The sequence below is a fragment of the Streptomyces sp. NPDC048142 genome (assembly GCF_043202835.1).
GTDB lineage: Bacteria > Actinomycetota > Actinomycetes > Streptomycetales > Streptomycetaceae > Streptomyces.
In genome coordinates this window covers 112,080-211,792 of sequence record NZ_JBIDBC010000012.1, presented here as the reverse complement: position 1 = coordinate 211,792, position 99,713 = coordinate 112,080, and the positions used below count along the sequence as shown (strand labels likewise).

At 71.5% G+C, this 99,713-nt stretch carries 84 protein-coding genes, 5 pseudogenes and 1 CRISPR repeat array (1 of these 90 only partly in view); of the genes and pseudogenes, 41 read left to right on the top strand and 48 right to left on the bottom strand.

The window, feature by feature from the left end; all coding sequences use genetic code 11:
* Window positions 1–431 precede the first annotated feature (431 nt).
* A complete protein-coding gene (locus ACGF2Y_RS18245; protein WP_392948192.1) occupies window positions 432–1,472 on the top strand; it encodes a sodium:calcium antiporter in 1,041 nt (346 codons plus the stop codon).
* A gap of 146 nt (window positions 1,473–1,618) precedes the next feature.
* Here ACGF2Y_RS18245 and ACGF2Y_RS18240 read toward each other — a convergent pair whose 3' ends face one another.
* On the bottom strand, window positions 1,619–6,808 hold the full coding sequence (locus tag ACGF2Y_RS18240; protein WP_392948190.1) for a hypothetical protein: 5,190 nt from the start codon (window positions 6,806–6,808) through the stop codon (window positions 1,619–1,621).
* 169 nt (window positions 6,809–6,977) lie between these two features.
* Between ACGF2Y_RS18240 and ACGF2Y_RS18235 the strand changes: the two genes are divergently transcribed.
* Complete coding sequence (locus ACGF2Y_RS18235) at window positions 6,978–7,388, top strand: DUF4440 domain-containing protein (protein ID WP_392948188.1); 411 nt, start codon at window positions 6,978–6,980, stop codon at window positions 7,386–7,388.
* Window positions 7,389–7,415: 27 nt separating this feature from the next.
* Here the strand turns inward: ACGF2Y_RS18235 and ACGF2Y_RS18230 are convergent, their stop codons facing one another.
* From ACGF2Y_RS18230 to ACGF2Y_RS18195, 8 genes are all read right to left on the bottom strand, one after another.
* Complete coding sequence (locus ACGF2Y_RS18230) at window positions 7,416–8,021, bottom strand: TetR/AcrR family transcriptional regulator (RefSeq protein WP_392948185.1); 606 nt, start codon at window positions 8,019–8,021, stop codon at window positions 7,416–7,418.
* The gene (locus tag ACGF2Y_RS18225) at window positions 8,009–8,743 is read right to left on the bottom strand and encodes an enoyl-CoA hydratase family protein (RefSeq protein ID WP_392948183.1); all 735 of its coding nucleotides are present in this window, start codon (window positions 8,741–8,743) and stop codon (window positions 8,009–8,011) included. Before ACGF2Y_RS18225 ends, ACGF2Y_RS18230 begins: the two co-directional genes overlap by 13 nt.
* An 89-nt stretch (window positions 8,744–8,832) precedes the next feature.
* Window positions 8,833–10,410 carry a 4-coumarate--CoA ligase family protein gene (locus ACGF2Y_RS18220; RefSeq protein WP_392948180.1) on the bottom strand — a complete coding sequence of 526 codons (1,578 nt, stop codon included), beginning with the start codon at window positions 10,408–10,410 and terminating at the stop codon, window positions 8,833–8,835.
* A 197-nt stretch (window positions 10,411–10,607) separates the two neighbouring features.
* Window positions 10,608–11,786, bottom strand: coding sequence for an acyl-CoA dehydrogenase family protein (locus tag ACGF2Y_RS18215; protein ID WP_392948178.1), 1,179 nt, complete (start codon window positions 11,784–11,786; stop codon window positions 10,608–10,610).
* Window positions 11,783–13,801 (bottom strand): biotin carboxylase N-terminal domain-containing protein, encoded by a 2,019-nt coding sequence (locus ACGF2Y_RS18210; RefSeq protein ID WP_392948176.1) that lies wholly within the window; start codon window positions 13,799–13,801, stop codon window positions 11,783–11,785. The genes ACGF2Y_RS18215 and ACGF2Y_RS18210 overlap by 4 nt, the downstream gene beginning before the upstream one ends.
* A 7-nt stretch (window positions 13,802–13,808) precedes the next feature.
* A complete protein-coding gene (locus tag ACGF2Y_RS18205) occupies window positions 13,809–15,407 on the bottom strand; it encodes an acyl-CoA carboxylase subunit beta (RefSeq protein WP_392948173.1) in 1,599 nt (532 codons plus the stop codon).
* Window positions 15,404–17,143, bottom strand: a complete 1,740-nt coding sequence (locus ACGF2Y_RS18200) for an acyclic terpene utilization AtuA family protein (RefSeq protein ID WP_392948171.1) — start codon at window positions 17,141–17,143, stop codon at window positions 15,404–15,406. The genes ACGF2Y_RS18205 and ACGF2Y_RS18200 overlap by 4 nt, the downstream gene beginning before the upstream one ends.
* Window positions 17,140–17,946 (bottom strand): TIGR03084 family metal-binding protein, encoded by an 807-nt coding sequence (locus tag ACGF2Y_RS18195; protein WP_392948168.1) that lies wholly within the window; start codon window positions 17,944–17,946, stop codon window positions 17,140–17,142. The genes ACGF2Y_RS18200 and ACGF2Y_RS18195 overlap by 4 nt, the downstream gene beginning before the upstream one ends.
* A gap of 285 nt (window positions 17,947–18,231) precedes the next feature.
* Between ACGF2Y_RS18195 and ACGF2Y_RS18190 the strand changes: the two genes are divergently transcribed.
* Complete coding sequence (locus ACGF2Y_RS18190) at window positions 18,232–19,608, top strand: vanadium-dependent haloperoxidase (protein WP_392948165.1); 1,377 nt, start codon at window positions 18,232–18,234, stop codon at window positions 19,606–19,608.
* Window positions 19,609–19,684: 76 nt separating this feature from the next.
* Here ACGF2Y_RS18190 and ACGF2Y_RS18185 read toward each other — a convergent pair whose 3' ends face one another.
* Window positions 19,685–20,125: a peptidoglycan-binding protein gene (locus ACGF2Y_RS18185; RefSeq protein ID WP_392948162.1), complete on the bottom strand. Its 441-nt coding sequence runs from the start codon at window positions 20,123–20,125 to the stop codon at window positions 19,685–19,687.
* A 173-nt stretch (window positions 20,126–20,298) separates the two neighbouring features.
* Window positions 20,299–21,297: a DMT family transporter gene (locus ACGF2Y_RS18180; RefSeq protein WP_392948159.1), complete on the bottom strand. Its 999-nt coding sequence runs from the start codon at window positions 21,295–21,297 to the stop codon at window positions 20,299–20,301.
* 225 nt (window positions 21,298–21,522) lie between these two features.
* Between ACGF2Y_RS18180 and ACGF2Y_RS18175 the strand changes: the two genes are divergently transcribed.
* Window positions 21,523–22,407 carry a LysR family transcriptional regulator gene (locus tag ACGF2Y_RS18175; RefSeq protein ID WP_392948157.1) on the top strand — a complete coding sequence of 295 codons (885 nt, stop codon included), beginning with the start codon at window positions 21,523–21,525 and terminating at the stop codon, window positions 22,405–22,407.
* A 456-nt stretch (window positions 22,408–22,863) separates the two neighbouring features.
* Here the strand turns inward: ACGF2Y_RS18175 and ACGF2Y_RS18170 are convergent, their stop codons facing one another.
* Window positions 22,864–25,707: an FAD-binding and (Fe-S)-binding domain-containing protein gene (locus tag ACGF2Y_RS18170; protein ID WP_392948155.1), complete on the bottom strand. Its 2,844-nt coding sequence runs from the start codon at window positions 25,705–25,707 to the stop codon at window positions 22,864–22,866.
* Between the two features lie 243 nt (window positions 25,708–25,950).
* Here ACGF2Y_RS18170 and ACGF2Y_RS18165 point away from each other — a divergent pair, with 243 nt between their 5' ends.
* From ACGF2Y_RS18165 to ACGF2Y_RS18130, 8 genes and pseudogenes are all read left to right on the top strand, one after another.
* Entirely contained in the window at window positions 25,951–27,633 is a 1,683-nt protein-coding gene (locus ACGF2Y_RS18165; RefSeq protein WP_392948152.1) for a sensor histidine kinase, read from the top strand.
* Window positions 27,630–28,049 carry a roadblock/LC7 domain-containing protein gene (locus tag ACGF2Y_RS18160; protein ID WP_006126641.1) on the top strand — a complete coding sequence of 140 codons (420 nt, stop codon included), beginning with the start codon at window positions 27,630–27,632 and terminating at the stop codon, window positions 28,047–28,049. The genes ACGF2Y_RS18165 and ACGF2Y_RS18160 overlap by 4 nt, the downstream gene beginning before the upstream one ends.
* Window positions 28,046–28,417, top strand: coding sequence for a DUF742 domain-containing protein (locus tag ACGF2Y_RS18155; protein WP_352243892.1), 372 nt, complete (start codon window positions 28,046–28,048; stop codon window positions 28,415–28,417). Before ACGF2Y_RS18160 ends, ACGF2Y_RS18155 begins: the two co-directional genes overlap by 4 nt.
* Window positions 28,398–29,042, top strand: coding sequence for an ATP/GTP-binding protein (locus tag ACGF2Y_RS18150; protein WP_392948149.1), 645 nt, complete (start codon window positions 28,398–28,400; stop codon window positions 29,040–29,042). The genes ACGF2Y_RS18155 and ACGF2Y_RS18150 overlap by 20 nt, the downstream gene beginning before the upstream one ends.
* Complete coding sequence (locus ACGF2Y_RS18145) at window positions 29,039–30,301, top strand: cytochrome P450 (protein ID WP_392948146.1); 1,263 nt, start codon at window positions 29,039–29,041, stop codon at window positions 30,299–30,301. The genes ACGF2Y_RS18150 and ACGF2Y_RS18145 overlap by 4 nt, the downstream gene beginning before the upstream one ends.
* Complete coding sequence (locus ACGF2Y_RS18140) at window positions 30,298–31,527, top strand: cytochrome P450 (protein WP_392948144.1); 1,230 nt, start codon at window positions 30,298–30,300, stop codon at window positions 31,525–31,527. The genes ACGF2Y_RS18145 and ACGF2Y_RS18140 overlap by 4 nt, the downstream gene beginning before the upstream one ends.
* A 189-nt stretch (window positions 31,528–31,716) precedes the next feature.
* Window positions 31,717–32,835 (top strand): phosphoserine transaminase, encoded by a 1,119-nt coding sequence (gene serC / locus ACGF2Y_RS18135; RefSeq protein WP_392948141.1) that lies wholly within the window; start codon window positions 31,717–31,719, stop codon window positions 32,833–32,835.
* Window positions 32,836–32,926: 91 nt separating this feature from the next.
* Window positions 32,927–33,539 (top strand): annotated as a pseudogene (locus tag ACGF2Y_RS18130) (Uma2 family endonuclease).
* Window positions 33,540–33,548: 9 nt separating this feature from the next.
* Here ACGF2Y_RS18130 and ACGF2Y_RS18125 read toward each other — a convergent pair.
* From ACGF2Y_RS18125 to ACGF2Y_RS18115, 3 genes are all read right to left on the bottom strand, one after another.
* Complete coding sequence (locus ACGF2Y_RS18125; RefSeq protein WP_392948138.1) at window positions 33,549–33,962, bottom strand: DUF4259 domain-containing protein; 414 nt, start codon at window positions 33,960–33,962, stop codon at window positions 33,549–33,551.
* Between the two features lie 28 nt (window positions 33,963–33,990).
* Window positions 33,991–34,704 carry a class I SAM-dependent methyltransferase gene (locus ACGF2Y_RS18120; RefSeq protein ID WP_392948135.1) on the bottom strand — a complete coding sequence of 238 codons (714 nt, stop codon included), beginning with the start codon at window positions 34,702–34,704 and terminating at the stop codon, window positions 33,991–33,993.
* Window positions 34,705–34,839: 135 nt separating this feature from the next.
* Window positions 34,840–35,228: a CRISPR direct-repeat array (repeat unit 22 nt; unit sequence CCCCCGCGTGCGCGGGGACCAC).
* Window positions 35,229–35,526: 298 nt separating this feature from the next.
* Entirely contained in the window at window positions 35,527–36,645 is a 1,119-nt protein-coding gene (locus tag ACGF2Y_RS18115) for a MarR family transcriptional regulator (protein WP_392948133.1), read from the bottom strand.
* A 446-nt stretch (window positions 36,646–37,091) separates the two neighbouring features.
* Here ACGF2Y_RS18115 and ACGF2Y_RS18110 point away from each other — a divergent pair.
* Window positions 37,092–37,172: pseudogene (locus tag ACGF2Y_RS18110) on the top strand (haloacid dehalogenase); the annotation flags it as partial.
* Window positions 37,173–37,344: 172 nt separating this feature from the next.
* On the opposite strand, the gene ACGF2Y_RS18105 reads toward ACGF2Y_RS18110, so the two are convergent.
* The 6 genes from ACGF2Y_RS18105 to ACGF2Y_RS18080 all read right to left on the bottom strand — a co-directional run bounded on the left by ACGF2Y_RS18105 (window position 37,345) and on the right by ACGF2Y_RS18080 (window position 42,939).
* A complete protein-coding gene (locus ACGF2Y_RS18105) occupies window positions 37,345–38,517 on the bottom strand; it encodes a serine hydrolase domain-containing protein (protein ID WP_392948130.1) in 1,173 nt (390 codons plus the stop codon).
* A gap of 53 nt (window positions 38,518–38,570) precedes the next feature.
* Window positions 38,571–39,140 (bottom strand): 2OG-Fe(II) oxygenase, encoded by a 570-nt coding sequence (locus ACGF2Y_RS18100; RefSeq protein WP_392948127.1) that lies wholly within the window; start codon window positions 39,138–39,140, stop codon window positions 38,571–38,573.
* On the bottom strand, window positions 39,137–40,516 hold the full coding sequence (cysS, locus tag ACGF2Y_RS18095; protein ID WP_392948125.1) for a cysteine--tRNA ligase: 1,380 nt from the start codon (window positions 40,514–40,516) through the stop codon (window positions 39,137–39,139). The genes ACGF2Y_RS18100 and cysS overlap by 4 nt, the downstream gene beginning before the upstream one ends.
* Window positions 40,517–40,567: 51 nt before the next feature.
* Window positions 40,568–41,497, bottom strand: coding sequence for a hypothetical protein (locus ACGF2Y_RS18090; RefSeq protein WP_392948123.1), 930 nt, complete (start codon window positions 41,495–41,497; stop codon window positions 40,568–40,570).
* A gap of 13 nt (window positions 41,498–41,510) precedes the next feature.
* Window positions 41,511–42,632 (bottom strand): sugar-transfer associated ATP-grasp domain-containing protein, encoded by a 1,122-nt coding sequence (locus ACGF2Y_RS18085; protein ID WP_392948120.1) that lies wholly within the window; start codon window positions 42,630–42,632, stop codon window positions 41,511–41,513.
* Between the two features lie 103 nt (window positions 42,633–42,735).
* Complete coding sequence (locus ACGF2Y_RS18080; RefSeq protein WP_392948118.1) at window positions 42,736–42,939, bottom strand: hypothetical protein; 204 nt, start codon at window positions 42,937–42,939, stop codon at window positions 42,736–42,738.
* 416 nt (window positions 42,940–43,355) lie between these two features.
* On the opposite strand from ACGF2Y_RS18080, the gene ACGF2Y_RS18075 reads away from it, so the two are divergent.
* A complete protein-coding gene (locus ACGF2Y_RS18075; protein WP_392948115.1) occupies window positions 43,356–44,696 on the top strand; it encodes a transcriptional regulator in 1,341 nt (446 codons plus the stop codon).
* Window positions 44,697–44,862: 166 nt separating this feature from the next.
* Here the strand turns inward: ACGF2Y_RS18075 and ACGF2Y_RS18070 are convergent, their stop codons facing one another.
* The 3 genes from ACGF2Y_RS18070 to ACGF2Y_RS18060 form a co-directional block, all read right to left on the bottom strand.
* Entirely contained in the window at window positions 44,863–45,396 is a 534-nt protein-coding gene (locus ACGF2Y_RS18070; RefSeq protein ID WP_392948112.1) for a GNAT family N-acetyltransferase, read from the bottom strand.
* A gap of 75 nt (window positions 45,397–45,471) precedes the next feature.
* A complete protein-coding gene (locus tag ACGF2Y_RS18065) occupies window positions 45,472–46,311 on the bottom strand; it encodes an ABC transporter permease (RefSeq protein ID WP_392948110.1) in 840 nt (279 codons plus the stop codon).
* Window positions 46,308–47,351, bottom strand: a complete 1,044-nt coding sequence (locus ACGF2Y_RS18060; protein WP_392948107.1) for an ATP-binding cassette domain-containing protein — start codon at window positions 47,349–47,351, stop codon at window positions 46,308–46,310. The genes ACGF2Y_RS18065 and ACGF2Y_RS18060 overlap by 4 nt, the downstream gene beginning before the upstream one ends.
* A gap of 127 nt (window positions 47,352–47,478) precedes the next feature.
* Between ACGF2Y_RS18060 and ACGF2Y_RS18055 the strand changes: the two genes are divergently transcribed.
* Both ACGF2Y_RS18055 and ACGF2Y_RS18050 read left to right on the top strand, forming a co-directional pair.
* Window positions 47,479–48,303: a TetR/AcrR family transcriptional regulator gene (locus ACGF2Y_RS18055; RefSeq protein WP_392948105.1), complete on the top strand. Its 825-nt coding sequence runs from the start codon at window positions 47,479–47,481 to the stop codon at window positions 48,301–48,303.
* Window positions 48,304–48,472: 169 nt separating this feature from the next.
* Entirely contained in the window at window positions 48,473–48,874 is a 402-nt protein-coding gene (locus tag ACGF2Y_RS18050; RefSeq protein ID WP_392948102.1) for a PPOX class F420-dependent oxidoreductase, read from the top strand.
* 28 nt (window positions 48,875–48,902) lie between these two features.
* On the opposite strand, the gene ACGF2Y_RS18045 is transcribed toward ACGF2Y_RS18050, so the two are convergent.
* Window positions 48,903–49,955: a WD40 repeat domain-containing protein gene (locus tag ACGF2Y_RS18045; RefSeq protein WP_392948099.1), complete on the bottom strand. Its 1,053-nt coding sequence runs from the start codon at window positions 49,953–49,955 to the stop codon at window positions 48,903–48,905.
* Here ACGF2Y_RS18045 and ACGF2Y_RS18040 point away from each other — a divergent pair.
* The gene (locus ACGF2Y_RS18040; protein ID WP_392948097.1) at window positions 49,954–50,751 is read left to right on the top strand and encodes a GDSL-type esterase/lipase family protein; all 798 of its coding nucleotides are present in this window, start codon (window positions 49,954–49,956) and stop codon (window positions 50,749–50,751) included. The two genes, ACGF2Y_RS18045 and ACGF2Y_RS18040, sit on opposite strands and share 2 nt — an antisense overlap.
* A gap of 36 nt (window positions 50,752–50,787) precedes the next feature.
* On the opposite strand, the gene ACGF2Y_RS18035 is transcribed toward ACGF2Y_RS18040, so the two are convergent.
* Window positions 50,788–51,429 (bottom strand): TetR/AcrR family transcriptional regulator, encoded by a 642-nt coding sequence (locus tag ACGF2Y_RS18035; RefSeq protein ID WP_392948094.1) that lies wholly within the window; start codon window positions 51,427–51,429, stop codon window positions 50,788–50,790.
* A 357-nt stretch (window positions 51,430–51,786) separates the two neighbouring features.
* On the opposite strand from ACGF2Y_RS18035, the gene ACGF2Y_RS18030 reads away from it, so the two are divergent.
* Window positions 51,787–52,785, top strand: coding sequence for a hypothetical protein (locus ACGF2Y_RS18030; protein ID WP_392948093.1), 999 nt, complete (start codon window positions 51,787–51,789; stop codon window positions 52,783–52,785).
* Window positions 52,782–53,747, top strand: coding sequence for a hypothetical protein (locus ACGF2Y_RS18025; protein WP_392948090.1), 966 nt, complete (start codon window positions 52,782–52,784; stop codon window positions 53,745–53,747). The genes ACGF2Y_RS18030 and ACGF2Y_RS18025 overlap by 4 nt, the downstream gene beginning before the upstream one ends.
* 286 nt (window positions 53,748–54,033) lie before the next feature.
* Here the strand turns inward: ACGF2Y_RS18025 and ACGF2Y_RS18020 are convergent, their stop codons facing one another.
* From ACGF2Y_RS18020 to ACGF2Y_RS18000, 5 genes are all read right to left on the bottom strand, one after another.
* Window positions 54,034–54,684, bottom strand: a complete 651-nt coding sequence (locus ACGF2Y_RS18020) for a hypothetical protein (RefSeq protein WP_392948087.1) — start codon at window positions 54,682–54,684, stop codon at window positions 54,034–54,036.
* Window positions 54,685–54,810: 126 nt separating this feature from the next.
* Window positions 54,811–57,012, bottom strand: coding sequence for a glycoside hydrolase domain-containing protein (locus ACGF2Y_RS18015; RefSeq protein ID WP_392948084.1), 2,202 nt, complete (start codon window positions 57,010–57,012; stop codon window positions 54,811–54,813).
* A gap of 625 nt (window positions 57,013–57,637) precedes the next feature.
* Complete coding sequence (locus ACGF2Y_RS18010) at window positions 57,638–58,135, bottom strand: hypothetical protein (protein WP_392948081.1); 498 nt, start codon at window positions 58,133–58,135, stop codon at window positions 57,638–57,640.
* Window positions 58,132–59,715, bottom strand: coding sequence for an ATP-binding protein (locus ACGF2Y_RS18005; RefSeq protein WP_392948079.1), 1,584 nt, complete (start codon window positions 59,713–59,715; stop codon window positions 58,132–58,134). The genes ACGF2Y_RS18010 and ACGF2Y_RS18005 overlap by 4 nt, the downstream gene beginning before the upstream one ends.
* Before the next feature lie 74 nt (window positions 59,716–59,789).
* Window positions 59,790–60,473 carry a winged helix-turn-helix domain-containing protein gene (locus ACGF2Y_RS18000; protein ID WP_392948077.1) on the bottom strand — a complete coding sequence of 228 codons (684 nt, stop codon included), beginning with the start codon at window positions 60,471–60,473 and terminating at the stop codon, window positions 59,790–59,792.
* Window positions 60,474–60,478: 5 nt separating this feature from the next.
* On the opposite strand from ACGF2Y_RS18000, the pseudogene ACGF2Y_RS17995 reads away from it, so the two are divergent.
* Together ACGF2Y_RS17995 and ACGF2Y_RS17990 are read left to right on the top strand one after the other, a co-directional pair.
* Window positions 60,479–61,036 (top strand): annotated as a pseudogene (locus ACGF2Y_RS17995) (ABC transporter ATP-binding protein); the annotation flags it as partial.
* A pseudogene (locus tag ACGF2Y_RS17990) lies at window positions 61,033–62,227 on the top strand (ABC transporter permease). The pseudogenes ACGF2Y_RS17995 and ACGF2Y_RS17990, both read left to right, overlap by 4 nt.
* A gap of 21 nt (window positions 62,228–62,248) precedes the next feature.
* On the opposite strand, the gene ACGF2Y_RS17985 reads toward ACGF2Y_RS17990, so the two are convergent.
* Window positions 62,249–63,187, bottom strand: coding sequence for a CPBP family intramembrane glutamic endopeptidase (locus tag ACGF2Y_RS17985; protein ID WP_392948075.1), 939 nt, complete (start codon window positions 63,185–63,187; stop codon window positions 62,249–62,251).
* A gap of 34 nt (window positions 63,188–63,221) precedes the next feature.
* On the opposite strand from ACGF2Y_RS17985, the gene ACGF2Y_RS17980 reads away from it, so the two are divergent.
* Entirely contained in the window at window positions 63,222–63,386 is a 165-nt protein-coding gene (locus ACGF2Y_RS17980; RefSeq protein ID WP_392948073.1) for a hypothetical protein, read from the top strand.
* 235 nt (window positions 63,387–63,621) lie between these two features.
* The gene (locus tag ACGF2Y_RS17975; protein WP_392948070.1) at window positions 63,622–64,407 is read left to right on the top strand and encodes an SAM-dependent methyltransferase; all 786 of its coding nucleotides are present in this window, start codon (window positions 63,622–63,624) and stop codon (window positions 64,405–64,407) included.
* Here ACGF2Y_RS17975 and ACGF2Y_RS17970 read toward each other — a convergent pair.
* Window positions 64,380–65,546, bottom strand: coding sequence for a hypothetical protein (locus ACGF2Y_RS17970; protein ID WP_392948068.1), 1,167 nt, complete (start codon window positions 65,544–65,546; stop codon window positions 64,380–64,382). The genes ACGF2Y_RS17975 and ACGF2Y_RS17970 overlap by 28 nt on opposite strands.
* Window positions 65,547–65,743: 197 nt before the next feature.
* On the opposite strand from ACGF2Y_RS17970, the gene ACGF2Y_RS17965 reads away from it, so the two are divergent.
* The 5 genes from ACGF2Y_RS17965 (at window position 65,744) to ACGF2Y_RS17945 (ending at window position 68,631) form a co-directional block, all read left to right on the top strand.
* A complete protein-coding gene (locus ACGF2Y_RS17965) occupies window positions 65,744–66,022 on the top strand; it encodes a type II toxin-antitoxin system Phd/YefM family antitoxin (protein ID WP_392948065.1) in 279 nt (92 codons plus the stop codon).
* Between the two features lie 3 nt (window positions 66,023–66,025).
* On the top strand, window positions 66,026–66,304 hold the full coding sequence (locus ACGF2Y_RS17960; RefSeq protein WP_392948062.1) for a type II toxin-antitoxin system RelE/ParE family toxin: 279 nt from the start codon (window positions 66,026–66,028) through the stop codon (window positions 66,302–66,304).
* Window positions 66,305–66,343: 39 nt separating this feature from the next.
* Window positions 66,344–66,862 (top strand): GNAT family N-acetyltransferase, encoded by a 519-nt coding sequence (locus tag ACGF2Y_RS17955; RefSeq protein WP_392948059.1) that lies wholly within the window; start codon window positions 66,344–66,346, stop codon window positions 66,860–66,862.
* Window positions 66,863–67,034: 172 nt separating this feature from the next.
* A complete protein-coding gene (locus tag ACGF2Y_RS17950) occupies window positions 67,035–67,637 on the top strand; it encodes a hypothetical protein (RefSeq protein WP_392948056.1) in 603 nt (200 codons plus the stop codon).
* A gap of 67 nt (window positions 67,638–67,704) precedes the next feature.
* Window positions 67,705–68,631, top strand: coding sequence for a hypothetical protein (locus ACGF2Y_RS17945; protein WP_392948053.1), 927 nt, complete (start codon window positions 67,705–67,707; stop codon window positions 68,629–68,631).
* Window positions 68,632–68,699: 68 nt separating this feature from the next.
* Here ACGF2Y_RS17945 and ACGF2Y_RS17940 read toward each other — a convergent pair whose 3' ends face one another.
* A complete protein-coding gene (locus tag ACGF2Y_RS17940; protein WP_392948051.1) occupies window positions 68,700–69,125 on the bottom strand; it encodes a hypothetical protein in 426 nt (141 codons plus the stop codon).
* A gap of 81 nt (window positions 69,126–69,206) precedes the next feature.
* Here ACGF2Y_RS17940 and ACGF2Y_RS17935 point away from each other — a divergent pair, with 81 nt between their 5' ends.
* Together ACGF2Y_RS17935 and ACGF2Y_RS17930 are read left to right on the top strand one after the other, a co-directional pair.
* Window positions 69,207–70,016 carry a helix-turn-helix domain-containing protein gene (locus ACGF2Y_RS17935; RefSeq protein ID WP_392948049.1) on the top strand — a complete coding sequence of 270 codons (810 nt, stop codon included), beginning with the start codon at window positions 69,207–69,209 and terminating at the stop codon, window positions 70,014–70,016.
* Window positions 70,013–70,252: a DUF397 domain-containing protein gene (locus ACGF2Y_RS17930; RefSeq protein ID WP_392948046.1), complete on the top strand. Its 240-nt coding sequence runs from the start codon at window positions 70,013–70,015 to the stop codon at window positions 70,250–70,252. Before ACGF2Y_RS17935 ends, ACGF2Y_RS17930 begins: the two co-directional genes overlap by 4 nt.
* 30 nt (window positions 70,253–70,282) lie before the next feature.
* Here the strand turns inward: ACGF2Y_RS17930 and ACGF2Y_RS17925 are convergent, their stop codons facing one another.
* Complete coding sequence (locus tag ACGF2Y_RS17925; protein ID WP_392948044.1) at window positions 70,283–71,386, bottom strand: sensor histidine kinase; 1,104 nt, start codon at window positions 71,384–71,386, stop codon at window positions 70,283–70,285.
* 189 nt (window positions 71,387–71,575) lie between these two features.
* On the opposite strand from ACGF2Y_RS17925, the gene ACGF2Y_RS17920 reads away from it, so the two are divergent.
* The 3 genes from ACGF2Y_RS17920 (at window position 71,576) to ACGF2Y_RS17910 (ending at window position 73,428) form a co-directional block, all read left to right on the top strand.
* Window positions 71,576–72,250, top strand: a complete 675-nt coding sequence (locus ACGF2Y_RS17920; RefSeq protein ID WP_392948041.1) for a hypothetical protein — start codon at window positions 71,576–71,578, stop codon at window positions 72,248–72,250.
* Window positions 72,243–72,815: a hypothetical protein gene (locus ACGF2Y_RS17915; protein WP_392948039.1), complete on the top strand. Its 573-nt coding sequence runs from the start codon at window positions 72,243–72,245 to the stop codon at window positions 72,813–72,815. Before ACGF2Y_RS17920 ends, ACGF2Y_RS17915 begins: the two co-directional genes overlap by 8 nt.
* A gap of 196 nt (window positions 72,816–73,011) precedes the next feature.
* Window positions 73,012–73,428, top strand: a complete 417-nt coding sequence (locus ACGF2Y_RS17910; protein WP_392948036.1) for a DUF6336 family protein — start codon at window positions 73,012–73,014, stop codon at window positions 73,426–73,428.
* A 255-nt stretch (window positions 73,429–73,683) separates the two neighbouring features.
* On the opposite strand, the gene ACGF2Y_RS17905 is transcribed toward ACGF2Y_RS17910, so the two are convergent.
* From ACGF2Y_RS17905 to ACGF2Y_RS17895, 3 genes are read right to left on the bottom strand one after another with little or no spacing between them, the layout of a single operon-like run.
* Complete coding sequence (locus ACGF2Y_RS17905) at window positions 73,684–74,274, bottom strand: hypothetical protein (RefSeq protein WP_392948033.1); 591 nt, start codon at window positions 74,272–74,274, stop codon at window positions 73,684–73,686.
* Complete coding sequence (locus tag ACGF2Y_RS17900; protein ID WP_392948031.1) at window positions 74,271–76,091, bottom strand: alpha/beta hydrolase; 1,821 nt, start codon at window positions 76,089–76,091, stop codon at window positions 74,271–74,273. Before ACGF2Y_RS17900 ends, ACGF2Y_RS17905 begins: the two co-directional genes overlap by 4 nt.
* Complete coding sequence (locus ACGF2Y_RS17895) at window positions 76,088–76,519, bottom strand: hypothetical protein (protein ID WP_392948028.1); 432 nt, start codon at window positions 76,517–76,519, stop codon at window positions 76,088–76,090. Before ACGF2Y_RS17895 ends, ACGF2Y_RS17900 begins: the two co-directional genes overlap by 4 nt.
* 144 nt (window positions 76,520–76,663) lie before the next feature.
* Here ACGF2Y_RS17895 and ACGF2Y_RS17890 point away from each other — a divergent pair, with 144 nt between their 5' ends.
* Window positions 76,664–76,849, top strand: coding sequence for a DUF6336 family protein (locus ACGF2Y_RS17890; RefSeq protein ID WP_392948026.1), 186 nt, complete (start codon window positions 76,664–76,666; stop codon window positions 76,847–76,849).
* A 209-nt stretch (window positions 76,850–77,058) separates the two neighbouring features.
* On the opposite strand, the gene ACGF2Y_RS17885 is transcribed toward ACGF2Y_RS17890, so the two are convergent.
* Both ACGF2Y_RS17885 and ACGF2Y_RS17880 read right to left on the bottom strand, forming a co-directional pair.
* The gene (locus ACGF2Y_RS17885; protein WP_392948024.1) at window positions 77,059–78,567 is read right to left on the bottom strand and encodes an FG-GAP-like repeat-containing protein; all 1,509 of its coding nucleotides are present in this window, start codon (window positions 78,565–78,567) and stop codon (window positions 77,059–77,061) included.
* Window positions 78,568–79,031: 464 nt separating this feature from the next.
* Complete coding sequence (locus ACGF2Y_RS17880) at window positions 79,032–79,430, bottom strand: hypothetical protein (RefSeq protein ID WP_392948023.1); 399 nt, start codon at window positions 79,428–79,430, stop codon at window positions 79,032–79,034.
* Between the two features lie 285 nt (window positions 79,431–79,715).
* On the opposite strand from ACGF2Y_RS17880, the gene ACGF2Y_RS17875 reads away from it, so the two are divergent.
* The 3 genes from ACGF2Y_RS17875 to ACGF2Y_RS17865 all read left to right on the top strand — a co-directional run bounded on the left by ACGF2Y_RS17875 (window position 79,716) and on the right by ACGF2Y_RS17865 (window position 83,023).
* Window positions 79,716–80,585 (top strand): helix-turn-helix domain-containing protein, encoded by an 870-nt coding sequence (locus ACGF2Y_RS17875; protein ID WP_392948020.1) that lies wholly within the window; start codon window positions 79,716–79,718, stop codon window positions 80,583–80,585.
* Window positions 80,560–81,366: an SAM-dependent methyltransferase gene (locus ACGF2Y_RS17870; RefSeq protein WP_392948017.1), complete on the top strand. Its 807-nt coding sequence runs from the start codon at window positions 80,560–80,562 to the stop codon at window positions 81,364–81,366. Before ACGF2Y_RS17875 ends, ACGF2Y_RS17870 begins: the two co-directional genes overlap by 26 nt.
* Window positions 81,367–81,463: 97 nt before the next feature.
* Window positions 81,464–83,023 (top strand): helix-turn-helix domain-containing protein, encoded by a 1,560-nt coding sequence (locus ACGF2Y_RS17865; protein WP_392948014.1) that lies wholly within the window; start codon window positions 81,464–81,466, stop codon window positions 83,021–83,023.
* A 111-nt stretch (window positions 83,024–83,134) separates the two neighbouring features.
* Here the strand turns inward: ACGF2Y_RS17865 and ACGF2Y_RS17860 are convergent, their stop codons facing one another.
* The 3 genes from ACGF2Y_RS17860 to ACGF2Y_RS17850 all read right to left on the bottom strand — a co-directional run bounded on the left by ACGF2Y_RS17860 (window position 83,135) and on the right by ACGF2Y_RS17850 (window position 85,282).
* Window positions 83,135–83,464 (bottom strand): nuclear transport factor 2 family protein, encoded by a 330-nt coding sequence (locus tag ACGF2Y_RS17860; RefSeq protein WP_392948012.1) that lies wholly within the window; start codon window positions 83,462–83,464, stop codon window positions 83,135–83,137.
* Window positions 83,465–83,568: 104 nt separating this feature from the next.
* A complete protein-coding gene (locus tag ACGF2Y_RS17855) occupies window positions 83,569–84,483 on the bottom strand; it encodes a LysR substrate-binding domain-containing protein (protein WP_392948010.1) in 915 nt (304 codons plus the stop codon).
* 37 nt (window positions 84,484–84,520) lie between these two features.
* Window positions 84,521–85,282 (bottom strand): SDR family oxidoreductase, encoded by a 762-nt coding sequence (locus ACGF2Y_RS17850; RefSeq protein WP_392948007.1) that lies wholly within the window; start codon window positions 85,280–85,282, stop codon window positions 84,521–84,523.
* Window positions 85,283–85,497: 215 nt separating this feature from the next.
* On the opposite strand from ACGF2Y_RS17850, the gene ACGF2Y_RS17845 reads away from it, so the two are divergent.
* The gene (locus ACGF2Y_RS17845; RefSeq protein ID WP_392948004.1) at window positions 85,498–86,358 is read left to right on the top strand and encodes an SDR family oxidoreductase; all 861 of its coding nucleotides are present in this window, start codon (window positions 85,498–85,500) and stop codon (window positions 86,356–86,358) included.
* Window positions 86,359–86,495: 137 nt separating this feature from the next.
* Window positions 86,496–88,601 carry a serine/threonine-protein kinase gene (locus ACGF2Y_RS17840; protein WP_392948001.1) on the top strand — a complete coding sequence of 702 codons (2,106 nt, stop codon included), beginning with the start codon at window positions 86,496–86,498 and terminating at the stop codon, window positions 88,599–88,601.
* Window positions 88,602–88,878: 277 nt separating this feature from the next.
* Here ACGF2Y_RS17840 and ACGF2Y_RS17835 read toward each other — a convergent pair whose 3' ends face one another.
* A complete protein-coding gene (locus tag ACGF2Y_RS17835; protein WP_392947999.1) occupies window positions 88,879–89,391 on the bottom strand; it encodes a cupin domain-containing protein in 513 nt (170 codons plus the stop codon).
* 49 nt (window positions 89,392–89,440) lie between these two features.
* Window positions 89,441–89,587, bottom strand: a pseudogene (locus ACGF2Y_RS17830) (VOC family protein); the annotation flags it as partial.
* A 94-nt stretch (window positions 89,588–89,681) separates the two neighbouring features.
* Between ACGF2Y_RS17830 and pip the strand changes: the two are divergent.
* The gene (pip, locus tag ACGF2Y_RS17825) at window positions 89,682–90,722 is read left to right on the top strand and encodes a prolyl aminopeptidase (protein ID WP_392947996.1); all 1,041 of its coding nucleotides are present in this window, start codon (window positions 89,682–89,684) and stop codon (window positions 90,720–90,722) included.
* On the opposite strand, the gene ACGF2Y_RS17820 is transcribed toward pip, so the two are convergent.
* From ACGF2Y_RS17820 to ACGF2Y_RS17810, 3 genes are all read right to left on the bottom strand, one after another.
* Window positions 90,683–91,225 carry a hypothetical protein gene (locus tag ACGF2Y_RS17820; protein WP_392947993.1) on the bottom strand — a complete coding sequence of 181 codons (543 nt, stop codon included), beginning with the start codon at window positions 91,223–91,225 and terminating at the stop codon, window positions 90,683–90,685. The genes pip and ACGF2Y_RS17820 overlap by 40 nt on opposite strands.
* A 238-nt stretch (window positions 91,226–91,463) precedes the next feature.
* On the bottom strand, window positions 91,464–92,036 hold the full coding sequence (locus tag ACGF2Y_RS17815; protein WP_392947991.1) for a hypothetical protein: 573 nt from the start codon (window positions 92,034–92,036) through the stop codon (window positions 91,464–91,466).
* 69 nt (window positions 92,037–92,105) lie between these two features.
* On the bottom strand, window positions 92,106–98,456 hold the full coding sequence (locus ACGF2Y_RS17810) for an RHS repeat-associated core domain-containing protein (protein WP_392947989.1): 6,351 nt from the start codon (window positions 98,454–98,456) through the stop codon (window positions 92,106–92,108).
* Between the two features lie 700 nt (window positions 98,457–99,156).
* On the opposite strand from ACGF2Y_RS17810, the gene ACGF2Y_RS17805 reads away from it, so the two are divergent.
* Window positions 99,157–99,713: the 5' portion of a VCBS repeat-containing protein gene (locus ACGF2Y_RS17805; RefSeq protein WP_392947987.1), read on the top strand. 2,107 nt of this gene lie beyond the right edge of the window; only the first 557 of its 2,664 coding nucleotides appear in the window; it begins with the start codon at window positions 99,157–99,159; its stop codon lies off the right edge, out of view.

Genomic DNA, 99,713 nt, shown 5'->3' with positions numbered 1-99,713 from the left:
AGCAGCCTCGGCTACCGCAGTCCCGCCGAGTACGAGACCGCGCTCGCGGCCTGACCACCACACCAATGGTGTCCGTCAAAGCGGAGCAAGCTCAGTACATGGCTACAGGCCCTCCCCCGTGAAAGCAGGCACATCATATGGGTGCCCGTCGGAGGATCCCGAGGCGGTATCGATGGCCCTACTGAACGTAGACGCCTCTGCCAGCCCTGCCGCACCGACCACCATGGGTGTGTTCGCACGCAGGTTGAGTCCACCGGTCCGTGCGGAGTCGCGCGGAGCCGCGAGCGGGCCAAGCGGCCGGCCACAGGAGCGGGCCCATCAGGCTCGCCGACGCGCGATACGTCGGTATGCGTCATGCGGAGCGGATGATTCGTGGTAGCAGAGAGCCGACTCGACTACTCTCCGATGTCCCGCACCGACGAAAGGCGTCCATGCTCACATCGCTGACCGACGTGTGGCCGCTGAGCTGGAGCATCGGGATCTTCCTCCTGGCCACGGCCGTCACCGTCGTGTGCAGTATCCGGCTCGCAGGGTTGGGCGATACCCTCGCCGACCGCACCGGTTGGGGAGAAGCTCTGTTCGGCGCGGTGCTGTTCGGCCTCGTGACGTCTCTCTCGGGCATCGTGATGACCGCGGTCAGCGCCGCCGCCGATCAGCCCGAACTCGCGTACAGCAACGCTGTCGGCGGTATCGCCGCGCAAACCCTCGCGCTCGTCGTCGCCGACGCCTTCTTGCGGAGAGTCAACCTCGAACACGCTGCCGCATCACTGCCCAACATGATGTTCGGCTGCCTGCTGATCGGTCTGCTGGGCATCGCTCTGATGGCCGCGTTCAGCCCATCGGTCACCGTTCTGGGCCTGCATCCGGCGTCCGTGGTGATGGTGGCCTTCTACGTCGGCGGTCTCCAGCTCATCCGCTCGTACGGCGAACCCATGTGGCGCGCGGTGCCCACCAGGGAAACCGTTGCGGATGTCGCGAGCGAAGACACCGAGGGGTTCGCCGGTCACAAGACGTCACGGCTGTGGATCGAGTTCGTGGCCGTGGCGAGCCTCGTCATGTGCGGGGGCTGGGCGGTGGCCCGCGCGGCGGAGGGCATCGTGGAGCACACCGGTCTGGGCGCCGGTCTCGTCGGGGCTGTGTTCATGGGCCTGGTCAACGCCCTCCCGGAAACGGTCACGTCCATCGCGGCCGTCCGGCGCGGCGCCGTCACGCTGGCCATCGCCGCCGTCGTCGGCGGGAACTGCCTGGACGCGCTCAACCTCGTCGTCGGCGACATCGCCTACCGCGGCGGGTCCCTGTTCCACGCCGCGAACCCGGACGAGCTCTTCCTCACGAGCGGCGCGCTGGTCATGACGGCGGTTCTGCTCGGCGGCCTCCTCGTCCGCCAGAAGCGCGGCTGGCTGAAGATCGGCTTCGACGGGATCCTGCTCGTCATCATCTACGCGAGCACCGTCGCCGTGCTCGCCCTCTGAAGCCGACGCGTTCGAGACCGGCGGGGGCCGGGAGCCGTCCCCCTGCTCGCCCGCGCGGTCACTCGGATCGCACCCCCGGACCACGTCGACGACAGCAACGCCTCCCAGGGGCCCACCACTCCCTGGACCCGAACGCTCCTTGAGGCTCAGGGCCCCGTCAGCGGTGGTGCGGCCGGGGCGCGCAGGCCCAGCTGGTCGCGCAGGTCGATGACGTCCTCGGGGTGGGCGGCCAGCAGGCGTCGCGCCACCGGCAGCGGCATACGGACGACCACCGGGCGGGGCAGCGTCAGTTCGCGCTCCGCCACCTCCGTACGGGAGGTGCGCACCCGGTCGGTCACCCGCGCCACCACCTTGACGTCCAGGGTGAACTGCACCAGCACCGAGGAGAACTTCGGCTTGTGCAGCGGCATCGAGCCCGCGCCGTGCGCCGCTGCGCCGCTCGCCGAGCCCGCGCCGCCCGTGTTGCCCATCAGCTGGTTGAGCCGGAACTCGTCGGCGTTCAGGACGCCCGCTCCCAGCAGGCCGCGTGCCCCTCTGCCCTGCTCGGCCGAGCTCTGGCCGTCGCTCTGGGTGGGGCGTGGCGCCCCGAGGTGGCTCTGGGCGACCGTCTCGAACGTCATCTTGTCCCCGACGCCCAGCACCCTCCCCGCCCGCAGCCGCGCATGCACCGAGGCCTGGAGGTCCTGGCCCGTCGCCCCGCTCGCGTGCACCGGCGGCAGCTCGGCCCCGGCGCTGGTGAGCAGCGGCAGGGCCGCGATCAGCCACTCGGTGGAGACCGCCTCCCCGAGTGTGTACGCGGCGGCCTGTCCCTTCTTCCGGAACCGGTCGCCGCCGCCCGCCGCCCGCACTGCCGTGTGCACCAACTCCCTTACGCGTGGCGCTCCCTGGAAGCCGTTCACCTGGGCCTCCATCGGCAGCGGCACCCCTTCGGCCCGCCAGCCGCCCAGCCCGGCCCGGTCGCCGGGCGGTCTGTCCGGCCCACTGCGGGCGGGGGCGCGGAGCGGGGCGCTCACCCGGCGCAGCGCCGTGAGGTCGCTCTCCAGGATGCGGTGGACCAGCGACGTGCGGCCCGTGGCGGCGAAGGCCAGCCGGCGGTCTCCCCGGTGGAGTTCGAGGGTGGCGATCACCGGCACCCGCATCTTCGCCGCCCTGGCCGTCTTCGCCTCCGCGACCGTCTTCATCCCCAGCTGGCCCCGTGCTGCTTCGCCCCTGCGGCGTCCGGAGCCGGAGGAGACGCCGAGCCCGCCCGCCCCGCCGGCGCTCCTGACCGGGCCCGCCCCGCCGTCAGGTTTGCCGGAGCCCGCGAGCACGCCCTCCACGCCGGTGGTCGCCCCCTCGTCGTGGGAGGTGGACTGCTGGGCGACCGCCGAGGTGATGTACTCCATGTCCCGGCCGTCGTCCGCCTCCCCCTCCTTGGCCGCCTTGCCGACGCGGTCGACCTTGAAGACCGCCCAGTACGGCGTCCTGCGGCCGTCCAGGAGTTCCACCGTGACCCCGCCGTCCATCGCGCTCCCCAGCAGTCCGGTGGAGCCGTCCCGGTCCAGGACCCGCAGGAGGCGCTGCACGTTGTCGTTGCGGTCGCTCAGCTGTTGGCGCGGAAGCAGTTCGTCGGCCACGTCCTGCTGCCCGGTGCGCGCGAGGGTGACGCGCAGCCGCTCCAGCAGGGGCACGAAGTCCGGCAGGTCCTCGATCATGCCGAATCCGAGCGGCAGATCGCGGGCGAGAGTCGGTCGCGGACGGGACGGGACGCCGGACGTCCCTGCCGTCGCGGTCCCTGCGGTCCCCGCGGCCCCCACAGCCCCCGCGGTCATGGCCGCTGACGTCGATGCCGTCGCTGACGCTGATGTCGATGCCGTCGCCGGCATCGATGCCGTCGCTGACGTCGACGGTTCCGCCTCCAGCTTCAGCGCCTTCCGCGCCGACTCCGGCAGCTCCACCCCCGCCGCCCGCAGCTGCTCCGCCGTCAGCCACACCGCCGCCGCGCCGGGCAGGGTCCGCGCCGCGTTCTCCACGTACGGGCCGCCGCCCGTGACCTTGACCTCCGCCACCATCGTGACCAGCAGATCGCACCGGACGAGGTACAGCGGGGCCTTCTTCGGCGTGTGGGCGTTGCGCTCCACGGTCCCCGACACGGTGGCGGCCTCGCTGTCGCCCGTGCTCGTCGTCCTGAACCCCGACAGCCCCTCCCCGGCCCGCCACTCCGCGCCGTTCTGCACGCCGGTCACCCCGGCCTGCACCGTGCTCGCCGTGCCGCTGCCCTGCTGGCCGCCCGCCTGGTGGCCGCCCAGCACAAACGTCTCGGTGCCGGGGCCGGCCGCCTCGTGCACCAGCTGCGGGGCCGCCAGCGTCAGCCGGGTGCCCACCGCGCCGTTCAGCGCGGCCAGCCGGCGCGGATAGCGCAGGTTCTTCACCACCCAGCCGGAGGACGCGGCCTGCCGAAGCGCGGCCGAGATCGCCCGAGGGCTGAAGCGCTCCTCGACCGCCAGCCGGGGCGCGAGACCCTCTGTGGCCAGCGCCGGATCCTGACGGCCCGCCTCACCACGGGCGGCGGCCCCGGACAGCAGCGCGAGGGCGAGGTCGCGTACCGGCCGGCCGTCGCCGACGGTCTCCACCAGCTGCCAGTCCCGTACGAGCTGCCCGGCGGCCGGGGCGGGGGCGAGCGCGGCCAGGTCGCCGATGCCCGCCGCCGCCACGGGCCGCTCCGGGCCGGGGGCCTGACCGGCGCCCGCGTCCAGCCGCGCCTTCTCCTCCACGCCCACGGTGAACTCGGACGGGGTCAGCAGACGTACGTCCTGCTCCTCCAGGTGCAGCCCGGACAGCAGCCTGGCCTCCGGCGCGTCCCGGCCGGGGCCGCCCGGGGTCACGGCACGAGCCAGTTTGCGCTGCCGCGAGGTCATGGTGACGTCCACGTTCAGGCGCAGCGCCGCCCCGAACGCGCTCGCCTTCTCGGATCCGTTGGTGAGGACGTCGGTACGGGTGGTGGGGCCGCCCTGGTTGCGGCGGGCGCCGGAGCTGTTCCGCTCGTAGCGGGCCGAGCCGGTGAGGACGCCCGGTACCAGCCGGGCCTGGGCCAGCACCATGCCTCCGATGGAGCGCGAACTGCTGCGCCCGCTCTGCGCGTTGGCGGCGACACCCGAGTGGGCCCGGACCAGCCAGTCGTCGATGTCGCCGAGGTGGCTCGCCTCGCCCAGCTCGCCGTGGACCCGCAGCTGTACGTCGTGGGAGTGCATCGTGGTCTTGCGGCGCAGCCGTACCCGGATGCCGGTGGAGAGCAACTGGTCTTTGTTCACCCGCAGGTTGGCCTCGGACAGGGCGGCCATCAGCTCGCGGTGGTTGGTGCGCTGCGCCTCGTCCTCCTCCCGGCTGATGCCCGCCCGGGGCGCGGTGGCGCCGAAGGCGGGCAGATATCCGGTCAGCCGGGGGTCGGTGGCGGACATCTCCCGTACGGCCTTCAGCAGGGGTGCGGTGTCGAGCCGGCCGAGTGTGACGCTCGACCCCATCGCGCCGAACGGCAGATGGCGTGCGTCCGCCGTACCCGCATCCCTGTCCGTGTCCGTGTCGGCGTCCGTGGCCGGTCCTGGACCGGCCCGCCTCGGCTCCGGCCTCTTGACGAACTCCCCTGCCGTGACCCCCGGCGGCAGTGGCAGCCCCAGCTCCTGGGCCTCGTCCGCCCGCAGCCCGACCCACACCCGCATCGCGTGGGTGGCGACCCGGGTCTCCGGGCGCAGCACCATCCCCGCCGACCGGGGGCCGGTGCCCTCCACGGTGAGCTGGACGGTCCCGAGGTACAGCACCTTCTCGCCGCGCACCTCCGCGCCCTGCCGGCTGGAGACGGTCTGCTCGTTCACGCTGAACCGGGCCTTGCGGGCGGCGGCGACCGGCATCGCGGTGGCCCGCACCACGGCCGCGCCGCTCGCGGCCCCGACGCCGATCGCCGGGCCGATCCCGCCGGCGACGGCGCGCCCCTTGCCCGCCGTCTCGGTCGTGGTGTGCTGGGCCTGCTGGTGGGTACGGAGCTGGGTCCTGCCGGTGGCCCAGGCGGGGGACAGGCCGGTGACGACGGCGCGCATACGGTAACTGCCCGCGCTGCTGCCGTCCTTGGAGTGCAGGTCGTCCCCGGTGACGCCGCTGCCCAGCAGCCGGGGCAGGTCCTCCAGCACGGTCGGGGTGGCGGTCGCCTCGTACAGCCGGGAGCGGCCGGGAGCGCCCGGCGCGGTCAGCGAGGGGTGCAGGACGGAGGCGACCGCGTCGAACAGCCCGCCGCCGCCCTGGTGCGGCCCAGCCGTGTCGGAGACGCCGACCGGGGCCAGCGAGTCGGCCAGCGCGACCCGCCGCGCGAGGTCGTCGCCCACCGGCTGGGGCGGGGCCGGCGCCCCGGTGCCGGCCGGGATCAGGTGCTCGGTGGGCACCCGCTGGGTGAGGCCTCCCGAGCCCCGGTAGACCTGCGCGTCGCCGCCCGCCCGGGGCCGGACCCGTACGACGTACACCACGCGGCGCGGCACTTCCACCGAGCCCTTGTCGCTGCGCAGCACGCGGGGTTCGGCCACGCCGCGCTGGGAGCGGGAGTCCCGCGAGGACTGCCAGGGCTGGACGTTCCCCGTCGCCGCGCCGCCCAGCCACAGCCCCGGCGCCACCGGGGCGAGCCCGAACGCCGTAGCGCCCACGCCCGTGCTCGTGGAGTTGCCGGCCGTTCTGCTCGCGGTGGCCCCGCTGTTGTGCTGGACGTCGACCTTGGTCTCCTTGCCCTCGGCGTCGTCCACCGCGGCGAGCGGCGCGCCACCCGGGTCCGGTGCGGCCGTCGGGAGGTCGGCGGCCGGGTGGAACGTGGGCGGCCGGTCGTCGGGGGCGGGTGCGATGCCGACCGTGACGTCGAAGCCGTCACCGTCCCCCGCGCCCTCCACCGCGAACGCGCGGCCCCCGCCGAAGAACGACTCGGGCCGCCCGGCCAGTTCGGCGGCGATGCCGGCCACCGTTCCTTCGCCGTGGCCCACGACGGCCGCGACCGCGTTGCTCACGAACTCCTGCCCGGTCAGCCCGTACGCCGTGGACAGTCCGCCCGTCTCCAGGGCCATCAGGTACGGCGGCAGCACGAGCCCCTGCTCGGCTCGCTCGTCGATGGCCGGGGGCGGGGCGACGGGCCGCTTCCCGCGTCGCAGCGCCCGTGTGGTGGCCTCGTTGCCCATCATCCGCTGCATGGCCGGCAGACCGGGCGGACCGCCGCCGACGACCCCGGGACCGGCCGGAAGCTGCGCGCGGCTCACCTGCCCGGCGTCACCGGACCCGCGCCGCACGCTCGCGCTCGCGCCGTCGTTGCCTGACCACTGCTGCCTCCGCACCGCCTCAACGTAGCCAGCGGTCCGGCGGCCCACGGCCGATCGGGCGGCCGGGCGGACGTTCGCCGCCGAATCCTCATTCCCGCGCCAACTCCCGTACACCGGAAGGTCCGCGCGGGCTCCGCCCGGAACGCCCACCAGCTGTCCCTGCCCGTTGAGCCAGAATGACCACATGGGCGGACAGACAACGGACCTGAGCGCGGACATGAGCGCGGACACGGACGTGAGCGCGGCGATCGCCGGTGAACTGCAGCTGATGGACCCCACCGTGCGCGGGTCACGGTCGCTGGCCGGGCGACTGCTCGACCCCGAGTTCGTCGAGGTCGGGGCTTCGGGGCGGCGCTGGACGTACGAGGAGATGCTCGCCGCCCTCCCCGGCCTGGACGGCGGGAAGGCGGACGGTCCGCGCTACGAGCCGGCCGGCCTGACCGGGGTCGTCCTGGCCCCCGGGCTCGTGCACCTGACGTACGAGACCGTCATCGGCGGCAACCGGGCCCGCCGCAGCTCCCTGTGGCGCAGGCAGCCCGACGGGACGGCATGGCGGATGTACTACCACCAGGCGACGCCCGTCCCGGCGGGGTGAGAGGGAGCCCCGGCGCAGCCGCAGCAGTCACCCCAGCCCCTCCTCCACCAGCGCCGCCCACTGCGCCACCACCCGCGCCCGCCGGGCGGTGTCGTCGGTGAGGAGGTTGGCCAGGCCCAGGCCGCGGGCCATGTCCAGCAGGCCCTGGACCGTTTCGCGGGCCCCGGGGCGGGACTCGTCCACGCCCAGGAGTCCGACGGCGATCCGGTGGGTCTCCCGGCCCACCCGCGCCTCCAGTTCCGTGACGCGCGGGCGGAGCTGGGCCTCGTTGGAGGCGGCGACCCAGAGCTGGAGCGCGGCCCGGAACAGGGGGCCGGTGTAGAGGTCGACCAGGGCCGCGACCACCTCGGCGCGGCCCTGGACGGGGAGCGTGCGCAGGGCGGCGGAGCGTTCCTCGGCGACGTACTCCACCGCGCCCGTGAACAGGTCCTCCCGGGTCGGGAAGTGGTGCTGGGCCGCGCCGCGCGAGACGCCGGCGCGCTCGGCGACGACGGAGACGGTGGAGCCCGCCCAGCCGTGTTCGGCCAGGCAGGCCACGGCCGCCTCCAGGAGCCGCTGCCGGGTCGCCCGGCTGCGGTCCTGCTTGGGCGCGTGCACAGCCCTGGTGGGGGAAGAGGAGGTCACCGCACCCATGCCGGGTCCCGTCGTTCGAGGAAGGCCGTCATCCCCTCCCTCGCCTCGTCGGAGGCGAACAACGCGGCGGAGCGGGCGATGAGGTCTTCGGCGTACTGGTCGAAGCTCCTCAGCACCGTAGCCGTGACCAGCTCCTTCGACGCGGCCAGCCCCTGCGGCGAGGCCCGGCGCAGGCCGTCCAGGACCGGGGCCAGCGCCTGGTCCACGTCGTCGGCGGCCACCGTCACCAGCGAGATCCTGGCCGCCTCCGCCGCGTCGAACCGCTCACCGGTGAGGTAGTAGCGGTTCGCCGCCGTCCGGTCCACGCGCGGCAGCAGGGTGAGGGAGATGACCGCCGGGGCCAGGCCCAGGCGGGACTCCGTCAGGGCGAAGGACGACGCCGCGCCCGCCACCGCGATGTCGCACGCCGCCAGCAGGCCCAGGCCGCCCGCCCGGACGTGCCCGTCGACCCGGGCCACCACCGGCTTCGGCAGCGCCACGATCTCCCGCATCAGGCCCACGAACGCCTCCGGGTCGGGCGGCGCCTTCAGGTCCGCCCCCGCGCAGAACGCCGGCCCCGTGTGGGCCAGCACCACCGCCCGTACGGTGTCGTCCGCCGCGCACCCCGCCAGCGCCTCCCGCAGCTCGCCGACCAGCGCCGCCGAGAGCGCGTTGCGGTTGGCCGGGGAGTCCAGGGTCAGCGTCGCCACGCCCCGGTCCCGGGACTTCCCGATCAAGGTCACTTGCCCTCCGAACAATCCGTCACTCTGTCAGTACGTCACGCCGTCATACGTAGCGCCGTCACGCCGTCACACCGTCAATACGTCAACCGTCAGTGCGGCTTCTCGCGGTCGCGCAGCTCGCGCCGGAGGATCTTGCCGGACGCCGCCCGGGGCACCGCGTCGATGAACTCGGCCCGCCGCACCTTCTTGTACGGGGAGACCCGCTCGGCGACGTACGCCATCACGTCGTCGGTGGTCAGGCCCTCCGCCGCCGGGCCCCGGACCAGGAACGCCTTCGGGACCTCGTTGCCCTCGGCGTCGTACACCCCGATCACCGCCGCGTCCGCCACCTGCTCGTGGGTCAGCAGCAGGGCCTCCAGCTCGGCGGGGGCCACCTGGTAGCCCTTGTACTTGATCAGCTCCTTGACCCGGTCGACGACGTACAGCCAGCCGTCCTCGTCCACCCGGCCCACGTCGCCCGTGTGCACCCAGCCGTCCTCGTCGATCATCGCGGCGGTGGCGTCCGGCCGGCCCAGGTAGCCCTTCATCACCTGGGGGCCCCGGATGAGGATCTCGCCGTCCGCTCCCGACTCCGCGTCCTTCGCCGGGTCCGGCAGGGACACGATCCGCATCTCGGTGCCCGGCAGCAGCTTGCCGACCGTGCCCGGCGGCGGCTGCTCGACGGAGAGCGGCACCACGTGCGTACCGGGCGACAGCTCCGTCATCCCGTACGCCTGCCGCACCGGCGGCAGCCCCAGCCGGGCCGAACAGGCGGCGGCCAGGTCGGCGTCCAGCGGGGCGGCGGCGCTGACGATGTACCGGAGCGAGGAGAGGTCGTACTCCCCCACCAGCGGGTGCTTCGCCAGCGCCAGCACGATCGGCGGGGCCACGTACAGGCCGGTGATGCGGTGCGTCTGGATGGCTTCCAGGAACTGCGCCAGGTCGAAGCGGGGCAGGACGACGACGGTCGAGCCGCAGCGCAGCGGGACGTTCATCAGGGCGGTCAACCCATAGATGTGGAAAAAGGGAAGAACCGCGAGGATCCGGTCGCCCTCTTCCATCGGAATGAGCGGTCTCAGCTGCTCCAGGTTGGTCGCGATCGAGCGGTGCGTCAGCATCACGCCCTTGGGCGTGCCCGTCGTGCCGGAGCTGTACGGGAGTGCCGCGACGTCCTCGCCCGGGTCGATCGCGATCTCCGGTTCGGGGGCGGTGGAGGCCAGCATGTCCAGGACGGAGGGGTGGCCCTCCGCCTGGTCGCAGACGTAGATCTCCCGTACTCCGCCGGTCAGTTCGGCCGCGCGGCGGGCCGTCGCCAGGAGCGGGGAGACCGTCACGATCCATTGCGCCCCGCTGTCGGCGAGCTGCTTGGCGAACTCCTCGGGCGTGGCCAGCGGGTGGACCGTGGTGACGGACGCCCCGGCGCGCGTGGCCCCGTAGAAGACCGTCGGGTAGGCGATGGTGTTCGGGCTGTGGAGGGCGAGGACGTCGCCCTTCCTGAGCCCCGCCTCGGCGAGCGCGGCGGCGATGCGCCGGTGGAACCCGTCGAGCTGGGTGTACGTGAGGGAGTTCCCGTTCGTCCCGTCGATCAGCGCGACGGTGTCACCGAACCCGGCCGCCTCGCCGAGGACCGCTTCGTGGATGGGCGTGTCGAGGGCCGGTACGTCTGCGTATTCGCTGCGGAACACCATGGCGGTCCCCTGTCGTCGCGGCTGCCCGCGCCGCCCGGGAGGAGGCGCGGGACGCCGTGCGGGTGTGGAGGGTCAGAATCGCCCCTGGGGGTGGGGAAGGGCGAGAGGTCGGACAGCGGGAATACTCACGGCGCGCTCCCGTACGACGGGAAACCCCGAGGCGCGCTCCAGCAGTACGCGGGAAACCCGGGCGCGCTCTAGTACGACTTCGGCAGGCCCAGCGACTGGTGCGAGACGTAGTTCAGGATCATCTCCCGGCTGACCGGGGCTATGCGGGCCACCCGGGACGCGGTGATCAGGGACGCGAGCCCGTATTCACGGGTCAGGCCGTTGCCGCCGAGGGTGTGCACGGCCTGGTCGACCGCCTTCACGCACGCCTCGCCCGCCGCGTACTTCGCCATGTTCGCCGCCTCGCCCGCCCCGACGTCGTCGCCGTCGTCGTACAGCCGGGCCGCCTTCTGCATCATCAGCCGCGACAGCTCCAGGTCGATGTGCGCGGCGGCCAGCGGGTGCGCGATGGCCTGGTGGGAGCCGATCGGGGCCTTCCACACCTGCCGGGTACGGGCGTACTCCACGGCCTTGCCGAGCGCGAAGCGGCCCATCCCGATGCCGAACGCGGCCGTCATGATCCGCTCGGGGTTCAGTCCCGCGAAGAGCTGGAGCAGGCCCGCGTCCTCGTCGCCCACCAGCGCCCCGGCCGGGAGGCGCACGTCGTCCAGGACGAGCTCGAACTGCTTCTCGGAGGCGTGGAGTTCCATGTCGATCAGGCTGCGGCCGAACCCGGGGGCCTCGCGCGGGACGATGAACAGGCAGGGCTTCAGCTTCCCCGACCGGGCGTCCTCGGTGCGGCCGACGATCAGGGTCGCGTCGGCTATGTCGACGCCGGAGACGAAGACCTTCCGGCCGGTGAGCACCCAGTCGGAGCCGTCGCGGCGTGCGGTGGTGGTGATGCGGTGGGAGTTGGAGCCGGCGTCCGGTTCGGTGATGCCGAAGGCCATGGTGAGGCTTCCGTCGGCGAGGCCGGGCAGCCAGGTCCGCTTCTGTTCGTCCGTGCCGAAGCGGGCGATGACCGTGCCGCAGATCGCGGGCGACACGATCATCATGAGCAGCGGTGAGCCTGCCGCACCCAACTCTTCGAGCACGATGGACAGTTCGGCCATTCCGCCGCCTCCGCCGCCGTACTCCTCGGGGAGGTTCACCCCGAGGTAGCCGAGCTTCGCGGCCTCCGCCCACAGCTCGTGGGTGTGGGAGCCCTCGCGGATGACGGTGGTCATGTAGTCGCGCCCGTACCGCTTTCCGAGGGCGGCCACGGCGGCGCGCAGTGCCTGGTGCTCTTCGGTTTCGAGGACGGTGGCGACGGGGCGGGCGGTGCTCATGCGGTCTCCTCCGGTACGGGGATGGCGGCCAGGTCCTCCTGGACCACGGCGAGCAGCGCGCCGACCTCGACCTGGTGGCCGGGGGCGGCGTGCAGAGCGGTGAGGGTGCCGGAGGCGGGCGCGAGGACGCGGTGCTCCATCTTCATCGCCTCCAGCCAGATCAGCGGCTGCCCGGCCGCGACGGCGGACCCGGCGGCCAGGCCCTCCGCGAGGCGGACGACGGTCCCGGGCATCGGGGCGAGCAGGGAGCCCGGTTCGGTGTGGGTGGCGGGGTCGGTGAAGCGGGGCAGGGCGGTGAAGGTGTACGAGGCGTGGGCGGTGTCCACGTACACGCGTCCGCCGCCGCTGCCACCGCCGCTGCCACGGTCGGCTGTGACCTCGAAGTGCCGTGCCACGCCGTCGACTTCGAGGGTGACGCAGGCGGGGGTAACGGCCAGGACCCGGATGTCCGGTGCCTCGTACGGTTCCGGGGCGCCGGTGCGCCGCGTGCGGTAGGCCACCTTGTGCTCGGTCCCGTCGGGTTCGCCGCGGTAGCGCTTGACCTGGGGCCCCGAGGGCACGTTGCGCCACGCCCCGAAGCGGGTGGGGGCGGGGGCTGTGGACGGGGCGGCGGATACGGCTTCCGCCAGGGCGGCGGCCAGGGCCGCCCGGCCCGGGTCGCGGCCGGGCGCCGGGGCGGTGAGCCCGGCCAGGTGCCGGTCGTAGAACCCGGTGTCCAGGCGCGCCGCCGCGAAGTCCGGGTGGCGCAGCGACCGTACGAGCAGCTCGCGGTTGGTGACCGGGCCGTGGATCCGGGCCCGCTCCAGCGCGCGGGCCAGCAGCCGGACGGCCTCGGCGCGGGTCGGGGCGTGGGCGATCACCTTGGCGAGCATCGGGTCGTAGTGCACGCCGATGGTGTCGCCGCCGGTGTACCCGGTGTCCAGGCGCAGGCCCGGCGCGTCCGGCACCTCCAGGGCGTGCAGCGCTCCGGTCTGCGGCTGCCAGTCGCGCGCGGGGTCCTCGGCGTAGAGCCGGGCCTCGACCGCGTGGCCCACCGCCGGCGGGGGCGTCGGCTCCAGCGCCTCGCCCTGTGCGACACGCAGTTGCAGCGCGACCAGGTCGAGCCCGAACACGGCTTCCGTCACCGGATGTTCGACCTGGAGGCGGGTGTTCATCTCCAGGAAGTGCGGGTGCCCCTCGGCGGAGACCAGGAACTCCACGGTCCCCGCACCCCGGTAGCCCACGGCGCGGGCGGCCAGCACCGCCGCTTCGCGCAGCCGGGTGCGCAGGGCCTCGTCCAGGCCGGGGGCGGGGGCCTCCTCGATGACCTTCTGGTGGCGGCGCTGGAGCGAGCAGTCCCGGGTGCCGAGCGCCCAGACGGTGTCGTGCTCGTCCGCCATGACCTGGACCTCGATGTGCCGGCCGCGCTCCACGTACGGCTCGGCGAAGACCTCACCGTCCCCGAAGGCCGACGCCGCCTCGGCGGATGCCGCCAGCAACTCACCCGGCAGCGCGTGAAGTTCGCGGACGATCCGCATCCCCCGCCCGCCGCCGCCGGACGCCGCCTTCAGCAGCAGCGGCAGATCGTCCTGCCCGGCCGTCGCCGGGTCCACCGGGGCGGGCAGGGGGACCCCGGCTCCGGCCATCAGCTCCTTGGCCCGGGTCTTGGACGCCATCAGCTCGATGGCCTTCACCGGCGGGCCCACCCACACCAGGCCCGCGTCCTGTACGGCGGCGGCGAAGGCGGCGTTCTCGGAGAGGAAGCCGTAGCCGGGGTGCACGGCGTCCGCCCCGGCGGCCAGCGCGGCCGCCACGACGAGGTCGCCGCGCAGATAGGTGTCGGCGGGGGCCGCGCCCGGCAGGCGTACGGCGAGGTCCGCCTCCCGGACGTGCAGGGCCCCGGCGTCCGCGTCGGAGTACACGGCGACCGTGGTGATGCCCAGGTCACGGCAGGTGCGGAAGATACGGCAGGCGATCTCGCCCCGGTTGGCGACGAGCAGCGTGTTCATGGTCGACGTGGTCGTGGTCGTGGTCATCTGGGCCTCACATCCGGAAGACGCCGAAGCCGCCGCGGGCGCCCTCGACCGGTGCGGTGTGGATCGCGGACAGGCACATCCCGAGGACGGTCCGGGTGTCGCGCGGGTCGATGACCCCGTCGTCGTACAGCCGCCCCGACAGGAACATCGGCAGCGACTCCGCCTCGATCTGCTGCTCCACCATCGCCCGCAGCCCGGCGTCGGCCTCGTCGTCGTACGGCTGCCCCTTCGCGGCGGCGGAGGCGCGGGCGACGATGGAGAGGACCCCGGCGAGCTGCTGGGGGCCCATGACGGCGGACTTGCTGCTGGGCCAGGCGAAGAGGAAGCGCGGGTCGTAGGCGCGGCCGCACATGCCGTAGTGGCCGGCCCCGTAGGACGCGCCCATCAGGACCGACAGATGCGGGACCTTCGAGTTGGCGACCGCGTTGATCATCATCGCGCCGTGCTTGATGATGCCGCCCTGCTCGTACTCCTTGCCGACCATGTAGCCGGTGGTGTTGTGGAGGAAGAGGAGCGGAATGTCCCGCTGGTTCGCCAGCTGGATGAACTGGGCCGCCTTCTGCGACTCCTCGCTGAACAGCACGCCCTGAGCGTTGGCGAGGATCCCGACCGGGTATCCGTGCAGCCGCGCCCATCCGGTGACCAGGCTGGTCCCGTACAGCGGCTTGAACGCGTCGAAGTCCGAGCCGTCCACCAGCCGGGCGATGACCTCGCGCGGGTCGAACGGCACCTTCAGGTCGCCCGGCACGATGCCGAGCAGCTCCTCCTCGTCGTGTTCCGGCGGCTCGGCGGGGCCCGGACCGGCGTGGGCCTTGCGCCAGTTGAGCCGGGCGACGATCCGCCGGGCCTGGCGCAGGGCGTCCTGCTCGTCCACGGCGAAGTGGTCGGCGAGGCCGGAGGTGCGGGCGTGCATCTCGGCCCCGCCGAGGGACTCGTCGTCGCTCTCCTCGCCGGTGGCCATCTTCACCAGGGGCGGCCCGCCGAGGAAGACCTTGGACCGCTCCCTGATCATCACGGTGTGGTCGGACATGCCGGGCACGTACGCGCCGCCGGCCGTCGAGTTGCCGAACACGACGGCCACGGTGGGGATTCCGGCGGCGGAGAGCCGGGTGAGGTCCCGGAACAGCGCCCCGCCCGGGATGAAGATCTCCTTCTGGGACGGCAGATCGGCCCCGCCCGACTCGACCAGGCTGATGGCAGGGAGCCGGTTGGCGAAGGCGATCTCGTTGGCGCGCAGGGCCTTCTTCAGCGTCCACGGGTTGGAGGCTCCGCCGCGTACGGTCGGGTCGTTGGCGGTGATCAGGCACTCGACGCCCTCAACCACCCCGATCCCGGTGACGAGCGAGGCCCCCACCGCGTACTCGCTGCCCCAGGCGGCCAGCGGCGACAGCTCCAGGAACGGGGTGTCGGGGTCGACGAGCAGCTCGATCCGCTCGCGCGCCGGGAGCTTGCCGCGCCCCCGGTGCCGGGCCACGTACTTCTCGCCGCCGCCCGCGAGCGCCTTGGCGTGCTCGGCCTCCAGCTCGGCGAGCTTGGCCACCATGGTGGCCCGATTCGCCGCGTATTCGGGGCTGTTGGTGTCGAGGCTCGTGGGCAGAACGGTCATGCGGTCACCTCCGGGAGGGGGACGCCCTCCAGCAGCGGTACGGGGATGGGGAGCCACCGGGACCGCAGCCACTCGCCCACCGCCTTGGCCTGCGGGTCGAACCGGGCCTGGGCGGCGACGCCCTCGCCCAGGAGGCCGTGGACGGTGAAGTTCAGGGCGCGGAGGTTGGGCAGGACATGCCGCACGACGGCCAAGTCCGCGGTCTCCGGCAGGAGTTCCTTGAACCGCTCGACGGTCAGCTCATGCGCCAGCCACCGCCAGGCGTCGTCGCCGCGCACCCAGACGCCCACGTTGGCGTCGCCGCCCTTGTCACCGCTGCGAGCGCCGGCGATCAGGCCGAGGGGAGCGCGCCGGGTGGGGACGGAGGCGGGACAAGGGGCGGGGAGGGGCGGCTCCTCGACCCCGGCCAACTCCAGCGTGACCGACGGCGGCTCGATGGCCACCCGGCTCCCGTCCGGCAGTACGGCGGTGTGCTCGACCTCGTTGGCCGGTACGTGGATCGCCTCGAACACCCCGTAGGGCGCGCCCTTTCCGGGCGGAGCGGTGACATGGAAGCCGGGGTAGCTGCCGAGGGCCAGTTCCACGGCGGCCCCGGAGACGGCCCGGCCGACCGTGTCGGCGTCCTGGTCGCGGACGACGAGCCGGAGCAGCGCACTGGCCCGCTCCTCGGTGTCGGCGTCGGGGTGGTCGGTCCGGGCCAGCTCCCAGCGCACCCCGGCGGGCGGGCGCCCGCCGGCCCGTTCCAGGGCGTCGGCGAACTGGTCCTTCACCAGGTCCGCCTTGGCCTCGATGTCGAGGCCGGTGAGGACGAACACGACCTCGTTGCGCCGGCCGCCGAGCCGGGTGAGCCCGGCCTTGAGGGTGGGCGGCGGGGCCTCGCCGCGTACGCCGTCGATTCGGACCCGGTCCGGGCCGTCCGGGGTCAGCGTCACGGTGTCGAGGCGGGCGGTGACGTCGGGGCCCGCGTACCGGGCTCCGCCGGTCTCGTACAGGAGTTGGGCGGTGACGGTGCCGAGGTCGACGACCCCGCCCGTACCGTCGTGCTTGGTGATGACGGACGAGCCGTCGGCGTGGATCTCGGCGAGCGGGAAGCCGGGGTGGCGGAGGCGGCGCGCGTCGTGCTCGCCGAAGAAGGCGTAGTTCCCGCCGGTCGCCTGGGTGCCGCACTCCAGGACGTGCCCGGCGACGACCGCCCCCGCGAGCGCGTCCAGGTCGTCCGGGCCCCAGCCGAAGTGGGCGGCGGCCGGCCCGGTGACCAGCGCCGCGTCGGTGACCCGGCCGGTGACGACGACATCGGCCCCGGCCCGCAGACAGGCGGCGATCCCGGAGCCGCCGAGGTAGGCGTTGGCGGTGAGGAACCCGTCCGGGACGGGCAGGCTGTCGCCCTCGACGTGTGCGACGGCGACCGGGACCCCGGCCCTGGCCGCCAACGCCCTTACCGCGTCGGCGAGTCCGGCCGGGTTGAGGCCGCCCGCGTTGGCGACGATCTTCACCCCGCGCTCGTGGGCGAGGCCGAGCCCCTCCTCCAACTGCCGGAGGAAGGTGGTGGCGTAGCCCTTGTCCGGGTCCTTGAGGCGGCTGCGGCCGAGGATGAGCATGGTCAGCTCGGCGAGGTAGTCGCCGGTGAGGACGTCGAGGGGGCCGCCGGTGAGCATCTCGCGCAGCGCGTCGAAGCGGTCGCCGTAGAAGCCGGAGGCGTTGCCGATCCGGAGGGGTGCGGGGCCGGGGGCGTTCACCGGTGGCCGTCCGGCTCCGCGCGGGGCGGGCGGCCCGGTCCGGGCGGTCCGGCGAAGGCCTGGGCGATGGAGAGCCACTGGTCGGCGCCCTGTCCCTCGGCGGTGACCGCGAGGTCGGACCGGTGGGCGCGCCGGGTGACCAGGAGGCAGAAGTCGAGGAGCGGGCCGGTGACCCGCTGGGCGGCGTCCTGCGGCCCGTACGCGATCATCTCTCCGCCCGGGGTGTGGAGTTCGACGCGGAACTCCTCCTCGGGCGGGGTGATCCCGCGCACCGCGTAGGCGTAGTCCCGGGCCCGTACGCCGATCCGCGCCACATGCCGGAGCCGGGCGGTGGGGACCCGCCTCACCCCGAGGGCGTCGGCGATGTCCTGGCCGTGCGCCCAGGTCTCCATGAGCCGGGCGGTCGCCATGGACGCGACGCTCATCGGCGGCCCGTACCAGGGGATCCTGGTCCCGGCGGGGGCGTCCCGCAGGACCTTGCCGAGCCGCTGCCGCCCCTCCCGCCACCGGGCGAGCAGGGCGTCCGGGGTGTGGGCGGCGACCAGGGCGTCGGCCGCCTCGTCGACGAAGGACTCGGGGGCGGCCAGGGCCCTGGCCACCTCGTCCCCGAACCGGTCCGGCTCGGTGGCCGCGAGCAGGGCGACCTCGTCGGTCCAGCCGAGGTGGGCGATCTGGTGGACGACGGTCCACCGCTCGGCGGGCGTCGGGGTGCGCCAGCCCGTATCGTCCAACACTCCGACCAGGGCGTCGAGTTCGTCGCCCTCTTCGCGCAGATCGTCGATCACGGCTGCGACAGCGGACACGTGCGCTCCCCTCGGGACCGGGTGTGGTGCCCAGGAGCATGGCAGCGCGCCAGGAAACAATCAAGCACGCTTGCATGATTTTCTGCCCGCGCATCCCCGCGCACCCGACGCGCGCTCCCGTACGGCCCCGCCGGCCCCGGAGGCCCGAGCCGCCCCCGGCAGTGACGGCCGTCACATCGATGGAATGTGTCCCTCCGTGCGGCGGTGAGCAGGAACGACGCGATCGACGCTGGGGGCCAACCGCCTCCGGCTTCACCGATGTTCACATGGGAGGGATACAGCGGTATGGCGGAGACGGGCGCACCCAGGGCCGGAACCATACGGAGACGCGGGACCAGAACCCGGCTGCTGGTGGCCGGGGCGCTGCTCCTGGGCAGCGGGGGCGTGGTGGCCCTGCCCGGCACGGCGGTGGCGGTCGCGGAGACGGACCACGTCCTGTACTGGAACCAGGTCCTCGTGGAGAGCTTCCAGGAGCTGCCCGACTCCAAGGCGAGCCCGGGAGCGCTGGCACGTGCCGCGGCGATGATGAACGGCGCGATCTACGACACGGTGAACTCGGTCAGGACGATCGGCGAGCCCTACCTGATCAAGCCGACGTCCGCCCAGGGCAACGAGGCGGCGCTCGGCGTGGCGATCGACCACGCGGCGTACGGGGTGCTGAAGGCGTCCCTGCCCGACGTGGACTTCTCCGGGGACTTCAACACGGCGCTGGCCATGCCCTCGTCCGCCACCGCGCAGGAGCGCGCGGTCGCCAAGGACCTGGGGGAGAAGACGTCCCGGGCCATGGTCTTCCTGCGCGACCGGGACGCCTCTTCGCTGGACACGCCGTACACGATCGGCAACGACCCGGGCGACTGGCGCCCCACCAGCCCCGGAGTGCCGCCCCTGACCCCCAACTGGGGCCGGGTCAAGCCGTTCGGGATCGACTACGGCTCCCAGTTCCGCCCGCCGCTGCCGCCCGCCCTCGACAGTGCGCAGTACGCCGCGGAGCTCAAGGAAGTGCGGGAGTACGGGGGAGCCGACGCCTCCGTCACCAAGCGCACGGCGGACCAGACCGAGATCGCTCACTTCTGGGCCAACGACCTCCAGGGCACCTACAAGGCTCCCGGACATCTGTTCTCCATCACCAATCACATCGTCGAGAACCGGCTGCCGGAAGCCACGTCGTACGAGACGGCGAAGCTGTACGCGCTGGTGTCGATCGCTCTGGCGGACGCCGGGATCGCCGCGTGGGACTCCAAGTACCTGACCGACGTCGACCTGTGGCGGCCCGAGACCGCGATCCAGCAGGCGGACACCGACGGGAATCCGGCCACGGTGAAGGACGCCGACTGGGAGCCGCTGTCCCCGGACCTGAACGGCGAGCGGTTCTCCCCGCCGTTCCCCTCCTACGTCTCCGGGCACGGCACCTACGCCGGAGCCTGGGCGGGGATCATGAAGCGGTACACGGGGTCGGACGCGTTCGCGTTCACCCTCGAAGCCACGACCGTCGACCCGTACGCCGGCGGCGCGGTCCGCTCGTTCGACTCCTACAGCGAGTTGGCGCGGGAGAACGCCGAGAGCCGTATCTACCTGGGCGTGCATTTCCGCGCGGACGCCGAGAAGGCTCTCGAACTGGGCGACCGGGTCGCCGCCCACGTGTACGCCAACACGCTGCGCTGACCCCGCGGGGCACACGGACAAGGGCCCTGTCGCCGCTTGGATGCGGCGACAGGGCCCTGTGCGTGTGCGCCGCGGCCTACTTCTGGTAGCCGATGCGCAGCACGCGCCACGTATTGGGACCGACGATGCCGTCCACGGCCAGGCCGACGTCCTTCTGGAACTTCTTCACCGCGGTCTCGGTCAGCACGCCGAAGAAGCCGTCCTCAGCACCCGCGTCATAGCCCCACAGGTTGTTGATCAGACACTGGATCTCCTTGACCCGGTCGCTGTACTGGTCGTTGTTGTAGCCGAAGCCGACGTCCAGGTTCCACGCCCAGGAGTAACCCGCGGTGTAGCCGTTGTAGTTGGCCGAGTCCCGCAGGTACGGAGTGGCGCAGTTCTGGGAGAGGACGGCGGACGGGGCGGCGACGGCCTGCGCGGGGGCCGCCGCCGACGCCGGAACGGTCAGCCCGCCGCCGAGGATCGCGGTGAAGGCAAGGACCGCGCCGGCCCGTGTGGCCCGTATGCGATGGGACATGTGCTCTCTTTCTGTGGCGTGCCGAGTGGCTCGGGACAGGGACGAGAGCACTCTGTCCGCCGAAAGAGAGGAATACACCCTTCCAGCCTGTGCCCGGGACCACTTCCGCATCGCTTGACGCCGGGAAGATCCATGGGCCGCCAGGCCCGCCGCACAAACGGCCCCGGACCTCGTCACTCCTTGCGGCGGCGCCCCGCCTGACTGCGTACCGCGCCCATGCTCGCCCCGATGACCAGCGCGATGGCGAGGGCGTCCGTCGTGGAGAGGGCCTGGTCCAGGATCAGGAAGCCCGCGCCGGCCGCGATCGCCGGTTCCAGGCTCATCATCACGGCGAACGTGGGCGCGGGCAGCCGGCGCAGCGCCATCAGCTCCAGGGTGTACGGGAGGACCGAGCTGAGGAGGGCCACCGCCGCGCCGAGCGCCACGGTGGACGGGACCGTGAGTTTCGCCCCGGACTCGATGATGCCCAGGGGCAGCGAGAGGACCGCGGCGACCACCATCGCCAGCGCCAGCCCGTCCGCCTGCGGGAAGCGGCGGCCGGTACGGGCGCTGAACACGATGTACGCCGCCCACATCGCCCCGGCCCCCAGGGCGTACGCCGCGCCGACCGGGTCGAGGCGGTCGAATCCGCCGCCGCCCAGCAGCACGACGCCGACGAGGGCGAGGCCCGCCCACACGACGTTGATCAGCCGGCGGGAGGCGAACACCGAGAGGGCGAGCGGGCCGAGCACCTCCAGGGTGACGGCGATGCCGAGCGGGATCCGGTCCAGCGCCTGGTAGAAGAGCGTGTTCATGCCGCCCATCGCGATGCCGAAGGCGAGCACCGTGCCCCAGTCGGCACGCGAGTGGCCGCGCACCTTCGGGCGGCAGATCACCAGCAGGATCAGCGCGGCCGCCGCCAGCCGCAGCGTGACGACGCCCAGCGCGCCCGCCTTCGGCATCAGGAGCGCCGCGACGGCCGAGCCGAACTGGACGGACAGACCGCCGGCGACCACCAGCACGATCGGCGTCAGCGCCGTCCGCCGGCCGGCCCCGGTCCGCCCGGCGGGCGCGCCCGTGCCCACGTCCCCGTGGACGTCCGCGCCCACCCCTGCGCCATCGAGTGCCGCCACCGCTACGGGTACGGCCACGGCTGCGGCCGCCGGTTCGGCGGCGCTGCGCTGGTCGTTCACGGGGGACCTTCCGGGGGAGCGAGGGACGGGACGACTTAGTGCAATGCAATGGACTGGACAGTACGGCAAACCGCACCGCCCCGCCAAAAGGCTTCCCTCCGCCGCCGCCCAGAGGTTCCCCGCACCGCCAGGGGCTTCTCGCACCGCCCGGAGGTTTCCTTTCACCGTAAGGACGCCCGCGCGTTCCGTGAAATGCCGGTCAAGCTCCCGTTATGCTTCCCATGCATGAACGAGGGACCCTCCACCGGCCGCCCCATGGAACTCCGGCACCTGCGGGCCTTCCTCGCGGTCGCCGACGAGCTCAACGTCACGCGCGCCGCCGCCCGCCTCCGGCTGACCCAGCCCGCCGTGTCCCGTACCCTCGCGGCGCTGGAGCGGCACCTGGGGGTCCGGCTCGTCGACCGTTCCACCCACCACCTCGCCCTGACCTCCGACGGCGTCGCCTTCCGTGACAAGGCCGCCGCCGCGGTCGCCGCCTTCGACGAGGCCCTCGCCCCCGGGCGGCTGCGCACCTGGCCACTGCGGCTCGGGCACGCCTGGTCCGCGTTCGGGCCGTACACCACGCCGCTGCTGCGGACCTGGCAGGAGCGCCACCCGGGGACCCCGCTGGAGCTGCTCCGGATCGACGACCGCACCGCCGGCCTGACCCGGGGCGAGGTCGACGCGGCACTGCTGCGGGGGCCCGTGGACGCCCCGGGGCTCGTCGCCGAGGTGCTGTTCACCGAGGCCCGGGTGGCGGCGGTGACCGCGGACGGGCCGCTCGCGGGGCGGGCGTCGCTCGCGCTCGCCGATCTCGCGGACGGCCCCGTCGTCCTGAACACCGTCTCCGGGACCACCACCGTCGGCCTGTGGCCGCCGCACGCCCGCCCGGCCGCCACCCTCACCGTCGGGAACACCGACGACTGGCTCACCGCCATCGCCGCCGGCCGCGGCAGCGGGGTGTCCACCGCCTCGACGGCGACCCTGCACCCGCACGCGGGGGTCGCCTACGTCCCGCTCGACGATGCCCCGGGCGTCCCGGTCCTCCTCGCCCGCCGCGACGCCCCCGGCCACCCGGCCCTGCCGGAACTGGCGGCGCTGGCCCGGGAGATCATCGCCAGGGGTCCGTGAGCGCGTGGCGCACCCGGGCATTTCGCACAGCCCCGGGCCGGTTGGGACGGCAGAGAGCACGACGGCCTCGACTTCCACCTCGGCCTGCCCGAGGCGCTGGAGCCGCGGTACGTACCGATCCGCCCGATGGTCCCCACGCCCGAGCAGACCGCGGAGCTCCTGGCGAACGCCCCGGCTCCGGACAGTCCGACCGCCATCGCCTTCAGCGCCGGATCCACACCTCCGGCCGACCTGGTGGACTTCGTCAACTCCCGTACGACACGGGCGCTGAGCCCCACGTCAGCGGGTGGCGTCGCCTCCGCACGCGGACTCGCGGGGATGTACGCGGCAGCCGCGGCCGGCCTGGACGGCGGGGCGCCGCTGCTCAAGCCGGAGACGCTCGCCGAGTTCGGCCGGAGCCACCTGCGCGATCACCTCCGCGAGGTGCCGGGCCCGGTCGTACGTGCTCGTACGCGCTCACACGCCGGGTCCGAGCCCCTCCGCGATCACCTCCGCGAGGTGCCGGGCCCGGCGTCCGGCGAGCTGGTCGAGCTGCGTACGGCAGGAGAAGCCGTCCGCGAGGAGTTCCGTCCCGGGTTCCGCGTCCCGTACGGCGGGGAGCAGCCGTTCCTGTGCGCAGGCGACGGACACCTCCCAGTGGCCCTTCTCGAAGCCGAAGTTCCCGGCGAGCCCGCAGCAGCCGCCGCTGAGTTCGCCGGTCAGGCCCATCCGTTCGCGCAGCCGGCGTTCCGCCGCGTCGCCGAGGACCGCGTGCTGGTGGCAGTGCGTCTGGCCGACGGCCGGGCGGTCCAGGCGGGGCGGGGTCCAGTCGGGGGCGCACTCCTCCAGGTACTGGGCCAATGTCCGTACGGACGCGGCCAGTTCGGCGGCGCGCGGGTCGTCGGGGAGGAGTTCGGGCAGGTCGGTGCGGAGCGTCGCGGCGCAGCTCGGTTCGAGGACGACGAGCGGCCCGCCGGGGAAGAGCCGGAGCCGGTCCAGGGTCCGGCGCATCACGCGGCGTGCCGCGTCCAGCTGGCCCGTCGATACGTAGGTGAGGCCGCAGCACACCCCGCGCGGGGGCGGCAGCACCGTACGCCCCGTCGCCTCCTCCAGGACCCGGACGGCCGCCCGGCCCGTCTGCGGGGACAGGTGCTCGGTGAAGGTGTCCGCCCAGAGGGCCACCACCCGGTCGGAAGAGAGGACGCGCGTCCCCTCGCCCTGACGGCGACGGCGCAGCCACCGGCTGTACGTCTCCGTCGCCAGCACCGGAATCGTCCGCTCGGGCGCGATCCCCGCCAGCCGTTTCGCGAGCGCGGCGAGCGGGCGCAGCCGGGCCAGGGCGTTCAGCGGGCGGGCGAAGGGGGCGGCCAGGCGCAGCCACCGCGGCAGGCGGCCCATCGTGTAGTGGGCGGCGGGGCGGCGGCGGCCCCGGTAGTGGTGGTGCAGGAACTCCGCCTTGTACGTGGCCATGTCGACGCCGACCGGGCAGTCGCTGCGGCACCCCTTGCAGGAGAGGCAGAGGTCGAGCGCGTCCCGCACCTCCGTACTCCGCCAGCCGTCCGTGACGACCTCGCCCGCGAGCATCTCGTGCAGCAGCCGGGCCCGCCCCCGGGTCGAGTGGGCCTCCTCGCCGGTCGCGCGGAAGGACGGGCACATGACGCCCGCGCCGCTCGTCCCCGTCGTACGGCACTTGGCGACTCCGACACACCTGCGTACCGCGCCCGCGAAGTCCCCGCCGTCCTGCGGGTAGCCGAACTCCACGTCCACCGGGCGCCGGGGCAGGACCGCGAAGCGGAGGTTCGTATCGAGCCGGTCCGGGCGGACGAGCATCCCGGGGTTCAGGCCGCCGTCCGGGTCCCACAGGTCCTTGAACCGGCCGAAGAGGCCGACGAGTTCGTCCCCGTACATCCGGGGCAGCAGCTCCGCGCGCGCCTGGCCGTCGCCGTGCTCGCCGCTGAGGGAGCCGCCGTGCGCGACGACCAGGCCGGCCGTCTCCTCGGAGAACCGGCGGAAGCGGGCCGCCCCGTCCGCGCCGATCAGGTCGAAGTCGATGCGTACGTGGATGCAGCCGTCGCCGAAGTGGCCGTACGGGGTGCCGCGCAGGCCGTGTTCGGTGAGCAGCGCCCGGAAGTCGCGGAGGTAGGCGCCGAGCCGGGCGGGCGGCACCGCGCAGTCCTCCCACCCGGGCCAGGCCTCACTGCCGTCGGGCATCCGGGTCGCGGTCCCTGCGGCGTCCTCGCGGATCCGCCACAGGGCCCGCTGCCCGGCCGGGTCGGTGACGACCGTCCCGTCGACGGCGTCGGCCGCCCGCAGGATGCGTTCGGCGTGCGCCTTCGCCTCGGCCGGGGTGTCGCCGCCGGTCTCGACGAACAGCCAGGCGGCCCCGCGCGGCAGCCCGGCGGACTCGGTGACGAGGTCGGCGGCCATGCCCTCGACGGTGAGCGGGCCGTACGGGAGGAGGCCCGGGGCGGCGTCGGCGGCGTCGGACTCGTCGGCGTACCCGAGGACGGCCAGGGCGCGGGCGCGCGGGGCCTCGACCAGGCGCACGGTGGCCTCGGTGACGACGCCGAGGGTGCCCTCGCTGCCGCAGAACGCCCGGACCGGGTCGGGGCCGCCGGGGTGTTCGGGGAGCAGGGCGTCGAGCGCGTAGCCGGAGATGCGGCGTGGGAGGTCGGGGTAGCCGGTGCGCAGGAGGGCGAGGTGGGCGGCGACGAGCGCGCCGACTCCCTCGGGTCCCTCGCCGCTCCCCTGTTCCAGGCGCAGCGCCTCGCCCCCGTACCGGACCACCGACAGCTTCCGCACGTTGTCCGCCGTCGTGCCCCAGGCCACCGAGTGCGCGCCGCAGGAGTTGTTGCCGATCATCCCGCCGAGGGTGCAGCGGCTGTGGGTGGAGGGGTCGGGGCCGAAGGTCAGTCCGTGGGGTGCGGCGGCGGCCCGCAGGTCGTCCAGGATCACGCCGGGCTGGACGACGGCGGTGCGGGCGGCGGGGTCCAGGTCGAGGACCGTGCGCAGATGGCGGGTGAGATCGAGGACGAGGCCGGTGCCGGTGGCCTGCCCGGCGATGGACGTGCCGCCGCCGCGCGCCACCACCGGGACGCCGTGCTCCCGGCAGACGGCCAGGGCGGCGGCGATGTCGTCGGCGTCGCGCGGGGCGAGCACGCCGAGCGGGACGCGGCGGTAGTTGGAGGCGTCCATGGTCGTCAACGCCCGTGCGGTGACCCCGAAGTCGCTCGCGCCGCGTACGGCGGAGCGGAGCGCCGCGACGAACGCCGGGGAAGCTTCCGGGGGAGTTTCGGCATGCGATCGATGCTGTTCGGCCATGGCTTCAGCATGCCGTCGGTACAGGTGAACTCTTGGGATGCGGGCGGCCCAAAGCGTATAAGCAGTACAAAAAAGGCCACAAGATCTTCCCAAACAGACCGTCAAGTCTCCTATAGTGACCAAGACTTGCGCAGGAATTATCAGCTCCAGTTGTGCATGATCGCCCACACCCGTGGCGAACTGTCCTGATTTCGACCTGTACAGCTTCGCCATGTCCGCACCGTCCGCCACCGAGGACTCCGATTGCGCCCCTCACCCCGGCCCACCGCACTCGCCCTGCTGATCTCGGCAGCCGCAACCGGCACGCTGACCCTGTGGGGCGTCGCCGCGGCCCCTGACGCGGTACGGACCCCGCTGGCCTGGGGCGCGGGCGCAGCCGCCGTGCTGCTGAGCGTCTGCGTGGCCGTCACCGTCCACACTCTGGGGACCGCACGGACGCTGCGCGCCCTGCGGGCCGCCGACGCCCAGCGGTTCAGCTCCGAGACCTCGCGTCTGGTCTCCGCCGCCGCCGCCGAGGCACAGCGCTTCACCGCGGAGACCGCCCGGATCAAGGGCGCCGCTTCCGCCGAGACCGCCCGACTCGCCGCCGAGGCGCGCGCCGAGCACGAGCGGATCGCCGCGGACGCCGCCGCCGAGCAGGCCCGCCTCGCCGTCACCGTCGACCGGCTGACCTCCCGCGCCTCCCGTGCCGAGACCGAGCGCTCCGCGGCCGTCGCCGCCTGCGCCAACGCGGCCGGGCGGATGCAGGCCCTGGCCACCAGCATGCTGGCCGACCTCCGCGAGATGGAACACCGGCACGCGGACGAGTCCGTGCTCGGGGACCTGCTCCACCTGGACCACCGCACCGCCCAGGCGGGCCGCCTCGCCGACTCCATCGCCGTGCTGACCGGGGCCCGCTCCGGCCGGCGCTGGGCCAAGCCGATCGTCATGGAGTCGATCCTGCGCGGCGCGATGGGCCGGATCGGCAGCTATCAGCGGGTCCGGCTGCACTCCACCAGCGATGCCGCCATCGCCGGTCACGCGGCCGAGGGCGTCATGCACGCACTCGCCGAACTCCTCGACAACGCGGCCAACTTCTCGCCGCCCACCGCCGAGGTCCATGTGTACGTGGAGGAGGTCCCGGCGGGCATCGTCATCACCGTCGAGGACAGCGGGCTCGTCATGAGCGAGGTGCAGCTGCGCCGCGCGGAGAAGGCGGTCTCCGCCGAGAACCAGGACCTCACCAGCCTCTCGGGCACCCGCCTCGGGCTCGCCGTCGTCGGCCGGCTGGCCCGCAAGCACGGACTGACCGTCTCCTTCCGGCCGTCCGCCCGGGGCGGCACGGGCGCGCTGATGATGCTCCCCCAGGACCTCATCTCCCGCGCGCCCGCACAGACCCCGGCGGCCCTGGCAGCGGTGGCCCCGGCGGCCCCGGCAGCAGCGGTCCCGGCGGCCACCACGTCGGCCGCTGCCGCCCTCGCCCCCGCCCTCCCCGCCGAGCCGGAGCCCTCGCACGCCTCGGCCGCCGGTGCGGACACCGCCGACGCCGCGGCCCGGTCCCTCACCGAGGACGACACCGCCACGCCCCTGACCCCGACGGCGGAGCCGGAGTTCCCGGAGTTCCCGGAGTTCCCGGAGTTCCCGGCCTCTTCGGCGGATTCGAAGCCCCCGGGCTCTTCCGTGGACTCGAAGCTCTCGGGCTCTTCCGTGGATTCGGAGTCCGAGTCCACCGGCACCGTGCCCACGTTCGGCGAGAGCGGCCTGCCCAAGCGCCGCCGCGGCCGCACGCTGGCCGCCGCCGAGTCCCGTACCGGCAACGCCACCCCCGGCGGAGCCGAACCCCCCCGGGCCCGTACCACCGACCCGAAGGTCCAGGCAGCACGCTTCAGCACCTTCAGCAAGGCGGTACGGGCCAACTCCACGCACCCGGAAGGCAACACCCGATGACCGCGACCACCGACGAGAAGCTCAACTGGCTGCTGGAGGGGCTGCTCGACCGCACCCCCGGGACCCGGCACGCCCTCGTCCTGTCCCGCGACGGCCTCAAGCTGTGCCGCACCCCCGAGCTCTCCGTCGACCAGGCCGACCAGCTGGCCGCGATCTCCGCCGGGATCCAGAGCCTGTCGCACGGCGCGTCCATCGAGTTCGGCGACGGCACCGGCGGCGTACGGTCCGCGATGGCCGAGTTCTACGGCGGCGTGCTGTTCATCGTCGAGGCGGGGGCCGGAGCCCACCTGGCCGTCGTCGCCGACGAGGACTCCGACGTGGGCCTCGTCGGCCACAACATGAGCGAACTCGTCGAGCAGCTCGGCGAACACCTCGTCGCACCGCCCCGCGAACCCGCCGAGGTTCCGGCCGTATGACGACGGCACCCCGCCCCCGACCGGGCCGCGACGACGATCCGGACCGGCTGTACACCCTCACCGGGGGACGCAGCCGGTCCGACTCCGCCGCCTTCGACCTGGTGACGCTCGTCGTCGCCGAGTGCGATCCGGCCCCCGGGATGCAGTCCGAGCACGTGGCGATCCTGCGGATGTGCCAGGGCCCCACCGCCGTCGTCGAGATCGCCGCGAGCCTGAACCTGCCGGTCAGCATCGTCCGCATCATGCTGTGCGACCTGCTCGACACCAGCCGGATCAGCGCCCGCCACCCCCGTACAGCCCGTGTCGCGGACCGTCTCCCCGACCCCGACATCCTGGAACAGGTGCTCGTTGGACTCCGCAACCTCTGACCGCGCCGCCCTGAGCGCGACGGCCGACAACGGACTCAAGATCGTTGTCGTCGGCGGCTTCGGGGTCGGCAAGACCACCATGGTCCGATCCGTGAGCGAGATCCGTCCGCTCAACACGGAGGAGACCATGACCCGCGCGGGCGAGGCCGTCGACCACCTCGACGGCGTCCAGGCCAAGACGTCCACCACGGTGGCGTTCGACTTCGGCCGGATCACGCTCGACGAACGGTCCGTGCTGTACCTCTTCGGCGCGCCCGGACAGGAGCGGTTCTGGTTCCTGTGGGACCGGCTGTTCTCCGGCACGCTCGGCGCGGTCGTCCTCGTCGACACCCGGCGGCTCGCCGACTCCTGGTACGCCATCGACCGCCTGGAGCACCACGGCACGCCGTTCATCGTGGCGTGCAACGACTTCGGCGGCCCGCTCCACAGCGAGCAGCAGATCCGGGAGGCCCTGGATCTCTCGGAAGACGTACCGCTGGTGGAGTGCGACGCCCGCGACCGCTCGTCCAGCAAGTACGTGCTCATCACGCTCGTCGAGCACCTCGCCGCGCTCTCCGCCGCCCGCCTCCGCGCCCCCGAGGCGGCCCTGGCGACGGCCGGCCCGACCCCGGAGCCCGCCCCGTGACCACTGCCTCCGGCTGCCCCGTGACCGGCGGATCCGTCCCCCTGTCCGGGCCCCGCTTCCAGAGCGACCCCGTCCAGCTCTACCGCGACATGCGGCGCGACCACGGGGCGCTCGCCCCGGTCGTACTGGACGGCGACGTGCCCGCCTGGCTCGTCCTCGGCTACCGCGAACTGCACCAGGTCACCGGCGACCCGGTCCTCTTCAGCCGGGACTCCGACCTGTGGAACCAGTGGGACCGCATCCCCGACGACTGGCCGCTGCTGCCGATGATCGGGCGCAAGCAGCCCTCGATCCTCTACACGGTCGGCGAGCGCCACAGCGTCCGCGCCATGATGATCAGCAACGCGCTGGAGGGCGTCGACCCGTTCTCCCTGAAGCGGTACGCGGAGGAGTTCGCGGACGAGCTGATCGACCGGTTCTGCACCAAGGGCTCGGTGGACATCATCGCGGAGTACGCCAAGCTGCTCCCCGCCCTCGTACTGGCCAGGATCTACGGCTTCTCCGACGCGGAGGCGCACCCCCTGGTCAGCGCGATCAACGACATGATCGACGGCCGCGAGCGGGCGCTCGCCGGACAGCAGCACCTGGCCACCTCGATGTTCCGGCTGCTGGCCGACAAGCACGCCGAGCCCGGCGACGACGTGGCCAGTCGGATGATCTCCGACCGCGGCGGCTTCACCGACGAGGAGGTCGCCCAGGACCTCATGGTCATGATGGCGGCCGGTCACCAGCCGACCGCCGACTGGATGGGCAACTCGCTGCGCCTGATGCTCACCGACGACCGGTTCGCCGCCTCGCTCTCGGGCGGCCGGCACAGCGTCGCCGAGGCGATGAACGAGGTCCTCTGGGAGGACACCCCCACCCAGAACGTGGCCGGCCGCTGGGCCGCCCGCGACACCCACCTCGGCGGCCGCCACATCCGCGCCGGTGACCTGCTGCTCCTGGGGATCGCCGCCGCCAACGGCGACCCGCAGGTGCGGACCCACGCCTCCGCGCTGACCGGCGGCAACAACGCCTTCTTCTCCTTCGGCCACGGCGAGCACCGCTGCCCGTTCCCGGCCCAGGAGACCGCCGAGGTCATCGCCCGTACCGGCATCGAGGTCCTGCTCGACCGGCTGCCCGACGTGGACCTCGCCGTCCCCGCCGAGCAGCTCACCCGCCGCCCGTCACCGTGGCTGCGCGGACTGACGGACCTGCCGGTGACCTTCACGCCCACGCCCGCCCTCGGCAGACCCGGAAACCACGGAGGCCCCGCATGACCCGCATCGTGCTCGACCCGTTCGTCACCGACCTCGACGGCGAGAGCGCCGCACTGCGGGCGGCCGGTCCGCTGGCGGAGGTGGAGCTGCCGGGCGGGGTGCACGTCTACGCGGTCACCCGCCACGCGGAGGCCCGCGCGCTGCTCACCGACAGCCGGGTGGTCAAGGACATCAACGTCTGGGGCGCCTGGCAGCGCGGCGAGATACCGATGGACTGGCCGCTGATCGGCCTGGCCAACCCGGGCCGCTCGATGCTGACGGTCGACGGGGCTGACCACCGCCGTCTCCGAACGCTGGTGGCGCAGGCGCTCACGGTGAAGAGGGTGGAGCGGCTGCGGTCCGGGATCGAGGCGCTGACGAACGCGAGCCTGGAGAAGCTGGCGGCCCTCCCGGCCGGGCAGCCGGTCGACCTGAAGACCGAGTTCGCCTACCCGCTCCCCATGAACGTCATCAGCGAGCTCATGGGCGTGGACGCGGCGGACCACCCGCGCCTCAAGGAGCTGTTCGAGAAGTTCTTCTCGACGCAGACGCCGCCGGAGGAGGTCCCGCAGATGATGGCGGACCTCGGGGCCCTCTTCACGAAGATCGTCGACGCCAAGCGGGCGAACCCGGGCGACGACCTGACCAGCGCCCTGATCGCGGCCTCCGAGAACGGTGACCACCTCACCGACGAGGAGATCGTCAACACGCTGCAACTGATCATCGCCGCCGGGCATGAGACCACGATCAGCCTGATCGTCAACGTCGTCGAGGCGCTCCAGACCCACCCCGAACAGCGCGAGAAGGTGCTGAACGGGGAGATCGGGTGGGACGGCGTGATCGAGGAGACGCTGCGCTGGAACACCCCGACCTCGCACGTCCTGATCCGCTTCGCGACGGAGGACATCAAGGTCGGCGACAAGATCCTGCCGAAGGGCGAGGGCCTGATCATCTCGTTCGGCGCGCTGGGCCGCGACGAGGAGAGCCACGGCCCCACGGCGGGCGAGTTCGACGCCACCCGCACCCCGAACCGCCACATCGCCTTCGGCCACGGGCCGCACGTCTGCCCGGGTGCGGCGCTGTCCCGCCTGGAGGCGGGGATCGCGCTCCCCGCCCTCTACGAGCGGTTCCCGGACCTGGAACTGGCGGTCCCGGCCACCGAGCTGCGCAACAAGCCGATCGTGACGCAGAACGACCTGTACGAGCTGCCGGTGGAACTGGGCTGCCCGTTCGGCCACGACGCGTAAGCCTTCCCTCAGCGGCGCCGGGCCACGAGCCCAGACCGCCCCGCCGGGGGTGACGTCCACGGGGTGGGCGGGGCGCCCGGCCACGAGCCCTGACCGCCCGCCGGCGGTGACGTCCACGGGCCGGAGCGCACGTCTCATCGGACGGACACGGTTACGGAGCCGTGCCACCGAGGGACTACGCTCCGTCCCGTGGCCGACATCCAGATTCCCGCTGACATCAAGCCCGCCGACGGACGCTTCGGCGCCGGTCCTTCCAAGGTGCGGACGGAGGCGCTCGACGCGCTGGCCGCCACCGGCACCTCCCTCCTCGGCACGTCCCACCGCCAGGCCCCGGTCAAGAACCTGGTCGGCGAGGTACGGGACGGTGTGCGCAGTCTCTTCTCCCTCCCCGAGGGTTACGAGGTCGTCCTGGGCAACGGCGGCTCCACCGCCTTCTGGGACATCGCGACGCACGGTCTGATCGAGTCGAAGTCCCAGCACCTGAACTTCGGTGAGTTCTCCTCGAAGTTCGCCAAGGCCGCGAAGCTCGCGCCCTGGCTGTCCGACCCCACCGTCATCGCCTCCGAACCGGGCACCCACCCGGACCCGCGGGCCGAGGCGGGCGTCGACGTCTACGCCTTCACCCACAACGAGACCTCGACGGGTGTCGCGGCCCCGGTCAAGCGCGTCGCGGGCGCCGACGAGGGCGCCCTCGTCCTGGTGGACGCCACTTCCGGTGCGGGCGGCCTGCCGGTCGACATCACCGAGAGCGACGTCTACTACTTCGCCCCGCAGAAGTCCTTCGCCTCCGAAGGCGGCCTGTGGATCGGCGTGTTCTCCCCGGCCGCCCTGGAGCGCGCCGCCCGGATCCACGCCTCGGGCCGGCACATCCCGGAGTTCTTCTCGCTGCCGACGGCGATCGACAACTCCCTGAAGAACCAGACGTACAACACCCCGGCGCTGTCCACCCTCTTCCTGCTGAACGAGCAGCTGAAGTGGATGAACACCCAGGGCGGCCTGGACTTCACCACGGGCCGCACGGCGGCTTCGTCCGGCCACCTCTACGGCTGGGCCGACGAGTCGAAGTACGCCACCCCGTTCGTCACGGACCCGGCCAAGCGCTCGCAGGTCATCGGCACGATCGACTTCGCGGACGAGATCGACGCGGCGGCCGTCGCCAAGGTGCTGCGCGCCAACGGCATCGTGGACACCGAGCCGTACCGCAAGCTCGGCCGCAACCAGCTGCGCGTGGCGATGTTCCCGGCGATCGACCCGGCGGACGTGCAGGCGCTGACGGCGTGCATCGACCACGTGATCGAGAAGCTGTAACTTCCCGGTTCTCGACTGCCCGAAGACGGCCCGGCACCCACGCGGTGTGCCGGGCCGTTGCTTGCCCCATTCCCCGCGCAGGAGGCCCGCGATGCCCACAGCTTCCGTCGACCGCCCCTGTGGCCATGGGCCGGAGCCGCTGATCGAAGCCGCGAATCGGCTCATGGACCGGCTTCCGGGGTATCGCGTCGAGATCATCGACGGCATGATCACCGTGGCACCGCTCCGGGACGGCCCCCATGCCAACGCACTGACCACGGTCATGGCCCCCCCTCCTCGCCGCCGGGCTTGACGACGGCGACACCGCAGTCCTCCAGGCCGTCGGCCTCTGGCTCCCCAGCGGCCCCGAGGACTACGTGGTCCCCGATCTGGCGATCGTCGACGCCGACCTCGACGAGCACCTGATCGAGAACAACTGCTACGACCCCGCCTGCTTCCGCCTGGTCCTGGAGGTCACGTCCGGGAACCACCAGACCGACCTGCGCCACAAGGTCGTCGCCTACGCCCAGGCCAACATCCCGGTCTACGTCATCGTCGACCGCAAGCACGGCCGCGTGCACGTCCTGACCGAGCCGCTCCCCGCCGGCTACGACCGCCACGAGGTCTACGCCCCCGGCCAGGAGGCCCCGCTCCCCGACTCCATCGGCACCGAAGTCGCCCTGGACGTCGACGAGATCGTGCGCGCGGGCAGCCCGAAGCGCTGAGGACGCGGCCTACTCCCCCGGCGCCGCCACCAGCACCGCCCGCAGCGCGGTTATCCCCGCCAGCCACTCCTGGTCCGCGCCGGCGTCCGCCCACAGGTCCAGCGGCTCGGCGTTCTTCAAGGTGAGGCGGTCCAGCGCGCGGACGGCCAGCGGGCGCAGGTCGGCGGGGAGCGGCGGCAGGGGCTGCTTCGGACCGTACGCGGTGGTGACGGGCTCTCCCCCGGGGCACTGCGCGGCGATCAGCGCGGCAGCGGCCACCGCCTCCTCCCCGCCGTCCACATAGTCCTGCGGCCCGGTGCCCGAGACGGCGGCCAGGACACCCCGAAGCACGTCCGCCTTCTCCCCGGGCTCCGCGTCGTCGACCCGGCCGCCGAAGTCGGCGGCGGTGTCGTTGTCGAAGTGGCCGATGTCCCAGGCGCCCATGGGAGCCCCCCTCAATCCGCTGTGCCGGTCAGTCCGCTGTGCTGATGTCCTCATCCTCACAGCCGCCACTGACAATCGGCCTGCGCGCGAGCACGAACCCCTGCGGCGACCGCTCCGGGAACGGCCCGTCCGTCTCCCGCTCCCGCCACACCACGGACCGGACTTCCAGGCCAGCGTCCCGCAGCAGTTCGGCGATCCGCTCCGGCTGCCGCCGGTGGAAGACGAGCGAGATTTCCTGGCCCAGCGCCTCCGTCAGCCGCAAGGGTTCGTCCCCGACCTGGAAGCCGAGCTGTACGTACGCCCCCGGGGCCAGAACGCGGTGGAACTCCGCGAAGGCGAGGGGCAGTTCCTCGTCCGGGACGTGGATGGTCGAGTACCAGGCGAGCAGCCCGCCCAGCGACGCGTCCGGCAGCCCGAGCCCGAGCATGGAGCCCTCCTCGAAGCGCAGCCCGGGGTGATCCTTCCGCGCCTCGGCCAGCATCTGCGGGGCGAGGTCGATCCCGAACACGTCGAGCCCCAGCCCGAGTCCGTGCAGATACCCGGTCACCCGGCCGGTACCGCAGCCGACGTCGGCCAGCGGGAGACCACCGCCGCCCTTCGCCACCAGCTCGCCGAAGGCGGTCAGCAGCCCGCGTTCCAGCGGCTTGGCCGCCAGCTCGTCACGGGTCCAGCTCGCGTAACCGTCGGCGATGGCGTCGTACGAGGTCCGGGTGGTGCGCAGGAAGTCAGGTTCGGCGGTCATGGGCCGGAACCCTACGACAGGCCTGACACCGCAACCACACTCGCGGCACCGCCGGAGGCCGGGCGCGGTGTGCGGGGCGCCGGAGCATTGATGTCCCGTCGGCTGAACGGGTCGTTGCTGACCTGCCGGTTCCTGGTTCGCCGAGCGCGGGGACCACAGACAGGTCACCTGTGACACCGAAGCTGGATCGGGACCACCCCCGCGTGCGCGGGGACCACCCGACGGCGATCTGTACGCCGATCCCGGACACGGGACCACCCCCGCGTGCGCGGGGACCACTCGCGGAACGGGGCGTTCTTCTCCAGCAGCCGGGGACCGCCCCCGCGTGCGCGGGGACCACATCTGGACGCGGCGAATCAGACCGGCCGCCCTGGGGACCACCCCCGCGTGCGCGGGGACCACGTCGGCTCCTTCGAGGAACTCCCCGACGGGGCGGGACCACCCCCGCGTGCGCGGGGACCACGCCTACGGCTTCTGCCGCGCGCACGCGGTCGCGGGACCACCCCCGCGTGCGCGGGGACCACAGTTCGTGACCTGCGGGTTTATGCGGCCGAGGGGCTGTTTTTACTTACTTCTTGAAAAACCGACATATCTCCCCCTGTGTGGCAAACCGTCCTGGCTTAAAGGTGGGTTGTCAGGAGTGATTCTGCCCTTTGCCGGCCGTGAGAGGCGTCTCGTTCTCTGCAAGAGGAAGGGCGTTCGCCGTCGTGCTCGGGATTTCGCGGAGGTGAATGGTTGCCATGCGGGGGCTAAGTCGCATGTCGCGTGCTTCGCCGGAGGCTTCTGTCGGTTGGGGGCGCGAGTTGATCGTGGCCCCCGGTCTCAGACGGGTTTGAGGAGGTCGCGGAGGTTGGCCATGCGGGCTTTGATGTCGGCGATTTCGGTGGGGTGGGCCGGGGTCTTGGCGGTGGTGGAGTGGTGGTGGGTGCGGCAGGGGTGGCAGAGGCCGTCGGGGAGGGCTTCCGGGGGGCCGGGGCGGCCGCAGTCGGTGCATTCCATGAGGATGCGGCGGGGTGGGGCGAGGGTGCTGGGCGGGGTGCTCTCGGTGGGCAGCCGGGGTGGGAGTTTGTCGGTGAGACGGCGGCGGATCAGGCCGGCAGGGGAGTCGACCTTGGCGGGGAGTCCTGCGGTGAGGGCGCTGGTCAGGTAGTCGGTGGTGACGCCCCGGGCGAGCCATTCCGCCGCCTGTGGTTCCAGCGCTGCGCAGTCGTCGGCGGAGAGGGTGAGGCGGTGGTCGTCGCGGCCCAGGCGGGCCAGGGCGAGATACGCGGGGGAAGGGCCTGCTACGAAGGTCGGGGCTACGGAGGTCGGGGGCGTCGCGGGGGCCGTGTCCGGTGCGGGCGTCGCGGGCTCGGCGTCCGGTGCCGGTCCCCGGTTCCGGGTGCGCTGCTGCGGTACGCCGGTGGGCTCGGGCACCGGTTCCGCACCGGGGCCCTGCGGGGCGGGCGGTGGCGGTTCCTCGGCCGCGCTCCACGGCGGCGGGGAGGCCGTGTCCGGTGCGGGGGTGTTCGGTGTGGAGCTGACGGTGCGGGTGGCGTTCTCGGTGGTGAGGTAGGTGTTCCACCACTGGTTGTCGTGGGCGGTGCGGGACCAGAAGGTGCGGTAGACCCAGCGGGTCTCGTCGCCCGCGCCGCCGACCGGGCAGCGTACGCGTCGCAGGTGCCCGGCGACGGACAGGGCGGTCAGGGCGGTGGAGATGGCCTGCTGCCCGTAGAGCGGGAGCTGCTTGGCCAGGTGCTTCACGCTCATCGCCGCGCCCTCGGGGAGGTGGTCCACGAACCCGGCGACGTACCGCTCACGCGTCGGCAGCAACGCGAAATCATCACGCGCACGGGGAAGTTGGTCCGGTGCCGTGCGTTTGCCGTAGCCGGGCTTGGCCATCGGGTACGCGGCGGAGCGTGCGGGGGCGTGCGGGGCGGAGCTAGGCTGCTGGGTAGCCACGGGGTCGCCTTCCACGGGAGCGATCTTGCGGTGAGACCCCGGCCTGGTGCTTGCAACACCGTGTCGGGGTCGTTTGGTTCTCGCACCGTAAGCAGTCGTGACGCTGCGCCGCAAGCTGTCACGATTAGTCATACTTCCCGGCCGTGACGAGGGCAGGGAGGTGGGGAGGTTTTCCCCAAACCCCTTCATCTACCCACCGGTTAAAGAAGGCGCTCGAACCCCGGGTCCCGCATCCCGACACCCGAAGCCTGGGCCCCGAGCCTCGGGCCGGGGCACTGCCCGCGTACACCCGGAAGAGTGACCCGACCGTCCCGAAGCCCGAGACCCGAAGCCCGAAGCTCAGGGCTCGGGACCCGAGCTTCGAGGATGAAGTGGAGACAGCCCGGCCTGCGGGTGCGCGGGGCCTTCCATCTCGCGATTGCTCGGCCGCCGCCTACGATCGCAGCATGATTCGTGCAGGCGTGTTCGATGTCGGTGAGTGCCTGGTCGACGAGATCCATGAGTACGGCACTCGGGCTGACTGGCTGATTCCGGACTGGTTCCGGGCCCGGTGTCCTGGGAACGGCTTTCAAGAGCGTGCTGGGGGAAGCGTCCACCTTGTGGATGACCTGCACGTTCCCCGTCCTCCGGGCCCCTCTCAGCCCTCGGCGGTCCACACCTGGTCCACTGGCCTCGTACGGGTCCCTGACGCCTCACGCCTCACGCCACCGACTTCCGCACTGCCTCAGCCAGCGTAGCCGCCCGCATGTCGTCCGACCCACTGACGATGTGGTTCATCACGTAGCCAAAGGCAATGCCGTGCTGCGGATCGGCGAAGGCAAGTGAGCCACCGCGCCCGGTGTGGCCGAACGCGTTCGGTCCGGTCATGGCGTTGCTCTCGGTGGGCAGCATGTAGCCGGTGCCGAATCGGCTGGGGAACACCATCACCTGATCCTTCCCACTGGCCTGTTCCTTGGTCGCCGATGCCAGGGTCTCCGGGGCAAGCAGGCGTACTCCGTCGACCTCGCCGATCAGCGCGGCGTACATACGGGCGAGTGCGTGTGCGGTGCCGATGCCGTTGGAGGACGGGAGTTCCGCGGCCTGCACCTCTGGCGAGTCGAAGTCGATAGCGGCCGGGTCGGTGACCGCAAATGCCCGGTTGCTGAATGAGTTCGGGTCACGCCAAGCGGCGACCTGTTCGCGTAGTTCCTCTGGGAGGGATTCGGCAGGGACCGCTGTGAGATCCACAGCCGGTGGCCGGTACGCCATGCGGCTGACTCGATCACGTTCGCTCGTCGGCAGGCCGATGAAGAAGTCCAGTCCGAGGGGGCGCGCGATCTCGTCGGCGAAGAAGCGACCCGGCGTGCGGCCGGAGACTCGGCGGATCACCTCGCCGACCAGCCAGCCCCAGGTTCGGCCGTGGTACCCGTGGGCAGTGCCCGGAGTCCACTGGGGGCGCTGGGCCGCCAGCGCTGCCGCCATGGGGCCCCAGCTCAACGCCTCGCTGAGGGGCAATGGGTGATCCAGCGCGACCAAGCCGGCCTGGTGGGACAGGAGCCAGCGGACAGGGATGTCCGCCTTCCCGTTCGCCGCGAACTCGGGCCAGTACTTCGCCACGGGTGTTTCAAGGTCCAGTACGCCACGCTCGGCGAGCATGTGCACTGCGGTCGCGGTGGCTCCCTTGGTCGCTGAGTAGACCAGTTGCAGGGTGTCCCGCGTCCACGGGCGACCGGTCTCCGGGTCGGCGACGCCGCCCCAAAGGTCCACCGCTGGGCGGCCGTGTTGGTAGACACACACGGCCGCGCCGATGTCCCCGTGCCGGGTGAAGTTCTCCGTGAACGCGTCGCGGACCGGTTCGAACCCGGGCGCAACCTCACCGTGGATCGTCGTCATGCCACTCATCCTGACAGCTCCGCTGCCTTCTCTGACAGAGCGGTAGCCGGTGCTCAAAGGCGCTCGCCATCGGTGCGCACGACGAGGGTGACGCGCTCGCCCCTCGTGATCGGCCGTACGCCGTGGATGTGGTCGCGGGTGGCCGGGAAGGCGACCAGGGTGCCGCAGGGCGGCTTGATCTCCTGGGCGGGGTTCTCGAAGAAGAGTTCGCCGCCGCCGTAGGAGTCGGGGGTGTTGAGCCAGACTACGAAGGTGAGGTCGCCGCCGACGACGGGCTGTCCGTTGGTACGGGCGCGCTCGCGTTCGATGTCGGTGACCTCGTCGTGGTGGGCGACGAAGCCGACGCCGGGGCCGTAGCGGTAGATCACCGCCGGCTGGGTGGGTATCCGCTTCGGGGCGATCTCGAAGTGGCCACGCAGGTGGGCGGCGCAATGCGAGATGACCGCCTCCTCCAAGTGCGTCGGAACCTCGACGTACTCGCTCTTGCGCAGCGATTCGTCGATGACGCCCTGGTAGGTGCGCGGGCTGGTGGTCTGGTTCTTCACGTGGTCCATCAGCGCTCCGCAGAGGCTGAGGGGGATGGCGCTCTCTACGACGAGCGGTAAGCGGCTCTTCCAGGTCATGAGGTGGGCTCCTTCCGCCAACGGGTGCCTTCGGGCGAGTCCTCAAGGGTCACGCCCTGCTGGGTGAGCTGGTCGCGGATCGCGTCGGCCTCGGCGAACTTCCTCGCCGCGCGGAGCCGGTCGCGTTCCTTCACGAGTTCGTCGACAGCGGCGTCGCTCTGGGCGGAGCCGGGGATGTCGAAGGTTCCGAAGAGGTTGTTCACGTCCTCGATCAGCCGGAGGGCGGCCGGGCCGGCCGGTTCCTCCATGCGGTTCTGCTCGCGGATGTACTGGAACAGGACGGCGAGGGCGCCGGGGGTGTCGAAGTCGTCGTCCAGGCGCTCACGCATCTCCTTCCAGGCATCGGTGGCGCGTGCGGCGTTCGCCTGGCTGTCGGTGTGCGCGGGGTCGATGGTCCGGGCGAAGTTCTCGATCCGGCGGCGTGCCCCTCGGGCCTGCTCCAGCGTGGAGTCACTCAGCTCCATGGAGGAGCGGTAGTGCTGGGAGAGGAACGCGTGCCGCAGGGTGCGGAAGTCCGTCCGGGTGAGGGCGTCGCGGATGGTGAGGAAGTTTCCGGTGCTCTTCGACATCTTCTCGCCGTCGACGCGCAGCAGTCCGGTGTGCATCCAGTACCGGGCCAGCGGCTCGATGCCGGAGGCGGCTTCCATCTGGGCCACCTCGGCCTCGTGGTGCGGGAAGATGAGGTCCACGGCCCCGCCGTGCAGGTCGTACGAGGGCCCGAAGAACGTCTCCGTGATCGCGGTGTCCTCGATGTGCCACCCCGGCCGGCCCTGGCCCAGCTCGGTCTCCCAGAACGGCTCGCCGTCCTTGCGGCCCTTCCACAGCGCGAAGTCGCCCGGGTTGCGCTTCTTCGAGTGGTCATCGATCCGCGACACCGAGTCCTCGGGGCGCAGGTCGGTGCGGCCGGAGAGCTTGCCGTACGCGGGGAACGAGGCCAGGTCGAAGTACCAGCCGTCATCGAGCTGATAGGCGTGACCCCGCTCGATCAGCCGCTTGATCTGGTCCACGATGCCGTCGATGTGATCGTGGGCCCGCGCGTGGACGTCGACGCGCGTGTTCCCCAGCGCGGCCATGTCCTCCAGGTACTGCTTCTCGAAGAGCGCCGCGATCTCCTCCGGCGGGACACCCTCCTCCGCCGACCGTCGGATGATCTTGTCGTCGACGTCGGTGATGTTCTGGAGGTACGTGACCTTGTACCCGCTCGCCTCCAGGTACCGGGCGATGAAGTCGAACTGCGTGTACGTCTTCGCGTGCCCGACGTGGCTGGGGCCGTACACGGTGGGTCCGCACACGAACATCCGCACCTCGGCCTCCCGCTCGGGGCGGAACTCCTCGGTCTGGCTGGTCAGCGTGTTGTGGACCTTGATCGACATCATGCCTCCTGTGTAAGCGGATCACGCAGCGTACTGACGCCCGGACATAAGCGTCTAACTGGAACCGCCGTGCTCACCGAAGGGGGCGAATCGCGGGGACGGCAGGGAGGCGAAGACCGACGCCTCCTCCCCCAGCAGGTGGTGGTTGGCCTGCTGATACGCCCTCCGCACAGCCGCGATCGCCCCGGGGCTCAGGTCCATGCCAGCGGACTGGCAGAACTCCCCCAGCGCCTCGCACCGCCGCTCCAGGTCGACCATCGACAGCGGGTCGCACTGCTGGGCCTCGATCAGCAGGTTCTCCTGCTCGCCACTGATCAGGCCGAGCGCGCCGAGGGAGTACAGCTTCCACTTCATGTTCGGCAGCAGCTGACCCGAGCGGGCGTACATCCAGTCCACGACCTCGTCCAGCGCCCCGGATAGGACGAAGTGGCCCGTGGGCACTCCGACCCGCCGTGCCATCCGCAACGGGATCTCGCGCACGTCCCAGGTGATCCGGTTGTGCAGCCGGTAGGTCTCGCCCTCCAGCCGCTGAAGCTGCTCCCGGGACTTGTGAGAGATCAGCGCCTCGAAGGCTTCCTCGCGGTCGAACAGCGGCTCGCCCTTGTTCCCGTAGGCGTCGCACTTGTCGCTGTTCCACGTCGTGCGCGGGTCGGCCTCGTACTGGAAGAGGAGCTGGTGGACGTTGACCTCCATGCGCCCCCAGGGGACCGGCAGGTGGAAGCTGAACTCCGGGATCCAGGCGGGGAGCCGGTCGCGGACCAGGGTGTACGTGTCCGCCGGCCGCGGCCTCCACTCGTCTTCCTTGATCGGGACGTCGAGGATCACGGCCAGGTCGAAGTCGGAGTCGGTGCTGAACCGGGTGACGTTGCGGGGCGCGACCGCCGAGGAGGACAGGACGTAGAGCGCCTGGACCTCGGGCATCGTCTTGAGCGTGTCGAGCAGACCTCCGGCTGCGGCGCGGGCCTGCATTCTCAGGTTTTCCACGGGAACTCCTTGGTCAGATGATCGGGCGATCCATCACGGAGCGGAGTGCGGGAACGAGCTCCAGCGCGACGCCGCCGTGGGTGCGCTGGATGTGTGCGAGGGAAGGGCTGCTGTTGCCCTCGATGACCACGGGGCCACCGGGCGTCAGTGCGATGTCCCAGCCGATGAAGGGCACCTGCGGGAAGAGGCGGGCACAGCGCTCGGCCAGCTCTCGTACCTCCGTCATGCGGGAGATCCGGTGGTCGGCGAATGGCACCGAGCTGACGTGGTGGCGCGTGTGGGCGTTGAGGTGTCGGTCATAGCCGTGGCGGTCGAGTCGCCCGTCGGGGTGGACACGGATCTGCATGCCGCCGACGGCCGAGTTGTCCGTGGCGGTCTCGCTGCCGCCGAGCTTCAACATCACGTACAGGACCTCGGCGGCGCCTTCCCGCAGCAGGGTGATCACGCGGAACGTGTTGAGGGCGTACGGGTTCAGCACGTCCAGGTCGGGATGCTGCGGCACGTGCTGCTCCACCAGCCACGTGCCCCACCGCTGCGCGTAGGCCGGCAGGTCGAAGGCGTCCTCACCAGGCCGCACGATCACGACGCCGGATCCACCGCTGGAGTAGCGGGAGGGTTTGACCACCACGCGCCCGAAGACGGAAGCGCGATCGAGGACGACCCGCAGCGACACCGCCTCACCGTCGGAGGTCACACCCGCGCGGCGGTCACCGCTCGCGATCAGCGCGGGCTGCGGGATACCGGCCGAGGCAAGGATCTTCTTGCAGGACGTCTTGTCGTCCAGATCGATCGTGTCCCGGTTCACGCGGGGAAGGAGCCGGTGGAACAGGGCCGTCTCCGGCAAGTACGAACAAGCCCGTTCGGCCGACACCTCGTCCCGGTATCCGGCGTAGCGGAAGTAGTGGAACGGCAGGCAGCGCCACCGCGCGGAGACCTTCGCCAGGTCCCCGGAGATGCGGGCCAGGCTCTTCCTGTCCTCGTCGCGCAGCATCGCGGGGAGGTGCTCGCTCCGTAGCTGCCGCAATTGGTAGGGGAGGAACCGAGCGGCGGACACACGGGGAAGAACCCGAGTGCGGAACCACTCCTCGGTCATGGCCTGGCGGTGGTTGAAGCCGCGGTTCGCGGTACGTCTCATGGTGCTCCTCCCGTTGCTCAGTAGTCCGGGGTTCCGGCGATGGCCATCGCGACGACGCCGATGGTGGTGACGATCACGTAGGCCGCAACAGCGAGGCGCTGCCTCATAGGGCGGGCCCGATGTTGTCGGCGGCGGTGGACCAGGCGATGCCGTTCGCGGGCTGGATGTGAGCAATGCGGATGAGTCGGCCGCCGTGTCTCTCGTGGACGACTTCCGTCAGCTCCCCTTCGCCCCGGCTCGCGATGTCGCGGACCAGGCGGTGAAGGAGGGGGTGGTCCTCCCGGCCTTCGGCATCGACCGGATTCACCGCTCGGACTCCTCGCGGTCGCTCGCTCCGCGCCGGAGGAATCTCTCCCACCCGGACTCGGCGCGGGCTCGGAGGGCCGGACTCGGACCGGCCGGCGGCTCGGGAACCGTGTGCTGTCGTCCGCTGTCGCCGGGCGTACGAACGGGCAGAGGCTGGCTCATCACGACCTCCTCGGGGGTGGTGCAGCCCGCCACCCACACGAGGGACGTCGATGACGGGCTGCGGTCCTGGAAGCCGTCCGGAGCGGGCGGGGGAGCCGGTTAACCCGGGTGCTCAGCTCCGAACGGCGTGAGGCCCAGTGAACGGCCGTGGACCACGGGCTCGGAACGTTTCCCGGGGGTTCCTCCAGCGAGAGAAACCCCCGTTTCTCGCACGGGGAGTAGCCTCCTGACTACCAACCTGAGGGGAGGGGTGGGATGTCTGACCCGATGGCTCTGCACCCGCTGACCTACGTGCGAGAAGGCAAGGGCTGGGGCAAGGCCGAGTTAGCCCGGCGCATGCGTGAACGCGGGGCCGAGATGGGCGTACCGCTGGCCACCAACCGAACGACGGTCTGGAAGTGGGAGCAGGGACAGGCGCCTGACGCGGACGCGCAACGGGTGCTCGCTGACCTGCTGGAAGTCCCCGAGAACCACGTACGTTCGGTGGCCTGGCCTCGATGGTTGCCGGCGTGGGAGTCGACGGCCCTGGCGGCCCCGTGGACTCCGGCCGGCACGGTGAAGGTCTTCGCTGATCTGGTCAGGAGCGGCCACATGGATCGTCGGGGATTCCTGTCTATCACCGGCGTCGCACTGACGGGCGTTGCCGCCAACTGGGCAGCCGCGCCAGAGGCGTTCGCCTCGGCACTCGACGGCGACCGCGTCACCGACGCGATGGTGACCACCATCGAAGCGCGCGTGGACACCCTCCGCACGCTCGACGACCAGATGGGTGGCGCACGCCTCCTGGACCAGGCCACCAGCGACCTCGCGCTGATCACCAGCCTCCTCGACCACGGGCGCTACTCCGACGCCGTCGAACACCGCCTGTACGCCACGGCAGCCCGCGTGTCCTACCTCGCCGGTTGGATGGCCTACGACAAGGGCCTCCGCTCGCTCGGCCAGCGCTACTACGTCGGCGCCCTCCGCAGCGCCCACAGCGCCAAGGACGACGGCTTCGGCGCCTTCATCCTCGCCGAGATGGGCGTCCACATCTCCGACTCCGGCGACACGGCCGCACGCGTGAAGCTCATCGACACCGCCATTGGCAACGCCCCCTCGGCCCTCCCGCCTGCGGCGGCCTCGTACCTCCACCTCCACCAGGCCGAAGCCCTGTCCCGAGACACCCAGCACGAAGCGGCCGGCAAGTCCCTCAACCGGGCCTACGACCTGTGGGGCACACACCGCGAAGGCGACCGCCCCGACTGGCTTGGCTGGTACGGCGAGGCCCAGCTCAAGTCCACCGAGGGCAAGATCATGCTCCGCTCCGGCTACCCCGAGCGGGCAACCAGCGTCCTCGCGGTAGCAGTGGACCAAGCGGTCCCACGTGACCGAGCCGTGCGGTCCGGCCGCCTCGCCACGGCACGGTTGGCCGCCAGGGACCTGGACGGCGCCTTGGACGCCGCCAACCTCGGCTTGGAGTTGCTGGAGAGCCGCGTCCGATCCGACCGGGCATACGTCCGGCTGACGAAGTTCAGCGACTACCTGGAGCCGTACGCCGGGGTGCCGTCGGTCCTTGAGTTCCGCAACCGGCTTCAGGCGCTTCCGGCTGTCGCCTGACAGCGTTCCCGTGACGCCCCTGGCCCCGGCGCAGCCCTCCGACGCCAGGGCCAGCGCACCCCAAATCCGGCCCGTTCCCTGACAGTTGGCGATGGGTGCGACCGTTACCCTCGCGGCCGGCCGGAGCGGCTTCGGCCGGTGTCCTGTCCGGGTTGGGGTCGGCCCCTCAGGCTTTTTCGGCGCGGGCGGGCGGGGGCGGGTTGGCAGCCCATCGCCTCTCTCCGTCCTCCCACTCCCCGGTCGGCCGGAGGCCCGCCGCCGCAGCCACCGCCTCGGACGCCGCGTGGTCGGGGTGGATGTGGGCGACGAGCTCCCGGACGCCTGCGGCCGAGGCCAGGTGCGCCGCGAGGCCCTTCGCGGCCTCGCTCGCGTAGCCCCGGCCCTGCCACGGTGTCCCGAGGACCCAGGCGATCTCCGCGCGGGGCCCTCGTACCGTCGCCTGAACGTACCCGGCGAGGCTTCCGTCCTCCCCGACCCGGAGTACCCAGTTCCACCACAGCTCCCCGGGGTCCGGCGAACCGGCGCACTGCCGCTCGTACCGGGCCCGCAGCGCGGCCGGGTCCGGCGGGCCGCCCCCGGTGAACACGTACAGCGCGGGGTCGGCGAGGACGACCGCCATCTCCTCGGCGTACGCCGGATCGAGGGGGAGCGCGTCGAGGCGGGCGGTGGTGAACGGCGGGGGCGTGATGGTCGTCGGCACGGTGCCCGACCCTATGCCGGGCCACCACCCCGGGCACCCTGGTTTCCGCAGCTCACGGCCGGCACGTCCGGACGCTCACCGGCTCAGGCGCTGAAAGCGGCGGACCGCCAGCGGCAGAAATACCAGCGTGATCACGGTCGGCCACACCACGGCCATCAGCAGGGCGTGCTCCTCCACCCACGTGCCACCACCCGCCACCGGGTTGCCGAACAGTTCGCGGGTGGCCGTCGCGGTCGAGGAGATCGGATTCCAGGCCGCGACCGTGCCCAGCCAGCCGGGCATCAGGGACGGGGCCACGAAGGTGCTGGAGATCATGGTGATGGGAAAGGCCACCGCGTACAGCCCGCCCGCCGCCTCCGGGGTGGGCACCAGCATGCCGAGCCACACGCCCACCCAGATCAGGCTGAACCGCAGCAGCAGGAGCAGCCCGAACGCCCCGAGGCCCGCAGCCACCCCGCCGTCCGCGCGCCAGCCGATCAGGAGTGCCGTGACGGCCAGGATCGTCAGCTCGGCCGCCGCCACCACCAGGTCGGCCGCCCCGCGTCCCGAGGCGAAGGCGGAGGGGGCCATCGGCATGGACCGGAACCGGTCGACGACCCCCTTGTCGACATCGGTGACGACGGCCACGGCGGTGTTCATGAAGCCCATGGCCATGGTCATGGCGAACATGCCGGGCATCAGGAACGCCCGGTAGTCGCCGCCCCCGGGCACCTTCATCGCGCTGCCGAAGACGTATCCGTACAGCAGGACGGAGAGGATCGGAAAGCCGAGCTGCCAGATGATCGCGACGGGCCGGCGCTGATAGTGGGTGAGGACGCGGCGGGTGACGTTCCAGCAGTCGGAGACCGCCCAGTAGGCGAGGCCCATGTCACGTCCCGGGCGGGTCGCCGCAGGGTTCTGTTCGAGCGCGGTCATGCCGTCGCCACCTCCGGGAGGTCGTGGTTCTCGGTGTCGCGGCCCGCGATGTCATGTGCGGCACCGTGTCCCGTCAGGCGCAGGAACACGTCGTCCAGGCTCGGCCGGCGCAGCCCGATGTCCTCCACCGCGATCCCGTCGTCCTGGAGGCTCCGGGCCACCTCGGTCAGCGCGGCCACCCGGTCGGCGACCTGGGCGTGTACCCGGCGGGCGGGGGCCTCGGTGACGACGAGCCCGCCGCCGGCCACCCGGTCTACGGCCCTCGCGACCGCGGCGAGGTCCCCCGCGTCGGCGGCCACCACCTCGATCCGGTCGCCGCCGACCCGGTTCTTCAGTGCGTCCGGGGTGTCGTCGGCGATGGCCCGTCCCCGGTCGATGACGGTGATGTACGAGGCGAGCCGGTCCGCCTCGTCCAGGTACTGCGTGGTCAGCAGCACCGTCGTACCGCCTGCCACCAACGCCCGGACCGCGTCCCAGACCTCGCCCCGGCCGCGCGGGTCGAGCCCGGTCGTCGGCTCGTCCAGGAAGAGCACGTCGGGCGAGAGGATCATCGAGGAGGCGAGGTCGAGCCGCCGCCGCATGCCGCCGCTGTACTCCGTGGCGCCCTTGTCTGCCGCCTCGGTCAGGTCGAACCGTTCCAGCAGCTCCCCGGCGCGCTGCCGGGCCCGGCGGTTGCCGAGGTGGAAGAGCCGCCCGAACATCTCCAGGTTCTGCCGCCCGGTGAGACCTTCGTCGACGGCCGCGTACTGGCCGGTGAGCCCGATCCGGCTCCGTACGCGACGGGCTTCGCGCGCCACGTCGAGCCCCGCGACCTCGGCCCGGCCCGCGTCGTACCGCAGGAGCGTGGCGAGGACCCGCACGACGGTGGTCTTGCCGGCCCCGTTCGGGCCGAGCAGGCCGTGGACGGTGCCTGGGCGGACGGCGAGGTCGAATCCGTCGAGCGCCCGTTTCTCCGTCGCCTTCCTCCCCCGCCCCCGGTAACGCTTCACGACCCCCTCGGCGAGTACCGCGTGCCCTGACCCGGTTTTAGGCATGCCCATGGCCCGACCTCCTGCTTCTCCGACTGACCGGAAGTTAACTGAGTGCACCGTACTCCAAAATGGGTACGCCGTACCCACATGCGAGTACGGCGTACCCATTTCTGCTCCGGAGCACTACGCTGACCCCATGGCGAAAGACGGATCGACAGCGGCGACGGACAGCACGGCTACCGGAAGCGGCGACATCGCGCGCAGCCTGGAGCTCCTGTGGGGCACCGGGGAGCGCCCCAGCCGTGGCCCCAAACCGGGCCTCACGCTGGACCGGATCGTCACGGCCGCCATTGCCGTCGCGGACGCGGAAGGGCTGGCCGCCGTCTCCATGCGCCGGCTCTCCACCGAGCTCGGCACGGGCACGATGTCGCTCTACCGGTACGTCCCCGGCAAGGCCGAACTGCTGGACCTGATGCTCGACCGGGTGCTGGGCGAGCCGCTGTCCGCCGGGCCCGACCGTCCCGCCGGGACCCACGACGTACCCGAGGACTGGCGGGTGGCGATCAACACCATGGCCCGCTCCTACCTGGAGAACCTGCGCCGCCACCCGTGGCTGCTGAAGATCAACCAGGCCCGTACGGTGCTCGGCCCCAGCGCCCTGCGCGGGCTGGAACGCGCGCTCACCGGTCTGCGCGGCATGGGCCTGCGGGACCCCGAGCTGATCGGCGTGATCATCACGGTGAACAGCTTCGTGGAGGGCCTCGCCCGCACCCGGGCCGACGAGGCGGAGGCGGTGGCGCAGACCGGGCTGAGCGACGAGGAGTTCTGGGACAACCAGCGCCCCTACCTGGAGCGGGCCATGCTCAGCGGCGCGTACCCGATGATGGCGGGCATGTCGGAGGACACCTTCAGCGCCGAGTTCGACCACTTCGAGTTCGGGCTGCAACGGCTGATCGCCGGTTTCGAGGCGCTGGTCGCGGAGCGGACGGCGGAGCGGGCGACGGACCGAGCCGCGGGCTGAGCGAGCCACGGGCTGAGCCACGGACCGTGCGACGGACCGGCGGCAGGCTGAGCCACGGATCGACCGAGCGGCAGGCTGAGCCACGAAACCGGCTGAGCGGCAGGCTGAGCCACGGACCGAACAGCAGCCCGGAAATGACAGCGCCCCCGACCCGTGCCCCACTGGATATATGGACGCCAGCCCGGAGCTCGCTCCCTTCGTCAAGCAGTACGCCGTCCTGCTGAGCACCCACCGGCAGAACGGGACCCCCGTCGGCACCCCGGTCAACATCGCCGTCGAGGGCGATCACGCGTTCATCCGCACGTTCTCGTCCGCCTGGAAGGTCGAGCGGATGCGCAACCACCCGCAGGTGGAGCTCGCCCCCTGCACGGTCCGGGGCAGGCCCACCGGACCGCAGATCAAGGCGCACGCACGGCTGCTGCGGCCGGGCACGAAGGAGAACACGCACGCGGCGCGGATGCTGTCGCGGAAGTACCCGGTCGTACAGGGCGTGCTCGTCCCGCTCGCGCACCGGCTGAAGCGGGACCGGACGCTGCATTACGAGGTGCGGCCGGTGACGGAGGACACCTGAGCGCGGGAGCGCGGGAGCGCCGAATCGCCTACCCCTGCCCGCGCCGCCGCCGCTTCAGCGCGAGCCAGAGAGCCGCCGCCCCGATGAGAACGGCGGCCCCGAGGGCCGCATTGCCCTCGCCGGCCCCGTCCCCCTCCCTCGCCGCGTCGCCGCCCTTCGAGGGAGCCTCCGACCCGTCGCCGGACCCGTCGCCGGAGCCGGACCCACCGCCGGGCTTCTCCGGCCCGCCCTCCACCTCCACCCGGACGACCTCGCTGCGCGACCCCTCCGAGCCGAACATCAGGGCCGAGCCGTCCGCCGTGTACGTCACCGACTCCGCCTGCCGCTGGAACGGGGCTCCGACCGGCCGGTCCTCACCGAGGCGGCCGTTCTCGAAGGCGTACTCGCGGGCGCTGAAGTACGAGCGCAGCACCAGCCGGGTCCCGTCGGGCGAGAAGGCCCCGTCCGTGACCCACGGCACCTCGTCCACCCGCCGGAACACGTTCGTGGAGCCGGTGGTCAGCTTCGCGGGGCCTTCGTAGAGGCCGCCGCCGTCCCCGTTCTTGGAGGCGATGTAGGCGCGGCCGGTCTTCGGGTGGACCATCAGCGCCTCGGCGTTGCGGGGCCCGTCGGCGTACTTCACGTCGTACTGGACGGCGGTGACCGTGGCGTCCCGGAGCGTCTTGGGCTCGGGGAAGCGGTAGATCCAGACATGGCTCCAGGCGCCGTCCAGATTGTCGCCGATGTCACCGACGTAGAGGTCGCCGTCCGGCCCGATGGAGATGCCCTCGACGTCCCTCGGCTCCCCCACGCCCCGCATGGTGATGGTCGCGAGGGTCTTCCCGGTCCGGGAGTCGACGGCGAAGACATAGGGGCCGTCGTCGCTGTCGTTGTGCGTCCAGTAGACGCCGGGGTGCGCACGGCTGGCGGCGAGGCCGCTGGACTCGGTGATGCGGGGGTCCTCGATCGTGAAGTCACGGTCGGGCCGCCCGTCGTCGGCCACGGCCGGACCGGCCCCGGCGAACAGCGGGACAAGGGCCGCGAGCGAGGCGGCGAGGGCGGCGGCGGCACGGCCCGCCGGGCCGGTCGGATACGAGCGCATGGCCCAAGTGTCCATCCTCACGTCGCAGGCCGGAGCCGTGATCGGCCATGATGACGCCATGCGTTTCCTCTTCGTCGGCGATTCCATGACCATCGGGCGCGCCGGCGACTTCACCTGGCGTTACCGGATGTGGCAGCACCTGGAGGCGCGCGGCGGCCTCCCGTACGAGATCGTCGGGCCGCGCTCGACGCTGTACGACACCGAGGCGAACGCCCCGCTCTCCCACGCGTACGCCGACGCGTCCTTCCCGCCCGCCGCCCGCCGGCATCTGTCCGGCTGGGGCGAGGGCTGGCTGCACATGGCCCCGGTGATCGCGGACGCGGTGCGCGAGGCGGAGGCGGACGTCCTGCTGGTCTCGCTCGGCCTGATAGACCTCGGGTTCTACACGGACGCCGAGCAGACGGCGGCCAACGCCCGCGCGTTCGTCACGGCGGCGCGCACGGCGAACCCGCACATCCGCATGGTGCTGCTCCCGGTGATACCGAACGTCCGGGCCGAGACGGACGCCCCCTTCGCCGACTCCTGCGCACACTTCAACGAACTCCTCGCCAAGGCCGTCGCCGACCTCGACGAACCGGCCTCACCGCTCCTGCTGGCCTCGCGCCCACCGGGCTACGACATCCACACGGACACGTACGACGGCACGCACCCCGGCCCGACCGGCGAACACCTCCTGGCAGCCGCCTTCGCCGACGCGATGCACCAGGCGTGGGGGGTGGGCGGCCCGTACGCAGGGCAGCCGCTCCAGGCGCAGCCCCTGCCGGCGCCGCTCCAGGCGCAGCCCCTGCCGGCCTGACGACGACGCCTGACGACGCCTGGTGGCCGCTGAGGCTCACCCGCTCCGCTGCGACCCCAGCATCGACAGCGCCAGTTCGGTCAGTTCTCCCGAGACCTCCCCGGGGCGGGCCCGGCGGCAGCGGCGGGTGTGGTGGGCCATCAGCTCGTGGACCGTGCCGACCATCACCATCACGTCGACCCGGTGGTCCCGGTCCTCCGCCTCGCCGCGCTCCACCGCCCGCTCGGCCTCCCCGGTCAGGAACTCCGTCCACAGCGCCCGCCAGAGCTTGCAGTGCTCGTCCACCACGGCGCTCACCCCCAGCACCTCGACGAACGTCACGCGGGCCTCGCGCGGGTCGCGGGTGACGGCCTCCACGTACGCGTCGAAGAGCCGCCGGACCCGCTCCGCGATCGAGCACTCCTCGATGTCCTCGGCCAGCAGGGCGCTCTCCGACGCCCGCAGCCCGGTCGTCGTGACCCGGTTGTGGAGGGCGATGAGCAGGCCCTCCCGGGAGCCGTACTCCTGGCGCAGCACCTCGACCGGCACACCGGCCGCCTCGCACACGTCGTGCTCGGTGGTCGCCCGGTATCCGTTGATGCCGTACAACTCCCTGGCTGCTTCCAGGAGGTGTTCCCGCGCCTGCGTGCGCGCGACATCCCCGGGCCCGGTCCGCTGAACCGTCCAGCTCTCCGCCACCGGTCCTCCTTGAGCGCAAGGTGCGGGAGAGGGGCCTGCGCGCCTCTGCACGAACCGCCGCCCCATTGTGCTCGCCCCACCGCCGTCCGGACGGCCGCGCCACACCCGTACGGGCGAATACTCGCACGCGGAAACGCTTCTTCTTTGCACGCCCCGGATGCGCCCCGGATACGCCCCGAACTCACCCCGAACTCACCCCGTACCCGAGCCACGAGAGCACCGCCGGGGCACCTTCCCACGCCCCGAACCCCGCGTTGAACGCGTTCAAACGACTCTGGCACGATGGCCGCAGTTGCCGCAGTTGCCGCCCCGATCGGGCGTGCCACATGCATCACCGTGCGCGAGGGGGACTGAACGGTGGAAAAGGAAACGGTGGAGAAGAAGCGGCCCTACGGGCTGTCACTGCTGCTCTCGACAGTGGTCCTGTTGCTGGAGGCGACGCTCGCACTCGTCGTGGCCGTCCTGTACGGCCTGACGCAGGAGTCGTGGGCGCAGACCCCGACCGGCGGCTCCCCGCTCTCCGTGGTGCTGCTGCCTTTTCTCGCGTTGTTCGCGGTCACCGTCGCCGCCGCGCTGTCGGTGGCCTTCGTCCTTCCCACCGCCTGGCTGAGCGATGTGCTGGGACGCCGGTTCGGCGGGCGTGCGGCGTGGTGGTGGGTGCCGCCGGTGGCAGCGGCCGTCTCCCTCGTCCTCGTGGGCGCGACCGTCGCCCTGACCGGCGGCACGGATCCCGCCGGCTTCGCCGAAGGCTGGCTGCTGACCACGGCCGCGCTCACCGTTCCGGCGCTGGTCTGCCGCTCGCGCCGTAAGCGGGTCTTCGGCCCGGTGACGCTGTGGGGCATGACCGCCGTGGCCCTCACCGCCGTCCTCGGAGGCATCGCCCTCTCCACGGGCGTCCTGACGATGTACCGTCCGCCGGCGGTCCCCCGGGCCGAGCTCGTGGGGACCTGGTCCGACGGAACGGGCGGAATGCTGACCCTCGCGGCCGACGGCCGGGCCACGGTCTCCGGCCTCGACGGCACCTCCGGCGAGGGAGGTGAGGCCTGTGTGGGCCGGGGCACTTGGGGATACGGCACGGGAACGCATCGCGACTCCCGAGGGGTCGGCGTGGACGTGCCCTCATGCGGCCGAGACCTCTGGAACGTCGGCGGCACCGAGGACCGGCCGATCCTCTACCGGAACATCCTGCGATCCGCCGACCCGGGCGGCCTGGAGGAACCGGGCGACCCGGGCGGCCTGGAGGAACCGGGCGACCCGGGCGACCCGGGCGGCCTGGAGGAACCGGGCGACCCGGGCGACCCGGGCGACCCGGGCGACCTGGACCGGTACGAGCTGACGAGAGCAACGTCGCGGTGAAGCGGCGCTGGGGACTGTCCTTGCTGCTGTCGATCCTGGCACTGCACCTGGAAGCGGCGCTCGCGCTCGTCGTGAGCGTCGTGTACGGCGTCACGCAGGAGTCGCCGAACACGGGCGTCGGCGGTTCGGCGCTGTTCGTGCTGCTCCTGCCCGTACTCGCCGTGTTCACCACCGTGGCCGCGGCCGCGCTGTCCGTGGCCCTCGTCTTCCCGACCGCCTGGCTCAGCGACGTGCTGGGACGCCGGTTCGGCGGGCGCGAGGTGTGGTGGTGGGTTCTGCCGGTGGCGGCGGCCGTCTCCCTCGTCCTCGTCGGAGTCGTCGTCGCCCTGTCCGGTGGTGCGGAGCCCGCCGCCGCCGCTCTGGGCTGGCTCCTGACCACGGCCGCGCTCACCGTTCCGGCCCTGTGCTGGCGGTCGCGCCGAACGCGGATCTTCGGGCCGGTGACGCTGTGGGGCCTGGTCGCCGTGGTCCTCACCGCCGTCCTCGGCGGTGTCGGTCTGTCGACGGGGCTGCTAACGGAGTACCGCCCGCCGGCGGTCACTTCGGCGGACATCGTCGGGCGGTGGTCCGACGGGCAGGGCGGAACCCTCACCTTCACGGCGGACGGCCGGGTCACCGCCGACGGCATCGACGACGACCTCGGCGGCGGGGACACGAGGGACATGGATGACCCGGATGACCCGGATGGCTTGGACGACTTGGACGACTTGGACGACGACGTGGGCCCTGAAGCCGCGGAGGACACGGAGAGCGGGCGCGACGGCTGTACGGGGCAGGGCACCTGGACGTACGACCCCGGCGGGGGCACGTGGTCGCAGGAGGTGGAGGTCACGATCGCCTCGTGCACGTCCGGCCACTGGAACGTCGGCGGCACGGAGAGCCGCCCCACCCTCTACCAGTACATCGGCGACCCGGACTCCTGGGACCTGTACAGGCTGACGAGGACGGCCGAAGGTTCGTGAGGGGGCAGGCCCGCGCCGACGCGGCCGCCCACGGCCCTGCGGCTCTGCCCCTGACCGCGAACTCCCCGCGCAGCAGCGTCTCGTCCCAGGACCTCCAGAACCTCCAGGACCTCCAGGACCTCCAGGACTCCAGAACGTCCAGGCCCCCCAGCGCCTCAAGGCGTCGAAGGCGCCGGCCAGGAGCCGGAAGGCTGGCCGGCCCACTCCGGCCGGGTGTGCCGTGCACGAACAGCGGGTGGAGGGCGCGATCCCGGGGAGTGCGCCCTCCGCCGTGCCCGACGTGCCGTCAGCCCGCCAGGGGTACGGGATGGCCGGCGCCCTGGCCCGGGGCGGCCTCGCTCTCCCGCAGCCGGTCGGCGAGCGCCCGTACGCGCGGGTCCCGCGGTCCGGCGTCCAGGTAGAACAGCGACTCGTCCGCACGGTCGTCGTCACCGCCCCAGCGGACCACGCCCGCGCAGTCGGCGACGATGTCCCGCACCGCCGTCCTCTCCAGCGGGAAGAGGCTGCCCGGCGCGGAGGCCCCCGGGCGGATGCGGACCGCGCTGCCGGAGGCCGTGTTGGCCCCGGGGGACGTGGTGTCCGCCCCGCCCGCCTTCTGCCAGCCGGTGAGCTCGCCGGACCGTATCTCCGCCACCTCGTAGTGGTAGCGGCGTACCACGTGCAGCAGGATGGCCTCCGGGTCACCGATCCACACCGGTACGTGGAGCCCGGTGCCGGCCACCGCACGGGTCCACACCTGGGTGTCGTGGTCGGCGTTGGCCTGCACCGGCCACCCGTTGGGGGTCGTCTCCGGCTGCTTCGCGGCGCCCTGCCGCCCGGACTCCGCGGTGTCGGCGGCCGATGCCGCGGTCGGCGCCGACGCCAGGCCGACGGCCGCCACCGCGCTCAGCACGGCCGCGGTCCGCACCACGGTCCGTCGCGACATTCCGTTGTTCATGCTTCTCTTCTCTCGTCGGTTTTCGGTTGTCGGTTGTCGGTCTCGGTCATCGGTTCTCGTTCAGCGGGATTCATCCGGCTGCTCCGGTCCATCCGAATCCGATGACCAGGAAGAACGGCTCCGGACTCAGCTGGCCCGGCTGAGCCTGTTGTAGTTCTCCAGCACGTTGTACAGGCCGATCAGCTCGCGCCCGTACTGTGCCGCCCTGCGCCCGGTGCCGTTGTGGCGGGCGAGGATCGCCCGGGTATCGGCCTGGCTGGTGGTCAGGTTCGGCCGGGCCCTGCCGAGCCTGTGTGCGTTGTGGAGGGTCAGGTAGGCAACGGACGGGACGTTGTACTCGGGCTCCTGGAGCTTCTCCCAGACGGCCCGGGTATCGCTGTCGCGCAGCGGGGTGCCGTGGATGATGCCCTTCCGCATGCAGTAGTTGCGGGCAGCGATGGTCGCCCCGGCGAAGATCTGCCCCCAGCCGGTGCCGCTGTCGTCCCGCAGTCCGAGCTTGACCGCTTCGTCGGCGACGGCGTCGAGTGGGTTCAGATTGCGCAGTTCCCACAGGACCGGGGCCTGGATGAGGGCCTTCCGCAGCTTGAGCGTCCGGGCCAGGTTCGTGAAAAGCCAGTCGGCGTCCATGACCATGTCGAAGGCCTCCTTCGTGGAGACCACGTTGGACGTGACCCAGTCGTCGTCCGCCGTCCAGCATGCGCCGCCGGTCTCCGGGACTCCGATCGAGTTCAGGTACGTCCGCACATCCTCCAGCATCGCCGTCCGGTACGCGGTCTTGTCGAGTTCGACGTCGAGATCGCGCTCCGTCGGGATGCCGGGGCCGAAATCGCCCTGCCCGGTGTCGCGTCCGGAGGCGATGTTGTTGTCGATCTCGATCGATCCGCTGCCGGATCCGACCGTGATCGTGGAGATCTGGTCGAACGCCCAGTTGGTCGGCAGCGGGTAGCCCAGGTTCCCGGAGAACCCCGAGGACATGTCGGAGACGAAACTGGCCACGGCGTAGCCGGCGTCGGCGACGCGCTGGCAGACGTTGCGGGGACCGTAGACGCCGACGCGGTACGCCGAGTTCTCGCCGATCGTCCGCATCACGCCCCGGAAGTGCGGAAGAACGAAGTCGGTCACCTCGCCGTCCATGGCGTCGTAGTCGACCGCGAAGTAGATGATCGTGCCTGGCTTGAAACCGTGCATCCGGGCCCACTCGATCGCGTTGGTGGCGTCGATGCAGCCCTGGGAGTAGCTGAAGTAGTCGGCCGAGCGGCTCCAGGTCTGGTAGATCGGGAAGCAGCGGAGACCGTACTCCTTGAGGGTGGCCAGTTCGCCCGGCTGGATCTGCTTCTCCGGCAGGGAGGTGCTGGAGGGGTTGAAGAGGTATCGGCCGACGTACTCGTAGCCGGCGTCCTTCAGAGCCTGTGCGCGGGCGGGCGTCACCATGGTGACGCCGTCGCAGGCGGTGCCCTTGCGGGACTGGTCGCCGTACGAGACGAGCAGCGAGGCCCACGTCGGGAAGTCGCCCTGCCCGGTCACCGGCAGCTTGGTGAAGGACTGGAAGCTCTCCACGCCGGACTTCACCGTGGCGGTGAAACTGCCGAAGGGCACGTCCCGCTTGTTGAGGATCATGGCAGCGGTGAACAACTGCGCCCAGACTCCCACGGTGCCGACCGAGACCGTGTGGCTCTTCAGGCCCGACCGGGTCCCGGGGCCGAAGAATCCGTTCGCGGTGCCATCGGCCATACCCAGTTCGTACTGGATCGCGAAGAGCATGGACCTGGATACGTCCCTGGAATGGCGGCCGTCGCAGGGGATGACGTAGAAGTCCTTGCGCGGCAGGTAACGGCCGTTCAGCCACTGCTGGATGGAGCGGATGCCGTCCGAGCCGCCGTCGACAGTGACGTAGGAGTCCATGTTGAACAGCCCCTTGGTCGTCTTCGGCCACAGGGCGCCGCCGGGGTGGGCGGCGTCGGCACCCATGTCCTGGTGGAGCTTGGCGACCGATGCCTTGACCCTGGCGTTGTAGACGCCGTCGATCTCACCCCCGTCGTAACCCTTGCAGTACAGGGCGGACTGGATGATCCGGCAGAAGGTCGCGGACGGAGCGGTGGTCTCGTCGATCTTGCCGTACAGCTCGCCGATCTTCCCGAGGGTGGCCGGACCGAAGGAGTTGGAGAGTGCGGTGATGCCCATTTCGTACTGGAGAGCCCGGGTCAGGGCGTACATGACGGACCACCCGGTCCGACCGTCCTCGGTCAGCTTGGATATGCCGAGCGTGACACCGTTGTCGTAGGTGGTGTTAACGAATCTCTGGGCGCGGAGCACCATTTCGTCGGTCATGAAAATCCTCTTCCCGAAAGAACGCGCGAATGATCGGCCACCCCGCGCGTGCGGGGCAGCCGCCTTGGAGCAGTCGTCAAACGACCGCGATGGCGAGAACGGCTATCAGTGGCAGCCTCCGACGTTCGACCGGAAACTGAGAAGAACCTTTCCGCGGGAAGCCCCGTGTGTCCTGCTGCGGCATCGTCCCTCTCGGGCCGCTACGGCGATACGCCGCATCCCAGCGGGACAAGGGCATGGTCGGTGTCCTGGCCTTCTTTCGTATGCCGGTTGATCCTCCTGCTGACCGCCGGCCCAACCGGGCCTTTCGAGGCTTTGCCCGAAGCCCCTGGCGACCGATCGACGGCTTGATGAGCATTTCACGAAGATCATCAACGGCCGACAAGGGGTGTCGGACTTCGGACTTCGGGCACCTGCGTCGAGCAGTACGCCTTGTCGGGCTTGCGCATTGTTGGGCTTGCGCCTTGTTGGACATGTGACTTGCTTGTTGGACATGTGACTTGTTGGCCGGCTGTTCGTCAGGGCGACCCCTCGGAGGCGAATGCGATGGCATCGGCATCGGCATCGGCATCGGCATCTCGATGGTGGTAGCCGCCACGCCCACGCCCCGCCCCCGCCGCGCTCCTCAGCCACCCAGGAACTCCGCGCACCGCAACGGCCCCAGCACCGGCCCCTCCCCCGGGCGGATCGTCACCTCCACGTCGTCCGGCCGGACCTCCGCCTCCCGGACGGACTGGAAGCCGGCGAGCGTGCAGACCAGTTGCCCCGTCACCTGGTCCCGCGCGTCCGCCCAGTACGGGCCCTCCAGCTTCACGGTGACGCCGGTTCCGTCCCCGGTCACGGAGTAGCCGCTGGGGGCGTGGAGCAGCGTCGTCAGCCCCTCGCGCCGCTCGGCGGCCGACGGCCCCTGGGCGAGCAGCTTCATCACCGAGTCGAGGCTCCTGACGTCCTGGTCGAGCAGGGGCACGGCCCGCAGCCCGGTGCCGGACGCGAAGTACAGCCGCATCCCGCGCGTCAGCCCGGACGCGGGCTCGCCCGCCTCTATCACCCCGGTCGGCTGGACCCCGCACCCGGCGAGCGCGGCCCCCAGCACCGTAAGGACGACTCCCCGCACACGTCTCACCCGTCCCCCTCCTCCTCCGAGTGCCGCAGGGGCAGCCGGAGCGTGAACACCGCGCCGCCCTCCGGGCCTTGGGACACCTCGACGGTGCCGCCGTGCAGCCGCGCGTTCTCCAGGGCGATGGCCATGCCGAGGCCGCTGCCCTGCCCGAAGCCACGGTCCTGCCCCAGGTCACTGACCTGCCCGAGGCCGCCGCCCGGCCCGAGACCACTGGCGCTCTTCCCGACGTCTTCGCCCTTCCCGAGCCCGCCGCCATGGCCGCGGTCCTCCGGCGTGCTGCGCGTACGCGCCGCGTCCGCCTTGTAGAACCGGTCGAAGACCCGCTCCCGGGCCTCCGGCGGCAGCCCCTCGCCGTGGTCGGCGACCTCCAGCGTCACCCGGTCGCCCCCGGGCGCGGCCAGGGTGACCGTGACCGGCGGCGCCCCGTGCCGCAGCGCGTTGCCCACCAGGTTCGCCACGATCACGTCGATGCGCCGCCGGTCGACCACGGCCCGTACGTCCGCCTGGAGTTCGGCCGTCACCCGGTCCGTCCACCCGCGCAGCGCCAGCGACGCCCGTACGGTGTCGGCGAGGTCCGTCACGGACGCGTTGAGCCGGACCGCCCCGGCGTCGAAGCGGGAGATCTCCATCAGGTCCTCGACCAGCCGGGACAGCCGGGCCGTCTCCGCGCCGACCGTACGGGCGGCGTGGGCGGCGTCCGGCGGCAGCTGGTCGGCGTCCTCCTCCAGGACGGTCGCCACCATCGTCATCGCCGCGAGCGGGGTGCGCAGTTCGTGCGACACGTCCGCCACGAACCGCCGCGCCTTCGCCTCCTGGGCCCGCAACTCGGCGTCGGACGCCTGGAGTGCGTCGGCGGTCTCGTTGAACGTCCTTGCCAGGTCGGCCAGTTCATCATGCCCCCGGACCGCCACCCGGCTGCCGAGGTCCCCCTCGGCGAGCTCGCGGGTGGCCCGCCCCAGCTTCCGTACCGGCCGCAGGACCGTCCCGGCGGCCAGCAGCGCCAGCAGCGCGGCCAGCACCACCACGGGCACGGTCCCCGTCCGTACGGAGTCCAGCAGGGCGGCGGTGTCGTCGCGCTCGGCCCGCAGGTCGGTGATCGCGAAGACCTCCAGGCCGGAGGCGTGCCGGTCCCCGTCGGCATACGTCACGGGCGTGCCGACGACCAGGTACGGATCGCCCCGCCACTCCACCCGCTGGAACCGGGTCCCGTCCCCGGCCCGTACGGCGGCCCGCAGCTCGGCGGTGATCCGGCCCTCCGTGTCGGCGTTCGCGTCGGAGACCGCGGGCAGGTCCTGGTGGCGGGCGACCACGGTGCGCGCGCCCAGCCCCTCGGAGACCTTCGCCGCGAACCGGGACAGCGACCGCTGGTCGGGCGGCAGGTCGAACCCCGCCGCGACCGAGGCGACCCGCTCCCTCAGGTCGTTCACGGCGGTGTTCTGGGTGCGCTGGAGGACGGCGGTGCGGGCGTCCCGGTAGGCGAGGGCCGTCGCGGTCACCGCGCTGACGAGGGCGACGAGGACGAACGTGACGACGAGCCGCACGCGCAGCCCGCCGACGAACCGCCGGGGCCCGCGCACGCCCACGCGCCCGCGCCTGCCCACGCGCCCGTGCCCGAGCCCGCGCCTGCCCACGCGCCCGTTCCTGGTGGGGCGTCGCCTCACAGCGGCCCGAAGCGGTAGCCGAAGCCCCGCACGGTCTGTACGTGCCGGGGTCTGGCCGGCACGTCCTCGATCTTGGCCCGCAGCCGCCCCACCGCCGCGTCCACCAGCCGGGAGTCGCCGAGGAAGGTGTGGTCCCACACCGATGCGAGGAGCTGCTCCCGGGTGAGGACCCGGCCGGGCGCGGCCGACAGCTCCAGCAGGACCCGCAGTTCGGTGGGCGGGAGGGCGATGTGCGTGCCGTGCTTGGTGACGGTCAGCCCGGCCCGGTCGATCACCAGACCGGCATGATCGGCACGATCCGCGTGACCGGCGCGATCGGCACTGTTCAGGTGACCGGCGTCCGGCTCCTGCCCCACCCCCACGGCCGGTACCGCGTGGCCCACGGCCGGTACCGCGCGGCGCAGGGCGGCCCGGATGCGGGCTTCCAGGACGGGCGCGGTGACCGGCTTGACCACATAGTCGTCGGCCCCCGCCTCCAGTCCGGTCACGATGTCCCGGTCGTCGCCGCGTGCGGTCAGCATGATGACGGGCAGGGCCGCCGTACGGGCCCGGATGCGGCGGCACACCTCGAAGCCGTCCATGCCGGGCAGCATCAGGTCCAGCACGGCCAGTTCGACCCGGGCGCCCCGCTCCCCGGCCAGCAGCGCGAGGGCCTGCTCGCCGGTGGCGGCCGTCTCCACGCCGTACCATGGGAACCCTGGACCGGCCCACCACGGGTACGGTCCGGGTCGCCGGGTACGACGTGTCGGCGCTCTCCGACGCCCGCCTCTCCGCCCTCCGGGCCCGCCATATCGGCTTCGTGTTCCAGCACTTCCACCTGGCGGCCGGCCGGAGCGCGGTGGACAACGTCGCCGACGGGCTGCTGTACACGGGCGTCGGCTGCCGGGAGCGGCGCGACCGGGCGCGCGAGGCGCTGGCCCGCGTACGCCTGGACCACCGGACCTCCCACACCCCGAACGAGCTGTCCGGCGGCGAGAAGCAGCGGGTCGCCATCGCCCGCGCCCTGGTGGGCGAGCCCAGGCTGCTGCTGGCGGACGAGCCGACCGGGGCCCTGGACACGGCGTCCGGCGCGATCGTCATGGAGCTGCTGCACGAGCTGAACGCGTCCGGCACCACGGTCTGCGTGATCACGCACGACCACCGGATCGCGGACGCGGTTCCGCGCCAAGTGCGCTTCAGGGACGGCGAGATCGTCTCGGACGAACGCACCACCCCACCATGTACGTCGGAGGCCGGCGCATGACCCACGACCTCAAACCCGCCCGCCTCTCCCCCCCGGGACGTCCTGCGCGTCGGCGCGGTCCGCCTGCGGGCCCGCCGGGCCCGGGTGGTGCTCTCGGCGCTCGGCATCGCCATCGGCATCGCGACGATGGTCGCGGTCGTCGGCCTGTCCGAGTCGAGCCGCGCGGACCTGATGTCCCGGCTGGACCGCCTCGGCACCAATCTCCTCACCGCCGAGGCGGGCGAAGATCCGCTCGGCGCCACGGTCGAGCTGCCCGAGAACGTGGTGGCGATGGTCGAGCGGATCGGCCCGGTGCGGCACGCCACGGCCACCGCCGACGTCGACGCCCGCATCCGCCGCAGCGACGTCGTCCCCGAGGAGCGCACCGCCGGGGTCACCACCCAGGCGGCCCGGACCGACCTGCTCTCCACGCTCGGCGGCGAGGTCGCCCGGGGCACCTGGCTGACCCCGGCCGGGGAGCACCTGCCGACCACGGTCCTGGGCGCGGTGGCGGCGGACCGGCTCGGCATCACCCGCCCCGGCGGGACGATCATGATGAACGACACCCGGGTGGCCGTCGTCGGGATCCTCGAACCCATCGAGCTGGTCCCCACCCTGGACCGGGTGGCCCTGGTCGGATTCCCCGCCGCGACACGCTACTTCGGCTTCGACGGCCACCCCACCACGGTCTTCGAGCGCTCCACGGACGCCTCGGTCGAGGACGTACGGGCGGTACTGGCCCGCACGGTCAGCCCCGGCAACGAGGCCGTCGTCCGGGTCTCGCGCCCCTCGGACGCGCTGGCCGCGCGGGCGGCCGCCGACAAGGGGCTGACGGCCCTGATGCTCGGGCTGGGCGCGGTGGCCCTGCTGGTCGGCGGGGTGGGCGTCGCCAACACGATGGTCATCTCGGTGCTGGAGCGCCGCCAGGAGATCGGCCTGCGCCGCTCGCTGGGGGCGACGCGCAACGCGATCCGGCTCCAGTTCCTGACCGAGTCGCTGCTGCTGTCGGCGCTGGGCGGCGTCACGGGCGCGTTGCTGGGCACGGTGGCGACGTACGGGTTCGCGCGGGTGCAGGGGTGGACGGCGGTGGTCCCGCCGTGGTCCCTGGCGGGCGGCCTGGCCGCGACCCTGGTGATCGGCGTGGTCGCGGGCCTCTACCCGGCGATCCGCGCCTCGCGCCTGCACCCGACGGTGGCACTGAACGCGACGTGAGGGCGCGGGCCCCGGCCGCCGCTACGAAAGCTGCCCCGAAAGCGGCCCCGGGATCGGTCCCGGACTCACCCGCTCGACCCCGCGGCGGTCCGCGATCCGGGCGATGGTCAGGCAGTACAGCGGGGCGAAGACGAGTTCGACCACCATGGCCTGCCAGGGGGCGTCGGCCGCGGTCTCCGTGGTGGACAGTTCACCGAAGCCCGCCGCGAGGCCGAACGCCAGCAGGTTGTTCGCGACGTGCATGACGATCACGGCCTCAAGACCGCCGGTACGGATCACCAGCCAGCCCCACCACAGAGCCGAGTACAACAGCAGGAGGAACCCGGAGAGTTCGCCGAACCCGTGGGCCAGGGCGAACAGAAGGGAAGCCACGACGATCGCGGGCCAGGGCGAACGCACGACCCGGCCGATCACCTGGACCAGCCAGCCCCGGAATACGTACTCCTCGGCAGCGGCCTGGAACGGTACGAGCGCCAGCACCACGGCCAGGCTCAGCAGAAAGACGGGCCACCCCGGGAAGCCGCTCCCCGTCCCCACGAGGGGCTCGTCGTTCCAGGTCCACGCGATCAGCAGGCCGATCTGCAGGGTCATCAGCGGGAAGGCCACGGCGGCGCACCGCCGGAGCCAGCCCCAGCGCAGCCGCCCGACGACGGAGGAGAGGGTCCCGGCGGGCCGCCGGCCCACGAGGCGGGCGGCCCACAGGACGATGGGGATGGCGATCGCGATGCCGAGGAGCTGGATGGCCAGATCCGCGACGGGGTCCTCGAAGAAGATGTCACTGTCTGCCGACGCCGGTCCCGCGTCCAGCAGCTCCGCGACAGCGATACCGACCAGGCTGACGGCCAGGATGCCCGCCAGGACGAGCGCCACGACGACCGACAGTTCCCCCAGCCAGCCGAACCGTCCGCCCCGGCCGTTGCGCCCCTGCTCGTCGTAGCGGGAGCCCCCGGGCGCCCGCACCGGCCCGGAGGGCGGGCGGCTCCACTCCGGGGGCTTGTCCCACCCGTGCTGCCAGCCCGGTTCGGGCGGGCGGGGCGGCTCGCCCGAGGACGCAGGCGGGGCCCAGGGCGACGAAGGCTGGGACGGGGACGAGGGCTGGGCCTGGGACGAGGGCTGGGCCTGGGCCTGGGAAGGTGGCTGGGGCTGGAACGGAGGCTGAGGCTGGGGCTGGGGTATGTCGGATGGGGGGTTCACACCAGTGATCTTCGGTCGCCGCCCGCGTACGGGTCAACGCGACACGAGGACACGGCCCGCTACCGGCCCCGGACGGGGGCGGCCACCGGATCACCGGGACCCCAAGCACTCTCAACTGCCCCCGCCCGCCGCCTTGATCGCTGTGGCAGACTGCGTCGACTGAACCTAATGGTCCACACCACATGTATCTGGAGTCCGGCATGACGGCACAGGCGCCTCCCCCTCCGATCGACACCAGCAGGCCCCACTCGGCCCGGGTCTACGACGCGCTGCTCGGCGGCAAGGACAACTACCCGGTGGACCAGCAGATGGCCGAACTCCTGCCCGCCGAGGCGAAGATCGGCGCCCATCAGCAGCGCGCCTTCATGAACCGTGCGACGGCCTGGCTGGCGGGCGAGGGCATGACGCAGTTCCTGGACATCGGAACGGGCATCCCCACCGCGCCGAACCTGCACCAGGTGGCCCAGGAGGTCCGCCCCTCCGCCCGGGTCGTCTACTGTGACAACGACCCCATCGTCCTGCGCCACGCGGAGGCGCTGCTGATCAGCCGGCCGGAGGGCGTGACGGACTACGTCCACGCCGACGTCCGCCGGCCCGCGATCATCCTCGACGCGGCCCGCAAGACCCTGGACTTCGACCGCCCGGTCGCCCTGTCGCTCCTCGGCCTCCTCCACTTCCTCCCCGACGCCGAGGACCCGATCGGCATCGTCCGTACGTTCACGAGCGCCATGGCCCCCGGCAGTTACGTCGTGCTGTCCCACGGCGCGTCCGACGTGAACGAGGAGATGGGGCAGCGGAGCGAGGACGAGTACAAGAAGGGCGGCATCCAACTGGCCCTGCGGACCCGCGAGGAGTTCTCCCGGTTCTTCGAGGGCCTGGAGATCACCGCCCCCGGCCTGGTGAAGGCCCCGGAGTGGTTCAACGGCACCCCCGCGCCCGCCCAGGAGCACAGCGGCCTTTACGTGGCGGTGGCCCGGGTTCCGTAGCCGGAAGCCCCCGCGGTCCGCGCGACGCCCCCGCCACCGGTCCCGTCCGCGCGGGCCTCTGCGGCGACGAGCTCCCGCCAGGGCGGCGGCGGAGGTGCGGGGTCGGCCTCGGCACGGGCCTGTACGTCGGCCCAGTAGGCGCGTTCCCTCTCGCGGTGACACCGACCGCACGTGGTGTACCACGACTCGCGGGGCCGGAACATGTGCTCCTCGCCGGGTCCGTCGCAGGCGATCAGGGGCAGTGGCGGTAGCGGTGCTGGTACGGACTCCGCCGCCACCGCCAGGTCCGCCGTCTCCCCCGGCGGCGCGGGCAGCTTCTCCAGCAGCCGGTGCTCCAGGAACCCGAAGGCCGTGCGCACTCCTTCCGCCGGCAACGCGCTGCTCAGCGCCAGGCGCAGATCCCCGGCGCTGACGCCCCGCCGCAGCCACTCGGCGGCGAGCGAAGCGAGCTTGCGGGCCTCGCGCACCCCGAGCGACAGCTCACGCGTCTTGTGCCGCAGCGAGAGCAACACGCGTTCGGCGAGCAGAACTTCATCCTGCGCAGGCGCTTCCGGCCCCGCTTCCTCCTGCGTCCCCGCTTCCGGCTCCGCTTCCTCTCGCGTCCCCGCTTCCGCTTCCGGCTCCGCTACCGGCTCGTCAACCGGTTCGGTGGGTGGGTGGGAAGAGTCTTCGCCCTGTTCTTCGTCTGCGGGTAATTGACCACCGGCCCTCCGACCGGTCGGCTCACCGACCGTCGGAGAGTGCGTACTCGGAGCGGGCCACGCGTCGGGCACGGCGGAGACGCCCACGTACTCGTACCCATCGGCGGGAACACCGGCGCGGAGACGGGCCGCCTGGTCATCGGACAACGGCTGGTTGCTGAACACCTGGACGGTCCGCCAGCGCCCTTTGGCGATACTCTCCCGCCGCTCGTGAACGTACCCGTGCGTCACGAGGTCGGCCTTGGCCTTCTGGTAGGCGCGACCGGTCATGCGCAGAGCGCGGGCGTGCTCGCCCAGAGCCTTGTCCCGGTCCTCTTCGGGCAGCCCCTGGACGTAGAGGACAAGGACCTTCGCGTCGCTGCCGATGCGCGGATTGCGCACCAGTCCGTTGGGGGCCTTCGTGTAGCCCCGAGGGGGCGGGATAACATGCGAAAGCATCGCGGGTGGACTCCGAATCCACTAGTGGTGAAGGCCCTCGGGTCGGTGCGCAAACACCCCCGGGGGCCGCCCTGTGCGCTGTCGAACCTGAGCACACGGAGCGTAATGTCACGATCACCGTACCGCAGAGAGTGGCGACCCACTCACCCTCCGCCCCCAAGGCACGCAACAGATGTACATCTGATACATTAATCCATATGAGCGAGCCCGTAACCGCATCCATGGCAGAGGTACGCAAGCACCTCGCGGACGTCATCGACCGCGCCCGCCGTGACGAGACGCCCACGATCATCACCCGCCGAGGCAAGAGTGAAGCGGTACTCGTCGACATCGACGAGTACAGACGCCTGTGCGAGGCCGCCGAGCGGTATGAGGATGAATGGCTCAACCGACTCGCAGACAAGGCGGAGGCCGAAGGAACCGACGGATCGGTATCCCTCGAAGAGATGGCCGCACTCCTCCGTTCGGCCAACTGACCCATGGGCCACGTCACACGATTCACGGCCCACGCGCAGCGGGACCTTCTCAAGATTCCCCTGCCGGAAGCCCGGCGCGTCCTCGGCCGCCTGGCGGACCTCCGGAAGGCCCTGGATGCGGGGGACCTCGCCGCATTCGACGTCAAGCCGCTCCAGGGTCATGACGCACGCTGGCGTCTCCGAGTGGGTGACTACCGGGCCGTCTACACCGTGGAGGACGGTCGGCTCATCGTCTGGGTGCTGGCCGTCGGCCATCGGCGCGAGATCCACCGGACCCTCTGAGCTCGCTCTTCGGAGCAGCCGGACTGAAATACTCCGGCCATGGATGCTGGGGCGACGGAGAGCGGTACGCGGTCGGACATAGCGGTGCCCGCAGGGGCCACGCCGACGACCGCCGGGGGCTGGGCGCTGTGTTCTGCGGAGCCTGCCGACATCGAGGCGATCGCGGAGTTGCGGGCCACGGTCATGCGTGCCGACCTGGAACGCCTCGGCCGCTACGACGAGCACCGGGTACGGCAGCGGCTGCGGGACTCGTTCTCCCCGCAGCACAGCTCGATCATCACGATCGACGGTGAACTCGCGGGATGCGTCACGGTCCGGCCCGCCGAAGGCAGGCTGTGGCTGGAGCACTTCTACCTCGCCCCGCACCGTCAGGGCCGAGGGTTCGGATCCGCCGTGCTGCGCACGGTCCTGGAACGAACGGACGCGCAGGGGATGACCGTGGGCCTGAACGTCCTCCAGGGCAGCGCCGCCCGCCGGCTCTACGAGCGCCACGGATTCGTCGTGGAAGCGCAGGACCCGATCGACGTCTTCATGGTGCGCCCACCGGAGGGCCGGTGACCGAATCGTCGCCGCACACCCACACCCCCTCCAAAAGGGCGTTCCGAGCCCGAACGCGGCACCGGAGGCGCTACGCTCTTCCTTACGTGACCGGAGTCTGAACTCCCTTGGCCATACGGGGATTTCACCAGGTCGACGGTTCGGTTTCCGGTTTCCGGCCTCCGGAGGTGTCATGGACGTCGAAGCGATTCGGGTACGCGACCTGGTCCGGGATGTGGTGACCGAAGTGGCCCCGGAGGAACTGCCGCTGATCGCGGGCCTCGCCGGGTTCGACGACGCCAGGGCCGTACGGCGGCTGGGAGGCAGGGACCGGCGGCGGGAGCCCCTGGGATTCGGGCTCGGGGAGGTCGCCGCGCTGGTGACCCCGGTGGTGTGGCTGGCGGTGGACCAGGCCGCGCAGCGGATCGTGGGGACCTGGGTGGACAACGGGATCGCCAGGACGGGCGGCGCCCTGCGCAGGCTGTTCCGCAGACCCGCGCCCGAGCCGGTGACCATTCCGCCGCTGACGCGTGAACAGCTCCTGATCGTACGGGAGTCGGTGCTGACGATGGCCGCGCAGCGCGGGCTGGAGTCGGAGCGTGCGACGGTGATCGCCGACGCGGTGGTGACCAGACTGGTGCTGGTGGAGACGGAAGCCGACGGGACACCTGCCCTGCCCGGCTCGGATGCGCCGAACAGACCGAACGGGCCGGACAGACCGAACAGGCCGGAGCCACCGGAGCCACCGGAGCCACCGGCCGGACGGGAACCACCGGACGCGCCGGACGCGCCCTGATGGTCATACCCGAGGACGCCGCTCCCGGAGCGGCGGAGCGGGCGCTCCGAAGGGCGAGGACGCCCGGGTGGACCTGATCGTCAGTAACCCCGCCGACGCGCTCGGCACGTTGCGGATGCCCGACAGCCCGGCCCTCGACTACGTGGCCATCGACGGCGAGTCGTTCCTGCGGGGGAAGACCGAGGCGTGGCAGTCGCTCGGCATGGCCGAGAAGTCGAAGGTGCTCGCGGAACACCCCGCAATGGTGCAGCCCGGAATGTTCTTCTCCCAGGACCCCGCCACGGCCCTGGCGCCTCCGGCGCTGGCGAAGACCGTGCTGGCGCAGGACGTTCCGGACGAGAAGATCACCGTCGGCGAGCCCGTCACCGTGGGCGACCACACCTGCACCCCGATCCACGCCGACGACACCACCATCTGCCTGAGCGACGAGCGGGCGAACGGCGCCCGGTTCGTGGACCGGATCAGCTTCCCCGGGGGGACGGCCGTGCTCGACATCAAGGCGATGTCCAGGCCGGAGGTGGAGCGGTTCTCCACCGACTTCCGGTCGAAGCTCCCCCTGATCCGCGACTCGGTGGATCACCGGATCAAGATGACCTCCCAGATCCTGCGCGGCTACAAGGGCGCCTGCGCCCCCACCGCCTGCGTCTTCACCGCGCGGGTGACCGTTACGTACCTCGGGCCCACCTCGGACCCGGACGCCTCCAAGGCCGTCCCGGTGACCTACGCGTGGGCCATCGACCGGGACGGCACTCCGATGGACCTGGACCCGGAGTGCTCGGGTGCCCTCCTGATCAAGCCGGGCACGTCGGAGGACCTGTCATGCACCGCGATCGGGCCACCCGTCGAGTCCGGGGCGAGCCGGGGCCAGTACCACGGCGAGATCAGGACCTCCGACCGCGCACTCACCGCGAAGGAGTACGAGCGCCTGGTGGACCTGGCCGCCGACAACAGCGAGAAGATCGCGGAGCTTCCTGATCCGGCGAGGGCCCCATGAGGTGACGCCGGAGCTGATACCGGGGAGCGGCGTTCTCCCGGGCCAGGAGCGCGGCAAGCCGGCCCCGCTCACTCCCGCACGCCGCACCCCGCCCGCAGCCAGGCCATCTCGTGCAGCAACCCACCGTCCACGAAGGGCTCCTGGACCGTGGGCCGCGACCGCCAGTCCAGCGGCCAGGTGCCACCGGCCAGCGCCGGAACCCCGACGAACGCGTCCCCCCGCGCGCTCCGGCTCATCGCCTCCACCCCGGGAGGCCAGCGGTGCCCGGCGGCGGTGCCGGGCGCGAGCAGGAAGTACATGCTGCGCTCGCCGATGCCGGAGCGGACGATGGGCCCGGCGCGGAAGTCGGTGAACTGCATGACCTCGTACGCGATTTCCTCACCGAGCAGCCCGATGGCGCGGACGGCGTCGAAGTGAATGCCGACATGGCGGAGGGCGTGGCCGGCGGCGGGGATCCAGGAGGGCACCGGATCCGGTGAATTCTTCAGTTCCATGCGCTCAGCGTTGCGCCGGACACGTACCGTGACCAGAGTTCTGAGGACTCCGTGCACCACTGTGCACTTATAGGGGGCACCGTGCACCTGGGAAACGAGACGAGCGGCAACGCCGTCATGTTCGGCCGACTGCTGCGCCACTTCCGCGTGCGTGCCGGGCTGTCGCAGGAGGCCCTGGGCGGGAGAATCGGGTTCTCCAAGTCGCAAGTGGCGATGGTCGAGCGCGGAAACCGGCCTCCGAGAGGGGGGTTCGTCGAGCGCGCCGACGACGCGGTGGGTGCACAGGGTGCGCTCGTGGCCGCAGGAGAGGACGTCACCGGTAGTAGCTACCTCGCCGATTGGTTCGAGGAACTGGCGAGACTGGAGAGGAAGGCGGCGGCTCGGCACGCATACGAGACGCATGTGGTGCCCGGCCTGCTTCAGACTGAGGCCTACGCGCGCACCGTTCTGCAAGCGTGCTACCCGCCGGAGGACGACGACGTGATCGAAGGCCGAGTCGCGGACCGACTGGCCCGGCAATCCCTCATCACCCGCAAGGACGTGCCCGAGCTCAGCTTTGTCATCGAGTTGAGCGCGCTGGCTCGACCTATCGGAGGCCGGGCCGTACACCGGAAGCAGATCGCCCACATCCTCGACGTGGCACGCATGCGCCACGTAACCCTTCAGGTGATGTCTCCCCACCGCGAGACCCACGGTGGCCTGAGCGGACCATTCGTCCTGCTGGAAACAAGGGAACGGCGGCGGTTTGCCTACCTCGAAGTGCAGAGCCAGAGCCTCCTCGCCGACGAACATCCGATCGTGGCCGTCCTGTTCGGGAAATATGGCACTCTGCGGGCACAAGCCCTTAGCCCGGAGGAATCCCAAACAGAGATCGAGAAGTTGGCGAGATGAGCACCGAACTCCACTGGTTCAAGAGCACGTACAGCGGTGACGACAGCGGCGACTGCATCGAAGTCGCGCTCACCTGGTCCAAGTCCACCTTCAGCGGTCCCCAGGGCAGCAACTGCGTAGAGGTCGCCACCTGCCCCCACACCGTCCACGTCCGCGACTCCAAGGACCTCACCGTCCCCGCGCTCGCCGTCTCCCCCGCCTCCTGGGCGTCCTTCGTGGAGTTCGCCGCAGCCTGACGGGCCGACGCGGTAGTCGCCGGGGGCCGCTCACCCGTGCCGCGTGGCGGGCAGGACGGCGGTGAGACGCCAGCCGCCGTCGCCGTACGGTCCCGCCGAGAGGGTCCCGCCGAGGGCCTGTGCGTGCTCGGTGAGAGCGGGGAGGCCGAGGCCGCCCCGGGACGCCCGCCTGCGGGCCGGGCCCGTGCGGGCGCCGCTGTCGTTGGTGACCCGGAGCTCCACCGTGGTGGCGGTGGGCACGAACGCGACGGTGGCGCGGGAGGCGTCAGGGGCATGCCGGCGGACGTTGGTCAGCGCCTCGACGACGATGCGGTAGGCGGCGGTGCCCGCCTCGCGGGACAGCATCTCCGTGACCACCGGAGGCAGGTCCAGACACGCCTCGGTGGCTCCCGCCGAGGTGAAGTTCTCGATCAGGGCCTCCAGTTGGGAGACGTCGGGGAGCGGTTCGGTGGCGGCAGCCTCCGGACCGCGCAGCATCTCCACCGTCCGGTCCATCGCGGCCAGGGCGCTCAGGCCCGCCTTCTCGATGCGTTCCAGGGCGAGCATCGCCTGCGAGAGGTCGGTGGCGGCGACGAAGCGGGCCGCCTGAGCCTGGACGACGATCCCGCTGATGTCATGGGCGACGAAGTCGTGCAGGTCACGGGAGAGCTGAAGACGCTGAGCGCTGCGGGCCTCGGCCACCGCGCTCCGGCGACGCGCCTCCTGGCGGCGGGGGTAGGCGCCGGCCGCCACCGCGGCGGCTACGGGCAGCAGCCAGAAGGTGGCGATTCCGACGGACTCCAGGAAGGACTCACCGGCGACCAGCGGCAGCGGCCAGAGGGTCACCGCGAGGGCGGCCAGCGGGAGGGCGGGCCCGAGTTCGCGCGGGGGTGACCAGCGGGTGATCACGGCCAGGAGGACCAGCAGGAAGGCGGCCTCCGCCAGCTTCCAGCCGGAGCCGAGACCAGAATCCGGCAGGGCGAAGCTGGTGATCAGGGAGAGGGCCGCGCAGACCGTGGTCGGGCGGGCGAGACGGCCGAGCCGCTGACGAACCGCGGCGCGGGGGCGGGCAACGGCCCACACCAGCGTGCCCGCGGCCGCGAGTGACGGTAGAGCGCCGAGCGCCCGGACGGCCGAGCCGGTTGATTCCCACATGGTCATCAGCGTACGAGTGCGCGATGCGGCGGGGCTCTCTGCCGAACGGCATAGAAGGGCGGGCATCGGCGCGGTCTTTGTGCCGAACGGCGGATGGGATCGCGCGGCGCCAGGGGCGAAGCTTCAGTTGTCCGACCGACCACGGCGACCACGGCGACACAAACCCCGTTCAGGAAAAGGGAGTTCATCATGCGCAACACCGCAATCGGCGCTACGGCGGTCATCGCCGTCCTCGCCGGGCTGGTCACTGCCGGGCCCGCTCCCGCAGCCGCTCCCGCAGCCGGGCCCGCAGCCCCGGCAACCCCGGCAACGTCCGTCGAGAAGAAGCCGGCGAAGACCGCGAGCGTTCATGGGAAAGCACGAATCTCCTACATCGAGTCGCCCGACGACGACATCCGCTTCACCATCCATGCCGAACAGACGCCATTCACGAGGCCGATGCCGCCCGAGGCACCCCAGGGCCTGTCCACAGACGCCCGGGGCACGTTGAAGTTCTCCCACGCCTTCCGGGGCGGACCCACGGGGTGGTCGGAGGCCAAGGTGGACTGCTTGGTCACCAGTGGCCGGACAGCGACTCTGACCGCGATCGTGACGAAGACGAACGTCGGGAAGGTCGGCGCCCGGCTCGGCATCAGCGTGCAGCAGGGCGGCAGGGGTGAGCCGGACCGGCTCGGCTTCTCCTGGGGGGTGGTGAACGCCGACCCGGGGAACGTTGATGAGAACGGCCAGCTCGTCATGCCGCGGGCAGGTACGTGCATGGCGCCCGCACCGTTCACGACCGTGATCAAGGGCGGCTACAAGGTCGTCCACGCCGAGATCGCCAAGACTCCCGCGCAGCCCGGGGCGGCGATCCGCCGTGGCTGACACCCTGACCGCCGGAACGGCCGGCACAGCCGTACCCCAGGTCCCCCGTTCCGTACCCCAGGTCCCCGGTTCCGTCCGCCTGGCGGCGCACGCCGCCGCGCTGACCCTGGTGCCTTCCGGGCTGTGGCGCGTCGCCATCGCTCTGGGCTGGGACTCCGGATTCACCGACGAGTTCCTCCACCCGGATAACTTCCCCGGCCCCGAGTCCTTCTACCTCATCGGCCTCAGCGTGCTGGCCGAGGCGTTCGGACTGCTCACCCTGGGTCTGATCCACAGATGGGGCGAGGAACTGCCGCACTGGGTACCGGTCCTGGGCGGCCGGAGAATCCCCGTCATGACGGCGGTGATCCCCGCGTCGCTCGGCGCGGCGCTCGTCACCTTCATCACGGTGACCGGCGCGTTCACCTGGAACGGCGCGGACAACATGGGCGCCCCTGGATCCCCCGACGGATTCCACTACTGGCTGATGACCGCCTGCTATCTCCCCCTGCTGGCCTGGGGCCCGCTGCTCGCGGTCGTCACGGTGTCCTACTACCGCCGCCGGCGTCCGGGGCGGGGTCGCTGAGTCCCGGCCGGCCCGGCCAAGGGCTTCCCGGGCCCGCCCCATCAGTGGCCGACGAGTTCGCACAGTGCGGCCACACCACCTCACGTCACCGCACCACCTTGCGTGTCCGGCCCGATTGCGACACCGTGCAGACGCAGCTGATGCCGGTGGACGTGGAGCATCCTCCGGCGCGGCGGTGACGACAGGGAGCACACGCATGGCCCGCACGAGCAGAGACGCGAACGGGGTACTCGAACCGCGTCTGCGACTGGGCGGCGTCATGGCGCGTGGCGCGGCGTACGGCGTGGGGGCCGCAATCTGCGTGATCGTCGCCGCACTCGTCGTGCGGGATCACGACACCCGTGTCGACCTGCTGGAAGCTACCACCTATCTGGGACTGCTGACCGGCACGGTCTTCTTGGTGATCGGGCTGTTCTTCTGGGCGTGCAGCCTCGGTGACATCCTGCGCTGGCGGGACTTCCTCACGACGACCAGCCGCCATGACGTGGTCTCCATCGCCGGACCGGCCCTGGTCCGCGCCGGCGCCTTCCTGCTGGTGCCTGTCCCGTTCGCCTTCGGCCTGGGCGAACTCGTCTCATCGGCCGCGTACGGCTCCTGGCTGTGGGGCGCCTGATGCACCCGGCAGCCACACGGACCCGCCCTCTGCGCCCCCCCCCTGCCCGAGCCCTGCGTCGGGTCGCTGTGCGGCTTACGTGGTTCCCGGTTGTCGGGGTGGTGGACCGTCCGCGACCCACGGACCTCGCCGTCCCCACACTCGCCGTCTTCCCGCGACCTGGACGTCCTTCGTGGAGTTCGCCGCCTCCTGAGCAAGGCCGGGGCTCCCGACCGTCGATCCGGTGCAGCCGTGGGCCCATCGGCCCACTCTCGGTCAGGGTGAGGGCGCGGGGCCCGGTACCGGAGTCTCGGCGGACCAGAAGTCGGAGCGGACGTTGGGGGTGGGGATCTCACCTTCGTACGTACGGCCGTTGGCCACCTTCGTGGGCGGGGCCACCTTCGACTCGTCCACGCACGGGCTGGTGACATCGAAGAACGCCTGCCCCTTGTAACCGAACTTGACCATGATGCCGAAGCCGTCCGGGGATACGGCGATGATCGCAGGCATCTCCTTACTCGGATTCACCGTCTTGATCCGGTAGTCGCTCGCCTTCCAGAAGCGCTCGACCACGCCGAGGAAGTTGCCCCGGCGCTGTTCGGAGACGACCGTCATCACGGTCCAGTAGCGCGTCACATCGCAGCTGCCGGTCGTCGTCGTGTAGTGGACCCACTCGGTTTCCGGCTTGATTGCCCCGACCGTCGCGTAGAACATCCCGTCAGCGCGCTCCGCCGCTCCCTGCATGTCCATGCCTGCCAATGCACCTTTTCCGTTCTTGGCACCGCCCAACAGCCCGCACCCGGCGACCATCACGCCGGCCACAACCACCGCACAGGCCAGGCGAACGGTCCGCGTGATGCGCCTCATCGATGCTTCTCCCTCACGATGTCCTCAGGACGTCCGCCGACGATGCTGGCGATGTTGTCCGCCGAATCATGATCCCTCTCCGGATCGAAGTACTGGGAGTGGGCCTTGAACTTTCCGGCCTCGAGAACCATCCTGGGCCCGTCATCGACCTGAAAGCGCTGCGCCCCGAAGGCCTCACTCGCCGGGTCCTTGCCGAAGTACAGATCGTCGTTGCCGATGTCGAAGAGGTCACCTGCCCTTCTGACCCCCTCCGGGCCTCCCATCACCCAGCCGAGCCCCGGGCCGAACGCCGCCTCGCCCTTCGTGGGCAGATGAGTGACCGGGTCGTTGTCGGCGGCGCCGACGAACACGTGATCCTTGCCCACGCCGAGTTCCGTCGCCTTCTGCGCGTCCACACCGGGGCTGCCGAGCAGGATCACATCATCGACGCCCGGGATCCCCCCGGACTCCTTGGCGGCCGTGCCCACGGTGAGCGAGCCGTAGGAATGCCCGATCGCCGTCACATGCGGGTCCTCGTCCGCGTTCGTCGCCGAGATGCCCGCCATGAACTCGTTGTACGCCGGGGCACCCCGTTGCGCATCGCCCTTCGACATCACGTCCACACTCTGCGGGGCGTCGTAGCCCAGCCAGATGATCGAGGCGGTGGACGGGTCCACTTTTCGGGCACCGATGGCCGTGTCCTGGGCCCGCTTCATCGTGCCCTTGACGAAGTCACCGTCGAGCTTGGTGCCAAGACCGGGAACGTACGCCGCGACGTGCCTTGACGTATCGGGGTTCCCGTACGAGACGATCGCGCGTCCGTTGCCCTCGTCCCCGATGCCCAGAAGGAACATGGGCGGGTGACTCGACTCGCCCAGTTTGCCCTGGATCATGCGGAGGGCGTCGAGCTTGGTCCTGGCGTCGTCGCCATCTTGTCGCGCCATCTCGTCGATCAGGACCGGCAGGTGGTTGCGGTTCGCCTCGTCGCGGGCCACCACCGGAATGCCATCAAGATCGCCGATGAGATCCGGTGCGACCTTCAAGTACTCCTGCCGCTGTTCATCGGTCAACCCGTCCCACCACTTCTTGCGCTCGGCGGGGTCCTTGTCCTGCGGGATGCCTTCGGCGAGGTGCATACCGGCGGTGGAGCGGACGTCGGCGGTGTCCCGGGCGACATCCTTCAGCGTAGCCGCAGTGACATCGAGGCCCTTCTCCGCCTTCAGACCGTTGAGGGTCTTCGCGTACCGGGCGTCGATCTCCCGCGCGGACCGTACGGCCAGGGCGATACGGTCGGCCACGTCCTGCGCCTTCTCCGCGTTCGGGTTCGTCGGCTTGAAGCGCGAGTAGCCGAGGTAGAGCGGCTGCCGCCCCTGCGAGCCCAGGCCTGGCGGTTCCAGCGGGAGGTGGGAGCTGCCTCGGGCCTGGCCGCCCGGCGCATCCTGCTTCGCTCCGGTCACATCTTCGACCTCGACGGCCGGGTAGCTGACGGAACCGTCCTCGTGGACGGTGAAGTTCAAGGAGGCGGCGTCCTCGAGTGCCTGCTTCAACTGGCGCTGAGGATCAGCGAGATCACCGGCAAGCCCGTTGAGCGCTGTCCGGACGAGCCCGCACTCGGTGTGCAGGTACTGGAAGTTGCGGCTGAGGCGCCGGAGCCTGCCGAGGGCCGCTTCCGCTGTATCGCTCTCCTCGGTCTCGCGGAGCTTCGCCGACATCGCGCGGTCGACCCGTGTCCGGTCGGAGGCCGAACGGCCGGAGACCTCGTGCCACTTGTCGCCCGACTGCGTGAGCTCGGAGGTCCTGAGGTCGCGCAGCAGCTGCCAAGTGAGGGTTACGGTCATCGCTTCTCATCCCCCTCGCCAGGGACGTGGACCCCCTTGAGGGACGTCTTGACCGCGGTCTCCGTCTCCCCCATCTCCTTGGCGACTGTCCGCAGGGTGCCCTTGAGCTGCTCGCACTCGTCCCGCACCGCCTGAAGGCGTTCCTCCCAGGACGTCAGCACGCCCTTGAGGGCCGTGACGGAGCTGAGCCCGGCGGCTCCCGCCTCGACGCCCTCGTGGCCGCGCCCGAGCACCGACCGGCTCGTCTCCGCCCTGGTCCTCAGATCGCCGGCGGTGCCGGAAGCACTGGTCCACGGACCCTTGCTGTACTTGAGGTTCCCTGTTCCGCCCGCACCGGCCCCGGAGTCGTCGGACGCCGAGGCGAGCCTCATCTCCGGCCCATCGACGGTCGGTCCGAACAGCTCCTGCCAACGCTCCGAATGGGACACGACACTCCCCCGTCTGCCTGCACTCCGTTTCTGCGCGTCGATGAGACTAACGCAGGTCATGCACACGTACGCGATCGGGAACGGGTTCCAGCCATGGAAATGGCTGGACAACCATGCCGGCCTGACACTTGTGTTTGCACCCGCATGGCCCGCACGAGCAGAGATACGAACGGGGTACTCGAACCGCGTCTGCGACTTGGCGGCGTCGTGGCGCGTGGCGCGGCGTACGGCGTGGGGGCCGCGATCTGCGTGATCGTCGCCGCGCTCGTCCTGCGGGATCACGACACCCGTGTCGACCTGCTGGAGGCGGCACCTTTCTGGGACTGCTGACCGGGGCGGCGTCCGGCTGCGCCGAGATCCTCGGCACCTGCGCGGGCGGGGGGAGACGCCCGGTCTGCCGCGCGTCGCGCCCACCGGTCCGACCGGAAGGACCTGTGCGGAGGATGACGGCCGAACGCCTCCGCCACCAGCCGTTCGAGGCTGGCGGCGGAGGCGTCGTCCGTACGGAGGGTGAGGCACGAAGTGCGCAGCGGTTGCGCTTAGTTCGCCGGGGGCGGGGTGATGACGGGGGCTCCGAAGCTGCCGTTGCCCTTGCCCGGGTAGGCAAGGGTGTTGCCGTTGGCGTGCAGGCCGATGAGGTCGTGCTTCTTGTCGGCGTTGAAGTCGGCGGAGTCGAGCATGCGGAAGTTCTGCCAGCCGGCACCGGTCTTGACGCCGGCGTTGAAGGTGCCGTTGCCCTTGCCCGCGTAGAGGTGCAGGCTGCCGTCGTCGTGGACGGCGTAGATGTCGATCCGGCCGTCGCCGGTGAACTCACCGCCGGCGATCAGGCGCATGTCGCCCCACCCGGTGCCGGCCTGGACACCGGCGGCGAAGCCCTTGCCCTTGCCCGCGTAGAAGTAGAGGGTGCCGTTGGTGTGGAGGGCCATCAGGTCGGCCTTCTTGTCACCGTTGAAGTCACCGGCACCGAGCAGCCGGATGTTCCCCCATCCGCTGCCGACGATCGAGGACCCGGTGACGCCGCCCTTCCCGTTGCCGGGGTAGAGGTAGAGGCTGCCGCTGGTGTGGGTGCCGAGGATGTCCGGCTTGCCGTCTCCGGTGAAGTCGGCGGTGCTCAGCATGCGCATCCCGCTCCACCGGCCCGGACTGACCTTGACGGGCGCGCCGAACCCGCCCTTGCCGTTACCGGGGTGGAGGTAGAGGAGCTCGTCGTCCGCGTCGACGGCGAGCAGGTCGCCCTTGCCGTCACCGTTGAAGTCGGTGGACGTCATCAGCAGCGCCCACGACCGCTTCACGGTCGTCGCGACCCAGTCGGCCACGTCGTCGGTGCGCGTGGCGAGGGCGTCGGTGCGGGTCTCGGTCACACCCAGGCAGCCGCCCTGGAAGGAGCGGGTGGCGATGCCCTGGAGCTCGACGCCGTCGGCGGTGTCGCGCAGCAGCGGAGCCCCGGTGTCGCCCTTGCACAGCGCGTCGTTCGCGGTGGCACCGGTCAAGGACAGCTCGGCGGCGGAGACCGAACCCACCGTCATCGATGCCGCGTGGGCCGTGTCCGGCACCCACTCCGTCTTGGTGCGGCCGAAACCGACCGCCCGCAGGGTGTCGCCCTGGCCTGCGGGAGTGGCGCTCACCGCAAAGGGCGTGATGCCGGTGGCGGGCACGGCGATACGGGCCATGACCAGGTCGCGGCCGGCGGAGGGGATCAGCTCGACGACGTCGGAGACGTGTCCGCCGGTGCCCGACAGCGAGCTGCGGCCGATGGTCGCCATGGTCTTCAGGGCGGGCTTGCCCTCGGGGATCTCCACCGATTCGCCGGGGTTGGCGGCGAAACAGCTCGCCGCGGTCAGCACCCACTGGCGGTCGACCAGCGCGCCGGAACAGGATCGGGTGGTGTCGCCCTCACCGATGTGGAGGCGCACGGTGGATGCCTGAAGAGCGGCGGGGGCGGCGGACCCGGCAACGGCCACAGCGTGCGTACCGGTGAAGGTGGCAGAGCCGGCGGTGGCGGCCAGGACCGTTCCGAGTATGGCGAGGCGTGTGCGTGTACGGGCCACGGTGGGAATCATCCTTGCTGTAGATCGAAGGACGACGAGGAGGGGGGCGTCGTCCGCCACTGCTTATGCGAGTACTGCTTTATGCGAGTTGCGCGAGGAGCCGTTCGGCGCTCGATCCGCCCGACGCCCCTCCCGTCGTCATGCGCATCACGTCACACGAATACACGTCACAACACACGAGTCGACGTCATGCGAACGACGCGTCGGCGTGACCCGCCGAAAGAGATCCCCCCTGGCCTGGCATTGCCGATCACCGAATGAAATCAGCAGCGGCAAGATCGAGCCAGGCGAGAACAGGCAAGTAAAGCACTGCAAACACCCCTTTGCGGACGTGAGTTGTGTCACTTGCGCGAGGGTTGTAGTTATTTCGCGCAGAATTTGGACCTGATTCAGCCAGTGGGTCCTGCAACCCATGTGCCCCGCCCCGCCCTCAGCGCGTCACGGACGCCTGTCCGGCCGAAAGCTCAGCCCTCCTGGGCCGGGTTGGTCGACCGCACCAGGGAGACGGGCTCCGTCTGCTGGTCGGAGGCGGAGACGCGGGTGGTGTGGCGGGTGAGGCGGAGCCCCATGGCCGTGAGGGCGTCGGTGTCGTAGAGCGCGCACAGCAGCGCGGCCGCCGCCGGGAGCGGCAGCGGGCCGGCCGGGCTGAGCCCGAGCAGGGCGGCCGCCTCGGGGTCGTCGAGCACAGCCTGACCGGCGTGGGCGAGCACCTGACGGGGGTCGTCGACGATGAGTTCGTCGATCTGGATCCGCTGGGCGCGGACACGCAGATCGAGCGGGCGGGCCGGGACGGGCCGAGCGGACCCGACGACGGACCGGAGGTTCGGGCGGGTCGGTCGGGTCAGGTGGGTCAGGTGGCTCATCGGGTGGGCTCCAGAGAACGGGCCGCCGGAACGACGGTGCGTGGAACGGCAGTGCACGGAACGGCTGGGGCGGGGGGGGCGGGGAAGGCGGCAGGAAGGGGAGACCGAGGAGGAGAGGCAAGATCGGTCCGGTCTCACCGAGTTGGCATGCGACACAGTCGGACATGCTTACCTTGAGAGCGCCGTGCGAGCGTCGCAAGGTGCGCTGTGTGCACTGTGCGCAGACTGCGCGGAATGTCGGATAGATCGAGCCGGAACAGGACCGGACCGGGGAGGGGGGAAGCCGTGGCGCGCGAGAGGTCGGGGCGTACGGCGCAGCACCTGGTCCTGGTGGCCCGCCTGCGGCACCTGCGCGAGGGTGCCGGCCTGTCCGTCCCGCAGGCCGCCGCCCAGCTCGGATGGCATCCCACGACGCTGCGACGGCTGGAGCAGGCGCAGACCTCCCTCGACGTGGGGCAGGTGTCCGCCCTGCTCGACGCCTACGGGGCGGGCGCGGCGGAGACCGACGACATCATGGGCCGGCTGAACGCCGCGAACATGCCCGGCTGGTGGCATCCGTGGCGGGACGCGATGGCCCCGTGGCTGATGGACCTGATGAGCGTGGAGTCCGCGGCCAGTGTCGTACGCACATGGGATCCGGCGCTGGTGCCGCTGCTGCTGCGGACCCCGGCCTACGCGATGGCCGTGGACGAGATCATGTGCCCCGGCCGGGACGCGGCCGGGCGGCAGCGGCGGGCGGACTTCCTGGTCGAGCGTCAGAAACGGCTCCAGGAACAGCAGGCCCGGCTCTGGGCGGTGCTGCCCGTCACCGCGCTCCGCTGCCGGGTGGGCGGCAACGAGGTGATGCGCGAGCAGGTCAGAACGCTCCAGCAGATCGCGGAGCGAGGGGATGTGACGGTCCAGCTGCATCCCGAGTACGCGCCGCCCCACCCGCTGACCGGAGTCCCGGCGCTGACCTTGTACCGGGTGGAGATCCGGGAGATCGCGGACCATGTGGTGCGGGAGGGCGGGCTGCCCGGCACCGCGGAGGTGTGGGACAGCCCCCACCCCGTACAGACGTATCAGGGAATGCTGGACGTGTCGTGCGTGATGGCGATGCGGCCGGCCCGAACAGGAGAGGTGTTACAGGATGAGTACGACCGGAAATGGGCCTGAACTGCCCGCGCAGATCGACACGAGCGTCGCGCACTCCGCACGTGTCTGGAATTACTGGCTCGGCGGCAAGGACAACTTCCCGGCCGACCGGGCGGCGGGCGACGCCTACCGTGAGAAGTACCCGCTGATCGAGACGTTCGCGAAGGAATCCCGGGACTTCCTGCGCCGTACGGTCACCCATCTCGCCCGGGACGCCGGAATACGGCAGTTCCTGGACGTCGGCGCGGGGCTGCCGACCGCGAACAACACGCACGAGGTCGCCCAGCGGATAGCCCCGGAGTCCCGGATCGTCTACGTCGACCACGACCCCCTGGTGCTCCTGCACGTCCACGCGCTGCTGACCAGCGCCCCCGAGGGTGCGACCGCCTACGTCGAGGCGGACATGCGCGACACCGGGACGGTGCTCACCGGGGCCGCCAAGACCCTGGACCTGACGCAGCCCGTCGCCCTCGTCATCAGTGACGTCCTGGGGCACATCGTGGACTGGGACGACGCCCTGTCCCTGGTACGGCGCCTGGTGGACCGGCTGCCCTCCGGCAGCTACCTCTCGCTCAGCCACTCCACCGCCTCCGACGACGCCCACCGCGCCGTCCAGGACGAGTACAACGCGAGCGGCGCGATCCCGTACATCTTCCGGGAGCCGGAGACCACGATCGCGTTCTTCGACGGGCTGGAGATGGTGGAGCCGGGCATGGTGTCCTGGCCGAACTGGCGGCCCGACGCGAATACCGGCACCACCACGGCACGGGCCGGGTGGGGCGCGGTCGCCCGCGTCCCCTAGGCCCTGATCCGCCGACACGCCCTGACCACGTCCGTAACTGCCGCGCCGCGCACAGGACTTCCCATGCGCGGCGCGCACGGCCCGCAGAGGCTTGCGCATGAGCACCACAGGCACGACCGACCGCGAGGCCGCCGGCTCGTGGGGTGCCCGGGACGGGCGGGAAACGGCGGGCCGGCTGCTGCGGGCGGCGACCCGCTCCGGTGCCCATCTGATCGCCGAGGCCGCGTCACTGGTCCAGGGCTGGGCGGTACTGGCCGACCCGATCGCCGGGGCCGTCTACAGCACCCCCGCCGCCGCGGCCGCCGACGGTGTGCACGCGGCCGCCGCCCCGCAGGAACACCCGCGCTGCGTCCTGATCCCGGCGGCCGGGGCCGTCCTCGTCGTGGCCCCGGCGCCCACCGCGCCCCCGGAGCACACCGGCCACGTCGCCGCGACCACCGCGGCGCTCCTGGAGGTGCGCGGGCAGCGGGCGGCGGAGCTGCGGGGCGAGCAGATGCGGCTGCACACCACCCTCATCCGGCTGCTGCTGACCGGCCACACCACCACCGTCACCGAGACCCTGGACGGGAACAGGCTCACGCACGTCACGGTCTACCGGCTCGCCGGCGCCGACGTCCCGGCCGCCCACGAGGTCCTCTGGCGGGCGGTACGCCCCTCCCTCGCCCCGCACGCCGACGCCTGCACCCTGATGGGCCGGATGGACGGCGAACTCGTCGTCGCCGAGCTCCACCACGGCGGCGACGACGGGCGGATCCTGCGCCTGGTCTCGCGGGTGAGCGAGCGGCACCGCCTGCTCGCGGGCATGGCCGGACCGCTGCCCCTGGCCGAGATGCCCACCGCCCACAGCGGCGCCGCCGCGGCCCGGCACAGCGCCACCCCCGCCCGCCGCATCGTCCCCGCCGAAGCCGTCGGCACCTCCCGGCTCGCGCCCCTCCTGCCCGCCGCCGCGTACACGCGGTGGGCAGGATCCGTGCTGCGTCCGCTGACTCCGGCCCATCAGCACCTGCTCCTGGTGTGGCTCCGCACCGGCAGCAAGCCCCGCGCCGCCGCCGCACTCGGGCTGTCCGCCGGCACGGTACGGGCCCGGATACGCGACCTCTCCCGGCTGCTCGACGCGGACCTGGAGGACGCCACCGTGCAAGCGCATCTGCTGCTCGCCCTCCGCGCCCCCATCCCTGACGACGATGACGGAGGAGGCGGGAGCGGGAGCGGGAGCGGAGGCAAGGGCGGAGGCGGCAGCGGGGACAGCAGCAGCGGGAGCGGGGACAGCGGCGGCGGGGACAGCGGCGGCGGGGACAGCGACGGCGGAGTGCCCCGGTCGGCCCGGCTGGACACGCTGCCGGACGGCCTCCTGGACACCGAGGCGGCCCGCGCCTGGGCGAGCGGCCTGGTCGGCGGTCTGGAGACGCACCTGCGGATCGCACTGGCCTGCTGGCTGCGCCACCACGCCAGAACCGCCCCCGCCGCAGCCGAACTGCACGTCCACCGCACCACCTTGGCGATCTGGCTCACCCAGTGCGCCGAACACCTCGCGCGCAACCTCGCCGACGCCACCGTGCGCGCCGAGCTCCACCTCGCGCTGAGGGCCACCCGGACCGGCCCTGACGACCCGGCGGCCCTCCCCCGGCGCGGCGGCCGCACCTACCGCCGCCTGTAACCGATGACCGGCGGGCGGCGGGCGGCGGTGACCGGTGAGCAGCAACCGGCTCATGGCGACCGGCGACCGGTGACCGGTGACCGGTGACCGGCGTCGAACGGGCGGCCGGGGTCAGGACGGCGCCTGGCCCGTCTCGAAGCGGCTGACGCGGTCGCCGGTGACGGTGAAGACCCAGCGGGTCCGCATCGTGCCCCAGGTGTCGTTCGTGTAGTCGACGACGAGGGTGCGGCCGTCGTCGGAGGCGTCCACGACCTTCATGCGGCCGTTGGCCTTCGGGGAGAAGATCTCCTTCTCCGTCCACGCCGCCAGGTCCCGTTCGCTGCCGTCGTCGGACATGGTGGCGTCCTCGGTGAGGACGTCGGCGTAGAAGGCGTCCTTGTCGCCCGCGTTGACCGCGGCGATGAACTTCTCCACCACCGGGTCGCTGGTCGATGTGGTCATCGTGTTCCTCCTCTGCGCGTCCGGGAACGGGCGTCCCGGAGAGCCTCACCGAGTCTCTGTCGGCACACCCGCCACCGCATGTCGGGCGTGCCGGGAGGTGGCGTTCATGGTGAGGGGTCCTCGTGAGCGGCGGCTTCCGCAGGGGTGTCGCCGGCCCGGCTGAGAAAGAGGTCCCGACCCGGACACGTCGTGTGCGGGGGCCACAGCGCGTGGACCGGAACCTGGACGGGCGGGTCCAGGTCGACGACGTGGGCCGCGCCGCCCGCCGCCGGGCCCGGGGCCGTCGTGACGAAGGCGATGCGGCCGGTCGCGGTGACGGCCGTGATGGGCGGGGTGCCCTGGACCGGGTTGCGCCGGGTGTCCGGTTCGACGCCCGCCTGCCGGCACAGGCCGGTCAGGAGATCCGTGTACGCGGACGAGCCCGGCTCGCCCCACACCGTGAGCGGCTGGCCCCGCAGGTCGGCCAGGGCCACCGTGGACCGGGCGGCGAGCGGGTGCCCGGCGGGGACGGCGACCCGCAGGCGGTGCTCGGCGATCCGGGCCCGGGTCAGGCCCGCCCCGGCGGGCATGGCACGGCTCAGGCCCAGGTCGCAGGCGCCCGTGAGGAGTTGCTCGCGCAGTTCGTCGGGGAAGAGCTGGCGGACGTGGGCCTGGATGCCGTGTTCCTCCGTACCGGCCCGGGTCAGCAGCTCGACGACCTCCTCGGCGGTGACGGCCGGGGTGTGGCCGACGCGCAGGTGCCCCGCCCGGCCGCGCCCGATGCGGCGGGCGCGGTCCAGGGCGGCGAGCGCCTGGGCGCTGAGGGCCCGTGCGTCGTCGATGAGGGCCTGCCCGGCCGGGGTCGGGGTGACGTGCTGGTGACCTCGGTCCAGGAGCTGGACACCGACGTACCGCTCCAGGGTGCGGACGGAGGTGCTCAGCGCCTGCTGGCTGAGGTGCAGCCGTTCGGCCGCGCGGGTGAACCCGCCCTCCTCGGCGACGGCGACGAGATGCTCCAGCTTCCGCAGGTCCAGACTCACGCGGTCTCTCCAGGCCCTCGGTCGCTGCGCGGGGTGGTCAGCGGACCGTGTAGCCGCCGTTGGCGAAGATCGTCTGGCCGGTGATCCAGCCGCCCTCGGTGACCAGGAACTTCACCAGCGGCGCGATGTCCTCGATCTCCGTGAGCCGCCCGCCCATCGCCTGGGACTTGTGGAACTCCACCCGCTCCGGCGTCTCCTGCGGGTAGAAGAACGGCGTGTCCATCGGCCCCGGGGCCACATTGTTCACCGCGATACCGCGCGGCGCGAACTCCTTGGCCGCCGCCCGGGTGAAGTGCTCCAGCGGGGCCTTCGCGCCGGCGTAGGTGGCGTACCCGTCGGTGAAGGCGGCGAGCAGGGAGGTGACCAGGCTGACGATGCGGCCGCCGTCGTTGAGGCGCGCACCGGCCTCCTGGAGGAAGAAGTACGCCGCCTTGGAGTTGATCGCGAACATGCGGTCGTACTCCTCCTCGGTCGTCTCGCCGATCGGCTTCCGCAGCACCATGCCGGTGGTGTTCACGGCGACGTCCACCCCGCCGAAGGCGTCCAGCGCCTGGTCGAAGAGGCTCCGCACCCCCTCGACGCGGGTCAGGTCCTCGCGGATGACGACGGCCTGCGCGCCCGTGCCCCGTACGGCCTCCGCCGTCTTCTCGGCATCGGCCGAGGTGTTCTCGCTGTGGTAGTGGACGACGACGTTCGCGCCGGCCTCGCCGAGCGTGCGGCTGATCAGACCACCGAGGTTCTTCGCACCACCGGCGACCACCGCGGTCCTGCCGGCCAGCGACTTCTGCTGCTCACTCATGACGGTTCCTCCCACTCGACCGCAGTCCGATGTGCGGCATTCGTCGTAGTTTCCGCTGACCACGCTAGGAGCGCATCCCCGCCACGGGGAAACACAAAGATCCTGTCGGCCCACCAGGAAGTTGGGTCACCGCAGGTCAGCGCGGGCGCAAGGGCGCCGCCCGGGGGCCGGAAAAGGCCATTGACGTACGCGTACGGGTCGCGAAGGATCACCACGTGACGACCACCGAACAGCTTTCGTCCGCCCCTGGACCGTCCCGCCCCGTCGCCCTGATCACCGGCGTCGGCCGCAGCATCGGTATCGGCGCGGGCATCGCCCGCCGGCTGGCGGTCTCCGGATGGGACATCGCCTTCACCTACTGGACGCCGTACGACCGCCGCATGGACTGGGGCGCCGAGCCCGGGGCCGCCGAGTCCATCGCGAAGGAACTGGCGGAGGCCGGGGCCCGTACGGCGGCGATCGAGGCGGACCTGTCCGACCCGGACGCGCCGACCCGCATCTTCGACAAAGCGGAACAGCACCTCGGCGGCCCGGTGACCGCGCTCGTCCTCTCGCACGCGGAGTCGGTGGACTCGGGGCTGCTGGACACCACCGTGGAGGCGTTCGACCGGCACTTCGCGGTGAACTCGCGGGCCAGTTGGCTGCTGATCCGCGAGTACGGGCTGCGCTTCCGCGGCGCACCGGACCGCGCGTCCGGCATCACGCCCGGAACCACGCCTGGGACCACCCCCGGAACCGCGCCCGGCACCGCGACGGGCCGGATCGTCGCGCTCACCAGCGACCACACCGTGGGCAACCTTCCCTACGGCGCGAGCAAGGGGGCCCTGGACCGCATCACCCTGGCCGCCGCGCACGAGCTGGCCCACCTCGGGGTGACGGCGAACGTCATCAACCCCGGCCCGGTGGACACCGGCTGGATGACCGACGACCTGCGCGACGCCCTGGCCGGGGGCACCCCGCTCGGCCGCGTCGGCACCCCGCAGGACACCGCGCACCTGGTGGACTTCCTGTGCTCGCCCGAAGGGCAGTGGGTCAACGGCCAGTTGCTGAAGAGCAACGGCGGCGCGGCTTCCTAGGGTCCGGTCCGCAGCGCCGCCCGCCGGGGCTCTCTCCAAGCGCGCAGCAGCACGCCGGGCCGGCACGTCAGGACAGCACATCCGAGCATGACGGAACGTCTAATCTGGCGTGGTCCATGGAGTGCACAGGGGGTCGTATGCACAACGAAGACAGGGTCGGCGGACCGGGCGACGGGGCTCCCGGCGGTCCCGAGGACCGCCGGGCGGGCAACGCCCCCCGGTCGCCGGACGCGGGAGCAACTCCGGAGCAGCCGGGCACCCCGCCGCACGGCACCCCGCCTCCGTCTCCACCCCCGCCCCCTCCCTCCCCCTCCCCCCGCACCGTGATCGACGGCCGCTACGAGCTGCTGGAGCCGATCGGCAGCGGCGGGATGGGCGAGGTCTGGAAGGCCCACGACCGGCGGCTGCGCCGGTTCGTCGCCGTCAAGGGGCTGCTCGACCGGAACGCCATGACCGCGGCCACCCAGACGGCCGCGCTGCAGCGGGCGCGGCGCGAGGCGGAGGCCATCGCCAAGATCGAGCACCAGAACGTGGTGACGGTCCACGACCAGGTCGAGACCGACAACCAGGTCTGGATCGTGATGAAGCTGCTCGAAGCGAGGTCCCTGGGACACCTGTTGAGCAGCGAACAGGTCCTCGCCGTGCCGAGGGCCGCGAACATCGGCCTCCAGGTCCTCCAGGGCCTGCGGGCGGTCCACGCGGCATCGGTCGTCCACCGCGACGTGAAACCGGGCAACGTCCTCGTCCGGGACGACGGCCTCGCGATCCTGGTGGACTTCGGCATCGCCACGTTCGAGGGCGCGGACCGGGTGACCCGTTCCGGCAGCGTCATCGGCACACCCTCCTACCTGGCACCCGAGCTCTTCGCCGCCTCCCCGGGCCCCACGCCCGCCTCCGACCTGTGGGCGCTCGGCATCACGCTGTACGAGACGGTCGAGGGCCGCGTGCCCTTCGCCGGGCACGAGGTGTGGGAGGTCCAGGAGAACATCCGGCAGTCCCCCGACCCGGCCCTCCGGTACGCCGGTCCCCTCGCCCCCGTCATCCAGGGGCTGTTGATCACGGACCCCAGGGAGCGGCTGGACGCGGCCACGGCGGAGGCGATGCTCCGCGAGGTGCTCGGGGACCCGGCCGCGCCGCACGCCGGTGCGGCGGCCTCGGCGACGCACCCGCCGACGGCGGTGACCACACCGAACCCTTCGACGCCCGCACCTGCTCCGGTCACCCCGCCTCCTCCGGCGCCCGCGCCCACCCCCGCGACGACGAACGGACAGCGCGCCCGGCGCCGGCGCCGGGGCCGGAGGGCGGCCGCGGCGGTGGTGTGCGTGACCCTGCTGGCCGGGGCGGGCTGGCTGGCCGCCCGGGGCGACGGCGAGGACGGCGGAACCGGCGACCGCGCGGGCTCGACGCGGGGCCAGGGGCAGGGCGGGGGCCAGGACGGCAGCGGCACCCAGGAACGGTGGAAGGACACGCACCCCACCCTGGAGATCGGCGTCAAGGACGACCAGCCCGGACTGAGCAAGTTCGACAAGAAGACGCGTACGTACGAGGGTTACGACATCGACCTGGCCTACGCGATCGCCGAGAGCATGGGCTACGGCAAGGGCGAGGTCGCCTTCACCACGGTCGCCACGGACTACCGGAGCACCGCACTGAAGACCAAGCAGGTGGACCTGGTCATCGCGTCGTACAGCATCACCGACGACCGCAAGACGGCCTCGCCCGGCGGCTACAGCGTCGACTTCGCGGGCCCGTACTACGAGGCGAGCCGGGGCTTCCTGGTCCGTGAGAAGTCGGCCAAGTACACGATCAACGACTCCAGCGACCTGGTGGACCTGGGCGTCGAGGTGTGCACGGCACGGGAGTCGACGTACGAGAAGACGCTGCCGAAGCAGGGCTTCACCCTGGCTAAGTCGCAGCCCAACACCTACCAGGACTGCCTGGACAAGCTGCTGGACCCGAAGTCCGACGTGTACGCGGTCGCCTCGGACGACATCATTCTCGCCGGGTACGTCGAGGCCAACCCGGGCAAGGTGCGGCGGCTGGAGAACATCCAGGGCGCGGAGGGCTACGGCGTGGCGATGCGGCCGAAGACCCCGATCCTGAAGGGCGAGGTGTGCTCGGCGCTCCGGACGATCCTGGACGGCAGGATCTGGGAGGACATGTACAAGGAGAACCTGTCCGGCCTGGTGGGCAACAAGAACCCGCCGGGCCGCCCGGACCTGACGGAGTGCAAGGGACACTGAGGCCCGACCCGGTGGACCCGGCAGACCCGACAGACCCGACAGACCCGCACAGGCTCACCGGACCCTGGGCAGCACAGGCTCACCGGGCCCCTGGGCCACGCGGGCTCACCAGGCACCAGGCACCAGGCGGCACGGGACCACCAGACCCTGGGCAGCACGGGCTCACCAGGCCCCTGGCCCGCGCGGGCTCACCGCCGGCCCGCCTCCTCCCCCACGCCCGCCCCCTCACTCGCGCGCCCCGCTCACCGCGCCGCATCCCGGTCACGACCCGCCCGGGTCACCGTTCGGGGAACCGCTCCCCGCACCGGCTGCAGAAAACCGGCGCGGGGTCCTGCGACAGCCTCCCGCACTCCGGGCAGACCCGGTCCAGCATGCAGGGCCCCTCGCCGCCTTCGTACCCCTTGCCGCCATCGCCACCCTCGTACGCCCCGCTCGGCGGCTTGATCGCGAGTCCGGGGCGGCGGCGATGGACAGTGAGGTACAACAGCCCGTCCGGCCCGGCGGCGAGTGCACGCCGGGACGAGCGGGGCAGCCAGAGGACGGTGCCGGGCCCGAGAGGCAGGGCCCGGTCCCCCGTCCTGACGGTCCCCCCGCCCTCCAGCACGACCAGGAACACGTCGAGCACGTCCTCCTGATGCTCACCGACCTCGGCGCCCGGCGGCAGGCGCACCAGATTGGCATCCAACTCCCGCCCCGCCTCCGCCAGATGCCACAGCGCGCCGCGCCCGCCTGGTTCGGCGGAGGCTAGGAGTTCATCGACGACGGCGAGGACCCGGGGAGCAGCGTTCACGGCGTCCAGGCTACGCGGCGGGCGGAGCAGAAGGGGCGGCCGCCGGGGCAGGCGCGGCGGCCTGGGCGAACCACTCCTCCCGGGTCGCGAACGGCGGCGGCGGGGGAAGGTCCACATAGCCCAGGGCCGGCTACCAGAAAGCGGCGAGAAGTTGGGCGTCGGTGCAGTCCAGGGTCAGATCGATGCGTGCTGCCATGGTCACAACCGTACGGGCCGCCTCTGACAACCGTGTCCGCGTAACGTGACTGACCACCCGTCCGTCCACCTGCCGACCGAGGAGAAACGACTCCGTGCGCCGCGAACCGAACGACCCGTACCCGCCGATCGAACCGTACGGAAGCGGCATGCTGGACGTCGGTGACGGGAACCTCGTGCACTGGGAGGTCTGCGGCAACCCGGACGGCAAGCCGGCCCTGGTCGTGCACGGCGGCCCCGGCTCCGGCTGCTCGCCCCGCGCCCGCCAGTATTTCGACCCGGACCGCTACCGGGTGGTCCTCTTCGACCAGCGGGGCTGCGGCCGCTCGACACCGCACGCGAGCGACCCGGCGACAGACATGGCGCACAACACAACAGCACACCTGATCGCCGACATGGAACGCCTGCGGGAACACCTGAACATCGACAAGTGGCTGCTGTACGGGGGCTCCTGGGGCTCGACCCTGATCCTGGCGTACGCCCAGGAGCACCCGGAGCGGGTCACGGAGGTGGTCATCCCCTCGGTGACGACGACCCGCCGCAGCGAGATCGACTGGCTCTACCGAGGCGCCGGCCAGCTCTTCCCCGAGGCCTGGGACGCCTTCCGCGCGGGCGTCCCCGAGACCAGCGACCCGACCGGCCTGGTCACGGCGTACGCCCGCCGCATGGAGAGCGAGGAAGCCGCCGTACGGGAGAAGGCCACGGCCGACTGGTGCGCCTGGGAGGACGCGGTCATCTCGATGGAGGCGATCCCGGGCCCGCCCCCGTACAGCAGCCGTCCGGGCCGCGCCCAGCAGGCGTTCGTCCGGATCTGCGCCCACTACTTCGCCCACGGCGCCTGGCTGGAGGAAGGCCGGCTGCTCGACCGGGCGCACCGCCTCACCGGCATCCCGGCCACCCTGATCCACGGCCGCTTCGACCTGGCGAGCCCCCTGATCACCGCCTGGGAACTCAACCGCGCCTGGCCGGACGCCGAACTGACGATCATCGACAACGCGGGCCACATGGGCGGCACGGAGACCCGGCGGGCGGTGCTGAGGGCTCTGGACGGGTTCGCGGGGTGTGAGGGACACGGGCGGGCTCCCGGCGATCCAGCTCACCGCGACAGGACGACGACGGCCATGAGCGGAACGTAGACGACGGCGAGGGCGCAGAGGAGCCGTCGCCAGGCGAACGACAACTTCCGCTGCACCGGCCCCTGTCGGTCGCCGCGGCGCTTCGACGCGAGTGCTTTGCGGTGGATCTGCCGAAGCTGCCGGAAGGCCGGTCGGTGAGTCCGGTAACCGGTGAGATCCCCCAGCAGCGAACCGCCGAACGCGATCGAGGACAGCTCGCTCCCGTCCCTCAAGGTGATACCCAGCCCACCCTCCATGTCCACCTGTCTGACATCGGTCCAGGCGACAGTCGTGGTCAGCAGGATGTTCGTGAAGGACACATGACGGTCGGTGCTGCGGATGGCGGAGTCCCATCCGATCGCCCACATGAAGACCACGAATCCGGCGATCACGAACGCCGGCGTCGGCTCCCGGACCAACGGACTCGCGACCAGAACCGCACAGACGTAGCCCGCGACCCCCGCGACCACGGGAAACCACACATACGCGGCACGACGGAACACCCTGGTCTCCGTGGTTCGCATCTCCGTACCCCCTCCTACGAACGGTCCTCCCGTCGGCGACGGCAAGACGGAGGGTACGCATCCCAGACGCGTTCCCGGTCGCCGGCCCCTCGCAGGGGCCGGCGACCGGAGCCGTCGGGCGCGAGGTACGCCGTAGACGGCATCAACAGCCGGTGAATGCCATCCAGAACAGGCCGGTGACCGTGACTGCGACGGACACTCCCCCGCCTCTCACTCAAAGACCGAATAAGAGCCCAGTTCAAGCAACATGGAAGATGTACTTCAGCGCAAAATAGCAGACGCCATGCAGCCCGGCCACAAGAACGGGGACCTTCAGCGAAAGCGAGAGCTTTTCCCGGATCTCTCCACCGGAATCCATCCCACCCTGCCCCAGAAGAGGGAGGATGGACCTCTTTATCTTTTTGGCCGATGGATATCCGCACCATTCCCCAGCAGGAGACTTCCCGACGACGCAGGCCCTGATCTCATACCCACCCCTGAGTTCAAGTGTCAGTCCGCCGCCCGTCCGCACCCGCGCGATGCAACGATAGGGGATGACTGTCTCCGTGAACCAATTTCGCACGGCGATCGATTCACCAAGCAGGTAGATACGAGGGCGATAGGTGAGGACCCAGGCCAGCCATGCAATCGCGGCACTGATCGCTCCACCGACCATCGACCGGTTGATCAGCGGCTCGCCACTACCACCCGGACTTGCCGCGAGAAATACCCCGCACGCGAACATGGCAGCGGAACCCGCCAGCCCCAGGTAGCGGACCTTGCTGTAGAACTCATTACCTTTTCGCGTTACGGCTGTGACGTTTCTCGACATCACCAATCACCTCATTGGGCCTGGGTGGACCTGCGGACGCAGACCCACCCAGGCGATCACACCAGATGCTCAGCCACACCAGGATGGCGCGTTCATCGTCGTACCACAGCCCGCCTGACCCAGGAGAGTGTTGGCACCGACCACTCCCCCGCGGAACATCCTGTCTGGGCGTGCCGCATGCGCACCTCGTTTGGGCGCCGCATGCTTCCCGGACCCCGTCGAAGCATGTCTCCCCATCGGAAGGTTCCTTCCGATTCCCGCACCCTTGGCGAAATGATTGATCGCCACCCCGCCGACTTTGGCCAGACCCAACCCTATCAACGCCCCTGTCGCATTCGCACGGAAGTTCACACCGGCTACTGCAGGACCATGCTCGCCGTAGTCAGCGGCGTACTTCGCGCCAACCACAATAGCGCTGACGAAAACACAGCCCACCAGGGAAGCGACGCAGACTGCAAAAGCTCCCACCTCCAGCCATCCCCTCCAGTGGTCCTGAGGGTTGACGAATGCATCTACCGTATTTTCCCAAGCCGCGCCCCAGTTGCCCTTCATGATGCTGCCGAAGATGCCGTCCTTCTTGCGCTGCTCCGCGGCAGCATCGCGAGCTCGGTCATCGTAGAACTTCTTGCGCTGAGCCTTGGCATCGGCCGCGTACTTGCGGGCGTGCTTGTCGTCGATCATGTAGTGGGCGGGGTTGGCCCGGTAGTTCCTGTACTTCCGCTGTGAATCAGCGTCCTTCTTCGGTGCCTGCTTCCAGACCCACTTGCCGCTCTTCTTCGTATAGCCGGCCGTCATCCCCCGGTCGTTCGCCCACCGCTCGTCGTTGTACGAGTTGCCGCCCACCGGACCGTCCGGGCGCAGGCCCGTCGGATCCGACTTGGTGAGCGGGCTGTTGTGGGCGTAGCTGTAGGCGTTCATCTGAGCCGGATCATTGAAGTCGATGACCGGGTCGACGGACAGGAATCGGCCCAGGACCGGATCGTACTCGCGGGCGCCCAGGTGCGTGAGGCCTGTGGGGTCGTTCGTGCCGCCGACGAAGCCACGGTTGCCGAAGACCGCCGACTGCTCGGAGCGCAGACCGCCGAACGGCAGCTGCTTCCTGCGGGTCAGGCCGAGCGTGCCGACCGCGATGGCCGTCATCGCCGTGCCCTGGTGGTCGTTGATCAGGTAGGCGATGGCATTGCCGTTGCGCACCGCCACCGTCTCGCCGTTGTGCGTGTAGTACCGGGTCGCGGTCTTCGTGCCGTTCGCCGCGAGGTTCAGCTGATCGCCGTTGGGGAGCGTGAGGGTGCTGGACCCGTCGCCGTTCTTCGCGATGATGCGGTTGCCGTCGGCGTCGTACGTGTAGCTGGTCTGCTTGCCGGCTTCGGTGAGCGTCGCCAGGTGGCCTTCGGCGTCCCACGTCAGGCTCTGGACCTTGGAGCCGATGGTGCGCTTGGTCGTGTTGCCGGTCTTGTCGTACGCGAAGGTGCTCGTACGCCCGTCGTCCGGTCCGCCGGTGACGGAGGCCTGCTGCACCGCGTGCGGCCGGTCGCTGCCGGGAGCCGGCTGGGTGTAGTCGGTGACGGCGTCCGTCGTCCCGGCCGAGGTGGCGTGCTCGGTCTGCTGCGTGCGGTTGCCGAGCTTGTCGTAGCCGTAGCTGTGCCAGTACGCGTCCGGACCGCCGACCGTGGAGGCCGAGGGGGCCGCCGCGCAGTCGGTCTTCGCCGTCCACGCTTCGGTCAGCCGGCCCAGCGGGTCATTGGTGAAGCACTGGGTGTCGGTGGACTTCTGCGCGTCCTGGCCGCTGACGTTGGTCACTCCGGTGACGTTGCCCGCCGGGTCGTACGCGTACGTGGTGTCGTCCACGCGCTGGGGAGCGACGTCCCGGTCGGTGGTCTGCCGAACGACCTGGCCGGTGTGTTCGTCGTAGACCTGCGTCTTGTAGGCCTTCTTGCCGAGGTTCGCGCTGAATTCAGTACGTACTGGCCTGGAGAAGACGTCGTACCGCGTGTTCGAGACCAGCGCGTCGTACTGGCCACTGGTACGGAACGGCTGATCGTCGCCGTTGTAGTTCGTCGTCACCCGCTCGGCCGGTATGTTGCCCACGGCCGGATTCAGGGTCCAGAGCAGCGCCCCGGTCTCCGGCCGGTATCCGTACTTCCAGGTGAAGGTGCCCGCCAGGCCACCTGCGGCGGAAGGAACGGTGCTCGTCGTGGACGTCGGCTGATAGCGGTCGTTGAAGCCGTCGGTCGCCGTGGTGTACGCGGCGCCCCCGGCGTAGCGCGTGCTGCTGGTCAGCCGGCCCTTGGCGAGAGTGTCATAGGTCCACTTCGACAACAGGGTGTCGCCCTGCTTGACCTCGGTCTTGCGGCCCAGCACGTCGTACTCCGTGGTGAGCGTGACACCGCGTTCGTCGGTCGTGGTGACCGGCTGGCCGAGGTCGTTGTACGTCGTCTCCGTGACGCCCTTGTCCGGGTCATCGCTCTTGGTCTTCTGACCCCGGCTGTCGAACGTGTAGCTCCAGACGTTGCCGTCGGGGTCCGTGACCTTGCTCGGCTCGTCGTACTTGCCGTACGCGTACGTCGTCTTCTGGGACGCCGTACGTGCGGTGTTCGTGTACTGGAGGAGTTCGGTCGTGCGTCCGCGCGCGTCCGTCACGGTCGTGGTGGCCGTGCCGCCCTTCGGCGGGATGACGGTGGTGCGGTCCCCCTCGTACGCCGTCCTGCTGCGCCACTGCTCGTCGCCGAACTTCACCGACAGGGCGTCCGTGACCCGGCCCAGCCCGTCGAAGTGGTTCTGCACCGCCGCCGGCACGGTGTTCACCGCGGCGGAGGACAGGGCCGCCGACGGTGCGCCCTTGGCGTAGTAGGGGGCGTACGTCTGCCAGGCCCAGCCACGGGTGTCGTAGTGGGTCTCGGTCATGATCCGGTCCTGGGTGCCGGTGGCCGGGGCCTGCGTCTGGCGCTCGCGCAGCAGACCGTCGTAGAGCGCGTAGGTGGTTCGGTAGTCGCCGTTCTGCTTCAGCGTCTTGGTGACGACGGCGTTCGCGGCGCTCTTGGAGATCGTGTAGCCGTACTCCGCCGAGGGCTTGTCCGCGTGGTCGGCCTTGGCCCAGCCCGGCTCCCACACCTTCAGCACGCGGCCGAGACCGTCGTGGACGGCGTCGGTGCGCTTGCCGTTCGCGTCCACCGCTGAGGTGACCACGCCACGCACCGGGTCGCGGGTGGTGGTCGCCTCGTGGCCGAGGGCGTTGGTCACGGTGACCGTTGTCGGCGCCTTGAAGGTGGCAGGAGCGTAGTCGGTCCTGGTGGTGTTCTTCAGGGCGTCCGTGGAGGTCTTCTCCCGGCCGTGCGGGTCGTAGGTGTGGGTGGCGGTGGTGAGGTAACCGGTCCCCTTGGCATCCTGCTCGTCGAGCCGCGTCACATCGCCCTTGACCGGTGCGGCGGTCAGGCTGGTCGCACCGTCGTAGTAGTGGCGCGCTGCCGAGATCAGGTCCGCCGGAAGGGACGGCGTCGTACCGCAGGCCTTGGCCACGGTCCTGGTCTCGGAGATCGTCGTGAGGATGTTGCGCGACGCGTTGCGGACGTAGGTGTTGGTGGTGCACTCCTCGTCGCCCGTCTTCGCCGTGTCCCCGAGCGAGGACTCGGTCAGCGTCTGGCCGAGGGCGTCGAAGGTGCGTTCGGTGCGGGTGGTGCGCCAGCCCGCGCCCACGGCCGTACGGGTCTGCTCGCTCTTGCCGGCCGTGGCGTACGCGTAGCGGGTGGGCAGACCTTCGGCACGGGTTTCCGTGGCCGTCGCGGCCGAGCGCCACGGCTCGTGACTGGTGGTGGTTTCGAGCTTGCCACCGTCCCAGTTGTACGTGGCCTCTTCACGGGTCATGCCGGCGAAGGCTTCTCTGTCGGTGACGGCGACGCCTTCGTGGTCCTTGACCGCGGCCCCGTCGATGCCCCGGAAGTAGCGGTACTCCTTCAGGGTCCGCTTGTCCGGTGCGACGCCGCTGCGCACCTGGACCCGGCCGTATCCCTTGCGGTCGCCGTAGGTGAGGTGCTTGGCGTCGGTGAACTCGTCGTCCTTGGACTTGGCCCAGGCCATGCCGTCCAGATACGCGTAGTCCGTCTGCTTGGCGGGGGCGCCGCCCGTCTTGTCGGTCTCCAGGATCTGGGTGACGACGTAGGCGTGGAACCAGTCGAGGTACGGCTCGTAGTCCGCGGCCGGGGCGTCCGGCGGAGACCACTTCACCGGATAGCAGCGCCGCTTGTTGGACGTGGGCGTGGGGATGCTGCCCGCCTTGCAGTCGGGCGGCGAATAGGTGACGCCGATCGTGCCGCCGGTCTCGGTGTCGATGCCGTGGACGCGGTAGCGCCACAGTGGCGGCACCGGGTCCGGGTCGCCTCCGGTGGTGGCTCCCTCGACGCGGTTCGGCAGGGCCTGGCCCTTGAACGTCACGGAGGGGAGGGTGACGGATCCGGTTCCGCCGTGACCGGTGCGGGTGATCGACTTCAGCCAGAGCGCCGGATCGCTGCCGTCGCCGGTCGCGGGGAACTGGTGGGCGAGGGTCCAGGTGTCGACCGGCTTGAAGGCCGTGCCGACGAGCACCGACGTGTCGATCTTCGTCAGACGCTTACGGTTCCAGAACGAGGGCGAGTAGCGGTCCTTGCACTCGGTGCCCTTGGCGCAGTACCGGTCGAAGGGGACGTCGGGCCAGTTCTTCGCGTGCGCCTTGTCGAAGGTGTCGCAGTCGCTCAGGCAGCGCTCGCTGTTCGTGAAGTCGATCTTGGCTGCGGGCTCGGCGTAGAAGTTGCTGGACCGCAGACCGTACTCGATGCGCTTCAGTGCGCCACCGCGGATGTACGGGGTCGCGGTGGACGCCCCCGTGTTGGGGTTGACGTTGCGACCGTAGTAGTTGGTCTCCTTGTCCCAGTAGTACGTCATGGCGTCGCCGTGCGGGTCGATGACCGCGTCCAGGTTCCAGCGCCAGGCCTGCTGGCACCAGGCGTCCTTGAACGACGCCGCGTAGCAGGGCTCACCGCTCTGGTTGCCGAAGACCGGCACGGTCCAGGTCGATTCGGTCTCGTCCTTGCCCGTGGTCCAGCCCTTCGGGCGGTTGTAGCCGAAGTAGTAGCGCGTACCGTCCGGGGTCGTCACCCGCCAGTACTCACCGTCGTTGTCACCGTTGGCCAGCGAGGTGTTGGTGAACTTCTCGGCCTTGGTGCCGTCGTCGCTCTCCAGGTGCCACTCACCGGTGGTGGAGTCCTTGATCAGGGTGTTGGACCGGCCGCCGAGGTTGATGACGGCGTTGTCCTTCTTCCAGCACAGGTCGCCGACCTTGGCGGTGGTGGTGCTGTTCTTCGTGTCCTCGGTGCAGGAGATGTACTGGCGCTCGATGTAGCCCGGCTCCATGGACCAGCCGTCGCCGATGCCGTTGGCCTGGTTGTTCGTCGAAGCGGTACGGCCGTCGACCGACTGCGAGGAGTAGCCCAGCTTCAGGTCCGGAACCGCACTGCCCGCGACGCCCGGTGCGGAGATCGGGTACGTCCAGGAGAACGCCCCGGTCGAGCCGCCCGCGGACCAGGACGCGGACGGGGCGAGCGAGGTGGCCCCGAAGTCGCCGGACGAGCCGGCCGCAGCGGCTGTCGCGGCCAGCAGCACGGTGCCGCTGGAGACCGCACGGGCGCCGGCCTTCGGCGCGACGGGGTCGGCGCCCGCGGTGCGGGAGGTGGTCTCCGCGGTGGCCGCGGGCAGCCGTACGGCAGCCTCGATCGAGCCCGCCTTCACGTCGTTGCTGGTGGGGAGGGCCTCGCCGGTGACGCAGCCCTTCTTGCCCGGGGTGGTCAGCGCACAGGCGGGGAGCGTCCTCAGCGTGAGGCGGGAGGCCCAGTCACCGCCGTAGGCGTTCCGGAAGCCGGAGTAGTCGACCTTGACGTCCACGGCGCCCTCGGCCCCCGCGGTGGGGCGGAGGGCGAACACGACGCCCTCGACGTCCAGCGCGTCGGTGGTGGCGCGGTCGAGGACCTGGACCTGGACCTTCTTCGGGCCGGCCTTCGGAGCCTGACCGGAAGCGGACGTTCGGGCGGCGGACTTCTTCGTCGGCTTCACCGCCCCGGAGCCGGCCAGGCCCACGCTGACGGGGAGGGCGCCGGCCTTCACCTGAGCTCCGTTGGCACGGAGCGCGGGAGTCGCCGTGCCCGGCTCGGGCCAGGCGACCTTGGCCTTCTTCCACGGATGCCGGGAAGTCTGGTCGGGCTTGCCCGCACCCTTCTTCTTCACCTCGTCGGTGGGCACCGGGTCCGGCTTTCCCAGCCCCAGCAGGTCGAGCTCGGCGGCTGCCGCTACCGGCCCGCCCAGCAGTCCCGCGAACAGGAACGCGGCGAGGACGGCGGCTACCGGTCGCGCCCGTCCTCTCACCCGTCCCGTACTGACGTCCCCACCCGTAAGCATGCGCAGAACTCCCCACCCTGTTGCCGCAAAAGGTCATGGCTGAGGACGGAAGCTAGCAGGGACTCCACAGGTTCAGCGCAGTTCGTGCGCAACGATTCAGCCAGATCCGATTACGCCGCACATAAATGAGTGTGCACTTCATTGAGAGATGAACCGAAATAAGAAGAATCACCACCACCAAATCAGCCATTCGATACGGCATCACCAGGGCATTACTTTCATCACGCTTCCCCCACGTTCTAGGGTGCGACTCGTACTCACTCGGGAGGGGACTTCTCTAATGGAACGTTTGCGACGCAAGACCAAATGGAGAACAAAGCGGGGCATCACGGGGGCGGCAACACTCGCCGCCCTCCTGGCGCTCGGTGTTCCCCACTACCAGCAGGAAGCCGCAGCCGCGGAATCCGAGGCGGCCACGACGCCTCAAGTATCGAAGAACGACGCCACGGCCGCGGCCACTGCGCAGGCTTCGAAAACCGGCCGACCGGCCGAGGTGCTCGCCCAACGCACCGAGACATCACAGCTGTTCGCCAATCCTGATGGCTCCTTTACCCAAGAGACGTACGCACTACCGAAGTTCGTGCGCAAGGACGGCAAACTCGTACCCTTTGACACGACGTTGAAAGCCCATGCGGACGGAGTTCTTTCGCCGAGGGCGACCGAGGTGGACGTACGCTTTTCCGGCGGCGGCGAAGGTGCCATGGTGACCGTCGAGCGCGACGGCCGCAGCATGTCCTGGACCTGGCCCCGGCCGCTGCCCGAGCCGGACGTCGACGGGGACACCGTGACGTACGGAAACGTCCTCACCGACGTTGACCTCAAGCTCAAGGCGAGCCCCGCCGGATTCACCAGTCTTCTCGTCGTCAAGTCGGCGGCGGCCGCCGCCGACCCGGCGCTCAGGCGCGTCCAGTTCGACCTGGACACCAAGGGCCTGGAGGCGCGCACCGACTCCCACGGCAACTTCACGGCGGTCAACCCGGCCGGCGAGGAAGTCTTCACCGCCCCGACGCCCCTGATGTGGGACAGCAGCTCAGCTGCGGCTCCGGCGACCCTCTCGGCCCGCAGTGCCGCCACCGAACCTCCGTCGCCCTCAGACGAGTTCGAACCCGGCTACGGCGCGCAGCAGGCGACCATGGACCTCGCGGTCACGGACGGGAAGCTGAGCCTCACCCCGGACCAGGAACTCCTGACCGGTGAGGACACGCAGTACCCGGTGCTGCTGGACCCGGCCGTCTCCGGGTCCCGCCACTCCTGGAC

Bases quoted from the DNA above. Each gene is read 5' to 3' on its own strand.
- ACGF2Y_RS17910 (WP_392948036.1), top strand. From the start codon at position 73,012: ATGGCCCGCACGAGCAGAGACGCGAACGGGGTACTCGAACCGCGTCTG.
- ACGF2Y_RS18100 (WP_392948127.1), bottom strand. From the start codon at position 39,140: ATGACCTGGAAGAGCCGCTTACCGCTCGTCGTAGAGAGCGCCATCCCC.
- ACGF2Y_RS17860 (WP_392948012.1), bottom strand. From the start codon at position 83,464: ATGACCACATCGACCAGCGACCCGGTGGTGGAGAAGTTCATCGCCGCG.
- ACGF2Y_RS18160 (WP_006126641.1), top strand. From the start codon at position 27,630: ATGACCGCGACCACCGACGAGAAGCTCAACTGGCTGCTGGAGGGGCTG.
- ACGF2Y_RS17920 (WP_392948041.1), top strand. From the start codon at position 71,576: ATGCGCAACACCGCAATCGGCGCTACGGCGGTCATCGCCGTCCTCGCC.
- ACGF2Y_RS18170 (WP_392948155.1), bottom strand. From the start codon at position 25,707: ATGGCCGAACAGCATCGATCGCATGCCGAAACTCCCCCGGAAGCTTCC.
- ACGF2Y_RS17925 (WP_392948044.1), bottom strand. From the start codon at position 71,386: ATGTGGGAATCAACCGGCTCGGCCGTCCGGGCGCTCGGCGCTCTACCG.
- ACGF2Y_RS18245 (WP_392948192.1), top strand. From the start codon at position 432: ATGCTCACATCGCTGACCGACGTGTGGCCGCTGAGCTGGAGCATCGGG.
- ACGF2Y_RS18060 (WP_392948107.1), bottom strand. From the start codon at position 47,351: ATGGGCATGCCTAAAACCGGGTCAGGGCACGCGGTACTCGCCGAGGGG.
- ACGF2Y_RS18045 (WP_392948099.1), bottom strand. From the start codon at position 49,955: ATGCGCTCGTATCCGACCGGCCCGGCGGGCCGTGCCGCCGCCGCCCTC.
- ACGF2Y_RS18050 (WP_392948102.1), top strand. From the start codon at position 48,473: ATGGACGCCAGCCCGGAGCTCGCTCCCTTCGTCAAGCAGTACGCCGTC.
- ACGF2Y_RS17850 (WP_392948007.1), bottom strand. From the start codon at position 85,282: ATGAGTGAGCAGCAGAAGTCGCTGGCCGGCAGGACCGCGGTGGTCGCC.
- ACGF2Y_RS18105 (WP_392948130.1), bottom strand. From the start codon at position 38,517: ATGACGACGATCCACGGTGAGGTTGCGCCCGGGTTCGAACCGGTCCGC.
- ACGF2Y_RS17810 (WP_392947989.1), bottom strand. From the start codon at position 98,456: ATGCTTACGGGTGGGGACGTCAGTACGGGACGGGTGAGAGGACGGGCG.
- ACGF2Y_RS18220 (WP_392948180.1), bottom strand. From the start codon at position 10,410: ATGGTGTTCCGCAGCGAATACGCAGACGTACCGGCCCTCGACACGCCC.
- ACGF2Y_RS17940 (WP_392948051.1), bottom strand. From the start codon at position 69,125: ATGGAACTGAAGAATTCACCGGATCCGGTGCCCTCCTGGATCCCCGCC.
- ACGF2Y_RS18075 (WP_392948115.1), top strand. From the start codon at position 43,356: ATGTCTGACCCGATGGCTCTGCACCCGCTGACCTACGTGCGAGAAGGC.
- ACGF2Y_RS18085 (WP_392948120.1), bottom strand. From the start codon at position 42,632: ATGAGACGTACCGCGAACCGCGGCTTCAACCACCGCCAGGCCATGACC.
- ACGF2Y_RS17840 (WP_392948001.1), top strand. From the start codon at position 86,496: ATGCACAACGAAGACAGGGTCGGCGGACCGGGCGACGGGGCTCCCGGC.
- ACGF2Y_RS18065 (WP_392948110.1), bottom strand. From the start codon at position 46,311: ATGACCGCGCTCGAACAGAACCCTGCGGCGACCCGCCCGGGACGTGAC.
- ACGF2Y_RS18205 (WP_392948173.1), bottom strand. From the start codon at position 15,407: ATGACCGTTCTGCCCACGAGCCTCGACACCAACAGCCCCGAATACGCG.
- ACGF2Y_RS18185 (WP_392948162.1), bottom strand. From the start codon at position 20,125: ATGTCCCATCGCATACGGGCCACACGGGCCGGCGCGGTCCTTGCCTTC.
- ACGF2Y_RS18190 (WP_392948165.1), top strand. From the start codon at position 18,232: ATGGCGGAGACGGGCGCACCCAGGGCCGGAACCATACGGAGACGCGGG.
- ACGF2Y_RS17950 (WP_392948056.1), top strand. From the start codon at position 67,035: ATGGACGTCGAAGCGATTCGGGTACGCGACCTGGTCCGGGATGTGGTG.
- ACGF2Y_RS18215 (WP_392948178.1), bottom strand. From the start codon at position 11,786: ATGAGCACCGCCCGCCCCGTCGCCACCGTCCTCGAAACCGAAGAGCAC.
- ACGF2Y_RS17880 (WP_392948023.1), bottom strand. From the start codon at position 79,430: ATGAGCCACCTGACCCACCTGACCCGACCGACCCGCCCGAACCTCCGG.
- ACGF2Y_RS17905 (WP_392948033.1), bottom strand. From the start codon at position 74,274: ATGAGGCGCATCACGCGGACCGTTCGCCTGGCCTGTGCGGTGGTTGTG.
- ACGF2Y_RS17815 (WP_392947991.1), bottom strand. From the start codon at position 92,036: ATGTCGAGAAACGTCACAGCCGTAACGCGAAAAGGTAATGAGTTCTAC.
- ACGF2Y_RS18020 (WP_392948087.1), bottom strand. From the start codon at position 54,684: ATGAACAACGGAATGTCGCGACGGACCGTGGTGCGGACCGCGGCCGTG.
- ACGF2Y_RS17870 (WP_392948017.1), top strand. From the start codon at position 80,560: ATGAGTACGACCGGAAATGGGCCTGAACTGCCCGCGCAGATCGACACG.
- ACGF2Y_RS17960 (WP_392948062.1), top strand. From the start codon at position 66,026: ATGGGCCACGTCACACGATTCACGGCCCACGCGCAGCGGGACCTTCTC.
- ACGF2Y_RS17900 (WP_392948031.1), bottom strand. From the start codon at position 76,091: ATGACCGTAACCCTCACTTGGCAGCTGCTGCGCGACCTCAGGACCTCC.
- ACGF2Y_RS17955 (WP_392948059.1), top strand. From the start codon at position 66,344: ATGGATGCTGGGGCGACGGAGAGCGGTACGCGGTCGGACATAGCGGTG.
- ACGF2Y_RS18125 (WP_392948138.1), bottom strand. From the start codon at position 33,962: ATGGGCGCCTGGGACATCGGCCACTTCGACAACGACACCGCCGCCGAC.
- ACGF2Y_RS18040 (WP_392948097.1), top strand. From the start codon at position 49,954: ATGGCCCAAGTGTCCATCCTCACGTCGCAGGCCGGAGCCGTGATCGGC.
- ACGF2Y_RS18015 (WP_392948084.1), bottom strand. From the start codon at position 57,012: ATGACCGACGAAATGGTGCTCCGCGCCCAGAGATTCGTTAACACCACC.
- ACGF2Y_RS18140 (WP_392948144.1), top strand. From the start codon at position 30,298: ATGACCCGCATCGTGCTCGACCCGTTCGTCACCGACCTCGACGGCGAG.
- ACGF2Y_RS17975 (WP_392948070.1), top strand. From the start codon at position 63,622: ATGACGGCACAGGCGCCTCCCCCTCCGATCGACACCAGCAGGCCCCAC.
- ACGF2Y_RS18055 (WP_392948105.1), top strand. From the start codon at position 47,479: ATGGCGAAAGACGGATCGACAGCGGCGACGGACAGCACGGCTACCGGA.
- ACGF2Y_RS17965 (WP_392948065.1), top strand. From the start codon at position 65,744: ATGAGCGAGCCCGTAACCGCATCCATGGCAGAGGTACGCAAGCACCTC.
- ACGF2Y_RS18155 (WP_352243892.1), top strand. From the start codon at position 28,046: ATGACGACGGCACCCCGCCCCCGACCGGGCCGCGACGACGATCCGGAC.
- ACGF2Y_RS18235 (WP_392948188.1), top strand. From the start codon at position 6,978: ATGGGCGGACAGACAACGGACCTGAGCGCGGACATGAGCGCGGACACG.
- ACGF2Y_RS17865 (WP_392948014.1), top strand. From the start codon at position 81,464: ATGAGCACCACAGGCACGACCGACCGCGAGGCCGCCGGCTCGTGGGGT.
- ACGF2Y_RS17890 (WP_392948026.1), top strand. From the start codon at position 76,664: ATGGCCCGCACGAGCAGAGATACGAACGGGGTACTCGAACCGCGTCTG.
- ACGF2Y_RS18230 (WP_392948185.1), bottom strand. From the start codon at position 8,021: ATGGGTGCGGTGACCTCCTCTTCCCCCACCAGGGCTGTGCACGCGCCC.
- ACGF2Y_RS17970 (WP_392948068.1), bottom strand. From the start codon at position 65,546: ATGCTTTCGCATGTTATCCCGCCCCCTCGGGGCTACACGAAGGCCCCC.
- ACGF2Y_RS18210 (WP_392948176.1), bottom strand. From the start codon at position 13,801: ATGACCACGACCACGACCACGTCGACCATGAACACGCTGCTCGTCGCC.
- ACGF2Y_RS18120 (WP_392948135.1), bottom strand. From the start codon at position 34,704: ATGACCGCCGAACCTGACTTCCTGCGCACCACCCGGACCTCGTACGAC.
- ACGF2Y_RS17820 (WP_392947993.1), bottom strand. From the start codon at position 91,225: ATGCGAACCACGGAGACCAGGGTGTTCCGTCGTGCCGCGTATGTGTGG.
- ACGF2Y_RS17930 (WP_392948046.1), top strand. From the start codon at position 70,013: ATGAGCACCGAACTCCACTGGTTCAAGAGCACGTACAGCGGTGACGAC.
- ACGF2Y_RS18175 (WP_392948157.1), top strand. From the start codon at position 21,523: ATGAACGAGGGACCCTCCACCGGCCGCCCCATGGAACTCCGGCACCTG.
- cysS (WP_392948125.1), bottom strand. From the start codon at position 40,516: ATGATGTCGATCAAGGTCCACAACACGCTGACCAGCCAGACCGAGGAG.